Origin of the sequence: Gordonia tangerina, assembly GCF_021556435.1 — a bacterium.
GTDB lineage: Bacteria > Actinomycetota > Actinomycetes > Mycobacteriales > Mycobacteriaceae > Gordonia > Gordonia tangerina.
In genome coordinates this window covers 57,672-173,014 of record NZ_JAKGCU010000005.1, presented here as the reverse complement: position 1 = coordinate 173,014, position 115,343 = coordinate 57,672, and the positions used below count along the sequence as shown (strand labels likewise).

Genomic DNA, 115,343 nt, shown 5'->3' with positions numbered 1-115,343 from the left:
CTGCCCGGCCTGCGGATCTACTTCGACGGCCGTCTGCAGGGCGTGTTCGTACTGGACTTCGCGGACGGGGTGGTGCACGACATCTTCGCCGTCCGGAATCCGGAGAAGCTGACCGGGATCGAGACGGAGCGACCGATCGCCCGCTGAGCACCGGCGTTGCTCAGTCGCGGGGCGCCTCGGCGAGAGGAGCCAGTGCGCGCTCGATGGCGACGTCGAACAACGCGGCCGGATCGCTGAAGGTGTTCGCGCCGTACTGGCCGAACACCTCGAGGCTGACCGCACCGATGGCGGTCGACCACAGGGTGGTCGCCACCACGAGCGCGGCGTCGGAGAGTTCGACGCCGAATTCGTCCCGAATCGTGGCGAGGTCGCTGCGGAGGCCGGCGGTCAGGTCCTGCTGCCGGCACTGCAGTGCTCCGTCGGCCTCCGCGCGAGCGATCTCGTTGATGAGCATCGCGACCACCCGGGTGCCAGGCTCCACGGTCTGCTCGGCGGGGGCGGAGTATCCCGGGACGGGACTTCCGTAGAGCAGTGCCCACCGGGCCGGGTCGTCGACTGCCCAGGCGCGCAGTGCTCGGGTTGCGGCGCGTAGCCGGCTCCGATGACGGTCCGGCGGGACTGCTCCCATCGCCTGCTCGACGGAGTCCGCCACGTCGGAATACGCCTCGACCAGCAGCAACGTGAGCAGGTCGTCGCGGCTCGGGACATAGCGGTACACCGCCGAGGAGACCACGCCGAGATCGCGGGCGACCGCACGGAGTGAGAGGCCTGCGGCGCCGTAGGTGCGCAGGTGCTCGCGGCCGAGTCGTCGGATCTCCGATTCCATCGCCGCCCGATTCGCGGCGCGTGTGGTGGTGGCCATGAGGACATCGTCGCACAACTGAGAGCAGTGCTCTTGAATTTTCCCGCGGGGGCGCGCACACTAGAAAACGAGAGCGGTGCTCTCGATTCTGATCTCACGAAGGGGACTCATCATGCACGCAGCTCAGCCGCACTATCGCGGGCCCAAGGGAATGGATGCCGCCTTCAACCGGGTCGCTCGATGGCTGGTCGAACGCGGGGTGAACCTTGCGGGCGCACAGACGCTGACCGTCACCGGACGCAAGTCCGGCACGCCCCAGACCGTCCCGGTCAACCCGATGCCGTTCGAGGGCCGCGAGTACCTGGTCTCGCCGCGCGGCAACACCCAATGGGCGCGCAACGCCCGGGTGAACGACGCGGCGAAGCTGCGCCGCGGCCGTCGTCGCCGGTCGGTCCGGCTGGTCGAGGTGGCACCGGCCGACCGCGCGCCGATCATCCGCGCCTACCTCGACAAATGGGGATGGGAGGTCAAGCGGTTCCTGCCCGAGGGGATGGGTACCGAGCCCGACGATGCCACCCTCGCCCGGCACGTCGACGACCTGCCCGTCTTCGAGATCCGCTGAGGAATCGCCGATCTGCGGCCGCATACGATGCGGGGGTGGACTCCGCCGTCCCGCCCGAGGCCGAGCCCGGGCACGCCGATACCGAACGCAGTGCGCGGTGGGTGATGCATCTCGACATGGACGCGTTCTTCGCTTCCGTGGAGCAGCTGACTCGCCCGACCCTGCGTGGCCGGCCGGTGCTGGTGGGCGGCACCGGCGGTAGGGGAGTGGTTGCCGGTGCCAGCTACGCGGCGCGCGCATTCGGTGCCCGGTCAGCGATGCCGATGCACCAGGCGCGACGACTCGTGGGCTCGGGAGTCGTGGTGCTGCCGCCTCGAGGCGGGGTGTACCGGGTGGTCAGTGCCCGGGTGTTCCGGCTCGTGCGGGATGCGATACCGGTGATCGAGATGTTGTCGTTCGACGAGGCGTTCGGCGAGCCCGCGGAACTCTCCGGCGCCGGCGTCGAGGACGTGACCGCGTTCGCCGAACGGCTCCGTGCGCAGATCCGCGACACCGTGGGCATCTCGGCGTCGGTCGGGTTCGGCAGTGGCAAGCAGATCGCGAAGATCGCGTCTGGCCTCGCCAAACCCGATGGGGTTATGGCGATTCCACCGAGCCGTGAACTCGCGTTCCTGCACGCGCTGCCCGTGCGCAAGCTGTGGGGGATCGGTCCCGTCTCCGGTGACCGGCTGCATCGGCTCGGCATCGAGACGATCGGCGACTTCGCCGCGATGTCCGACCTGGAGGTCGTCTCGGTGCTGGGGGCCACGCTCGGCCCGGCGCTGCATCGTCTGGCCCAGGGCATCGATGAACGTCCGGTCACCGAACGGGCATCGGCGAAGCAGATCAGCGCTGAATCGACCTTTCCCCGCGACCTCGTCGACCTCGACGAACTCCGGCCCGCCATCGACGCCGCCGCCGAGGGCGCGCACCGGCGGCTGCTCGCCGACGGCCGGGGCGCGCGGACCGTGGTGCTCAAACTCCGGCGCTCGGATTTCTCGATCCTCACCCGGTCGACGACGCTGCCCGCGGCGACCAGCGAACTGTCGGTGCTCTCGACGGCGGCCCAGCGGTTGGCCCTCGATCCGCGCAGCATCGGACCGATCCGACTGGTCGGCGTCGGATACTCGGGACTGACTGCGGTGCAGCAGTTCTCGTTGTTCACCGACCTGGACGACCGGCCCGATGAGGCCGTCGTCGAGGTCGGCGACGTCGACGACGTGGAGGCGGCGTTCGTCACCGCGGGTCCCTCACCCGACGTGGCGGAGCCGACCGCCGGACCGCCGGACGAAACGTCGGCCCTGCGCTGGGAGACCGGGACCGACGTGGCACACCCTGAACACGGTCACGGCTGGGTGCAGGGCAGCGGGCACGGTGTGGTGACCGTGCGATTCGAGACACGGGCCACCGGACCCGGCCGGGCCGTGACGTTCCCGGTCGACGAACCGGCCCTCGCCCGCGCGGATCCCATCGCCAGCCTCGCGTGGCCCGACGTCCGTCCCACAGTGGACGACGACTGATCCGCCGAACCGTAGCGCGGCAGGGTCAGGCGGGGTCGATCCGGGCGAAGAAGCCGCGGACCTCCTCGGCCGTGGCACCGGTGGAGAGCAACGCCACCAACGCGATCCGGGCCTGCGGCGGACGCAGCCAACGCGACACGATGGCGCCCGCGCGCTCGAGATCGACCCCACCCCCGCCGCCCCCGTACGTCGGCACCACCCGACCGAACGGCACCCGGGTGGACACCACGACCACGATCCCCTCCCGGACCGCCGCGCTCACCTCGGCCGTGATGTCCGGGTGGGTGTTCCCGGAACCGGTGCCCGCCAGCACGATTCCCGCCGCGTGCTGGCTCATCGCGGCCGCGATGAGTCCCGGGGACACGCCGGGGTAGAGGCCGAAGGAGTCGACTCGGACGTGACCGGTGGCCGGTGGCGCTACGTCGAGGACGACCCTCGGTATGGCGTCGTGAACGGTGTCGAACGCCTCGAGCGCGGTGGTGGAGGATTTGAACAGCCCACGTGCCGAATGGATTCGGCCACCCATCGCGACGAGGACGCCGCGACCCCGGTGGTCGGCGGTCGCGACGGCCCGGATCGCATCGGCGATGTTGCGCGGACCGTCGGCGGTGGGCGAGTCCGCGGTGTGTTGCGCTCCGGTGAAGACCACCGGACGGTCATCGGTGTGGAACAGGTCGACGAGGTAGGCGCTCTCCTCCATCGTGTCGGTGCCGTGGGTCACCACGACGCCGGTGACGGCGGGATCGGCGAGGGCGTCATGGACCGCGGCGGCAATCGCGAACTGGTCGGCGACCGACATCGCCGAGCTGTCCACGGACATCAGATCCGTCGTGGTCACCTCGACCTCGTCGAACGCGAGGTGATCGCCGTCGGCCGTGCCGAGGAGGTCGTGCCCGGACAGGGCCGGAACCGCGCCGTCGGCGGTCGTCCGGGCCGATACCGTGCCGCCGGTCGAGATCAGGACGATGCGGGTGGCCGTCATGGGTTCCAAGCGTATGGTCTCGGGGCGGCGTACTGTCTCGGGGCCCGGGAACCCACGGCGCCTCCCGACCGTTGCGCTTCCGACGTGCGACGACCCGCATCGAATGTTGGGTGCGTTCTCGTCGGTTTGGCATAGTGGTGGGAGTTTTGGCGGCCCCGCAGGGGATGAGCGTCCAGAATCCACCGGGATCTGCGAGACGAACACGCAGACCGGACGAACGACTAGTGAGGGGAATGTTCGGTGAAGTTTCCGAAGATCGTGACCGCCGCGTTGATTGCGGGGGCAGTGGCATCGGTTGCCGCCTGTGGCAGTGACGACAGCGACGTCCCAGAGGTCCCGACGGTGTCGTCGGCGACCGCAGCCGCCTCGGGCGAGGGCGGGGGCGTCAACGACCCCGACACCCAGCCGTCGGTGGCGGTGCTGAACCAGATGCTGGAAGAGGCCCTGGACCCGAACGTGCCGAACTCGGAGAAGACCGAACTCGTCGAGGGCTCGGCGGCGGACCCGGCCATCTTCGATGAACTTGTGAAGGCCAAGCAGGACAATCCCGACGTCACCTACGAGATCTTCCCGCCGGTGATCCCGGCCGGGCCCAACAAGGCCACGGTCAAGGTGCAGGTCAAGCTCCCCGACAACCCGCCGACGAAGCTCGATGCCAGCATCGTCTACGTCGACGGTCGCTGGAAGCTGTCGCGCGACACCGTCTGCCCGCTGATCTCGGCGAACAATGTGCAGACGCCGATGTGTACGGATTCGGCAGCGGCTTCGGAATCGGGCAACTGATCATTCGTCGCTGACGACCCGTCACCACACGTCGCTCCCTCGGGGCGCCCCGCTGCTTCGCCAGAAGCAGCCCGAGCGCAACGGGGGAGCGACGTCGTTCACTGCCAGCCGACCGACAACCCGGTCTGCTGGATCAACGGTCGGGCAGGATCGGCACCCACGAGCTCGCGGGCGCCACTGAGCTCGATCGACCCCGAGATCGGTAGACCGCGGGTCAGATCGAGGGTCATCTCACCGTTGCCCGAGTTGCTGAACCGGGCGATGTTCAATGAGCCGCCGGCGCCGGGAACGGTGAAAACCGAATTCACCGGGGTCTGATCCACGGTCACGTCGATCGTCATCCGATCGCCGTCCCAGGCGGTGAGAGTGGCGTCGATCTGTTGGGTGACGGTGACCGCGGAATCGATGGTGCGTTCGATCCGCCAGCGCGCACCTGCACCGATCGCCTCGGTCGGCAGCGGTACCGACATCTGCAGTGCTTGGACCAGCGTCTGCTCCACCGCCAGGCGGGCCTCGGGTCCGGCGTCCTCGGCGGGCAACAGACGCAGCGAGATCGGCATGGAACCGGGGCCGATCGCCAATCCGGCCCGGGAGCCGGAGGTCGCGGCAAGCTGATCGGCCAACGTGGCATCGGGCGAGGTGACCTCGCCCAGTGTCATCTCCAGATCGGTGGAGTCGGTGCAGTGGAAGAGTGCGCGCAGCGGCATCTCCACGGTCTGGGCCTCGTCGGCACCCGGCGATCGCACGGTCGACGTCGTCGTCACGGTCACCGTCTGCGCGGCGCTGCGATCGGGTGCCGCGCCGGGGAGACGCTTCTCGCCGGTCCCGGCGTCGAGGACGGTCACCTTCGCAGGTGGGATCGGCAGCAGGTTCACCCCGTCGAGTCCCGAGGTCGACTCCTGTGCGCAACCCGCCGACGCCGTCGCGGGGCCGGCGGTGTCGGAGTTCGGGTCGTCGGAGCCGCAGGCGGTGAGGCCGATCAGCAGGGTTGCGGTGATGATGAGGCCGGCGCGACGGGGGTACACGGCAGTCAGCGTATTGGAGGGCTCGTGGATGATGATGGGGTGGATGATGGAGTCATGAGCGAACCGACACCCGGTCCGGTCGACGAAGGCGATCGGTCGCCTACCCACCAGAGCCGCCGGGTGGTCGGGACTCTGCTGGCCATCGCGGCCGCCGTCATCGGTCTGGACCTGCTGACCAAGACGCTGGCGGTCAACCTGCTCGACCCGGGGCAGCCGGTCCGGATCATCGGTGACGCGGTCACGCTACGGTTGGTCCGCAACAGCGGCGCGGCGTTCTCTATGGCCTCCGGCTACACCTGGGTGTTGACCATCGTCGCCCTGCTCGTGGTGCTCGGAATCATCCGCTACAGCAGTCGCCTGCGGTCGATGTGGTGGGTCCTCGGGCTCGGTCTGGTGCTGGGTGGGGCGATGGGCAACCTCGCCGACCGGCTGTTCCGATCGCCGGGGCCGTTGCGCGGGCACGTCGTCGACTTCGTGTCGGTGGGGTGGTGGCCGGTGTTCAACGTGGCCGACTCGGCGGTGGTCTGCGGCGCGGTGTTGCTGGTCGCCCTGTCGCTGCTGGGATTCGAGTACGACGGCTCGCGCACCGGATGGGCGGCGCGGCGGCGCGGCGACCGAGATCGGTCCGCGGCGGAGGACGCCGATGCGTGAGTCACGATCGATGCCCGTGCCAGACGGGCTCGACGGGATGCGGCTGGACGCCGGTGTCGCGCGCATTCTCGGGTTGTCCCGCTCCGTCGTCGCCGCGCTCGCCGAAGACGGCGACATCACCGTCGACGGTGTGACGGTCGGAAAATCGCACAAGCTCGCCGCCGGGAGCTGGCTCGACGTCACGCTGCCGGAACCGGACGAGCCGTTGCGGATCGAGCCGACCCCGGTCGAGGGGATGGACATCATCTACCACGACTCCGACATCATCGTGGTAGATAAACCCATCGGCGTCGCCGCCCATCCGTCGCAGGGATGGACGGGTCCAACCGTTGTCGGTGCGCTGGCTGCGGCCGGCTACCGTATCGCCACTTCGGGTGCCTCCGAACGGCAGGGCATCGTGTCGCGTCTCGATGTCGGGACATCGGGGGTCATGGTGGTGGCCGTCTCCGAGCGTGCGTACTCGCTGCTCAAGCGCGCGTTCAAGGAGCGGGAGGTCGACAAGGGCTACCACGCCCTGGTGCAGGGGCATCTCGACCCGCCGGAGGGCACCATCGACGCACCCATCGGTCGCCACCGGGGCAGCGACTGGAAGTTCGCGGTGACCGCAGCCGGCAAGCCGTCGGTCACCCACTACGACACGGTTGAGATGTTCGCCTCGGCGTCGCTTCTCGACGTCCACCTCGAGACCGGGCGGACCCATCAGATCCGCGTGCATTTCTCGGCGCTGCACCACCCGTGTTGCGGGGATCTGACCTACGGCGCCGATCCGGTGCTCGCCGGGCGGCTCGGGCTGGCGCGGCAGTGGTTGCACGCGCGCTCGCTGTCGTTCGCGCACCCCGTCGACGGGCGGCAGGTCACGTTCACCAGCCCGTACCCCGCCGACCTGCAGCACGCTCTCGACGTCCTCCGCGACGCCTGACCCGCCGACAGAACCCCGAATCGCGCCGACAGAACCCCGAATCGCGCCGAGGAGTCCGGGCGGTGTGTCGACACGCCGGGCCGACACACCGCACCGCGTCGCCCCATCTGTCACATAGGGCGTGCCATGCCCGGGTCTGTCGGGGCGTGGACATAGAGTTGGGGACGCTTCTTCAGACCGTGCGGTGCACACACCGGACGTGTTCGAAGCGCACCGACACGTCAGCGAACATCAGAGGTGAGAGACGTCCGTGGCCGATTCGTTCGTGCACCTGCACAACCACACCGAGTACTCGATGCTCGACGGTGCCGCGAAGGTGTCGCCGCTGTTCGCCGAGGCCAAACGCCTCGGCATGACGGCAATCGGGATGACCGACCACGGCAACATGTTCGGTGCGAGCGAGTTCTACAACACCGCGGTGAGCAACGACATCAAGCCGATCATCGGCATCGAGGCCTACGTCGCCCCCGAGTCGCGGTTCAACACCAAGCGCGTCACCTGGGGCACCCGCGACCAGAAGTCCGACGACGTCTCCGGTAGCGGTGCCTACACGCACATGACGATGGTCGCCGAGAATGCGACCGGTCTGCGCAATCTGTTCAAGCTGTCGTCGCTGGCGTCGATCGAGGGGCAGCTGGGCAAATGGTCGCGCATGGATGCCGACCTGATCGCGCAATACGCCGAGGGCATCATCGCCACCACCGGCTGCCCGTCGGGCGAGGTGCAGACCCGGCTGCGACTCGGGCACGAACGTGAGGCCCTCGAGGCCGCGGCGAAGTGGCAGGAGATCTTCGGCAAGGAGAACTTCTATCTCGAGCTGATGGAACACGGTCTGGAGATCGAGCGACGGGTTCGCGACGGTCTGCTCGACATCGGCCGCAAGCTCGGCATCAAGCCGCTGGTCACCAACGACTGCCACTACGTCACGCAGGAACACGCCAAGAGCCACGAGGCCTTGCTGTGCGTGCAGACCGGCAAGACGCTGTCCGATCCCACCCGATTCAAGTTCGACGGCGACGGCTACTACCTGAAGTCACCTGCCGAGATGCGTGAACTGTGGGACTCCATGGTCCCGGGTGGGTGCGACTCGTCGGTCGAGATCGGCGAGCGCGTGCAGAGCTACGCCGATGTGTTCACCCACCGCGACCGGATGCCCATCTTCCCGGTCCCAGAAGGTGAATCGCAGCAGACCTGGCTCCGCAAAGAGGTCGCCAAGGGCCTCGCCGAGACCCGTTTCGCGGGCACCGAGGTGCCCGAGGAATACCAGCGTCGGGCCAACTACGAGCTCGACGTCATCATCCAGATGGGTTTCCCGGCGTACTTCCTCGTCGTCGGCGACCTCATCCAGCACGCTCTCGAGGTCGGCATCCGGGTGGGCCCCGGGCGCGGTTCGGCGGCCGGTTCGCTGGTCGCGTGGGCGCTGGGCATCACCAACATCGACCCGATCCCGCACGGGCTGCTGTTCGAGCGATTCCTCAATCCCGAACGTGTGTCGATGCCCGATATCGACATCGACTTCGACGACCGTCGCCGCGGTGAGATGGTGCGGTATGCCACCGACCGGTGGGGCAGTGACAAGGTCGCCCAGGTCATCACCTTCGGCACCATCAAAACGAAAGCGGCGTTGAAGGACTCCGCTCGCGTCCAGTTCGGCCAGCCCGGCTTCGCGATCGCCGACCGCATCACCAAGGCGTTGCCGCCGCCCATCATGGCCAAGGACATCCCGGTCTGGGGCATCACCGACCCGGATCACGAGCGCTACGCCGAGGCCACCGAGGTCCGCACCCTCATCGAGACCGACCCGGATGTCAAGAAGATCTACGACACCGCGCTCGGTCTCGAGGGACTGATCCGCAACGCCGGCGTGCACGCCTGCGCGGTGATCATGTCCTCGGAGCCGCTCACCGACGCCATTCCGGTGTGGAAGCGTGCACAGGACGGCGCGATCATCACCGGCTGGGATTACCCGTCGTGTGAGGCGATAGGCCTGCTGAAGATGGACTTCCTCGGGCTGCGCAACCTCACCGTCATCGGTGACGCGATCGAGAACATCAAGACCAACCGCGGCATCGACCTCGACCTCGATGCGGCGCCCCTCGACGACCCCAAGACCTACGAACTGTTGGCCCGTGGTGACACCCTCGGTGTGTTCCAGCTCGACGGCGGCGCCATGCGTGAACTCCTGAAACGTATGCAGCCCACCGGATTCGAGGACATCGTCGCCGTGTTGGCGCTGTATCGCCCCGGCCCGATGGGCATGAACGCCCACAACGACTACGCCGACCGCAAGAACGGGCGCCAACAGGTCAAGCCGATCCACCCGGAACTCGAGGAACCGCTCAAGGAGATCCTGGCCGACACCTACGGCCTGATCGTCTACCAAGAGCAGATCATGCAGATCGCGCAGAAGGTGGCCGGGTACTCGCTCGGCCGAGCCGACATCCTGCGCCGCGCGATGGGCAAGAAGAAGGCCGAGGTCCTCGCCGCCGAATTCGAGGGCTTCGAGGAGGGGATGAAGTCCAACGGCTTCTCCTCGGCCGCGATCAAGGCGCTTTGGGACACGATCCTCCCGTTCGCCGGGTATGCGTTCAACAAGTCGCACGCCGCCGGCTACGGGCTGGTCTCCTTCTGGACCGCCTATCTCAAGGCGAACTACCCCGCCGAGTACATGGCCGGTCTGCTCACCTCTGTGGGCGACGACAAGGACAAGGCCGCGATCTACCTGTCGGATTGCCGCAAACTCGGCATCACCGTGCTCCCGCCGGACGTCAACGAGTCGCAGCGCAACTTCGGTGCCGTCGGCGGTGACATCCGCTTCGGTCTCGCCGCGGTGCGCAACGTCGGCACCGGCGTGGTGTCCTCGATCCTCGCAGCGCGCGACGAGAAGGGAAAGTTCACCAGCTTCTCCGATTACCTCGGCAAGATCGACGTGACCGCCTGCAGCAAGAAGGTCACCGAGTCGCTGATCAAGGCGGGTGCTTTCGACTCGCTCAACCATCCGCGCAAGGGGTTGTTCCTCGTCCACAGCGACGCGGTCGAATCGGTGATCGGCACCAAGAAGGCCGAGGCCATCGGCCAGTTCGACCTCTTCGGCGATGCCGGGGGCGCGGATGACTCGATGGCGGAGGTGTTCGCGGTCAAGATCCCCGACGAGGAGTGGGAGTCCAAGCACAAACTCGCTCTCGAACGCGAGATGCTCGGTCTGTACGTGTCCGACCACCCGCTCGCCGGTGTCGCGCACGCCATCGCCGCGCAGACCGACACGTCGATCACCCAGCTGTTGGAGGGGACGGTGCCCGACGGGGCGCAGATCACCATCGGCGGCATCATCTCGGCGGTCAACCGGCGGGTGAACAAGAAGGGCGAGCCGTATGCGGTGGTGACCCTCGAAGACATGGTCGGCGGTGTCGAGGTCTACTTCTTCCCGCGCTCGTTCTCCGTGTACGGGATGGACATCGTCCCCGACAACATCGTGCTGATCAAGGCGCGGGTCAACGTGCGTGACGATTCCACGATGATCAGCGCCAACGATCTCGCGGTACCCGATCTGGCTGCCGTCGGGACGGCGAAACCCGTGGCCTTGACGCTCAGCGCACGTATCTGCACCCCGGACCGTGTGCAGGCACTCAAACAGGTGCTGTCCCGCCACCCGGGTACCGCGGACGTGCACGTCACGTTGGTCAGCGAACAGCGGTCCACGGTCCTGCGGCTGACCGAGGCGCTGCGGGTCAGCCCGAGTTCGGCGTTGATGGGCGATCTCAAGGCGTTGCTCGGGCCCAGTTGCCTGGGGCAGTAGGCGGCCCCAACGGCAATGTTCGGGTGCCCGAACATTTGAGTTCACTTCGCGCTACACTCGGGACAGTGGAGATCATCCAGCCCATGATCACCGCCGACCGCGAGGAGTGACGATGACCGCAGCGAATCCGACCGCGTTTGTCGAAGTGCGTTCCGAGGCGCGGCACACGCCGACGCCGACCGTCGAGGTCGCCGGGGTGCGCTGGCCGGTCCACAAACTGCATGCGGTGCTGCTCGCCGTCGTCGTCGCGGTGCTCGTGTTCGCGCTCACCGGCTCCGGACTCGTCGTCGCCTGGACGTCGGCGGCCGTGCTGCTCGCCACCTGGTGGGGAGAGCGGATCTGGTTCTCGCACCGTCGCGGGGTATAGCCGACCGCGGCGCGGTCAGCGACCGGGGTACGCGGCGGTCGCACCACGATCGAATCCGCCGGGCACCTCATAGATTCGTCCGTCGAATCCGGCGCGGAACAGCCGTCCCGCGGAGAAGCCGCGGTCCCCGCGGCCGTAGGAGACCACACTCGACAGTGGCATCCCTGATCCGAGGACGCAGTACCGTCCCGGCGAGGTGATCCGTACGACCTGGCCGGCCGCATTGAAAGGCACCACCGGCCTGTTCCGGGAGTCCAGGGTCAAGCCATCCGGGGTGGCCGCGATGTCGCCGCCCAGGTTCAGCAGACTCTGCACAACCCGCGGATTCGACGTCGAGATCCGGCTCACGCCGGGATTGACGAAGGTTCGCGAGACATAGAGCCACCGATCGTCACGACTCAGCACGGCGCCGTTGGCGCTCGGTAGCGAACCCCAGTCCGCCTGCACCACGCCGTTCGGATACGCCCGTCCGATCAGATTGCCGAAGTCGTTGGTGGCATAGACGATCCCATTGCCCGCGACATCCATGCCGTTGGCGGCCGAGAACCCACGCACCCACGGTCGCAGGGTCCGGGTGCCGACGTCGATCCGCGCTATCCCGGCATGGCGCAGGGCGTCACCCACGATGACCCGGGCGTCGGCTCCGTAGCCGACCAGGAGTGCCCCGTCGCGAGCCCAGGCCAGTGCGCCGGCCCCACCGTCGGCAACGCGGGCGATCGGCACGGCCGGCGCGCCCGGCGACGACAGGCGAAATACCCTGCCCGAGATCAGATCTGTGGTGTAGAGCCGACCGGCCCGGTCGACCGTCAGACCTTCCAGTGCGGCGCCGGGTACGGTGCCCACCACGCGCGGTGCCTGCCCGGCGCCCGGACACACCGGAGCGGCCGACGCGCTCGCCGGGGTGAGTGCGGTGATCAGCCCGGCGGCCAGGGTGCCGACGGCAACCGCGCAGATCATCTGACGGCGTCGTCGCGAGTGGTGCGACGAGCGTGGCGCCGGGGCTGATCGGGCGGGGGGAGCAGGATTCGAGTGAGCGTGTCCGAACATGTCGACCTCCGCGTCGATGGTGGCCACCCCGGTCGGGCAGCGTCGACCTGAGCCGACGCCATCGAACGTATCCCGAAGAGGCGATCTGGTCGATCCCCTGTCGTGCAGTGTAGTGGCCCGACCTCCCCCGCGCCGCTGATCGCGGCAGGTGAGAGCATGGAGATCGTGAGTACTCAGCAGGCGCCGGTTCATCAGCACGACCACGCACTGACCGGTGATGCCGTCAGCGCCTCGGTCGCGCGGATCGCCGACGCGGTGGCCCGCACCCCGCTGGAGGACGCGCCGCGCATCTCCGCGGCCGCGGGCGCCCGGGTTCTGCTCAAACGTGAAGACCTGCAGACGGTTCGCTCCTACAAGATCCGCGGTGCGTACAACGTGATGGCGCAGCTGTCGGACACCGAGCTCGCCCGCGGGGTGGTCGCCGCCAGCGCCGGGAACCATGCGCAAGGTGTCGCCTTCGCCTGCCGGTCGATGCGCGTGCCCGGTCGGATCTACGTACCGACCACCACGCCCAAACAGAAGCGTGACCGAATTCGCTGGCACGGCGGCGACTATGTGGAGCTACTCGCCGTCGGAGAAACCTACGACGCCGCTGCGGCAGCCGCGCAGGCGGACGTGATCCGTACGGGCGCCTCGTGGATCCACGCGTTCGACGATCCGCGGACGGCGGCCGGGCAGGGCACGATCGCCCATGAGATCGTCGAACAGCTCGGTGCGGTCCCCGACGTGGTGGTCGCGCCGGTCGGCGGCGGCGGCTGTCTCGCCGGCATGGCGACGTATCTGCGGTCGCTGTCCGACGATGTGGCCATCGTCGGAGTGGAGCCCACCGGAGCGGTCTCCTTGAGTGCCGCGCTCGCCGCTGGGGAGCCGGTCACCCTGGAGACGATCGATCCGTTCGTCGACGGCGCCGCGGTCAAACGTATCGGGTCCATCGGTCACCGCGTGATGGCGCAACTCGGGGCGACGATCACCGACCATCCGGTGCTGTCACGGGTCGCGTCGCCGGCGGCGGTACCGGTCGTCGACGCGTCGGCACGCCACGTGACCTCGCCGGGCACCGCGCACATCACCCATGTCGACGAAGGGGCGATCTGCACGACGATGCTGGCGCTGTACCAGAATGAGGGCATCATCGCCGAGCCCGCGGGCGCCCTGGCGGTGACCGCGTTGTCGTCGCTTCAGCTGCCGCCGGATGCCACCGTGGTGTGCCTGATCTCGGGTGGGAACAACGATGTCTCGCGCTATGGCGAGATCATCGAGCGATCCCTGGTACACCGCGGCCTCAAGCACTACTTCCTGGTGGACTTCCCGCAGGAACCGGGCGCGCTGCGGCGTTTCCTGGACGAGGTGCTCGGCCCCGACGACGACATCACCCTGTTCGAATACGTCAAACGCAACAACCGGGAAACGGGCGCAGCGCTGGTGGGTATCGAACTCGGTGAGCCGGCCGGACTCGCCGACCTGATGGACCGGATGGCCCATTCCCGCCTGCACTGCGAGCGGTTGGAACCGGGCACACCGGCGTATGACTACCTGACCTGATCCACGTCGGTCAGCCGTCCGATCACGACGTTGGGGCCACCGCTGAGTATCCCGCCGGCCATCGGCGTCACCTCGTCCCACCACAGCACCGGGTCGAGCCCGATCGGCACGGGCACCTCGTCTGCGCGGAGTAGGCAGATCACTGCCCATGAGCCGCGGAGCATCGCGAACCAACCCGCGTCGGCATCGAAAGTGCATCGCACGGAACCGAAGTCGCCCCGGATCAGGTCGTCGGTGGACTTTCGCAGCGCGATCACATCCCGATAGAACTGCAACATTCGGGCATGGCCGGCATCGGTGGGTTCGGACCAGTCGAGCTTGGAGCGCTCGTATGTCGCCGGATCCTGCGGATCGGGGACATCGACGGCATCCCAACCGTGCTCGGCGAACTCGCTGCGCCGACCGGTGCGCACGGCCTCGCCCAGTTCGGGCTCCGGATGTGAGGTGAAGAACGCGAACGGGGTGTCGGCCGCCCATTCCTCGCCCATGAACAGCATCGGGGTGAACGGCGACAACAGCACCAGTGCGGCCTTGATGGCCAGTTGCCCGCCGTCGAGGTATGCCGATGGCCGGTCGCCGACCGCCCGGTTGCCCACCTGGTCGTGATTGCACGTGTAGGCGACCAGCGCGTCGGCGTCGACGATCTCGGTGGGGATCGGGCGACCGTGTCGTCGGCGCCGGAACGACGAGTAGGTGCCGTCGTGGAAGAAGCCCCCGGTCAGTACCTTCGCCAGGCCGTCGAGGCCGCCGAAGTCGGCGTAATAGCCTTGTCGCTCGCCGGAGACCGTGGCGTGGATCGCGTGGTGGATATCGTCGTCCCACTGGGCACCGAGCCCGTACCCCCCGACCTCCCGCGGCATGATCAACCGCGGGTCGTTGAGGTCGCTCTCGGCGATCAGGGTGAGCGGTCGACCCAGCTCGGCGGCGAGTGCGTCGGTGGCGATCGCGAGCTCCTCGAGCAGGTGAAGCGCGCGGTGGTCGATCAGCGCGTGCACGGCGTCGAGCCGCAGGCCGTCAACATGGAAGTCACGCAGCCATCTCAGAGCGTTGCCGACGATGTAGGCGCGTACGGCGTCGGAATCCGGTTCGGACAGATTCAGCGATGATCCCCAGCTGTTGGTGCCGCTGGTGAGATAGGGGCCGAACTCGGGCAGGTAGTTCCCCGACGGGCCGAGATGGTTGTAGACCACGTCGAGGACCACAGCGAGGCCGAGCGCGTGACAGGCGTCGACGAAGCGCGCGAATCCATCCGGCCCGCCATAGGGTTCGTGGACCGCGTACCAGGCGACGCCGTCGTAGCCCCAGCCATGTGTGCCGTTGAACGCGTTGACGGGCATGACCTCGACCGCATCGACGCCGAGCGCCACCAGGTGCGGCAGCTGTTCGATCGCGGAGTCGAAGGTCCCGGCAGGGGTGAACGTCCCGATGTGCAGTTCGTAGAGCACCGCACCCCGTAGGTCGAGACCAGCCCAATCGTGATCGGTCCACCCGAACTCGTCGAGCCGGTGTAGTTCGGCCGCGCCGTGTACACCGTCGGGTAGTCGAACCGCGCGCGGATCGGGCACCGGGTCGCGGCCGTCGATGCGAAACCGATACCGCGCAGGTGCGGAGTTCGTGGCCGAGGCGGCGGCCGACCCCGGTGCCGCGCCCCACCAGCCCGGCGACGTCGACAGCGGCACGAGCCCCACCTCGATCTCGTCCTGACCGACGTCTCCGCCGATCAGCAGTGTCACCGAGGCCGCAGTGGGCGCCCAGACCGTGATGTCGGCAGCGGTGCGTGGTGGGGTGAACGGCGCAGTCGACACCTCGATGGGAGTGTTTTGGCCACCTTGGTCGCTCGTCCCAGTTATGGTGTCGGGAGTCCCTGACTGATCTGTCACCCAACACAAGGTATGTCGCCGGTGATGGCGGCGCAGACATCGGTAATGTGAGCCGTGGCACAGCGGAGATGGCGAAGCGGGGTATATTACCGGCCGGGGGTTCGTCCTCGAGGGGGAGAACGAGTGAAAGCATCTGCACGCAGCAGTGCCTTCACCGAACATATATGTGATACGACGAGCCTTCTACGGAAGCAGCCGACAGCAGGGGCAGGGGAGTGACTACTGACGCGGTGACCTCGAATGGCGAGGGGACACGTGCACGCGCCGGGGGGATACGGAAGTGGTTCGGTGACCACGTGCTGGCGTCGTTCGACACGTTCGGACGTCAGATGGGGATGTTCGTCGAGGTGTTCCGCGTACTGATCGTGGACATCTTCAAGCGCCGTTTCCCGTTCGGTGAGTTCATCCGGCAGTGTGCGTTCATGTCGAGCACCTCGGTGTTCCCGACGTTTCTGGTCGCCATCCCGATCGGTGTGATCGTGTCGATCCAGGTTTCCAACATCGCCGGGCAGATCGGTGCCACCTCGTTCTCGGGCGCGGCCACCGGTCTCGGCGTCATCAGGCAGGGCGCACCCCTGGTGACCTCGCTGTTGCTCGCCGGCGCGGTGGGGTCGGCGATCGCTGCCGACCTGGGATCGCGCACCATTCGCGACGAGATCGATGCCATGCGGGTGATGGGGGTCAACCCGGTCCAGCGGCTCATCTCGCCACGTCTGCTGGCGACGATGGTGGTGAGTTTTCTGCTGTGCGGCTTCGTTTGCTTCGTCGGGTTCATCACCGGCTACGTGTTCAACGTTTATTTCCAGGGTGGTACCCCGGGTAGCTACACCGGTACGTTCGCGGCCTTCGCCTCGGTCTCCGACCTGGTGTTCGCAACAGCCAAAGCCGTCATCTTCGGCGCGATCGTGGCGATTGTCGCTTGTGACCGTGGTCTGAGCACCAAGGGCGGGCCGGCCGGCGTCGCGAACTCCGTGAACGCCGCGGTCGTGAACTCGGTGCTGCTGCTGTTCACCGTCAACGTCGTGCTCACGCAGTTGTTCGCGATGCTCTTCCCGGCGAAGGTGGTGTGAGTTGACGGCATCACGGTACGTCCCGCCGGCCCTGCGGCCACTGGAGGCCGCCAAATCGATCTACCGCGGACCGCGCTCCGGGCTGGCCGCGATGGGCCACCTCATCACGTTCCTGGTCAAGTCGATCGGTGCCGTGCCCATCGCGTTCACCCACTACCGCAAGGAAGTGTGGCGCCTGCTCTCCGATGTCGCATGGGGCAATGGAGCCATCGTCGTGGGCGGCGGCACGGTCGGGGTGATGGTGATCCTCGGGGTCATGGGCGGAGCCACGGTCGGCATCGAGGGCTACACCGCCCTCAACTTGCTGGGCATGGGGCCGGTGACCGGCGGGCTCTCGGCGTTCGCGACCACACGCGAGATCGCGCCGCTGCTGGCGGCGACCGCGTTCACCGCGCAATCGGGCTGCCGCTTCACCGCCCAGCTCGGTTCGATGCGGATCAGCGAAGAGATCGACGCGCTGGAGTCCATCGCGATCCGGCCGTTGCCGTATCTGGTCACCACGCGGATGTCGGCGGCCGTGCTGGCGATCGTCCCGCTGTACGCAGTGTCGCTGGCCGCCAACTACATCGCCTGTCAGCTGATGTTCCAGGTACAGAGTGGACAGGGCGCGGGCACCTACACCTACTACTTCAACCAGTTCGTGGTGTCCGGGGACATGGCCTTCTCATTCGTCAAGGTGATTGTGTTCGTGCTGCTGACCACGTTCATCCAGTGCTACTACGGATACTTCGCGTCGGGCGGTCCCGAGGGGGTGGGCGTGGCGGCCGGTCACGCGATCCGGATGGCGATCATCGTCATCGTCTTCGCCAATCTGGTCATGACACTGGTGTTCTGGGGCACGTCACCCGGAATCAAGATCTCGGGTTAGGGGGAGACCGATGCAAATCGACACCGACGGCAGGAATCCCTCGCTGGTGCAGTACATCCTGCGTGGGGTCGCCTTTCTGGTGGCGTTGCTCATCCTGTTCGTGCTGCTGTTCATGCGCTATCAGGGTGTGTTCACCTCCACGGTTCCCGTCACCGCGAAACTGACCGATGTCGGCGACGGACTGATCACGCAGGCCGACGTCCGCTACAACGGTCTGATCGTCGGATCGGTGAAGTCGATCGAACTCAGCGACGAGGTCGGCCCGGGCAATCTGCAGTACAAGAACGTCGAGATCGACGTCGATCCCGCGCAGGCCGAGGGAATTCCGGCCAACGTCACGGCGCGTACGGTGCCCGCCAACCTCTTCGGTGTGAACTCGGTGCAGCTGGTCCGGCCCGCCGACGTGAGCACCGAGCACCTGTCCTCCGGCGACGTCATCCCCGCCGACGAATCGATGGCGACGCTGAAACTCCAGGACGCGCAGAATGAGCTGCGCACGCTGCTGCGTGCTGTGCCGCCGGAAGACCTTGCGTCGGTACTGGGGGTGATCGCCGACGCGCTCGAAGGCGGTGGCGCGGTGTTCGGCGCATTCGTGCCGCTGCTGGACAACTACTGGCAGAAGATCAACGCCCAGTTCCCACCCGGTGCACCTGGCGGTTTCGACAACTTCGACAATGCGGTACGTGGATTGTCGGAGAGCACTCCCGAGCTCCTGGACACTCTGGGCCGCAGCGTCATCCCGGCGATGACCATCGCCGAGAAGCAGCAGGATCTCACTGCGATGCTGTCGGCCGGCCAGGGTCTGCTCGACGAGACCCAGGCGTTGTTCGCCGCCAACGGCGACCGCGGCAAGAGCGTCGTGCGCGACCTCAATCGCACCGTCGGGGCCGCGGTGTTGGAGCCGGAATCGCTACCGCAGGCGCTCGACGCGCTGAACAACCTCGCTGCGCGGGTGCTGACGGTGTTCACCGGCGTCAACGGGCACCTCCAGCTGAACATCGGCGTGAACTTCGGTGCGTTCCAGCGATACACACGCCAAAACTGCCCGGTCTACAACGCCGGCGAGTACGGCACCATGCGTGGACCGAACTGTCAGGGTCCGGGCACCGGCACCGGACCGACGAGCTCTGGGCCGCTGCTGATCTACCCGTCCGACGGGATGCGGCGTGCCGCACAGACCTTCGGCGCGGTGAGCACCTCGTCGGACAATCTGACGTTGGCAGAGGCGCTCAAGCGTCAACCGAACGCCGCGGACACGCTGATGCTGGGGCCACTCGTGCAGTCCTCGACCATCAAGCCGGGTGAGTCCGAACCGGGCGAGTCCGCACAGGCCGAGGGAGGGGGCCGATGAGTCACGGCCAGGCCAGTATCCGCAAACCGCTCATCGGGTTCTCGCTGTTCGCGGTCGTCGCACTGCTGTTGACCTACATCATCTACTCCACGCTGGAACGGTCCCTGCCCGGCGACACGGCGTCGTACAGCACCTACTTCAACGACGCCTCGGGACTCGCCTCCGGTGACGACGTCCGGATGGCGGGGGTGCGGGTCGGTCGGGTGTCCGACATCGCCCTCGATGACGGGCGGGCCCGTGTCACGTTCGAGGTGCAGACCGACCAGCCGGTGTTCACCAACACGATGGCGGCGATCAGGTATCAGAACCTGATCGGGCAACGGTATCTGTCGCTGACGTTGGTGCCGGACGAGCCGAGTACCCCGTTGGCCGCCGGTGCGAGTTTGCAACAACCCTCCGAGGACTCCTTCGACGTGACCAAGTTGCTCGCCGGTTTTCAGCCGGTCTTCGAGACGCTCGACCCCGAACAGGTCAACGCGCTGTCCGAAGGACTGGTGCAGGCATTCCAGGGCAACGCGGTCTCGCTGAGCTACACCGTCGCCGAGGTGGGTCAGGTCGCCAGTGACATGGCCGACCGCGACGCGGTGATCGGCGCGATCATCGACAACCTGAGCGGCGTGATGCGCGATCTCGCGATGCAGGGCAGTCAGGTGAGCACCGTGATCGACAGCATCGGCACACTCATCGAGAACCTGAACAGCAACTCGGCTGCGTTCGGCCAGGCGGTGTCGCAGATCGGTGAGACCGCAACCGGTTTCGGTGATGTCCTGGCGCAGAGCCGGTCGTCGCTCGCCGACGCGGCCGACAAAGCGCGCGCCGCCACCGACACCCTCATCGCCAACGGCGCGAAACTCGACAACATGGCACAGCAGCTGCCGATCTTCCTCGGCCACTTCCCGCTGGTGCAGGGGCAGGGCGCGTACCTGAACATCTACGCCTGCGATCTCGACATCGCCATCGGCGACGTCCTGTTCCCTCCGGGAATCATCAACAAGATCGGCGGGACGAAACACTCGGAGGTGTGCCGATGAGACGATGGCGCAACCACTACAACGAGAACCGGCGCATGTGGTACGGGGCGATAGGCGCGGTGGTGATCGTGCTGTTGACGCTCGGTGTGGTCGGGATCGCCCAGGCCCATCTCGGCAAGAAGACCTATATCGGTGAGTTCGCCCAGGCAGGCGGAATCCGCCCGGGCGACAAGGTGCGGGTGGCCGGCATCGACGTCGGTGAGGTCAGCGCGACCGAACTGGCCGGCAATCAGGTCGACGTCACCATGAAGGTGGACCAGGGTGTCGACGTCACCGCGAACGGATCGGCGGAGATCAAGATGTCGACGCTGCTCGGGCAGCGCTATGTCGATGTGTCGCTGGGTGATTCACCCGATCCACTCGACGGCGAGCGGATCACCGACACCCGGGTACCCTACGACCTGCAGAAGACGATCGAGGAGGGGACACCGATCATCGCCGGAATCGACGATGTGGAACTGTCGGAGAGTATTCGGACGCTCAACCGGCAACTGGCCGGAGCGCCCGCGGTGACCAAACCGACCCTCGACTCGCTGACCGAGATGTCGAAGGTGATCACCAATCGCCGCGATCAGATCAACCAATTGGTCAGTGACACCAAAGCGGTCACCGGGATCGTCGACGACAGTCAGGCGCAGTTGTCGATCATCGTCGGTCAGGGGCAGCAACTGGCCGAGAAGATCGCCGCGCGTGAGGCGTTGGTGACCCGAATGCTCGACGGTATCGCCCAGCTCACCGAGCAGGCGCGTGCGGTGGCCGCGGAGAACGGCAATCAGTTCGCACCGATCATGGCCAACCTCAACACGATGTCGCAGGGCTTGGAGAAGAACCGCGAGAATCTGCGCAAGATGCTCGAGATTCTGCCGGTCACCGCCCGGGTCACCAACAACACCATGGGCGACGGTCCATACGCGAACGGCTATCTGCCGTGGGGCATCTTCCCGGACAACTGGCTGTGCACCGCACGGGTGGTGGACGGATGTTGATCACCACCAGGCGGGGGCGTGCCAACCGGATGCGTCGCTCGCTGGCGTTGACCGCAGTCTCGTTGTTGGCGGTGCTCGGGCTGTCCGGCTGCTCGCTGATCCCTGCGTCGTGGACCGCCGCGTTCGGCTCGGCGATCGAGGCCACTGCGTACTTCGACGATGTCTCCGGGCTGTACGAAGGCAACGACGTCGCCGTGCTGGGGATGCCGGTGGGTCAGGTGACGTCGGTGCAGCAGCAGGGCAACCGGGTGAAGGTTACCTTCACCGTCGACAAGGACGTGGTGGTGCCAGCGGACGCGACCGCAGCCATTGTGAACACGTCCATCGTGACGACGCGGCACATCGAACTCTCGCCGGCCTACACCGAGGGACCGGAACTCGCCGACGGAGGTGTCATTCCCGAGACCAAGAGCCCGGTGTCGGTGGGTGAGCTGTTCGACTCGATCGACCGGTTGATGGAGTCGCTGTCGGGGGATGCGCCCGGTGAGGGGCCGATCGCCGACATGATCGACATCACCTCGGGCATCACAAGTGGCAACGGTGAGCGGATGCGGGTGGCCCTCGACGAACTGGGCAAGGCCGCCGAAGTGGCCTCGGGCAACGGGGACGCGCTCGTCGACATCATCCGGACCGTTCAGGCGCTCACCACGACGCTGGTGGACAACTATCCCAAGATGACCGCCTTCTCCAACTCCATCAACGACGTGGCGGAGATGCTGGGTAGGCAGGCACCGGGGCTACAGGCCACTCTGGCCGACGTCAATGCCACGCTGCGGAACACGTCGGAGTTCCTGCAGAACAACTCCGGCACCATCAGCTCGTCGACGGGACGGCTCGCGGCGTTGACCGCCAACCTGAGCGACTTCTCCCGTCAGGTGGTCGAGACCATCGACATCGCACCGCTGCTGTTACAGAACCTCAGCAATTCGGTCTCGGCGGAACAGGGTGCCTGGCGCGCACAGGTCCTGCTCGACAAGTCGCTGATCGACACCGAACTCGTGTCGACGTTCTGTCAGGCGATCAACCTGCAGAAGAACGGTTGTCGCACCGGTCAACTCAAGGACTTCGGCCCGGACCTCGGTGTCTTCTCGGCGATGCTGGAGCTCACGAAATGACCGGCCGTGATCAGATGCATCCGTTCCGGACCGTGCATGGGCGGCGCCGTGATCGCCGAATCGGGCGCCGCTGGGTGGTGGCGTTCACCGCTGCGGCCACGCTGGCCATGTCGGGATGCGGCGTCGTTCCCGGACTGACCGTCGAGCAGATCCCGCTGCCGGCGCCCGGCGGCATCGGTGACTCCATCACGTTGACCGCGGACTTCGACAACGCGCTCAACCTGCCCACTCGCGCCAAGGTGAAGCTCAACGGCATGAACGTGGGGCAGGTGTCGGAGATCGAGGCGGAGAACTACAGCGCCATCGTCACGATGCAGGTCGGGACCGCGACCAGATTGCCCGTCGGTACCGGCGCCGAACTACGGCAGGCCACCCCGCTCGGCGACGTGTTCGTCGCGTTGTTGCCACCGCCGGGTAGCCCGGAGGGCTACCTCGGCGACGGGGACCAACTGACCGGCCCGACGTCGGCGGCCGCGACAGTCGAGGACCTACTGGTCAGCACGGCCGGTGTGGTCGACAGCGGATCGCTCAATTCGCTGACGGTGATCCTCACCGAGTTGAGCAATGCGGTCGCCCCGAATCCCGATGCGCTGTCCGGCTCGATCGAAGGATTGACCACCGCGATCACCAAGTTCAACGAGAACGCCGCCCGGGTCGACGAATCGATGCGCTACACCCAGGTGCTGACCGGTCAGCTCGCCGCCGGCCGCGCTCAGATCATGGCCTCGATCGACAAACTCGGTCCCGCCGTGGACGCGGTCAACGGCCAGATCGGCCAGATCCTGACGACGCTGGACAAAACCAATCAGGTGACGGCGGCCACCAACGACTTCCTGCAGTCCGACGGCGGCAACCTCGTCGAACTGCTGGCGAATCTGAACACCGCCCTCGGCGGTTTGCGTGAAGGCGCCAAGACCTTGGGTCCGCTGGCCGACAACCTGGCCGAGCTGACCCCGAAATGGGTGAAGGCGACCCCGGGCAGTGCGGCGGCGCTGTCGTCGAAGGTGTACTACCTCAATCCGGGCGTCGGTTTCGACGCGGCGACGCGGCTGCCGGAGTTGGAGGACGTCGACTCGGCGTCGGAGTCGTTGCAGCAGACGCTGACCCGCTTGTTGGCACGACTGTCCGGAACGAAGGGGTGCTGCGGATGAGCGCGGTGACCGGTCCGATCACCTGGGTGCGCAAGCATTCGATCCTGGTCGGCAACATCGGACTGATCCTGGTGATGGTGGTGGGTTTGGCGTATCTGTCCTTCGGGGCGTTGCGCTGGGACCCGTTCCGCGGCACCTATCAGCTGACCGTGCACTTCCCGAACTCCGGCGGTCTGCAGGAGACATCGGGAGTTACCTTGCGCGGCGCCCGGATCGGTGATGTCCAGCAGATCCGGGTGCAACCGGAATCGGTGGACGTCACCGTCGAGATCGCCGAGGACGTCCAGATCAATCGCAACGCGGTGGTGGCCGCGCTCGGGCTGTCCGCGGCGGGCGAGCAGTACGTGGACTTCCAGCCCGCGACGGCGGACGGCCCGTACTTCGTGAACGGCGACGAGATCGCCATCAACCAGACCCGCGTGACCGCGCCGTTCCCGCAGACACTGGAGGCAACGCTCAATGTTGTCGACCAGATCGATCCCGTCGAATTGCGTTCGGCCATCGACAACTTGGAGGTGGCTCTCGGGGCGGATGGTTCGGGCGACAACGTTCTGCGATCGCTGTTCGTCTCCGGTGGAACGATCTTCGCCGATCTGGCCCGGGTGTTGCCGCAGACCACGAAACTGATCTCCGACACCGGCACCATCCTGAAGACGACGGCCGACATCCAACCCGATCTGGGCACCACGGTCGACTCGATGAGTACCCTCGTCAACGCTGCTGTGGCCGCCGACAAAGAGCTACGGGTGTTGCTCGATCAGGGACCCACGCAGCTGACGAGTCTGACCGGTTCGATGAACCAGATCCGTGATCCGATCACCGACGTCCTTGCCCAGTTCGTCGACATCGCGCGCCAAGGTGCGTTGCGAGCGCCCGCGATCGCCAATCTGCTGCCGTCGATCCGGGACGCGAGCATCAAGAGTCTGAGCATGTTCCACGACGGGGCATGGTGGGCGTTCGGATCGGTCTACCCACGGCCGAGCTGCAACTACGCGGTCACCCCGGTGCGCCCGACCAAGATCCTGGAACTGAGCGTTCCGACCAATCTGTACTGTGTCACTGAAGATCCGAATCAGCAGATCCGCGGATCGGCCAATGCGCCGCGCCCGCCTGGCGACGACACCGCCGGCCCGCCGCCGAATTTCGACCCGAACGCGCGGACCGTGCCGCTCGACAAATGACGTGAAGAGTAGGAATGACCGAGCAGGACAAGCCGACTGACCCAGACCGCACCCCCGAGGTGCCCGAGCCGGACTCCGACAGCGGGGGTGCCGAGACCGCGCCGACCCCGCCTCGACCGCGAACGAAGTCCGCACGCAATCGCGCGGCGGGGACCGGGTTGTCGGCAGCCGACTCCGGCGCCGCAGACCGTGGCACCGCAGACAGTGGCACCCCAGACACCGGCGGCCCCAGCGCCGACAGTCGCGATTCGTCTGACGCGGTACCGGGGCCGACCTCACAACCCCGTCAGATCTCGCTGACCTTCACCACTGCCGGACTGGCCAAGGTGCTCTGCGTCGTGGTGGTGATCGCGGCCGTGGTGGGGGTGGCGCTGCTCGGGTGGGGCTACTACCAGGAGCGACAGCGACTCGACGCCTTCGATGGCAGCAAGGCCGCGTCCGAGGAGTTCGTCACGAAGTTGGTCAGCACGATGACCAAGGACGGTGTCGGCAGTATGAAGGAGTTGCTCGGCCCGTTGTCGACCGGCGAGTTCAGACAGCATCTCGAGCAGCAGCAGTCCGATACCGCGCAGGCCGTCGAGCAACTCAACCTGCAGGACGCCCAGTCGGCGGTCAAGTCGGTGTCGGTGGAGACCTTCGACACCGACTCCGCCCGTACGGCGGTGCTGATGGAGGTCAGTGGCAAGAGCGCCATCGCCCCAGAAGGTGGCAAGAGTCTGATGCTGCTGTGGCTCGATCTGCGCCACGAGGACGGGCGATGGCTGGTGTCGGAACTCAGTGGGGCCCAGGCCGGCATCGGCGAGGAACAGGGTGGTGCGAATGGCGCCCAACCGGCGCCTGCCGCGCCCGCCCCCGCCGGCTGAGGTTGGCCAAGGCAGCACCGTGGCCACCGGCCGGCCGGTGACGATCCGTTTGTCAGTCGGTTCGGGTCAGCAACGCCACACCGTGAAAAGTGGCGAGCTCAGTGAGTGCGGTCGGCACACCGCCGTCGATCGTCCGTCCGGGGGCGGGCCCGAGCACGTCTTCCCACCGGCCGGTGGGAAGGGTGAGGGTCGTTGCCGCGCGGCCGGTGTCGGACAAGCTGTGAGTGAGTCGGGTTGCGATCACGATGACCTCGGCGCGGCCGCTCGCTCCGCGTGCGAACGCGATCACGTGGTCCGCACCCCGACCGTCGGCGTGGATCGGCGTGTAGTCGCCGCCCGCGCCGAATGCGGTGGGATGGGCGGTGCGCGCCCGTAGCGCAGCCTGAATCAGGTGGGTTTTCGGGTGTTCCGTCGAGCGGTTGTGGTCAACCGGGCGGCGATTGTCCGGATCCACCAGCGAGTCATCCCACCACTGGGTGCCCTGATAGATGTCGCCGACGCCCGGCCCGAGTAGGGCGATCAACTTGCGGCCCAACGCTTCGGACTGCCAGCTCGGCGTGATCTCGGTGACCAGCGCCGAGATCGTCTGCGCCGCAGCACCGGTGGTGATCGCGATGATCCACTCGGCGAGGTCGGACTCGAATTCCTCGTTCACCTCGGTCCACGTGGTGTGCAGTCCCGCCTCTCGGGCCGCCTTGGTCGCGTAATCGGTGATGCGGGTGCGCAGGATGTCGTCGACCGGCCCCTGGATTGGCCACACTCCGATGATGTTCTGCAACAGGAAGTATCCCGTGAGATCGTCGGGTGGCGGAGCCATCTTCCACAGGTCGGACACCACCATCGACCATCGCTCGGGCACCTGGGTCAGTATCGCGATGCGAGCGCGGACATCCTCGCCGCGCTTCGTGTCATGCGTGGCGGTGGTCGTCATCGCCCACGGCCACTGCGTGCCACGACGGATGTTGTGGGCGTGAAAGTCTCGTATGCTCACCGTGGGGTCGGCCGGATCGCCACCCACCTCCTGCGCCGACACCAGCCGCGCCGTGCGATAGAAAAGGCTGTCCTCGACGCTCTTGGCGGTCACCGCGCCACACGTCTGGGCCAGTCGCGAGGTTGCCGCACCGGGGCTCGCGGTGGTGCGGACCACCAACTCCAGCGCCTCGGCGAGCCGCGGAATCCGCACGGCGATGGCCGACGCCACCCGCTCGAGCCGGGAGCGCAGCGCGGGATAGTCGGCGCGGTACACACCGAGTTCGGCGATGAGTTCGGCCGTGGCATCGGCCACGGCTGCCGCGTCGGCAGACGGATCGGAGTGGGTGATCGCCCGAACCAGCCGACGATGCTCGGTGGGAAACATCTCGCGCAACGTGGCCAGTTTGCGTGCGCGTTCGGTGCCGTGCAGCCAGTCGGAATCACCGGGTTGCCCGGTGATCCGCTCATGGATCTCCCCGAGTTCGACGATTCCGCTCGGCGCGGTGAACACCCCGTCGATGATGCGCAGTTGATCGTAGCCGGTGGTGCCGTCGACCGGCAGTGACGGTTCCAGTGGTTCGTCGGGGGCGAGGATCTTCTCGATGTAGAGCAACCGCCGTTCGCCTACGTCGCTGCGCAGCCTACGCAGATAAGATTGCGGATCCCAGAGTCCGTCGGGATGGTCCACGCGCACACCGTCAATGAGGTCCTCGTCGATCAGATCGAGCAGCCAGTCGTGAGTTGCTGCATAGACTGCCGGCTCCTCCTGCCGCAGTCCGGCGAGTTCGTTGACGGTGAAGAATCGGCGGTACCCGATCAGTCCGCTGTTCCAGGGGACCAGTCGGTAGTGCTGTCGCTCGTGGACGTCGATCGGGTTGCCGGCCGCGGCCGAGCCGGGAGTGATGGGAAATGCGTGATCGTAATAGTGCAGGTGACCATCGGAGACGGTGAGCGAGGACAGGTCGCCGTCGGCCGCGAGGACGGGCAGGGCGATCTTGCCGTCGGCCCCGTTGGCGGTGGAGAAGTCCACATCGAACCACGAGGCATAGCGGGACGCCGAACCGTAGCGCAGCAGGTCGCTGAACCACGGGTTCTGCGTGACGTCGGCGACCCCGGTGTGGTTCGGGACGATGTCGACGATCAGGCCGAGATCGGCGGTACGTGCCGCGGCGCGGAGCTCCCGGAGCCCGTCGAGTCCACCGAGCGTCGGCGACACCGCCGGGGGCGGCACCCAGTCGTAGCCGTGTGTCGAACCGGCCGTGGCCCGTCCGATCGGGGACAGGTAGACGTGACTGATCCCGAGGGACACCAGGTGATCCAGGATGCCGATGACGTCAGCGAAACCGAAGTCGGGGGTGAGTTGGATCCGGTAGGTGGCGACGGGCTCCCGCTGCCCGCCGACGCCGGGTGGTGAGGGAGTGGCCATCACCGTCGACTCACGACGTCCTGCGCAGGACCAACACCGAGCGCGCGCCCACGGTGACCACCGAACCGGCGGTGGCGGTCATGTCGGTGGTGCCGGTCGGATCGGTGGTGTCGAGTTCGCCCACCCATTCTGTGCCCCAGGAGGACGGTGGGAGCGTGAAGTCGATGTCGCCGTCGTGGGCGTTGAAACAGACGATGAAACTGTCGTCGACGATCTTCTCTCCGCGCTCGTCCGGCTCTCCGATCCCGTCACCGTTGAAGTACACCGCGAGGCTGCGGCCGAACCCGCTGTCCCAGTCCTCGGAGGTCATCTCCTGGCCGGCCGGGGTCAGCCAGGAGATGTCCAGCGTCTGCTCGCCCCATCGGATCGGTTTGCCGGCGAAGAACCGCCGTCGACGGAACACCGGGTGTCGGGTGCGCAGGTTGATCGCCTTGCGGGTGAACTCGAGCAGGTCGGCGTTCTTCTCGGCCAGCGCCCAGTCCATCCAGGAGAGCTCGGAGTCCTGGCAGTACACGTTGTTGTTGCCCTGTTGGGTGCGGCCGAGTTCATCTCCGTGGGCCAACATCGGTGTGCCCTGGGAGAGGAACAGGGTGGCCAGGATGTTGCGTTGCTGGCGGCCACGCAGCGCCAACACATCCGGGTCGTCGGTCGGTCCCTCGACCCCACAGTTCCACGAGCGGTTGTGGCTCTCCCCGTCCCGGTTGTCCTCACCGTTGGCGCTGTTGTGTTTCTCGTTGTAGGACACCAGATCCTGCAGGGTGAAACCGTCGTGGGCGATCACGAAGTTGATGCTCGCCAGTGGCCGTCGACCGGTGGCCTCGTAGAGATCGGAGGAGCCCGTGAGGCGGGACGCGAACTCGCCGAGCGTGGACGGTTCCCCGCGCCAGTAGTCGCGAACCGTGTCGCGGTACTTGCCATTCCATTCGGTCCACAATGGTGGGAAGTTGCCCACCTGGTAGCCGCCTTCGCCGACGTCCCATGGTTCGGCAATCAGTTTCACCTGGCTGACAACCGGATCTTGTTGCACCAGATCGAAGAACGCCGAGAGCCGGTCCACGTCGTGCAGTTCGCGGGCGAGCGTGGACGCCAGATCGAAGCGGAACCCGTCGACATGCATCTCAAGCACCCAATAGCGCAGCGAGTCCATGATCAATTGCAGGGTGTGTGGGTGACGTCCGTTGAGGCTGTTGCCCGTCCCGGTGTAGTCCATGTACATCTCGGGATTGCCGTCCACGAGACGGTAATACGCGGCATTGTCGATACCGCGGAACGAGATCGTGGGGCCGAGGTGATTGCCCTCGGCGGTGTGGTTGTAGACCACATCGAGGATGACCTCGATGTCGGCGCGGTGGAACTCGCGCACCATGGCCTTGAACTCGGTTACCGCCGCAGCCGGCTGTTCGGGTTGCGAGGCGTACTCAAGATGCGGCGCGAGGAAGCCGAAAGTGTTGTAGCCCCAGTAGTTTCGGAGGCCCTTGTCGATCAGGACGAAATCCTGCATGAACTGGTGCACCGGCATCAGTTCGATGGCGGTGATTCCGAGTGATTTCAGATGATCGATGATGACCGGGTGGCACAATCCGGCGTAGGTGCCGCGGAGATGTTCGGGTACGTCGGGATGAGTCGCCGTCATCCCTTTGACATGCGCCTCGTAGATGACGGTCTGGTGGTAGGGGTGACGTGGTGGTCGGTCGTTCTGCCAGTCGAAGTATGGGTTGATGACCACCGAGACCATGGTGTGGCCGAGCGAGTCGAGTTGCGGCATGTCGGTGGGATGTGCCGACGCCATCGGCACGCTGGGGGTGGCGGTACTCGTCGTTGCCGGGCTCGGTTCACCGCTGGTGGCTCGCACGGGGTCGGTCTGCACGGGCGTGTCGGCGTCGACTGCTGCATCGACCTGATTTTCCGCGTTCTCGACAGTGGCGGTCGGTGCTGCGGACGACGTTGCCGTGCCCGAGGGCCCGTCACCGGATTCGGCGGCGGGTTCGGATTCCGGGGCGTGCTCGTCAGGGTCGGACATGGCGTAGGAGAACAACGCCGGGTCGCCGTCGAAATCGCCGTGAAATGCCTTGCCGTACGGGTCGAGCAGCAGCTTGCTCGGGTCGCACCGTAAACCTTGCGCCGGGTCGTAGGGGCCGTGTACCCGGAACCCGTAGAACTGACCCGGCCCGATGTTGGGCAGGTAGCAATGCCAGCAGTATCCGTCGACCTCTTCGAGCCGGATTCGTTGCTCCACGCCGGTCGCGTCGATCAGACAGAGATCGACCGCGGTCGCGACCTCGGAGAAGAGCGAAAAATTGGTTCCCACACCGTCATAGGTGGCGCCCAGCGGGTAAGCGTTGCCCGGCCAGACGACAAACGGTGTCGATTCCGTACTGCTGGGAGACCAGGTGCCGGGTGTGGGGATGTCGACCATCTCGGCGGGTTCGGCTGAGTCCCGCCCATCCGCGTCGGGGGCCGGCGACGGGGTCATCTCGGCCTTCGGCGATTCCATGACATGACACTAGCCGTCAATGGTCGGGGGTTCATCTCGGAGCGATCGCGCGCTGGTGTGGCGTGGGCGACTATCTCGGCGCCGCTGGGCCGGTCCATGGAGCGGCCGCGGCCATCTGCCGTCCCAGCTCATCGGTGAGGCTACGAACATAGGTGGCGCTCAGGTGGTGCCAATCCTTGTAAACCACGATGTTGCCGACGATCGCCGGACACAGTTCGGCGTCACAGACCCCGTCGGAAAGGTCCAGGGCATGGAAGCCCGGGCGGGTGGCAGCCAGGGCCAGCGCGGGGTCCTCCGGGGCGAGCGCGACGTCGCGGCGCGTGGCGCAGCTCGTCGCGGTGCCGCCGTCGGCCAGGCACGTCGGAGTGTCGATCAAGCCTTTCGCGTTGTGCGGCCACGGTGTGTCGCGGATGCCGAACACCTCGATGCCGGCGTCGAGGAACTCGTCGAAGATGGGGGTGTAGGTGGGTGGCACCCAGTCGCCGGGCTGATAATCGCGCGGCCGGGTCGAATTGGTGAACACCGCGGTCGGCTTGTCGGCGATCACCTTCTTCATCACCCGCATCACCCAGTCGTGACATTGCGGATACGGTACGCCGTCTTGCTTCGGGACCAGCTCGGTCGACATCGGGCACCCCATCTTGAGGTAGGTGGTGACCTTGAAGTGGTTACGCCGGCCCAGCTCGTCGAGCGCCGAGATCCACATCTCGGCGTGTGATCCGCCGATCAGTGCGACGGTCTCGGTGGCGTTCGGGTCACCGTAGACGCCGACATGGATCTCAGGGTCCTCGAAGTTGCTCATGTAGCCATCGGTAGAAGTCTCCGGGAAATCCTGCGTGACCATCAGCGGCGACGGCTGCGGGTCGACCGCGGGAACGGGCCACCCGTTCAGCAGCGCGCGGGCCCCCGGGTAGGTCCGTGGGTCCAGGTTTCTGGTGTCCACCACCATCGTGGACACCCGGTGGTCCCACACCTTGATGCCGATGCCGGTCACCAACGTGCCGATGACCAGAATCGATGTAACAACCGATGTGTAGGTCAGCCACCGATACCGACCGTCGCGACGCGCATGCGACGGCTCGGAGCGCCCGCCACGGAGCGGGTCCTCGATGTAGCGCTTGGTGAGCCATGCCAACCCGACCGACACCGTGAGCAGGCCGACACCTTCGAGGACGCTCGCGTGGTTCTTCTCTCGCCAGGTCAGATAGAAGATCAACAGCGGCCAGTGCCAGAGGTAGAGGGCGTAGGCGATGCTGCCCAGCCACACCGGCCACCGACTGGCGAGCATGCGATTGACCGGCGGCAGCCCCTGCGGACCATCGGAGCCGGGTCGCGGACGCTCCAACGCGGTGGCACCCGCCCAGATGATCAGCAGCGTGGAACCGACGGGGACCAGCGCCCACGGCCCCGGATACGCGTTCACGCCGTCGATCCACCAGCCGCAGGTCACGATGAGGGCCAGCGCGACGATCGCGGCAACCGTCCGGAGCCATCGCGGGACCCGCCAACTGGGCAACCAGATGGCGAGCAGGCCACCGGCCAGCGGCTCCCAGACGCGGGAGAAGGTGTCGTAGTAGTTGAACTGCTGGTTGACGCCCATCCGCATGTGCGCCCAATAGAAGGAGACCAGCGCCACCGCCAGCACGGCGACACCCACCACAACCCGGATCACCCGGGGTTCGGCCACCGGCGCGAGAAACCGCGCGCAGAGCTTGATCAATGCCGCGAAGGCGAGCGCGACCAGCATGGTGAGCACGAAGAACTGGCCCTGCACCGACATCGACCAGATGTGTTGCAACGGGCTGTTCGCCGAGCTGGCCGCCAGATAGTCCTGGGAATTGAAGGCCAGATGCCAGTTCTGGTAGTAGAGGGCGCTGGCGATGAGTTCGCGCCCGATACTCACCCAGCGGGTTTGCGGGATGATGATCACGGTCAGGACGGCAACGGCGATCAGTACCGTGAACAGTGCCGGGATCAGGCGCCGCAGCAGGCGTTTGAGACGTGGCCACGGATTGATGGTGTCGCGCAGCGTCACATGGGTGGCCTGGCTGTGGATGGCATGACGCAGCAGCGAGCCCAGGAAAAAGTAGCCGGACAGGGCCAGGAACACGTCCACCCCGCCCGACACCCGGCCGAACCACACATGGAAGCAGGCGACCAACGCGATCGCGATGCCGCGCAGACCGTCGAGGTCGGTGCGGTACGCGGGCACGTTGTCCGCCGGAGCCGGACCGGCCGGGGTGGCGGTGTGGATAGGGGCTGCCACTGCCTGGATGCGTCCTTCTGTTATCGGTGGCCGCTGGGGCCGGGTTGTCGCAATCGGACCCGACCGGTGGTCATCACGTGATAGAGGCCGTAGGTCCGCCCAGCAATCTACATGCCGCCGCACCGAGATCTCGATTCGACGCGGCGTGCCGAGGCGAGTGTCGTACCCGCGCTGACCTTTACTTTTCTTTACCTTGCGGTACGCCGGCGGCGGTCGTCAGACGTTGTGCCCGCATCCGGGCACCGTCGAGGATCACGCTCAGACCGCCGGAGAACTCCGCGGTGAAGTCGCGTCCGGACGGTCCGGTCACCTGGAGTCGTTCCATCTGCGACCGGGTCTGCTCCTCGATCGTCAGCCCGATGGTCAGCTGGCACACGGCGGTCGCCACGGCCTGCGCGTCACGCTCGTCGAGTCCGCCGTCCCGCGCCACCGCCGCCAGTTGCCCCGCAATGGTCCGCGCTGACAGTCCGCTGGCCCAACTCGAGGACACGATCTCCGCGCTGTCGGGGACGTCGAGCAGGGCAGCGCGCAGGCCCGTGGCGAGGTAGGCCAGGCGCTGATCCCAACCCAGATCCTGCGGTGTCGCTGGGATCTGCTCGAGGATGTCGTCCGACAGCGCCGCCAGCAGGGTCTGCTTGTTGGGGAAATGCCAATACAGGGCGTTCGGGCGGACGCCGAGATCGGCGGCCAGACGCCGCATCGACAGATCGGCCAGGCTGTGCTCGGCGAGGATCTCCCGCGCCGCCTGCAGGACATCTGCTCGACTGTTGCTCACCCGGCCAGGATAAGGGTCCTGTACACCGTTCAGGAAATACCTGTACAGTGTCCAGGACATCGATCCTGTACAGCGTTCAGGATCAGGTAATCCCGGCGCATACGCGCCCCGACAAACTCGTGAGGGTGATCCGGCGTGGACGATGCCACCATCAGCCGCATCGATGCCGAGCACATCTGGCATCCGTACGGCGCTCTGCCGGCGGCAGTGGCGCCGATCGTCGTTCGGGGTGCCCGGGGCGTCCGGATCGAATTGGCCGACGGGCGACACGTGGTGGACGGGATGAGTTCGTGGTGGGCGGCGATCCACGGTTACCGGCATCCGGTGCTCGATGCGGCGCTCGCCGAGCAGGTCGAATCGATGTCACATGTCATGTTCGGCGGTCTCACCCATGAACCCGCGGCGCGACTGGCTCAACTGCTGGTCGAGATCACCCCGCCCGATCTGCGCAAGATCTTCTTCTGCGACTCCGGCTCGGTGTCGGTAGAGGTCGCGGTCAAGATGGCCGTTCAGTATTGGCGCAGCCGCGGCGAACCCCGGCGACATCGACTGCTGACCTGGCGGGGTGGCTACCACGGTGACACCTTCGCCCCGATGAGCGTGTGCGATCCCGACGGCGGGATGCATGCGATGTGGACCGACGTCCTCACCGATCAGGTGTTCGTGCCCCCGCCCCCGCGTGACTTCGACGAGCGCTACGTCGCCGTCCTGGAAACAGCCGTCGCCGAGCACCGGGAACGGCTCGCCGCGGTAATCGTCGAGCCCGTCGTGCAGGGGGCGGGCGGTATGCGGTTCCACGACCCGCGCTATCTCTCCGAACTCCGGCGCATCTGCGACGAGTCGGGTGTGCTGTTGATCTTCGACGAGATCGCCACCGGATTCGGTCGTACCGGCGAACTGTTCGCCGCCCACCATGCCGGCGTGACCCCCGACATCATGTGCCTGGGCAAGGCGCTGACCGGCGGCTACCTGACGCTGGCGGCCACCATGTGCACCAGTGAGATCGCCGAGGTGATCAGCGCGGGGGAGGCCGGTGGGCTCGCGCACGGCCCGACCTTCATGGCCAATCCACTCGCCTGTGCGGTGGCCGTCGCCTCCGTGGAGGAACTGCTCGCCTCGGACTGGCGGGCCCGCGTGCAGGCCATCGAATCGGGCCTGCGCACCGGGCTCGGCGATCTCGCGGCGCGGCCGGGGGTTGCCGATGTCCGCGTCCGCGGAGCCATCGGGGTCGTCGAACTCGACCGGCCGGTCGACATGGTCGCTGCCACGGCCGCGGCCGTCGACGCGGGGGTCTGGTTGCGGCCGTTCCGTAACAACGTCTACGTGATGCCGCCGTTCATCTGCACCGCCGACGACATCGCCACCATCTGCCGTGGAGTTCACGCCGCCGTCGCCGCCAGTCTGTCCGCCGACCACACCGTGGGAGTGATGTCCTGATGACCACGACCGAGCTCACCGATACCGACATCGCCACTCGTGGAGCCGATCCGGCCGTCGGCGCGCGCGCCACCGAACAGGGGGCGCTCGGGTGGCTCGCCGACGAGGCCGACCGGGTGCGGACCGCCGGTCTGCATCGCGATCCCATCGTTCGACGCGCCGACACCCCGGTCGTCGACCTCGCCTCCAACGACTACCTCGGGTTCTGCACGCACCCCGAGGTCGTCGCCGGTGGGCAGGCGGCGTTGGCGCAGTGGGGCGCCGGTGCCACGGCGTCGCGACTGGTGGTCGGAACCACTGAGGCCCACATCGAGCTGGAGAACGACCTCGCCGATTTCCTCGGGTTCCACAGCGCGCTGGCCTTCTCGTCGGGATATCTCGCCAACGTCGGCGCCATCACGGCCCTCGTCGGACGCGGCGACCTGATCGTCAGCGACACCGGGACCCACGCGTCGTTGATCGACGGATGTCGGCTCTCGCGCGCACGCGTCGTCGTGGTCGACCGCGGTGATCACCAGGCCGTTCACGACGCCCTGCGCGCTCGCACCGAGCAGCGCGCGCTGGTGGTGACCGACTCGGTGTACAGCATCGACGGCGAACCGGCCCCGGTGGCCGACCTGTATGCCGTCGCACGCGACTGCGGGGCGGCGCTGCTCGTCGACGAGGCGCATGCGCTCGGCGTGCGCGGTCCGGGCGGGCGTGGGCTCATCGCCGAACACGGCCTGTCCGGTGCCCCTGACCTGATCATGACCACCGTGCTGTCCAAGTCGTTGGGTGCCCAGGGCGGAGTCGTGCTCGGACCCGAGTTGTTGCGATCGCATCTCGTCGATCGCGCGCGGACGTTCATCTTCGACACCGGCCTCAATCCGGCCGCGGTGGGCTCGGCCCACACCGCGCTGCGGCTGCTACGTGCCGATCCCGCCATGCCGGACCGACTGCGTGAGAACGCGGCTCGACTGGCTGAGGCCATCGGTGCCCCGGCGCCCGCTGCTGCCGTCGTCTCGCTGATCGTCGGGGATCCGCACGCCGCGGTGGCCGCGGCTGCTGCGTGCCGCGACCGAGATGTGCTCGTCGGGTGTTTCCGTCCGCCGTCGGTGCCCGCCGGGACCTCGCGGTTGCGGCTGACAGTGCGTGCCGATCTCGACGACGTGACGATCGAACGGGTCGCGCGCATCGTGCTCGATGCCTTGCGCACGGTGGGTGCCCGATGACCGCGGCGTCGGAGAACGTGCTGGCGGTTGCGGGCACCTCGACGGACGTCGGCAAGACGATCGTGACCGCTGCGCTGGTGGCCGCCGCCCGCGCGGCGGGTGTGAACCCTGCGGTGTGCAAACCCGCGCAGACCGGCGTCATGCCCGGACAACCCGGCGATCTGGCTGTGATCGAGGACCTCGTCGGGCCGCTGGGCACCGCCGAGTGTGCCCGCTATCCGGATCCCCTCGCGCCGGAGACCGCCGCGCGGCTGGCCGGTGTGCCGCCGCTCGAGCGCGCCGTCGCCCGCGCAGCCATCGATCGCCTGGCCGCGAACCACGACGTGACCCTCGTCGAGGGCGCCGGTGGGGTCATGGTGCGCTTGGCGCCGGAGCTGACCCTGCTCGACCTGTGCGCCGATGTCGGCGCATCGGTTCTGGTGGTGGTCCCGGCCGGACTCGGGGCCCTCAATCATGCGGAGCTGACCGTCGGCGCCGTCCGCGCACGCGGATTGCGCGTCGCGGGTCTGGTGATCGGTTCCTGGCCGACGGAACCCGATCTCGCCATGCGCTGCAACCGCGACGACCTGCCCCGACTGAGCGGAGCCCCTGTCGTCGGGGTCATCCCGGACGGTGCCGGTGCCCTCGACCCGGCGGAGTTCCGTCGGCGGGCGCCGGCCTGGTTCGACCGGGAATGGACGGCCCGCGAACTCGCACCCACCCGGCCGGCGGCAACCCACGTCGCCCCGACGGCACTGTAGATCTCTGCCCGCCGAAGCCTCCCAGATTCTCGCCGACGGCACCCGATTCTCGCCGACAGCAACCCAGCCCATCGTTCAACAGTCCAGACAAGGAGTTCTCCCGTGACCCAGGCCCCCGTCGCCCCCGGCACATCGCATTCGCAGACCCCCGACGACATTCTTGCCGTCGCCCGTGAACAGGTTCTCGAGAAGGGCCAGGCCCTCGATCAGGCCCAGGTGCTCGAGGTGCTGCGTTTGCCCGAGGATCGACTCACCGAACTGCTGCAGCTCGCGCACGATGTGCGGATGCGCTGGTGCGGACCGGAAGTCGAGGTGGAGGGGATCATCTCGCTCAAGACCGGCGGTTGCCCGGAGGACTGCCACTTCTGTTCGCAGTCCGGTCTGTTCACCTCCCCGGTGCGTAGTGCCTGGATCGACATCCCATCGCTCGTCGAGGCCGCCAAACAGACCGCCAAGACCGGCGCCACCGAGTTCTGCATCGTCGCCGCCGTGCGGGGCCCGGACAAGCGGCTCCTCAGCCAGGTCGCCGCGGGAATCGAGGCCATCCGCAACGAGGTGGACATCCAGATCGCCTGCAGCCTGGGCATGCTCACCCAGGAGCAGGTCGATCAGCTCAAGGACATGGGCGTGCACCGCTACAACCACAACCTCGAGACCGCGCGCAGCCACTTCCCGAATGTGGTGACCACCCACTCATGGGAGGAGCGCTGGGACACGCTGCGCATGGTGCGTGAAGCCGGCATGGAGGTGTGTTGTGGCGGCATTCTGGGGATGGGTGAGAGTCTCGAGCAGCGAGCCGAGTTCGCCGCCGACCTGGCGGCGTTGGAGCCCGACGAGGTGCCGTTGAACTTCCTCAACCCGCGTCCCGGCACCCCGTTCGGCGACCTCGACGTGCTTCCGGCGGCCGAGGCGCTGAAGTCGGTGGCCGCGTTCCGTCTGGCGCTGCCGCGCACCATCCTGCGTTTCGCGGGCGGACGCGAGATCACCCTCGGTGACCTCGGCGCCAAGCAGGGCATCCTGGGCGGCATCAACGCCGTCATCGTCGGCAATTACCTGACCACCCTGGGACGGCCCGCCGAGGAAGACCTCGACCTGCTGACCGATCTGTCGATGCCCATCAAGGCACTCAACGACAGCATCTAGGCTCGAACAGGTGACCATGTCGATGACGAATCCGGGTTCGGCGGCAACGCCCCGACCGTTGCACTCCACGCTCGAGGTCCCCGGCCCGCTTGCGCAGCCCTGCCGCTTCGGTGTGTACACGGGACTGGAACTGGAGCTGCAGTCGGCCGACGCGATACCGGCGGCCGCCCGCCTCGGTCTGGAGCCACCGCGCTTCTGCGGGCAATGCGGCCGGCGCATGGTGGTGCAGGTACGCCCGGACGGCTGGGGAGCACGATGTTCGCGGCACGGGACGGTCGACTCGACCGAGCTGGGGCAACGATGACCGATCCGGCACCGGTCGTCTCCGACGACGATCTGTCTGGCGGTGCGGATGCACGCCGCGGTGTCCACCGGTCGGTGTCCGGGCTCGTGGCGGTGGCCGTGACGGTGATGTTGCTCGGAGTCGTGCTCGGCGCGCTCTGGGCGGCGGTGACCCCGGCGCTCAGTGGGCGCGTGGTGTCGGAGGGCTCTGCCGTGGTACCGGCCAGCGCATTCGGGTCCGAGTTCGCGGCTGTCGGTACTTTTGCCCTCCTGCTTTTCGGTTACGGCGTGGTGTCGGTGATCATCGGGTGGACAACTGCTCGATCATGGCGCGGGCCGGTGGGGTTCGGGGTGCTCGCGGTGGCCACCACCATCGGGTCGCTCATCGCGGCCGCCGTCGGCACCTGGGTGGCGGACTGGCGTTTCGACGACCCGCGTGCCCTGCCGGTCGGCTCGACCTTCGACGTGGTGCCCGACCTCTGGCTCGACGGTGCGGTCCGCGGCGGCACGGGCGGCCCCTGGGCTCTGTTCGTGTGCGCGCCGCTGGCCGCCGCGCTGGTGTATCTGGGCGTCACGCTCGCGGCTCGCCGGGCCGATCTCGGCGTCGGAGATCTGCCCTCGATACCCGAAAACACGCTGTCGGCACCCGCTCCCTGAGTAGCGAGGCGCTGGCCGAGCGTGATTACTGTTCCCTGAGGAGCCTGGAGCTTGCGGAGGGCGTCACGAAGGGCAAGTAGTAGCCGTTAGACGGTCGACCGGGCACTCGGCATCGGGGCGGCCCCGGCAACCGCGTCGGCGAGCAGTTCCACCGGTACATCGAGCGAATGGCTCAGCGCGACAACCGTGGCGAACGACGGGGTCAGCAGCCGCCCGCTCTCGATCTTGCGCAGCGTCTCGGGTGAGATCCCGGCCCCTTCGGCGACCTCGGCCACGGTGCGAGGGCCGCGCCATTCCCGCAGCACCGCGCCGAGCCGGCGTCCGGCGGCGATTTGCTCTGGGGTCAGCGGTGCGCGAACCATGCAATCACCTTAGTGGTCCAACCGCTGAGCTGCACCGGTATGAAAATACCACCACCTCTTCTACTGTGGTATTTAAATACCGACCGCCATCGGGTGACCATGGGCGGGTGACCTGGAGAGGGCGTTGTGATCGAACTGAAGTCGCGTGACGAAATCGACGCGATGCGAACCACCGGTGGGTTCATCGCGGACCTGCTCGACGACCTGTCTGGTCTGGCGGCTCCCGGAGTCAATCTGCTCGACCTCGAGATGCGGGCCCGCGAGCTCATCCGTCGGCGTGGTGCGGTGTCCTGCTATTGGGATTATGCGCCGTCCTTCGGGCGTGGGCCGTTTCGCAATGTGATCTGCCTATCCCTCAACGATGCTGTGCTGCATGGCCTTCCGTATGATTGCGCGCTCGCCGACGGCGACGTGCTGAGTATGGACATCGCCGTCTCGATTGATGGCTGGGTGGCCGATTCGGCTCGTACCGTGATCGTGGGCGCCGCCCGCGACGAGGATGAGTTTCTCGTGCAGACCACCGAGCTGGCATTGGCCGCCGGAATCGACGCGGCACGCCCGGGTAATCGGCTCGGCGACATCTCGGCGGCGATCGGCAAGGTCTGCACCTCGCGTGGCTTTCGGGTCAACACCGAGTTCGGCGGCCACGGCCTCGGTCGCACCATGCACGAGGACCCGCATGTGCCCAACCTCGGACGTCGAGGCAAAGGGCTGGCGCTGCGGCCCGGACTCACCCTGGCGCTCGAACCGTGGCTGGCCCAATCCACCTCGCGGATCATCTATGACCCGGACGGCTGGACGATCCGGTCGGCCGATGGGTCCCGTACCTCGCACAGCGAGCACACGATCGCCGTCACCGACGGAGCCGCCGAGATACTGACGCGGTCCAGCGGTCGGTGACGAGATAAGGGCTTGTGCGCGGGTGATCAGCGGGACGTGTGGTCGCACGTCCGGTCACATCGGCGGCCGCAGCGTCGCGAACTCGTCGGTGACGCGCAACTGTGCGTCGGCGAACGCATACAGCGCCGGCGGTCGCCCGCCGGTGCGTCCGGTCTTGCCGACGGTGCCGGTGGCCACCACCACGGCGCGGCGGCTCAGGATGCGGAGCAGGTTGGTGGTGTCCACTGGATAACCCAAAGCGGCGCAGTAGATCTCCGAAAGCTGTGACATCGGGAAGCGAGCGGGGGCCAGGGCGAAGGCGATGTTGGTGTAGGAGAGCTTTGCGGCCAGCCGGTGGCGCGCGGCGTCCACGATCCGATCGTGGTCATAGGCCAGGGCAGGGAGGTGATCGACGGCATGCCACGCCGAGTCGACGGCGAGCTCGGTCGGGGCATCGCTGGGCACCAGGCCCAGGTAGGTCGAGGCGATCGTGCGGATGCCGGGGACCCGGGCGGGATCGGAGAACACGGCGAGCTGTTCGAGGTGGGCGATAGTGGTGATCTCCACCGTGTCGGCCACGGCCCGGCGTGCGCTGACGTCCAGTGGTTCCTCGGCCGCCACGGCGCCGCCGGGCAGGCGCCAAGCCGAGTTCCCGTCATCGGCGAGTAGGACACACAGCGCCGGCTCGGCGCCCGCAGCGATGTCGCGGACCTGGAACACAGCGGTCAGCGTCTCGACTTCGACGGGCGGCCCGCCGGTAGATGGCGCACTCGGCGGGGGCGTCGGCATGGCGTCGATTGTATGGCGGCGACGTCGCGCCGACCCGCACCGACCATCCGGGTCTCAGAGATCGTCGAGAGCGATGATGCCGTCCTGGATGGCGCGTGCCGCGAGCGAGGCCTTGGTTCGTGCTGTCCGTCCCACCGCGGTGTATTTGGCGCGGATACGCGTCAGGTGGGTGTTGACGGTGCCGATCGAGATCGACAGTTCCTCGGCGACCACGATCTTGGAGTCGGTGAGCAACCAGGTCCGCAACACCTGGATCTCGCGCTCGGTCAGCCCCGGTCGGCGTCGGGGTGCCGCCTCGGGCACGGCTGTGGCCGGGCGGGGTGTGGCGGCCGGGATGGCAGCCGACTGCTCGACGATGTCGCGCGGCTCGACGACCAGCCGTACATGTCCTCGAACACGTGCGTCGTCGAGGGGGCGCCGTACCGTCGGGCGATGCTGGGCGTGCGGTGGTGCGGGCTGTCCGGGCAACGGCATCCGGCGAGCGGCCAGCCGCGCCAGCGCCGCCTCACGGCGCGCGACGGCGGCGTCGGCGCGGCGATCCGCGGGACTCGATGTCCGTGGCGGCAGGATGGTGCGCGGCGGAGTGGACAGTGCGTCGTCGTACGGGGAAACGGTCATCACGCTGCTCGCAATCTTCTTTACGGCCCGCCTGGCCAGGGTTATCGCGGCCGGACCTGGGCGGATGAGTGGTACATCCCCGACGCTAGGTTTCGCTCGTGCGAAGCAAACGCGTAGTCGACTACTCGAATCGTGCACGGGAATGCCGCAGCTGTGACCGGTGTTACCATGGGCAGCGTTTTCGATTGCCAGTCGAAAACTCTGGTGCCGGGAACAGCCACCCGGGACCCGCACGTGTGAGGAGTGTCAGATGAGCATCACCAGCGACCGCCCCGTCATGGTCGAGACGCAGACCGTGGGGCTGCCCGATGCGCACTGGACCGACGGTCCGGGCGGATACACCGGAGTGGAGCCCACACCGGAATGGGCCGACGAGGTGCGCCGTCTCGCCCGAGCGCGCAATGCGACGCTGCTGGCGCACAACTATCAACTGCCGGCGATCCAGGACGTCGCCGACCACGTGGGCGACTCGTTGGCGCTGTCTCGCATCGCCGCCGAGGTCGACGCCGACGAGATCATCTTCTGCGGTGTGCACTTCATGGCCGAGACCGCCAAGATCCTCAGCCCCCGCAAGCGGGTGCTGATCCCCGACGAGCGCGCCGGATGTTCGCTGGCCGACTCGATCACCGCCGACGAGTTGCGCGAGTGGAAGGCCGAGCACCCCGACGCCGTCGTCGTCTCCTACGTCAACACGACCGCCGAGGTGAAGGGGCTCACCGACATCTGCTGCACCTCGTCCAATGCCGTCGACGTGGTCGCGTCGATCGATCCCGACCGCGAGGTGCTGTTCCTGCCAGATCAGTTCCTCGGCGCGCACGTCAAGCGCGTGACCGGGCGCGACAACATCCACATCTGGGCCGGTGAATGCCACGTGCACGCGGGCATCAACGGTGACGAACTGGCCGACCAGGCCGGCAGTCATCCGGACGCCGACCTGTTCATCCATCCCGAATGCGGTTGCGCCACTTCGGCCCTGTACCTCGCCGGCGAAGGTGCGGTGCCCGCCGACAAGGTCAAGATCCTGTCCACCGGCGGCATGCTGGACGCTGCTCGCGAAACCGGCGCAAAGCAGGTGCTGGTGGCGACCGAGATCGGCATGCTGCACCAGCTGCGCAAGGCGGCGCCGGGGGTGGACTTCCAGGCCGTCAACGACCGCGCATCCTGCCCGTACATGAAGATGATCACGCCCGCCGCGCTACTGCGGTCACTGCGCGAGGGGCGCGACGAGGTGTTCGTCGCCGACGATGTGGCCGAGCGAGCGCGTAAGAGCGTGGAACGGATGATCGCCATCGGAAATCCGGGTTCCGGTGAGTGAGGGATTCGTCGGACAACTCGGTGCCGTCGATGAACTCGGTCTGGAGATCACCGACGAGGTCCGCACGCTGATCCGGACGGCCCTCGACGAGGACCTGCGTCACGGGCCGGATGTGACGACTGCGGCGACCGTGCCCGCCGACGCGATGACCGATGCCGCCATCGCGAGCCGTGGCGCCGGTGTCATCGCGGGGCTTCCGGTGGTGCTGGCCGTCTTCGATGAGGTCATCGGTGCCGGTGCCTATGAGGTCACCTCGGCAGTCGTGGACGGTACGCACGTCGGGCCCGGTGAGGTGGTGCTCGGCGTACATGCACCCACTGGTTCGTTGCTCACCGCGGAACGGACTGCGCTCAACATCATCTGCCACCTGTCGGGAATCGCGACCGCCACTGCCCGGTGGGTGGCGGCTGTTGACGGCACCGCAGCGCAGGTCCGCGACTCGCGCAAGACCCTGCCGGGGCTTCGGCACCTGCAGAAGTACGCGGTCCGCTCGGGCGGGGGAGTCAACCACCGCATGGGGCTCGGCGATGCGGCACTCATCAAGGACAACCACGTCGCCGCGGCCGGATCGGTCAGCGCGGCCCTGTCCGCGGTCCGGGCGGCCGCGCCGGGCCTCCCCGTCGAGGTCGAGGTCGACTCGTTGGCCCAGCTCGACGAGGTGTTGGCACTCGAACCGCAGTTGGTTCTGCTCGACAACTTCGCTCTCTGGGAGACGCAGATGGCCGTGCAGCGACGCAACACGCGTTCGCCGCAGACCAAACTGGAGAGCTCCGGTGGCCTGACGCTGGACATGGCCGCCGACTACGCCCGCACCGGTGTGGACTACCTGGCGGTCGGTGCACTCACGCATTCGGTGACCGCACTCGATCTCGGGCTCGACATCGCCGCGCCGACGCCGGTGAACTGACCGGATCATCCGCGCCGCCATCGCGTTCGGGCGCACCTCGCGACATGCGCGAGAACGCGGCGGTTGCGCGTTTGCGTTCGGCGCCACCGACCGGATTCGAAACCGGGTGGTGTCACCCCATATCCTGGACGGGAAATCCCAGCACAACAGGAGATGATCATGCTCGCCCGAACCGACCTGCGCGGCACCGCGCCCACGCTCGCCGAGCTGCGACGTGCGCTGCCGCGCGGGGGCACCGATGTCAACGCCGTCCTCGACACGGTGGCGCCGGTGGTGCACGCGGTCTCCGAGCAGGGCACCGACGCGGCGCTGGGCTTCGGTGAGAAGTTCGACGGTGTGCGTCCGACGTCGGTGCGGGTGCCCGCATCGGTGATCGCCGATGCGCTCGACCGGCTCGACCCGGCGGTCGCCGACGCGCTGCGCGAGTCGATCGGCCGCGCCCGGATGGTGCACGCCGATCAACGCCGTGAGACCACGCGCACACAGGTCGTCGCCGGGGGTGTGGTCAGCGAGAAGTGGATTCCGGTCCGTCGGGTCGGGCTCTATGTGCCCGGCGGAAACGCCGTGTACCCGTCGTCGGTGATCATGAACGTCGTTCCCGCACAAGAAGCGGGGGTGGGTTCGCTCGTCATCGCCTCGCCGCCGCAGAAGGAGTTCGGTGGCTGGCCGCATCCGACGATCCTCGCCGCGTGCGCGTTGCTCGGCGTCGACGAGGTGTGGGCGGTCGGTGGTGCGCAGGGTGTCGCACTGCTCACCTACGGCGGCATCGACACCGATGCGGCCGACGACCCGCGCTCGGTTCTCGACCCGGTCGACCTCATCACCGGTCCGGGCAACATCTATGTCACCGCCGCCAAGCGGCTCTGCCGAGGTGTGGTCGGCATCGACTCGGAGGCAGGACCCACCGAGATCGCGATCCTCGCCGACGACAGCGCCGATCCGGGCATCCTCGCCTCCGATCTGATCAGTCAGGCCGAGCACGATGTGCTCGCGGCCTCGGTGCTCGTCACCGACAGTGCCGAACTCGCCGACGCCGTTGACGAGGCGCTCGATGCGCAGGTGGCCGCGACCAAGCACCGGGAACGGGTCACCACCGCGCTGTCGGGCAAGCAGTCCGGCATCGTGCTCGTCGACGACCTCGAGGCGGGCCTCGCCGTGGTCGACGCCTATGCTGCCGAACACCTCGAGATCCAGACCCGTGAGGCCGCCGCAGTCGCCGACCGGGTGCACAACGCGGGCGCGATCTTCGTCGGGCCCTACGCTCCGGTGAGCCTCGGCGACTACTGTGCCGGGTCCAATCACGTTCTGCCGACGTCGGGCTCGGCTCGATTCGCCTCCGGGCTGTCGGTGCAGACCTTCCTCAAAGGCGTGCACGTCATCGACTACGACGAAGCTGCGCTGCGCGATGTCGCCGACCACGTCGTGACCCTGGCCGATGCGGAAGATCTTCCCGGGCACGGTGATGCGATCAAGCAGCGATTCGTCGGAGGGCAGGCGTGAGCACTCCGCAGACGGTGGTTCCCGGGCTCGGCGTGACCATCGACGACCTGCCGTTGCGCGACAATCTGCGCGGCAAGAGCCCCTACGGCGCACCGCAACTCAAGGTGTCCGTGGTGCTCAACACCAATGAGAACCCGCACCCGCCGTCGGACGCCCTGATCGCCGACGTCGCCGAATCGGTACGCACGGCGGCCGCGGAACTGCACCGCTACCCCGACCGTGACGCCGTCGCGTTGCGCGCCGACCTGGCTCAGTACCTCACGGAGGCGACCGGGGTTGCGCTCACCACCGAGAATCTCTGGGCGGCAAACGGTTCCAACGAAATCCTGCAGCAGCTGTTGCAGGCCTTCGCCGGGCCGGGCCGCAGCGCACTCGGGTTCGTCCCTTCCTACTCGATGCACCCGATCATCTCCGACGGCACCGACACCACCTGGCTGCACGCGGTGCGCGCGTCCGATTTCTCGCTCGACGTCGACTACGCGGTCGCCGAGGTGACCAATCGGCGCCCCGACGTCGTCTTCGTGACCTCGCCGAACAACCCCACCGGGGGATCGCTCGACAACGACCAACTGCGCGCCATCGTCGGGGTGGCGCCCGGCATCGTCGTCGTCGACGAGGCCTACGGCGAATTCTCCGAACAACCCAGTGCCGTGGCGTTGATCGACGAGTACCCGACCAAGGTGGTCGTCAGCCGCACGATGAGCAAGGCGTTCGCCTTCGCCGGCGGACGTCTGGGCTACCTCGCGGCGTCGCCGGCCATCGTCGACGCGTTGCAGTTGGTGCGGCTCCCATATCACTTGTCGGTGCTCACCCAGGTAGCCGCGCGCGCCGCGCTCCGCCACCGCGACGACACCCTCGCCGGTGTCGCGGCGATCATCGCCGAACGCAAGCGGGTCGCGGCCGAACTCGAGGCGGCCGGGTACCGGGTGATCGACTCCGACGCGAACTTCTTGCTGTTCGGCCCGTTCCGGGATGCCCCGGCGAGCTGGCAGCGTTACCTGGACGACGGCGTGTTGATCCGCGACGTCGGCATCGCCGGACACCTGCGTGTCACCATCGGACTGGCAGCCGAGAACGACGCGTTTCTCGCCGTCAGCCGCACCCTGGCAGCCACCGACCTGGAGAGAACCGAGTGACCACCACGCCCGCACCGCGGATCGCGCGCGTCGAACGCGCCACCAAGGAGTCGTCGATCGTCGTCGAGCTCAACCTCGATGGCACCGGCATCACCAACGTGTCGACCGGGATCGCGTTCTTCGACCACATGCTGACCGCCTTCGGTCAGCACGGCAGCTTCGACCTGACTGTCGAGGCCACCGGCGACGTCGAGGTGGAGGGTCACCACACCATCGAGGACACCGCCATCGTGCTGGGGCAGGCTCTGGGGGAGGCGCTGGGTGACAAGAAGGGCATCCGCCGCTTCGGTGACTGCTTCATCCCGATGGACGAGACGCTTGCGCACGCCGTCGTCGACGTCTCCGGCCGGCCGTACTGCGTGCACACCGGCGAACCCGATCACCTGCTGACCGCGGTGATCGGCGGCTACCCGGGCGTGCCGTATTCGACGGTCATCAACCGCCACGTCTTCGAGTCGATCGCGCTCAACGCACGGATTGCACTGCACGTCCGCGTGCTCTACGGACGCGATCAGCATCACATCACCGAGGCCGAGTTCAAGGCGGTCGCCCGCGCGTTACGCGCGGCCACCGAGTACGACTCCCGCGTTACCGGTGTGCCGTCGACGAAGGGAGCGCTGTGATGGCCGGCGCCCCCGCGGTGACGATCCTCGACTACGGCTCGGGCAATCTGCGGTCGGCCCAGCGGGCGCTCGAACGCGCCGGCGCCGACGTCACGGTCACCGACGACCGCGACACCGCCATCGGTTGCGATGGCCTGGTGGTACCCGGTGTGGGTGCGTTCGCCGCCTGCATGGAGGGCCTGGTGGAGGTCAAGGGCGACTGGATCATCGACCAGCGCCTCGCAGGCGGACGGCCCGTTCTGGGTATCTGCGTGGGTATGCAGATCCTGTTCGAACGCGGCGTCGAGTTCGGGGTGGAGGCCGACGGCTGCGGCGAGTGGCCCGGCACAGTCAGCCGACTGCCCGCCCCGGTGCTGCCCCATATGGGCTGGAACACCGTCGACGCCCCGGCCGACTCGCTGCTGTTCGACGGCCTCGACGACGACGCCCGCTTCTACTTCGTGCATTCCTACGCCGCACAGAGCTGGGAGATGGACAACGAGGGCACCCCGTTGGCTGCGCCGAAACTGACCTGGGCCCACCACGGCGGCCGTTTCCTCGCCGCAGTCGAGAACGGTGCGCTCGCAGCCACACAGTTCCATCCCGAGAAATCTGGAGACGCCGGGGCCCATCTGCTCCGCAATTGGGTGCAATCGCTCCGATGAGCCTTCACGACACGCACTTCTCCTTCGGCAAGATGGTGCTGTACTCCCTGGGTGCCGGGGTGCTGGTGCTGCTGGTGTCGATCCCGATCATCCTGCTCATCGCGCAGTGGTCACCCGTCGCCGGCCTGGTCGTCGCGCTGATCGCCGTGTTGGCGATGATCGCGGCGATCGGTACGGTGTCTCGCCGGATCATCGCCACGGCCGAACGCGAGATCCTTGCGGCGCGCGCGGCCACCGAACAGCCCACCGCCCGACCGCCTCAGGCGCCGCCCACCTCGCCCCAGATACCGCCCAACCCGAACCCGGGCCGCACCGAACCGACAGACAGGAACTCCGCCACCGATGGGTAAGACCCTTGAACTCCTCCCGGCCGTCGACGTCGCCGACGGTCAGGCCGTCCGCCTCGTCCAGGGTGCCGCAGGCACCGAGACGTCGTACGGGTCGCCACGAGACGCGGCACTGGCCTGGCAGACCGACGGAGCCGAGTGGATCCACCTGGTCGACCTCGACGCGGCCTTCGGCCGGGGTAACAATCGTGAGCTCCTCGCCGGGGTCGTCGGCGAGCTCGACGTCAAGGTGGAGCTCTCCGGCGGTATACGCGACGACGATTCGCTGGACGCCGCGTTGGCCACCGGGTGTGCGCGGGTGAATCTCGGGACCGCCGCGCTGGAGAACCCGGACTGGTGCGCGCGAGCGATCGACCGCCACGGCGACCGCATCGCCGTCGGTCTCGATGTCATCCGGGACGGCGAGTCGTATCGGTTGCGTGGCCGCGGCTGGGTCACCGACGGGGGTGACCTTTGGGAGGTGTTGACCCGACTCGACCGCGACGGTTGCGCCCGCTACGTGGTCACCGACGTCTCCAAGGACGGCACTCTCGGCGGACCGAACCTCGACCTGCTCGCGGAGGTTGCCGCCGCCACGTCCGCACCCATCGTCGCCTCGGGCGGTGTGTCCGCACTCGACGACCTCGTCGCGATCTCGGGTCTCGTCGAGCAGGGGGTGGAGGGCGCGATCGTCGGCAAGGCCCTCTATGCCGGCCGCTTCACCCTGCCCGACGCACTGACCGCCGTCGCCGGGGCGTGATGGATGACAGCGCGATGGATGGCAGCGTGACCGACCACACGGCCCTGCTCCACACCGCGGGCGAGATCCTGGACTCGGTGGCCGAGTACTTCGTCGACGGCCTCGGGGCGCCCAGCGCGGTCGAGAAGGGGGCGACGGACTTCGCCACCCAGGTCGACCTCGATCTCGAACGCCGGATCGCCGCCGACCTCACCGAACGCACCGCAATCCCGGTGCACGGCGAAGAGTTCGGTGGACCGCCGGTCACCGAGGGCGCCGTCTGGGTGCTGGACCCGGTGGACGGCACCTACAACTATTCGTCCGGGATGCCGTTGACCGGCATACTGCTCGGGTTGCTCGTCGACGGCGAACCCGTGCTCGGGCTGACCTGGCTACCGTTGTTGGGCCGTCGTTACGCCGGACACGTCGACGGCCCGCTGTACGTCGACGGCCACCCCGTCGCACCGCTGGAGCCCACCGAACTGGCGTCTTCGGTGGTCTCCTACGGCCCGTTCAACGTGGCGGGCCACGGCCGCTACCCGGGTGCGCGTCGCGCCGATGTGTTGAGCGCGCTCAGCTCACGGGTGTCCCGACTGCGGATGACCGGCAGCACCGGCGTGGACATGGCCTACACCGCGGCGGGCGTCTTCGGCGGTGCGATCGCATTCGGCCGGCACGCGTGGGACAACGCCGCCGGAGCGGCACTCGTACGCGCCGCAGGTGGGGTCGCCACAGATCTCAGCGGAGCGCCTTGGACCGCTTCGTCGCCGTCGCTGGTGTGCGCGGCGCCGCGCCTGCACACCGAACTGATGGCGGTGATCGCCGAGGTCGTCGGAGACGAATGGGGCGCGCAGCCGCACAGTGCCCGACCCGACACAACCGGAGGAGCCTCATGACTGTCGCGATCCGTGTGATCCCGTGCCTGGACGTGGACGACGGCCGTGTGGTCAAAGGGGTCAACTTCCAGAACCTGCGCGATGCGGGTGATCCGGTGGAGCTCGCCGCCCGGTACGACACCGAGGGGGCAGACGAACTGACCTTCCTCGACGTCACCGCATCGAGTTCCGGTCGCGCGACGATGATCGACGTGGTCAAGCGCACCGCCGACCAGATCTTCATCCCGCTCACCGTCGGCGGCGGCATCCGCACCGTCGACGACGTGGATGCGATGCTGCGCGCCGGTGCCGACAAGGTCAGCGTCAACACCGCGGCCATCGCCCGGCCGGAGGTGCTCGGCGAGATGAGCCGACGCTACGGCTCCCAGTGCATAGTCTTGTCGGTGGATGCCCGCACGGTCCCGGCCGGGGAACAGCCCACACCGTCGGGCTGGGAGGTCACCACTCACGGTGGCCGGCGCGGGACCGGGATCGACGCGGTGCAGTGGGCGCGACGCGGTCAGGAACTGGGCGTGGGGGAGATCCTGCTCAACTCCATGGACGCCGACGGGACCAAACGGGGATTCGACCTCCGGATGCTGGCCGCGGTGCGGGCAGCCGTCGAGGTCCCGGTGATCGCCAGCGGCGGTGCCGGCGCTGTCGCCGACTTCGCCCCCGCAGTCCAGGCCGGAGCCGACGCCGTTCTGGCGGCGTCGGTCTTCCACTTCGGTGAACTCGGCATCGGTGAGGTCAAGGCCGCGATGAACGCCGAGGGAATCACGGTGCGGTGATGGCCCTCGACCCCGACCTCGCCGCACAGCTCAAGCGCAACGACGATGGGCTGTTCGCCGCCATCGCCCAGGAACGTGGCACCGGCACCGTGCTGATGATGGCGTGGATGGACGACGCCGCCCTCGAACAGACCCTGACCACCCGGCGCGCGACCTACTACTCGCGCTCGCGCCGGCAGTACTGGGTCAAGGGGGAGACGAGCGGACACACCCAGTACGTGCACGATGTCCGCCTCGACTGTGACGGCGACACCGTGTTGCTGGTCGTCGACCAGGTGGGCGCGGCGTGCCACACCGGCAATCACAGCTGTTTCGACACCCCTTCGCTGTTGACGTCGACCGACTGAACCACCCCTGCCGGTCGGCAGTCCGGCACCGCGGGAGAATGAACGAGCCCTGTCCTCCACCAGAAAGGCGGTGACGGCGTCCATGCCACTGATCCAGATCTCGCAGACCCCGGGCCTGTCCGACCGGGTCAAGCGCGAGACCATCGCGGCGGTGACCGAGGCGTATGCCAAGGCGACCGGGAAGAACCCCGACTCGGTGTGGGTGACCATCACCGAGGTACCCCGCCAGCAGTGGGGCGTCGGCGGCGAGCCGCTGGGATGAGCGCCGCGACCACCACCCTCGACGAGTTCCTGGATCTGGCCGCCGATCATCGAGTGGTGCCGGTGACCCGAAAGGTCCTCGCCGACTCCGAGACCCCGTTGTCGGCATATGCCAAACTCGCCGGTGACCGGGAGGGCACCTTCCTGCTCGAGTCGGCGGAGAACGGCCGCTCGTGGTCGCGGTGGTCGTTCATCGGGGTGCGGTCGCCGTCCGCGCTCACCGTCGTCGATGGCGAAGCGCGCTGGTGGGGCGAAGTGCCCAACGGCGCGCCTGACGGTGGCGATCCGCTGGCGGTGCTCGCCGAGTCGCTGCGACTGCTGGCCACCGACCGGTTCCCGGACATGCCACCGCTCACCGGCGGCTTCGTCGGATTCTTCGCCTACGACATGGTGCGACGACTCGAGCGCCTCCCCGAGACCACCGTCGACGATCTCGGCCTACCGGACATGATGATGCTGCTGGCCACCGACCTCGCCGCAGTCGATCACCACGAGGGCACCATCACCCTGATCGCCAACGCGGTGAACTGGGACGGGTCCGACGACCGGGTCCACGAGGCCTACGTCGACGCGGTCGCCCGGCTCGACCGGATGACCGAGGCACTCGCCGCGCCGGCTCCGTCGACCGTGTCGCACTACGATCGGCCCACCCCGGAGTACTCGGCGCAGCGCACCCTCGCGGAGTACAGCGAGATCGTCACCGACCTGGTCGGCGAGATCGAGGCAGGCGAAGCCTTCCAGATCGTGCCGTCCCAGCGCTTCGAGATGGCCACCGACGCCGACCCGATCGACGTCTACCGGGTGTTGCGGGCATCGAATCCGAGTCCCTACATGTATTTGCTGCGCATGCCCGGTGCGCTCGGCAGCGGACCCGTGGGCGGAGGGCCGTTCACCATCGTCGGCAGCAGCCCGGAAGCGTTGGTGACGGTGCAGGACCGCGTCGCCACCACCCACCCGATCGCCGGCACCCGGTGGCGGGGTGCCACCGAGGAAGAGGACCACCTGCTCGCCAAGGGACTCGTGGAGGACGAGAAGGAGAACGCCGAACACCTCATGCTCGTCGACCTCGGGCGCAACGACCTCGGCCGGGTCTGCCGCCCGGGCACCGTCAAGGTCGGCGACTACCGTCACGTCGAGCGCTACAGCCACGTCATGCACCTGGTGTCCACGGTCTCGGGCGAACTGCGCGACGATCAGCATGCGCTCGACGCGGTCACCGCATGCTTTCCGGCGGGCACACTCACCGGGGCGCCCAAGGTGCGCGCGATGGAACTGATCGATGAGCACGAACTGACGCGCCGCGGACTGTATGGCGGCATCGTCGGCTATCTCGACTTTGCCGGCGACGCGGACACGGCCATCGCGATCCGTACCGCCCTGATGGCCGACGGTCGGGCCTTCGTGCAGGCCGGCGGCGGTGTGGTCGCTGACAGCGAACCCGAATACGAATACAACGAGGCGCGCAACAAGGCCACCGCGGTCCTCAATGCGGTGGCGGCGGCCGCGACGATGGAGCGGGTCGGGTCCGGCACCGGGAAGGCGTCAGAATGAGCACCCCGGAGCCGGCCGAATCCGCCGGGCGGACGCCGTCGGGCTCGGCGCCCTCGCGTCTCGATCCGGCCGAGTCGACCAAGGCGTATCTGCGTCGGCGCCAGGTGCTGGCCGCCGTTCTGCTGGCGGTGTCGGCGCTCGCGCTGTGGTCGGCGTCGCGGCTGGTGTGGTGTCGGGTGCTCGCCTCCGACGGGTTGGCGCCGCCGCGGACATTCGAGGTCAAAGGCTCGGACTGGAGTCCCTGGCTGACCCCGCTCGCGCTGGTCTTGTTGGCGGCTATCCTGGCCGCCTTCTCGCTGCGTGGTTGGGGATTGCGCGTGATCGCGATCCTTGTGGCGGCGGCCGGAGTGCTCTCGGCGGTACCGGCGCTCTCCCTGATCACCGGCGGCGCCGATTCCGACTACGCCGCGAGCGCCGCCGACATCCCCGGGCGCTTTCAGGTGCTGCTCATCACCACTGTCGACTGGGCTGCGGCTGTCGTTCTGGTGGGGTCGTTGTGCTCGGTGCTGGCCGGGGTCCTGCTGCTGCGGGTTGCCGGCGGGGCGTCGGGCATGTCATCGAAGTACCAGACGCCGGGCGCGCGTCGGGAAGAGTTGGAACGCCAGATCTTCGCCGAGCACGAGCAGCGCCGACACCAGCCGGACGGCCAGGACGGTGGTGTGGCGCCCGCGAGCCGCCCCGCGCGTGCCGACGACCCTGCGGGAGGTAACGACGCACCGCCCGCGAACGAACGCATGATGTGGGACGCGTTGGACACCGGGATCGACCCCACCGACGTCGACGGCGACACCTCGGCCACCGGTCCCGAGGCCGGGCCCCGCGCGGACCCGCCACAGGCGCCATCGGACGGTCGATCCGACGAGCCCGACAACCGATGATCCGACCGCGGCTGATCGGCCAACCCGGGCACAACGCAGATCCGGCACCGGTTTACGCTGAGAGCACACGAACACCGAAAGGGGGCCACCCGCGTGAGTACGCCAACTGTCCTCGACTCCATCATCGAAGGAGTGCGAGCCGACGTGGCCGCACGCGAGGCCGTCATCGACTATGCCGCGATCAAGGCGGCCTCGGCCAAGGCTCCAGAAGCCAAGGACGCGATGGCCGCATTGCGTCAGCCCGGCATCGGCGTGATCGCCGAGGTCAAGCGGGCCAGCCCATCGAAGGGTGATCTGGCCGCCATCGGTGATCCGGCGGATCTCGCGAGCGCCTATGAAGCCGGTGGTGCGCGCATCATCAGCGTGCTCACCGAGGAACGGCGCTTCCGCGGGTCGCTGGCCGACCTCGACAGTGTGCGCGCCGCGGTGAACATCCCGGTGTTGCGCAAGGACTTCATCGTCGGGCCCTACCAGATTCACGAGGCCCGCGCGCACGGCGCCGATGTGATCCTGCTGATCGTGGCGGCCTTGGAACAGAATGTTCTCGCCGCACTGCTGGACCGCACCGAGAGTCTGGGCATGACCGCTCTGGTGGAGGTGCACACCGAAGAAGAGGCCGACCGCGCGCTGGAGGCCGGAGCATCGGTGGTCGGCGTCAACGCCCGCAATCTCAAGACCCTCGAGGTCGATCGCGACAGTTTCGCCAGGATCGCCCCCGGCTTGCCCACCCAGGTGATCCGGATAGCGGAGTCGGGTGTACGCGGCACGGCAGACCTGCTCGCCTACGCCGGTGCCGGCGCGGACGCCGTGCTGGTCGGCGAGGGACTCGTCACCAGTGGTGATCCGCGGGCCGCCGTCTCGGAGTTGGTTACCGCCGGTACGCATCCGTCCTGCCCGAAACCGGTTCGCTGACCGGCGGTTCGGTCCCGGCGAAACCCTTGCTTCCCACCCCTGCCAGTACGACGAGAGAACAGTGACCGCCAACACCCACAGCTCAGACGTCAGGTATCCGACAGCGAGCGCCGGCTTGGCATCGCGCACCTCCATCGAACCCGATCAGGGCGGGCATTTCGGTGTGTACGGCGGCCGTCATGTACCCGAAGCCCTGATGGCGGTGATCGACGAGGTCACCACCACCTACGAGAAGGTCCGGTCCGACGACGACTTCCTCGCCGAACTCGACCGGTTACAGCGTGACTACACCGGACGGCCGTCTCCGATGTACGAGGCGAAGCGGCTGCGTGAGGCGGCCGGTGGGGCGCGGATCTTCCTCAAGCGCGAAGACCTCAACCACACCGGATCCCACAAGATCAACAACGTGCTGGGTCAGGCGCTGCTCGCGCAGCGGATGGGCAAGACCCGGGTCATCGCCGAAACCGGTGCCGGACAGCACGGGGTGGCGACGGCGACCGCGTGTGCACTGCTCGGCCTGGAGTGCGTGGTCTACATGGGCCGCGTGGACACCGACCGGCAGGCCCTGAACGTGGCGCGGATGCGGCTGCTCGGCGCGGACGTGATCGCGGTGGACAACGGCTCGGCGACCCTCAAGGACGCCATCAACGAGGCCATGCGTGACTGGGTCACCAACGCGCACAACACCTATTACTGCTTCGGCACCGCCGCCGGCCCGCACCCGTTCCCGATGATGGTGCGCGATCTGCAGCGGGTGGTCGGGTTGGAGGCACGCGCACAGATCCTGGAGCAGGCCGGGCGGCTCCCCGACGCGGTGACCGCTTGTGTCGGTGGCGGGTCCAACGCCATCGGCATCTTCCACCCGTTCATCGACGACACCGACGTCCGCCTGGTGGGGTTCGAAGCGGCCGGCGACGGCGTCGAGACCGGTCGGCATGCGGCCACGTTCACCGGCGGCACCCCGGGCGCGTTTCAGGGCGCGTACTCCTATCTGTTGCAGGACGAAGACGGGCAGACCACCGAGTCGCACTCGATCTCGGCCGGACTCGACTATCCCGGGGTCGGACCCGAGCACGCCTACCTCAAAGACATCGGGCGGGCCACGTACCGGCCGATCACCGATGCCGAAGCGATGGATGCGTTGGCCCTGTTGAGTCGTCGGGAGGGGATCATCCCCGCGATCGAGTCCGCGCACGCGGTGGCCGGTGCGCTGAAGCTGGGCCGTGAGCTCGGTGACGGCGCGATCATCGTGGTGAGTCTGTCCGGTCGCGGAGACAAGGACGTCGACACGGCTGCCCGCTGGTTCGAGCTGTTCGACAAACCGCCGTCACAGGACGAGGCGTCCGCGGGCGGCGAACAGACGGGGGAGACGGTATGACCGCCACGATCCGACACACCGCTCCGTCCCGGCTCGGCGCCACTTTCGCGAGGTGCCGTGACGAAGGCCGCGGCGCCCTGATCGGCTATCTTCCGGTTGGTTATCCCACCGTGGAGACGTCGCTGGAGTCCTTCCGCACGATGGTGGCCGCCGGCTGCGACATCATCGAGGTCGGCGTCCCGTACTCCGACCCGGTGATGGACGGACCGACCATCCAAGAGGCTGCCGACACCGCCCTGAGCAGCGGGGTCCGCGTCCGAGACGTGTTCACCGCCGTGCAGGCCATTGCCGATGCCGGTGGGCAGGCCGTGGTGATGAGCTACTGGAATCCAGTTCTGCAGTACGGGGTGGATCGGTTCGCGCGCGACCTGGCTGCGGCCGGTGGGGCCGGAATGATCACCCCGAACCTCATTCCCGAAGAGGGCGCCGAATGGCATGCCGCCTCCGATGAGCACGACCTCGACCGGATCTATCTGGTCGCCCCGTCCTCGACGGCCGAGCGCCTGGCCATGACGGTCGACGCCTCGCGCGGATTCATCTACGCCGCGTCCACGATGGGTGTCACGGGGGCGCGCGACGCCGTGTCCGACGCGGCACCGGAACTGTGCGCGCGGGTTCGCACCCACTCCGACATCCCGATCGGCGTGGGTCTCGGTGTGCGCAGCGGGGTGCAGGCGGCGCAGATTGCGGGCTACGCGGACGGCGTGATCGTCGGGTCGGCGTTGGTCAGCGCGGCGAAGACAGGTGTCGACGCCCTCGCATCTCTTGTCTCCGAATTGGCCGACGGGGTGCGTTCCCCGGTCTCGACGGCACCCTGATCTGGGCCGACCACGGGTCGGCTAGGGTGGCAGCGTGACGGTGCCGACACTCCTCGCTGGGCCGACGACGATCACCGGATCGACGCATCCGACATCGACGATCCTGGCCTACATCCCGAGCCCTCCTGAGGGTGTCTGGCATCTCGGTCCGGTGCCGATCCGGGCGTACGCGTTGTGCATCATCGTCGGGATCATCGTCGCCGTGTGGTGGGGCAACCGGCGTTGGATCGCCCGCGGCGGCCAGGATGGTGAGGTCCTCGACGTCGCGATCTGGGCGGTGCCGTTCGGCCTGATCGGCGGACGGCTCTATCACGTCGCCACCGACTGGCAGACCTACTTCGGGGACGGGCCCAAGGACCCGATCGACGCCCTCAAGATCTGGGACGGCGGACTCGGCATTTGGGGTGCGGTCCTGCTCGGTGCGCTGGGGGCCTGGATCGGCGCGCGCCACCACGGCATCAAATTGCCGCCGTTCGGCGACGCACTGGCCCCGGCGATCCTGCTGGCCCAAGCCATCGGTCGACTCGGCAACTACTTCAACCAGGAACTGTACGGCCGCGAGACCACCGTGCCGTGGGGACTGGAGATCTACGAGCGGGTCGACGCCAACGGCTTCGCCGACCCCGGCCTGATCTCGGGCACGTCGAACGGGACCGTCGTCGCAGTGGTGCACCCGACGTTCCTCTACGAATTGCTGTGGAACGTCGCGGTGGTGATCGTGCTCGTCGCCGTGGACCGGAGGTTCCGGATCGGCCACGGGCGCCTGTTCGCGTTGTACGTAGCGGGCTACTGCGTTGGCCGATTCGGCATCGAACTGATGCGCTCGGACCCCGCGACCCATATCTTCGGCACCCGCATCAACGTGTTCACCGCCGTGCTGGTGTTCGCCTGTGCGGCCGCCTACTTCCTGGTCGCGCCGAAGGGTCGCGAGCAGGGGCTCGAGATCTACCACGCCGACCGCGCCGAGGAACTCGAGGCGATGGGTGCGGTCGGCTACATCGATGACCGCGCCGACGGCCCCGATCATGAGGTCGACGAACAAGCGCGCGCCGCCGACCGACAACCGAGCTCTGCGCAGGACGCGCTGGCTGCCGCGATCGCCCGGCACACCCCACGGGACGCGGAAGGTGAACCGATCACGTCGTCGAGCAGCAGCGACGCGTGGGTCCTCGAGTCCGACCGCGACACCGCCGAGCAGGCCGAGGGAACCCCCCAGGACGCCGAGGGAACCCCCGAGGATGCCGAGGGAACCCCCGAGGATGCCGAGGGAACCCCCGAGGACGCCGACGGAACCCCCGAGGACGCCGAGGGAACCCCCGACGACGCCGACGGAACCCCCGACGACGCCGACGGAACCCCGGATGTCGTCGAGGGAACCTCGGACGACGCCGACAACACCGCCGACGACACCGACGCCAAGTAGCAGCCCGCCCGGCACACGTCCGGACGACGATCCGGCATCGATCACAGCGCGGAAATCGGCACCGCTGGTTTCGGTCGGATAGAGTGGTTTTTCACGGCGTCCCGGATCAGCCCATCCGACTCGGTCGCCGATGTTGCTCCACGGGCCAGCGTTGTCCCTGAGGACAATCGAGCATTGCGATTCGTCACGAGTCGAGTGGAGGTTCGAGATGTTGTTTTCTGCGCTGCCGGCCAAACAGGGGTTGTATGACCCCGCAGCAGAAGTCGATTCCTGTGGCGTTGCCATGGTGACCGACGTGTACGGCCGTCGGTCCCATTCGATCGTCGCCGACGGGTTGCTCGCCCTTGAGAATCTCGAGCATCGCGGCGCTGCCGGCGCGGAGGTCAACTCGGGCGACGGTGCGGGCATCCTCATCCAGCTGCCAGACGAGTTGCTGCGGGCAGTGGTCGACTTCGACCTGCCCGCACCCACCGCCGCCGGCGACAACACCTACGCCGCGGGGAATTGCTTCCTGCCGGTCGACCCGGCGTTGCGGGAACGCGCGATCGAGCGGGTGACCGGACTCGCCGCCGACGAGGGCATCACGATCCTCGGTTGGCGCGACCTGCCCGTCGACCCGGACGGCGCCGACATCGGTGAAACCGCACTGGGCTGCATGCCCTACATGATGCAGCTGTTCGTCACCGTCGAGCCCGCCGCCGGCGCCGGCCGCATTGGCGGCCTCGAACTCGACCGCTTCATCTACCCCTTCCGCAAACAGGCCGAACGTGTCACCGCCGAGATCGACGAAGCCGGGACCGGGCTGTACTTCCCGTCGCTGTCGAGTCGGACCATGGTCTACAAGGGCATGCTCACCACGATGCAGCTGCCGCTGTACTACGACGACCTACGCGACGATCGCTGCCACAGCGCCATCGCGATCGTGCACTCGCGCTTCTCCACCAACACCTTTCCCTCGTGGCCGCTGGCCCACCCGTTCCGGTTCGTTGCCCACAACGGTGAGATCAACACCGTGCGCGGTAATCGCAACCGAATGCGGGCGCGCGAGGCGCTGCTCGAGACCGACCTCATCCCCGGAGACCTGAAGCGGGCATTCCCGATCTGCACACCGGAGGCGTCGGACTCGGCGTCCCTCGACGAGGTACTCGAACTGCTACACCTCGGCGGTCGCAGCGTGCATCACGCGGTGATGTTGATGGTGCCCGAGGCATGGGAAAACGTGCCCCACATGGAGTCCAAGCGCCGCGCGTTCCTGCAGTTCAACGCCTCGATGATGGAGGCATGGGACGGTCCCGCGTGTGTCACCTTCACCGACGGCGCGGTGGTGGGCGCCGTCCTCGACCGAAACGGACTGCGCCCCGGACGCTGGTGGCAGACCCGCGACGGCCGCGTCATCTTGGCATCGGAGGCCGGCGTCCTCGACGTCCCGGTCGACGACGTGATCGCCAAGGGGCGACTCGAACCCGGCCGGATGTTTCTGGTCGACACCCGGCAGGGCCGGATCGTCCCCGACGAGGAGATCAAGGCCGACCTCATCGACGCCGAACCCTACGACGAGTGGCTGCACGCCGGACTTCTCGACATCGCAACGCTGCCGGCGCGACCGGTGTACAAACCCAACCACGACACCGTGGTCCGCCGGCAACTGTCGTTCGGGTACACCGAAGAAGATCTCCGTGTCCTGCTCACACCGATGGCCGCGTCGGGCTACGAGCCGCTCGGTTCGATGGGTACCGACACCCCCGTCGCCGTGTTGTCCCAACGTTCCCGGCTGCTCTACGACTATTTCGTCGAACTGTTCGCGCAGGTCACCAACCCACCATTGGACGCCATCCGCGAGGAGATCGTCACCTCGATGGCACGGGTGATGGGACCCGAACAGAATCTGCTGAACCCGACCGCGGCCTCATGCCGCCAGATCCTGCTGCGTTGGCCGGTGATCGGCAACGACGACCTCGCCAAACTGGTGCACATCAATGACGACGGCGACAACCCCGGTTTGTCGGCGAAGGTGCTGCACAGCCTGTACGACGTCGACGACGGCGGTGCCGGGTTGGCCGCCGGCCTCGAAGATCTGCGTACCCGGGCGAGTCAGGCGATCGCCGAGGGGCACTCCACATTGGTGATCTCCGATCGCCACACCGACCGCGACCATGCCCCCATCCCGTCGCTGCTGGCGACATCGGCGGTGCATCACCATCTGGTGCGCACCAAGGAGCGCACGAAGGTCGCGCTGGTGATCGAATCCGGCGATGCCCGCGAGGTCCACCACATCGCCACCCTCATCGGCTTCGGTGCCGCCGCAGTCAATCCGTACCTCGCGTTGGAGACGATCGACGACCTCATCGCCGAGGGTGAACTCATCGGTGTGTCGCCGTCGAAGGCTTCCCGCAACTATCTCGAAGCGCTCGGCAAGGGCGTGCTGAAGGTGATGAGCAAGATGGGTATCTCCACCATCAGCTCATATACCGGGGCACAGGCTTTCGAGGCCGTCGGCCTGTCGTCGGCGGTGGTCAAGGAGTACTTCACGCGGACCGTGTCGCGCATCGAGGGTGTGGGCCTCGACGAACTCGCCGAAGAAGTACGTATGCGGCATCACCGCGCGTTCCCGGAGAACCCGACCGAACAGGTGTACCGGCGCCTCGACGTCGGTGGTGAATACCAGTACCGCCGCGAGGGTGAACTGCATCTGTTCACCCCCGAGACGATCTTCCTCCTGCAGCATGCGACGAAGACCGGCCAGGCGGAGGTCTTCCAGAAGTACTCCGACGAGGTCGACAAACTGTCCCGCGAAGGTGGCACACTGCGCGGGCTGTTCGACTTCGACCTCGGTGCCCGCGACCCTATCCCGCTCGAAGAGGTCGAGCCGGCCGAAGCCATCATGACGCGGTTCAACACCGGCGCGATGAGCTATGGATCGATCTCGGCCGAGGCGCATGAGACGATCGCCATCGCGATGAACCGGATCGGCGGCCGATCCAACTCCGGTGAGGGCGGCGAAGACGTCGACCGGCTCTACGACCCGGAGCGGCGCAGTGCGGTCAAGCAGGTCGCTTCTGGGCGTTTCGGCGTTACCAGCGACTATCTGACCAACGCCACCGACATCCAGATCAAGATGGCCCAAGGTGCGAAACCCGGTGAGGGCGGCCAGCTTCCCGCCTACAAGGTGTATCCGTGGATTGCCAAGACCCGTCATTCCACGCCCGGCGTTGCACTCATCTCACCGCCGCCGCATCATGACATCTACTCGATCGAGGATCTCGCCCAGCTCATCCACGACCTCAAGAACGCCAACGCCGACGCGAGGATCCACGTGAAACTGGTGAGCGCGGTCGGAGTCGGCACGGTGGCCACCGGTGTATCGAAGGCACACGCGGACGTGGTGCTGATCTCCGGTCACGACGGAGGCACCGGCGCGTCGCCGCTGACGTCGCTCAAACACGCCGGCACCCCCTGGGAGATCGGTCTCGCCGATGCTCAACAGACATTGATGCTCAACGGGTTACGCGACCGCATCACCGTGCAGTGTGATGGTGCGCTGCGGACCGGCCGCGACGTCATCATGGCGGCGCTGCTCGGTGCCGAAGAGTACGGATTCTCCACCGCACCGTTGATCGTGGCCGGCTGCATCATGATGCGGGTCTGTCATCTCGACACCTGCCCGGTAGGTGTCGCAACGCAGAACCCGGTGTTGCGTTCACGTTTCACCGGTCAGGCCGAACATCTGGTCAACTTCTTCCGCTTCGTCGCCGAGGACGTCCGGAAGTATCTGGCGCAGTTGGGTTATCGCACGCTTGATGAAGCGATCGGGCAGTCGCAGCGGCTGCACACCGATGAGGCCGTCGCGCATTGGAAGAGTAAGGGCCTCGACCTCGCTCCCATCTTCCGCAAGTTCGAGGACAAAGGTCCCACCCGCCGGTTGCGCGGCCAGGATCACGGCCTGGACCGCGCGCTCGATCAGACCTTCATCCAGCTCGCCGAAGGAGCGCTCGAGGACGCCCACCCGGTCACCCTGGAACTGCCGGTGCGCAACGTCAACCGCACAGTCGGCACCCTGCTCGGATCGGCGGTGACCCGCCGCTACGGTGCCGAGGGGCTGGCCGCGGACACCATCACGGTGAACCTGACCGGTTCGGCCGGACAGTCGCTGGGCGCATTCCTGCCGCCGGGCGTCACCATCAGCCTTGCCGGCGACACCAACGACTACGTCGGCAAGGGGCTGTGTGGCGGCAAGATCATCGTCCGGCCCAATCCCGACGCGTGGTTCATCGCCGAAGACCAGGTGATCGCGGGAAACACCATCCTGTACGGCGCGACGTCGGGCCAGGTGTACCTGCGCGGACGGGTCGGCGAACGGTTCTCCGTCCGCAATTCGGGTGCCACAGCGGTGGTCGAGGGTGTGGGTGACCATGCCTGCGAATACATGACGGGCGGTCGGGTGGTGATCCTCGGACCCACCGGGCGCAATCTGGCGGCGGGTATGTCCGGCGGCATTGCATACGTCTACGACCTCGACGAGTCCAAGGTGAACATGGCCATGGTCGAATTGCTTCGCCCGGATCCCGACGACCTACAGTTCCTGCACGACACGATCACCAGACACACCGAACTGACCGGCTCGGCGATCGGTGCGTCGATGCTGGCCGACTGGCCGCGGCGATGCCTGGGCTTCACCAAGGTGATGCCGACCGACTACAAACGGGTTCTCGATGCGGCGCGGATGGCCGAAGCCGAAGGCCGCGACGTCGATTCAGCGATCATGGAGGCGGCACGTGGCTGATCCGCGCGGATTTCTGGAGGTTCCGAAGAAGGAATCGAAGTACCGTCCCGTCGCCGAGCGGGTACAGGACTGGGGCGACGTGTACGCCCATCCCGACAACCCGATGCTCGAGCTCACTGATGTGTCCGAACAGGCCCGCCGGTGCATGGACTGCGGGATCCCGTTCTGTCACTCCGGCACTGCCGGTTGTCCGCTGGGGAATCTGATCCCAGAGTGGAACGATCTGGTGCGTCGCGGACGATGGGATGCGGCCAGCGCAAGGTTGCACGCCACCAACAATTTTCCGGAGTTCACCGGGTTGGTGTGTCCGGCACCGTGTGAGGCCGCATGCGTGTTGTCGATCTCGGAGGCCACCACCGGCGGCAGCGTCACCATCAAACGCATCGAGAAGACCATCGCCTACGAATCGTGGGCGGAGGCGATCATCGGGCCCGAGCCGCCGGCATCGCGATCGGGCAAGTCGGTCGGTGTGGTGGGGTCGGGGCCGGCGGGTCTGGCGGCCGCTCAGCAGCTCACCCGGGCCGGTCACGACGTGACCGTCTACGAGCGGGACGATCGGATCGGCGGATTGCTGCGCTACGGCATCCCGGAGTACAAACTGCCGAAGTCCGACATCGATCGCCGGGTCGCGCAGATGCGAGCCGAAGGTACCGAATTCGTCGTCAATTGTGATGTGGGTGTTGATCTGTCTGTCGCCGATCTGCAGGCGAAGCACGACGCGGTGGTCTTGGCCATCGGTGCGATGGAGGCACGCGACAACCCTGTCCCCGGACGCGACCTGGCCGGCGTACATCTGGCCATGGAGCATCTGGTGCCGGCCAACAAGGAATGCGAAGGTGACGGGCTCTCGCCGGTCACCGCGGCCGGTAAACACGTGGTCATCATCGGCGGCGGTGACACCGGTGCGGACTGTCTGGGTACGGCACATCGCCAAGGTGCCGCATCGGTGGTGCAGCTCGACTACAACCCGGCGCTGCCCGAGGACCGCGACGACGACCGATCACCGTGGCCCACCTGGCCACTGGTGATGCGCACATCCTCGGCCCACGCCGAGGGCGGTGTGCGCAAGTACGAGGTGGCAGTGCAGCGTTTCGTCGGCGATGCCAACGGCAACGTTGCGGCGATGGTCCTCGCGGAAGTCGAGGTCACCCGGGAAACCGATGGTCGCCGAGTGGTGACACCGGTCAGTGAGGAGTTCGAGATCCCTTGTGAATTGGCCCTTTTCGCTATCGGCTTTGCCGGTGTGCGTAGGGGTCAGTTGCTCGACGACCTCGGTATCGAGCCGAATCGGCGCGGGGCGCTCTCGTGTGGAAGCGACTGGCAAACCGACGCGCCCGGGGTGTTCGTGTGTGGGGATGCGCATCGTGGGGCATCGCTGGTGGTGTGGGCGATCGCGGAGGGACGGTCCACCGCCCGGGCCGTCGATGAGTTCCTGATGGGTGAATCGGACCTGCCGTCACCGGTCCGGCCGGCGGCCTTGCCGCTGTCGGTGCGATGAGTGTTCACTCGTCCGATGGTGATTTCGACAACCCGACATGGCGAGCGGATGACCAATCGTCGCCGGGATAGAGATGGCGTGGCAACGGGACTAAGGTGATCACAGTGACACGTCGTACAAAGATCGTTTGCACCCTCGGACCGGCCACAAGCTCGGACGAGAAACTGAAAGAGCTCGTCGAGGCGGGCATGGATGTGGCTCGGATGAACATGAGCCACGGCACCCACGATGTCCATCGAGAGGTCTATGCGCGTGTGCGCAAGGCCAGCGACGCCGCAGGCAAAGCGGTGGGTGTGCTGGCTGACCTGCAGGGACCCAAGATCCGGCTGGGGAAGTTCCGCGACGAAGGGACGCTCAACGGCGAGGTCATGTGGGACACCGGCGACGAAGTGCGGATCACCGTCGACGACATCGAAGGTACCCAGGATCGGGTGTCGACCACCTACAAACAGCTTGCCGAGGATGCATCGGTGGGCGATCGCCTGCTGGTCGATGACGGCAAGGTCGGGCTGACCGCGACCGCGATCGACGGCAACGACGTCGTCTGCCGGGTCACCGAAGGCGGTCCGGTCAGTAACAACAAGGGTTTATCACTGCCCGGGATGAACGTCTCGGTGCCCGCGATGGCGGAAAAGGACATTGCCGACCTGGAATTCGCCCTGAAACTCGGCGTCGACATGATCGCTCTGTCGTTCGTGCGCAGCCCGGCCGACATCGAGATCGTGCACGAGGTGATGGACCGTGTCGGTCGGCGCGTGCCGGTGATCGCGAAGCTCGAGAAGCCGGAAGCGATCGACAACCTCGAGGCGATTGTCCTGGCTTTCGACGCCATCATGGTCGCCCGCGGCGATCTCGGTGTCGAGTTGCCCCTCGAAGAAGTGCCGCTGGTGCAGAAGCGGGCCATTCAGATGGCGCGCGAGAACGCCAAGCCGGTCATCGTGGCGACCCAGATGCTCGACTCGATGATCGAGAACTCGCGCCCGACCCGCGCTGAGGCTTCTGATGTCGCCAACGCCGTGCTCGACGGTGCAGACGCGGTAATGCTCTCCGGTGAGACCTCGGTGGGCAAGTGGCCGATCGATGCGGTGCTGACCATGGACAAGATCGCCCGCGCCGTCGAGGGCGGCTCGCGTGATGTGCCGCCGCTGTCGCATGTGCCGCGAACCAAGCGGGGCATCATCTCCTATGCTGCCCGCGACATCGGCGAGCGGCTGGAGGTCAAGGCGCTCGTGGCGTTCACCCAGTCCGGTGACACCGTGCGGCGCCTGGCCCGGCTGCATTCACGGCTGCCGTTGCTCGCGTTCACCCCGACCCAGGCGGTGCGCAGTCAGCTCGCATTGAGTTGGGGCACGGAGACGTTCATCGTCGATCACGTCGACACCACCGACCACATGATCGACCAGGTGGATCATCAGCTCCTGAAGATCGGTCGCCTCAAGGAGGGTGACGTGGTGGTGATCGTCGCGGGCGCACCGCCCGGCACCGTCGGCTCCACCAACATGATCCACGTCCACCGCATCGGCGAACAGGATCACTGACCCACCTCCCGCAGGTCGAGTAGCCGAGGAGCGCGCGCCCTTTTCGCTGGTCGGGTAGCTGAGGAGTGCGCGCCCTTTCCGCTGGTCGGGTAGCCGACGAGTGCGCGCCCTTTCCGCTGGTCGAGTAGCCGACGAGCGGCAGCGAGGAGGCGTATCGAGACCCCGCACCCTCAACACATAGGGTGTGCTCTCATGACCGCACAATCCGAGGACCTCGGTAAACTGCTCGCCCTGCTCGACGTCGAACAGCGCGACGACGACCTCTTCATCGGGCAGCACCCCGAGCAGAAGACGGCCCGCACATTCGGAGGACAGCTCCTTGGGCAGGGTGTGGTCGCGGCATCGCGCACCCTCACCCGGGGCAACCCGCCGATCCACGCGTTGCACGCGCATTTCATCCGCGGTGGTGACGTGAACAAGCCGCTCGAATACCACGTCGCGCGGTTCCGCGATGGAAAAGCCTTCGCAAACCGTCAGGTCACCGCCATGCAGGACGGTGCCGAGGTGTTCACGATGCTGGTGGCCTTTCAGGACAATGCGGCCGGGCTCGAGCACGCGGTGGAGATCCCGCAGGTGCCCTACCCGGAGGAATTGCCACCGTTGGGCGAGCATTTCAAGGGTTTCGAGGATCGGATCGCGACCTTCGTGAACGCTATGCACCCGATCGATATTCGCTTCGCGAACGACCCGACCTGGAAGGTGCGCGACGCAGGGGAGAAGCTCAAGGACAATCGGGTCTGGATGAAGACCGACGGTGAGATGCCCGACGATCCGATCATGCATGTGGCCGCCATGTGTTATGCCTCGGATACCACCGTCCTCGACTCGATCATCACCACACACGGGTTGTCGTGGGGGATCGACCGTCTTTTCGCCGCGACGGTGAACCATTCGATGTGGTTTCACCGCGAGTTCCGTTTCGATGACTGGCTGCTCTACGCCACCCGCTCTCCGGTGGCATCGGGCTCGCGCGGCATGGGATCGGGACGCTTCTGGATGCGCGACGGCACGCTGGCGACCTCGGTGGTGCAAGAAGCGCTGATCAAATACTTCCCACCGAAGAGCTGACCGCACAGATGGCACACTGGTCGCCATGACCTCAGCCCAGCCGCCCCGGTCGGATGGGTGGCCGCATACACAGCCGGAATACTGGCTGCAGCCCGGACCGATGCTGCCGCAACGTACCTGGCAACGACGTACCCGCTCGCCGATCATCCTCGTCAGTGCGGTCGCAGGCTTGGTGCTGGCCGCGGTCGCTGTGCTCGCGGTGATGGTGGGTTCGGTCGCCGCGGCCTCCTTCGGAGCGCGCGGGGTCGTGCTCTGCGCGACCGGTGCCGCCGACGTGGCCCCCGGATCGCCGGTGCGGATCTATGACGAGACCGGCGAAGAACTGGCGTCCACCCGGCTCGGTGCCCCGCGAACCGAGGACGGGCGCTGCGAGATGCCGTTCACCGCCGACGATGTGCCCGCCGCACGGGGTGGCTACGTCGTACGCATCGGAGATTCGTTCCAGGAGACCGTTTCTGAGTCCGCACTCAGCGAAGGGGCAGTGCTGCGCCCCGTGTCGTGACGCGTGTGCTCTTATCCCATGTGCCCTTGTCCCATGTGCCGTTGTCCGGTGCGTGGCGTTCACCCGGGATAGACTTCGGCGATCTGTCGGTCGTCGGCTTGCGCTGACGTGTGCATGGAGGGGATGCGTGGACGAGAGCATCGACTGGAGCCACGAGTGGCTTGCCTCGACGATCTGGCTGGCCATCGCGTTCGCGATCTCGGCTGCCGCCGGAATCGCCATCTGCGCCGCGCTTGCGCGATACACGAAGTGGGGCCGTCAATTCTGGCGTCTGTCTCGGGGCTTTTTCACCGGCCCAGGCAAGTGGCTCACGTGGACCATCCTTGCCGGGCTGCTGTTGTTGACCCTGCTCAGCGTGCGCCTCAACGTTCTGATTTCCTACCAGTACAACGACATGTACACCGCAATGCAGGGTATCGCCGAGGGACTCGTCCAGGGCGATCTCGCTGCGCGCGACTCCGCCGCGTCCGCGTTCTGGCGTGCGATCGGGATCTTTGGCTTGTTGGCCACCCTCCACGTCATTCGTTCTCTCGTCGACTTTTATGCCGGTCAGGCCTTTGATATTCGATGGCGAACGTGGATGACCGACCGGATGACGGCCGATTGGCTCGACGGACAGGCCTACTACCGCAACCGTTTCGTCGGCGAGGCCAACATCGACAACCCGGATCAGCGTATCGAAGCAGACATCACCAACTTCGTCACGTATTCGCGAGGCCTCGCGTTTGGTGCCGTCTCCGCCGTCGTTTCGATCGTGTCGTTCACCAAGATCTTATGGGACCTTTCGGGACCGTTGACGATCCTCGGTGTCACGTTCCCGCGCGCGATGATGTGGATCGTCCTCAGCTACGTCTTGGTGACCACAGTGATCGCGTTCTATATCGGCCGACCGTTGATTCGACTGAACTTCTTGAACGAACGTCTCACCGCCAATTTCCGCTACGCGTTGGTCCGCATTCGCGATGGCGCCGAGAACGTGGCGTTCTATCGCGGGGAGGGGGTGGAGCGTGCGGGCCTGCTCTCTCGCTTTGCTGAGGTCATTCGGAACTTCTGGCGAATTGTCTTCCGGACGTTGAAGTTCAACGGGTGGAACCTCACGGTCAATCAGACCGCTGTCGTCTTCCCGCTGATAGTTCAGGCTCCTCGGTTCATCGCCGGCGAGATCACCCTCGGAGCGGTGATGCAGTCGTCGACAGCCTTCGGCAACATGCATGACTCGCTTTCGTTCTTCCGCGAGTCCTATGACGAGTTCACCGAACTGCGAGCGTCGCTGATCCGTCTCGACGGTCTGCACGACGCGAACAACAAGTCACGCGAGCTGAGGCGGATACCGACGGAGGAGAGCCAAGAGCGGCGTCTTGCGCTGCAGAACGTGGACATCACCACACCTGATGACCGTCCGTTGGTGAGGTCGTTGTCGCTGTCGATGACACCTGGAGACGCACTGGTGGTCAAGGGCAGTTCCGGTTCGGGAAAGACGACGCTGCTGCGCGGCATTGCCGAGATGTGGCCGTTCGTCGACGGCGAGGTCGATCGTCCGCTCGGACGACGCACCCTGTTCCTGTCCCAGATCCCGTACATCCCGCTCGGCGACCTACGCACCGCGGTCGCCTACCCGGCCGCGCCCGACGACGTCGGCGACGACGCGATCCGCTCCGCCTTGCAGCGGGTCTTCCTTCCGCATCTCGTCGACCGCCTCGACGAGGAAGAGGACTGGTCGAAGGTGCTGTCACCGGGGGAGCAGCAGCGGGTGGCATTCGCGCGCATCTTGCTGACCCGTCCGGAGGTGGTGTTCATGGACGAGGCGACCTCGGCGGTCGACGAGGGGCTCGAGTACTCGCTGTACTCGCTGATCCGCGCGGAACTGCCGGAGACGATCCTGGTGTCGGTGAGTCATCGCAGTACCACCGATCAGCACCACACAGAGGTCCTCGAACTCACCGGCGGTGGCGAGTGGGAGCTGCGCCCGGTGACCACCTGAGTCTGCTCGGCCGATCGCGAATGTTCGTCTGACGACGTCGTTTTACTTTCGGATTACCAATCGCACGGAAGTCTGTCGGCGCCGCACAGTGCTCGGTACTGTGATGTCGACCACTCTGACCAGACGAGCGAGGACATCGGTCATGACGCAGACAGAACAGATCACCTTTCCCCACGAGACGGGGGCCCAGGTGACCACATTGCCCGAGGCGTTCCAACAGTCGATCACCGTCCGCCCCGACGCAGTAGCCCTGCGCACAGTCGGCGGAATCCAGGAGATCACGTGGGCGGAGTACGGGCGGCGGGTGGAGGCGATCGCCCGTGGGCTCGCGACACTCGGTGTCGGCCACGGCGACACCGTCGGCATCATGCTGACCAACCGCCCCGAGTTCCATCTCGTCGACACGGCCGCCCTGCACCTGGGCGCAATTCCGTTCTCCATTTACAACACCAGCGCGTCGGACCAGATCGAGTACCTGTTCGGCAACGCGGAGAACTCAGTCGTGGTCACCGAACAGGTGTTCCTGCCGGCGCTTCGCGCGGCGAACACGAATGTCACCACGACGATCGTCGTCGACGGCACGGCCAGTGATGCGATGTCGCTTGCCGACCTCGAACAGGCCGCCGCACCTGAGGGTTTCGACTTCGAGGCGTCGTGGCGCGCGGTGCAACCCGACGACCTCGCCACCCTGATCTACACGTCGGGAACCACCGGGCCGCCCAAGGGTGTCGAGATCACCCACCGCAACATCATCGCCGAACTCGCGGCACTCGCCGAGCATGTCCAGGCAGGCTTCGACGACCGGGTGATCTCGTATCTCCCCGCCGCGCACATCGCCGATCGCGTATCGTCGCACGCCGCCAACATGGTGCGCGGTATCCAGATCACCACGGTGCCCGATCCGCGGGAGATCGCCGCTGCGCTGCCAGAAGTGCGTCCCACGTTCTTCTTCGGCGTGCCGCGTGTGTGGCAGAAGATCCGCGCCGGTATCGAGGCGAAGATGTCCGAGGAATCCAGCCCCGTGAAAAAGAACCTGGCGGCATGGGCTCTGGGTGCCGGCGCCTCGGCCGCACGTGCCCACCTCGAAGGCCGCGACCCGGGGCGGGTCGGCGGGCTGCAACACGGCCTGGCCGACAAGCTGGTCCTGCACAAGGTGCGTGAGGCGATCGGCATGGACCAGGTCCACTTCGCCGGCTCCGGTGCCGCGGCCATCCCCGCAGAGGTGCTGGAGTTCTTCCTCGGCCTCGGCGTCCCCGTCCTGGAGGTGTGGGGGATGTCGGAGACCACCGGTGTCTCGACCATGACGACCTCGGAGAACCTCAGGATCGGTACCGTCGGCAAGACGGTCACCGGGGTGGAGGCAAAGATCGCCGACGACGGCGAGCTGCTCATCCGAGGGCCCGTGGTGATGCGGGGTTACCGCAAGCAACCCGAGAAGACCGCGGAGACCATCGACGCGGACGGGTGGCTTGCGACCGGCGACATCGCAAAGATCGACGACGAGGGCAACGTGACCATCGTCGATCGCAAGAAAGAATTGATCATCAACGAGTCGGGCAAGAACATGTCGCCGACCAACATCGAGAACGCCATGAAGGCCGCCTCGTCACTCATCGGCCAGGTGGTGGCGATCGGCGATGGGCGGCCCTACATCTCGGCTTTGGTGGTGCTCGACCCCGACGCGGCGGCTGCCCGGGCGAAGATGCTCAACATCCCCGACGCCGACATGGCGACCCTGTCGAGCAGGACCGAGGTGATCGACGAGGTCACCGCGGCAGTACGGCAGGGCAATGGCAAACTCTCTCGGGTCGAGCAGGTCAAGCGGTTCACGATCGTCCCGGCGGCATGGGACCCGGGTGGGGACGAACTCACCCCGACGATGAAGCTGCGTCGTAAGCCGATTGCGACCAAGTACGCCGAGCGGATCGGCAAGCTGTACGACGATGCCGGCGACGCCGACGTGATCGACCTGCGCTGAGAAGTACCCACGCGCGTCGCGCGGGACACTAGGATCGTGGAGGACGGTCGGGGTAGGGGCGTCATGCCGCGACCGGACACTGCCCTGTCAATCGCGACGCAGCGAGGAAGTCGTCATGACCGAAGAAGTCGTTCCCGACATCGGACCCATCGATTACATAGTTCTGGAGTGGAGTGGGCAGCAGCCGACCGGAGAAGCCATCCCGTACCTCGTCGAACTGGTCGACCGCGGCATCATCCGCGTCATCGATCTCGCGTTCGTGCAGAAGGGTGAGGACGGGACCCTGACGCACCTCGAGATCGACCAACTCGGCGTCGATTTCGAGGTTCTCGACGGTGCGGCGAGCGATCTGATCGGCGAGGACGACATCGCCGAGGCCGCATCGGTCCTGCAACCTGGAACCGCCGCGGCGATCATGGTCTACGAGAATGCCTGGGCCGCACCGTTTGCCGGTGCCCTACGCCGAAACGGTGCCCAGATGGTGGCGTCCGGTCGCATCCCGATGGATGCCTTCGTCGAAGCCGTCGAGGCTGCCGACGCCGCGGACGCCTGACGCTTCGGCCGTCCCCCCTGACCACATCACAGCAAGGAGAACCTCATGCCCGGACTCATCCGCGCGGCCGCACGCACCGCGGTCATCGCCGGTACCGCAACCTCGGTCAGCAATCGTGTCTCACGTCGCCAGGCAAACCGCTGGGCGCAACAGGAGTACGAGAACCAGCAGCGTTACACGCAGCCCGCGCCGGCTCCCGCTCCCGCACCCGCCCCGGCTCCTGCACCCGCCCCGGCAGCGGCACCGCAACAGGACACCATCGAACAACTCAAAGAACTCGGTGCGCTTTATCAGCAGGGCATTTTGACCGAGCAGGAATTCGCTGCCCAGAAGGCCAAGATCCTCGGGAGTTGACGGGTCCTCAGCCGTTCGAGACGCGACGACTGTCGTCGGTATCCGGGGTGCCGAGTTCGGCCCCTGGAATCCGCGGCAGTCGTCGCGCTATCACCAGGCCGAGCGCAGCGAGGAAGATCACCAACAGGATCGCTCCCTTGATCGCGGTGAGTTGCGCGTCGACATAACTGTCGATGAGCGTTGCGACCTCCTGCTCCGGGATCGCGTTCGCCGCCGCGACATCATCGAGCTGATCTCTGCTGATGATCTCGATACCGTCGGCAGATGCGTCGGCGATCTGGCTCTTGGTCGTTTCGGACAAGTCGGGGTCGGCGTGTGCCATTTGGTTGAAGCCGCTACTGAGGGAGGCGATCAGCAGCGCACCCAGCATCGCGACCCCCACCGAGGTTCCGATGTTCTGCGCGGTCCCTTGCAATCCCCCTGCCTCACCGCGGTCACGTTCACTCGCCGACGACATGATCACATTGCCCAACTGCGATGCGATGAAGCCGAAACCGGCGCCGAATACCGCCATCCCGATGGCGAAGGGCACACCCTGGAGTTGCGGTTCGATGGTGCTCACCAAGGTGAACGATCCGGTTATCACCAGTACCAAACCGATCCGGACCATTCGCCGCGGCGACTGTGTCGCAGCGAGTTTCGGGCTGGCGAAGGCGGCGATGAGCATCGCCACCGACATGGGAGCCAACTTCAGGCCGGTGTCGAACGCGTCCTTCAGCAGCACATACTGCAAATAGATCGGGATGACGAAGAACATGCCGCCGATGATGGTCTGCTGGGCGATGAGCATCACCAATCCGTTGCGCAGATGCAGTGTTCGCAGCAGCCGAGGATGCATCAGCGGTGTGCCGTCGCGCGAGATGACATGGTTCTCCCAACCGACGAACCCAATCAAGACGAAGACGCCTGCCGCGATCATGAACGGCACCACCGAGAAACCGAACGGCGTGATCTCGGTCCCCGCGACGGTCAATGCGCCGGAGGGACGGATGAAGCCCCACGAACCGGCCTGCAACAGGGCGATCACGATCAGACCCAGCCCGAAGGCCGACAGCGCCGTGCCGCCCCAGTCGAGGCGACGCGAGCCCGACACTTTGGTGTCGGCGATGACCCTCACGCATGCGATGACGACGATGCAGACCACCGTCTCGGCGGCGAAAACGACCCGCCAGGTCAACGTCTCGGTCACCCATCCACCGATGAGCGGGCCGGCGGCGGCGCCTGCGGCCGCGATCCCGCCGAGGGCACTGTAGGCGGTGGCACGCTCGCGCCCCTCGTAGTTGGCGGCGGTCAACGAGATGATCGCCGGCATCACCAGCACCGCACCGGCGCCCTCGACAAACGACCAACCGAACAGCAGCACACCGATGTTGGGGCTGAAGGCGGTGATGAGTGAACCGGTCCCGTAGACCAGCAACCCGATCGCGAACACCCTCCGCCGGCCGAACAGATCGCCGAGCCGTCCGCCGAACAACATGAACGAGCCCATCACCAGCGTGTACAGGGTGATGGCCAACTGAACCTGCGTCAGCGTGGTGTCGAGGTCCTCCACCACGCTGGACACCGACACGTTCATCACGGTCGTGTCGAGCACCATGATGAACTGTGCGGCGCACAAGATGATGAGAACGCTCCACTTTCGCACCGCGTTCACGCTACGCCCGGTTTCGCGCGCGCCGGATGTTTGTCGCGGCTGGCCGCGGGGAATCATCCAAAACGGGTGAGCCCGGTACGCCGGTAGGTCGACGCGTCGGCCCGGAGGCGATCTCGTGAACCGGACCCGCGCGCCCGAGGCAGTGCCCATAGTGGAAGAGGAGTCGTGACAGCCACGGCTCCGCCGACGAAAGGACGATCGATGGCCCTCGACGACGATGACATCACGACATCCGACTCCGGCGGCGAAGGCGTCGCCGATGGTGGCTCCAATCCGGGTGGACATGACGGTGGGGCCGATGGCACCGCGAATGCCGGTGAGGGTCCTGCCGATGGTGGCTCCAATCCGGGTGGACACGACGGTGGGGCCGATGGCACCGCGAATGCCGGTGAGGGTCCTGCCGACGGCGGCTCCAACCCGGACGGTCATGACGGCGGCGCCGACGGCACCGCCTGAACGACGGAATGCTGAGCCGCTGTATCTCGATCGGTGCCGCGGATTTCGCACGCGATCATTGGGGCCGGCGCCCGTTGCTCAGCCGGGCCGACACGCTCCCGCGTGACTTCGGTGATCTGCTCTCGCCGGCGACCGTCGACGAACTGCTCACCGCACGCGGGGTGCGTGCCCCTTTCATCCGGATGGCCAAGGACGGCGGGTTGCTGGCTCGGGACTGCTATGTCGGTCCGGCAGGCTTCGGAGCGGAGATCGGCGATCAGGTGGACTCGGCGAAGGTGCTGTCGCGTTTTGCCGAGGGTGCCACGATCGTGTTGCAGGGACTGCACCGGTTGTGGCCGCCGGTGATCGACTTCGCGCGGGGTATGGTCGACGATCTCGGCCACCCGGTGCAGACCAACGCCTACATCACCCCACCCGCCAATCGTGGATTCGACCCGCACTACGACGTCCACGACGTGTTCGTCCTTCAGGTGTCCGGCCGCAAACGGTGGTTGGTGCACGATCCGGTGCACCGCGATCCGCTCGACACCCAGCCGTGGACCGATCACCGGCCCGCCATCGAAGCGCGGGCGCGCGAACAGCCGGTGATCGACACGGTCCTCGAGCCCGGCGATGCGGTGTACCTGCCGCGCGGTTGGGTGCATTCGGCGCAGGCGATGGGGGAGACCTCGATTCACCTCACCGTGGGCGTCTCCGCAGTGACCCGACACGACGTCGTCCGAGCCATCGTCGACGCGCTCGGCGACAACGACATGCTTCGCGAATCACTGGCCATTCCACTGGATTTGGCCGATCATGATCAGACCGCGGTCACCGCCCGCTCGGTACTCACCTCGGTGATCGACGTGCTGCGCGAGGAAACCGACGAACTCGCCGATGCGGCAGCGACCCGTCTGTCACGACGCCACGCCGAACGAACCCGTGCGGTGGCGGTGGCACCGTTGGCGACGCTCGACGCGATCGGCCGAGTGGACACAACGACGGCGTTCCGCTGGCGACCCGGTTTGATCGGTTCCCTCCGGCATTCCAACAGCTCTGTCACACTTCGGCTTCCGGACCGTAGCATCACCTTTCCGGCCTCATGCGCCGACGCGCTCGTGGCGATCCGGTCCGGGCAACCCGTGATGGCAGGAAACCTGCCCGGGCTTGACGGTTCCGACGGATGTGTGCTGGTGCGCAGACTATTGCGTGAGGCCGTGCTGGTGCCCGTCGAGCCGTGCCCGATCGAGCCGACGCCCCACGACAGCACCGAGTCCGATGGGTGATCGTCTCCCGTGCAGCGACTCCGCCCGCGACCGCGGTGATCCGATGTTCGGCACCGCGTCGGCCGGGAACAAGTGGGTGCTCCTCGAGATGAGCGGTGCGTGGGGTCCGTCAGCGTTCCTGGAATCCCCGCGGATCCTCGACCCCCGGCTCGGCCGCGCGATCGTGCGGCGCGTGGAGACCGAGCGAATGCGGATCGTCGCGATTCGTCGTCCCGGTCGGCGCCCATCGGTGCCCCGGTGGCGGTGGTTCATCGTCGACGCGCGTCCTGGATCAGAAACGGTGCACCACGGTGAGGTCGCCTCACCGGCGGAGTATCTCGACTTGGCGCTCGATGGGACGGACGGCGAACGGTCCGATGATCCGCTCGTGGCCGTGTGCGCGCACGGCAAACATGACCAGTGCTGCGCGGTGCGGGGGCGCGCCGCCACCGCGGCAATAGCGGCGGAGTACCCGGAGTGGACGTGGGAATGCTCCCACCTCGGTGGGGATCGATTTGCCGCGACGATGATCCTGTTTCCGCATGGGCTCTGCTATGGCGCAGTCGATTCCGCTGACGAACCGTCGGCCATCGTGCGTCGCTACACGCATGGTCGGCTCGACAACGAGTTCCTTCGCGGCCGTACGTCGTTGCCACACGCGGTGCAGGCCGCCCAGTATTTCGTGCGTCGCGCAACCGGCGACGACCGCATCGATGCGCTCAGTCCGGTCGACGTCCGCCGAGGCGACCACCAGATCGAGGTCGTGCTGTCGGGGCCGGATGGACCCATCGGAGTGACCCTGGCAGAGCACATGTCTGATCCGCTGCACTCGACGTGTGCGGCATCGGTGGCCGGGCGCGTCCGGCAGTTCGTGATGGTAGGGATGAACCGGGTGACAAGCTGATCCGTCCGGTCGGGCGGCGGCTCAGGCCGGCGGCCGGGGCTTGGCCTCGACTGCGATCACCGGGGTGCCCACGGTGGCGGTGCCCTCGGCGATCTGATCGACGGACGCGAACTTCTTGGTGTTCATCACCACCACGGGTGTGATCAGCGGGTAGCCCGCCCTCTCGATCACCGCTCGGTCGAAGGTCACCAGCGGGGTGCCCGCATCGACCTTCTGTCCCGCCTTCACCTTGACGTCGAACCCTTCGCCTTTGAGTTGCACGGTGTCGATGCCGACATGGATGAGCAGCTCGATGCCACCGTCGAGTACCAGGCCGAAGGCGTGACCGGTGGGCTGCGCGGCGACGACCATCGCCGCTGCGGGAGCGTAGACGGTATCGCCGGACGGTTCGATCGCCACGCCGCCACCCATGGTGCCCTTGGCGAACACCGGATCGGGTACATCAGACAGCGCCACCACGGTTCCCTCGAGCGGAGCGCCGATCTCGGTGACGACGCCACGCTCGGTGGGGGCGGCCGACTCGGCTGTGGACGGCGCGGTGGCGGTCGCGGCGGGCGCGGTGCTCACGGCGGTGGCGGCGCCGCTCGGCACCGCGGCGGCTGCGGCGGCCGCGGCCACCCCCTCAGCGGAATCGTCGATCGGGATCGCGCCGGCACGTTCGAGTCCGGCGTCGCGGGCGGCCTCGAACTGCGCCTGCTGTTCGGCAGTGCGGTACCCGGACAACACCACCAGGATCATCGCCACGGCGAAAGCGGCGGCGACCGCGATGCCGTAGAGCACGATGCTGTCGAATGCGGGGATCGTCAGCAGCGACGTGAAGACGAACGCGTTCGTGGTCACGCCGCCGCCGATACCGATGATCAGTCCGCCGACGAAGCAGCCGACCAACATTCTCGGATAAATCCGTTTGAAGCGTAGATGGATACCGTAGAGCGAGGGTTCGGAGATGCCGCCCAGGAGTCCGGCGGCCAGCGCGCCGGTGGCGGTCTGCCGCATCTGCATGTCGCGTTCGCGCCACGCGATGAGCAGCACACCGGCAGTGGCCCCGAAGCAAGCGAAGTTCCAGGCGCCCATGGGTCCCTGGATGAAGTCGTAGCCGATGGTCTGGATGTTGAGCAGCATGATCGCGTTGATCGGCCAGTGCAGGCCCAGCGGGACCATGAACGGGTAGGCGAGCGGGATCACGATCGCGAAGATGAACGGGGAGAAGTCGTTGATCGACTTGAGGACGTCGGCCAGACCCGCACCGACGTAGACGCCGATCGGCCCGATGATGAACGCCGTCAACGGGATCATGATGAGCATGGCTAGGAACGGCACGAAGATGAGCTGCACGTTCTCCGGGATGATCTTCTTGAGGTACTTGTACAGCGGGCCCAGAACGGCTGCCATCAGCAGCGGCGGGAACACCTGGGAGCTGTAGTCGAAGACCGTCAGCGGTATGCCGAAGATATCGATGGTCTGGACTTCGAAGCCGAAGACGGTGTTGGTGGTCGCCTGATCCATGAACGCGGTGAAGCCGGGCAGCATGAGTACGGCCATGATGGCGAATCCCACCCACGGATCCGCGTCCAGCTTCTTCGACGCGTTGTAGGCGATCATCAGTGGCAGGAACACGAACACGCACTGCCAACAGAGGTTCACGAACTGCCACGACGGGGACAGGTCGGTGCGGGGGTCGGCCCAGTTGCCGATGATGTCCAGGGTGCTCATCAGCGACATGAACGTGATGAACAAAGAGGCGCCGAGCAAAGCGCCCAGGATCGGTCGGAAGGAATCCGACAGGTATTCGAACAGGGAATCCAACCACGCGTTCTTGCCGCGCGGTCCCTTCGCCCGTGCGGCCGCCTTGATGGCCGCCGCGTCACCGCCGGCGTTGGCCATCTGTGGCAGCGCCATGATCTCGTTGTAGACCGTTTGTACGGCACCGCCGATGACGATCTGGTAGCGGTTGCCTGCCTGGGGTACCGCGCCCATGACGCCGTCGATCGCTTCCAGGGTGCCCTGCTCGACCTCGGAGGCATCGCGCAATTGGAAACGCAGACGGGTCGCGCAGTGCGTCAGACTCTCGATGTTGCCGGCGCCGCCGACGCCCGTGACGATCTCGGATGCCGTGTTGGTCGAGGTAGACATGACTCTCCCTTGAGCTGTCCAGTCTGCAGGTGTGGGCGACCGCGAAGCCCGCCGGCAGTCATGTCCGGAGCGGCATCGACGGCGTTCTGGATGCTATCCCGTGGCACCGGACCTGCGAGGGCGGATCGGAAAGGAGATGGCCAACAGTGACCATCCGTGGCGCAGTTCAGTGCTGTTGCGACGCGAATCGACTCACTCGCGTGGTGTGGCGATCGCTGCCACGGCGCCACCGTCGACCAACAGATCTGTCCCGGTGATGAAGGAGGCCGCCGGACTCAACAGGAAAGCGGTGGCGTCGGCGATGTCGGCGGCGGTTCCGAGTCGGCCGGTTCCCGACATCGCGATCATGGCACGCATGGCATCACCGCTGTCGCCGCCGAGCTCGGCTTGCCCCATGGCGGTCGCGATGACCCCGGGGCTGATGCTGTTGACGCGGGCGCCACGCGCACCCCATACGCCGGCCGCGGCACGCACCCGGACATGGTTGGCTTGTTTGGCAATCGCGTAGGCGCTTCCCGGGTCCCCGGCCAGTTCGGTCAGGAAGTCAAGCGACAGCAGCTCGGAACTCGGGGTGATGGCGAGCGCGGCGGCGTGGTCGGCCGCGAGTGGGGGATAGATGTGGCCCGCCATGCTGGCTACGACGACCCCGGCACCGCGTTGGGCGACCACGGCGCCGAACGCGTCGAGCGACAACGCCACGCCCAGCAGGTCGACCCGCAGGATCGCCTCCACCGGTGCCTGCACCGGGGAGAGCCCAGCCGTGTGGATCACCTGGTCGACGTTGCCCAGTGACGCCGAGAACTCCGCCAGCGCTGTCACCGAGTCCGCCGATCCGACATCAACCGTGCGTCCGACCGCATCGAAGCCCTCGTCGCCGAGGGCGGCGACGTCCCGTTCGAGGCGGGCGTCGTCGACGTCGGCGAGGACGACCTTACGCCCGCAGGCCTGACGTCGGGCGATGGCCAGACCCATGCCGCCCGAACCGATGACCACCACGATGCTGTCCGGCATGTCGCTTCCTCACTGTCGACGAATCACCTTCGACAGTCTGTCATCTCGCATGTGTGGCACCAGAGTCGATGGTCCCGCTATGTCCTCGTACGGGGCCGGTGAGCCGGTCAGATGACTCGCGGTCAGACGACTCGCGGTCAGGCCACGCGACGATCGGCGGCCGCCACGTCTGTGAGCAGACCACCCGGATCGACGATCATCACCACCGGACCGATCCGGTCCTCGGCGCGCTCGATGATCGACTCGATCTGGACCGGATCGGACGGGTCGGACACCACCGCCCACACCCGGCCGCTGACCGACGCGTCAATGAACGGAACGAGGTCGTGGGAGATGGCGGAGGTCAACACGACTCGACGGCCAGACCGCAGGATCTCGTGCACCACCGACTGCGCCCGGGTACTGCCGTCCATCACGACCAGCATGCTGTCTGTGGTGGCGGTGGGAGTGGTCGTATGGAGCTGTCGTGTGTTGTTCATGGCACCCATGTCATCGTCGCGCCCTGCGATGGACGTGTGGCGTGGCTGTCAGTTCGCTGCGCACTGCCCGGCCGGGGACGTCTGTGCGAGCACCTGGGGCGGGCGACCCCGGCGGTCGGCGCTATCCTCGCCGACATGAGTGACGTGACCGGTGCTGCGGATGGAGATCGACGCTGCCCCTGTACCTCGGGTCTCACGTTCGGCGAATGCTGTGGTCCGATCCTGAGTGGCGCACGCCGCGCGCCGACCGCCGAGGCATTGATGCGGTCGCGGTTCAGCGCTTTCGCCATCGGCGATCGTGACCACATCCTCGACAGTTGGCACCCGCGGACCCGTCCGCGTCGGCTCGTCGTCGACGACGGCATCCAGTGGTATCGACTCGATGTCGAGTCCGCCTCGGGGGGAACGCCTTTCGACAACACCGGCGAGGTGACGTTCACCGCGCACTATCGGGCGGACGGCGAGCGCAAAGCGCTGCACCAGCGCAGCCGGTTCGAACGGCGCGACGGTCGGTGGGTCTACCTGGACGGAACCGTCGAAGGCTGAGCGTCACCCGTGCCGGCACACCCAGTCGATGAGCGGCGTTGCGGCACGCCAGTCCTTGCGTATCTGCTTGACCAGGGCCGCCGAGTGGATGATCTCGTCGAAGCCGTAGTCGCGGGCGATCGTCAACGATTTGTGTCGCAACAGTTCGATACGCGGATGATCGGTTGACCAACCCCGCGGCGCGGTCTTGAGCACGTCACCGCCGAGTTCCCATCCGGTTCGGGTGTACTTGTTGACCAGTTGCTCGAGTTCGGCGCCGTGAATCGCATTGTCGATAGCCGATCGCAGAGCGGCGAGACGTTCGCCGGAAGCCTCGTAGAACCCGGCGCCCACCCGCACGCCGGGCGCTCCGATCTGGACGTAGTAGCCGGTCGCCGGACCGACCGCGACGAACGCTCCCTGATGGGTCTTATAAGGGGCTTTGTCCTTGGCAAATAGGACGCAACCTACAAGACCGAGGAGGGAACATACGATGCAATACCAGGAACACGAGAGTACCGACGTCGAGTTCGACCGGCTGGTCGCTGAGGCTCGCCGGATTCTCGAAGGCGACCAACCACCAACGACTTTCGATGAGCTGGTAGCTCGCACAGGAGGGAACTGAAGTATGAACACATGGAACACAACCGCGATCGAACTGGTCGCGGAGCCGGGTTTGATCTACGCGCACGCGACCGCCGAGGGCGTTGTCGTCCACCGGTCGCGGCTGGTCCGCGACACCGACCCGGCGTTCGCACCCGTAGCCGCTGAGCTGGCATCAGGAGGCTACGAACTCGCCGAGCGTGTCGAGCTGACGCCCGACCACCCCGACGCGCTCGTCGGGGGCTCGGTCACCGAGTTCTACGCGAAGGTCGGTCCGGAGGACCTCGGACGATGAACAAGTTGTTGCTCGACGCGGTCCACGACAACCGGACGCTACGAGCCGGAGACACGGTCGCGCTTGTGGACGACTACCTCCTACGACTGGTCGGCGGGGCTGACGAGTTCGATCGGTTGTGCCGGACCTACGAGGATCTGATGTGGTGCTACCTCGATACGGGAATACCCACGGAAGGGAGCCAAGCCAACTTGGAGGGCTTCGCCGAGTGGTCCCTACGGTTTGACGCACTACATGCCGTAGAGATGCTGTCGCTTGAGGGCGTCACCGCGCATGATGTTTGGTTCCGCGCTTCAGAACACACCACGCGGATGATCCTACGTATCGCGCAACAGAAGGTGATCGCGTGACAGAGGGATACGAGCTGACGCCGGAGGAGAACCGGCAACACCTGAAGTTCCTTGCCGGTGCGATGACGCCGTCGGAGATCGCCGAAGACGAGCAGCACTCTCGGTGGCTGATCGACGGCTACCTCGCGTCGTCGGCAACGATGGTCACCGGAGAGCCGGAGTCTGGTAAGACAGCGCTCGTCGCGGCGATGGCCGCTGCCGTCGCGCGTGGAGACTCCGAGTTCCTCGGTGAGCCGGTCGAGTCGTCGGGTCCGGTGTTAGTCATCACCACCGACCCCGGCGAGCGCCACGAGTGGCGGACCCGAGCCGACGACCTCGACGTACCCGATGACCGTTGGCTGATCGCGGACTTCGACCCGGCCCGATGGGACGCGTACCTCGACATCGCAACCGAGTTCGGCGTCGCGCTGGTCGTGTTCGACAACGTCACCGGAGCGCTGTCCGGAGGGATCAACGACGCCGACCCGTCGGAGATCCTGCGGCCGCTGACGCGGATCGTCAGCGCCGGTGTGCCGGTGGTGGCGCTGCACCACTCCGCGAAGTCGTACCGCGCCGACAACGGTCGTCGGATCTCTCCCGACGGTCCGATGGGACCTACGGCGTACCGCGCGTGGCGCAGGCACGGCATCCACGTCGCCGACGTCGACGGGTTCGGGATCGAGCGACGACGGCTGACCCGGAAGGGCAACCTCGGTAAGCGTCCCGACGTCGTGGTCGACGGGGAGCTACTCGACTCCGCTGTCCGGTTCTCGGTCGTCGAGCCGGAGCGCAAGCCGGAGCGGTCTTCGGAGACGCTCGACCGCAACGCCGAGATCGCCCGATGGGTCGTCGACCACTGCCAGGGCGTCACCCAGAACCGGGCCGGGGAGATGATCGCCGACGAGTTCGACGGGATCTCGAAAGCATCGGCTGTCTCTCACCTGAGCCGCCGGACGAGCTTCGGCGCGCTACTCGCGAGGTCCGGTGCAGGTGTTGCAACCCGTTGGAGCCTAGAGACATAACCGCAGGTAGAGCTGTTGCAGCCCGTTGCAACACCCATCAACACCCCTTCGGATCGTCGCAGGTCAGAGGGGGTGTTGACTGTTGCAGTTGACCCCCTATAAGAGGAACCTCTTCGAGAACCCTCTACCCCCACTGACCGTTTTCGTCTCGCTCGCGTTCGCTCGCTCTCATCGGAAGACGAATACCAACGGAAGACGAGACGACCAACCGACACCGAGCCTCCCCTCGGGGGTCGGCTCGACCGACTGACCCGAAGGTCCCCAGACCGAAGGGTCGGACCTACCGACGGCTGAGAACAGCCGGAGGTCGTCGGTCTCCCTCGGTTCCGACCGACGACGGAGTCCGGAACAAAAGGAGGACGACGGAGACGGGGTTAGGTTGACCCTCGGTTCCTCGGGTCAATCCTGTTCGGCGTCCGGCGGTGGGAACCACCCGCGCTCGATGCTGTTGATCTGCCGGTGCAGCTCGGCAGCGAACCCGGCATCACAGACGATGCCGGATAGGTCGTCGGTGATCCCGAGGCTCTTCGGCAGCCGAGGGCGCAGGCTCTCGAACCACGCCGCTCCCTCGACCGTCGGGTAGGGAGCTTCAGCGCCACGAACCGAGGTCTCGAAGTCCCACGCGCTGTGTTGTTGCCGAGCCTCTTCGACCCCGTCGCGCCACGCCGCGATCATCCGCTCGTAGTACGCGCGGTTTTCCTTCGAGATCAGGTGCTTGTCGGTCTTGTCGAGTTCCTTGGACTTCTGCCGCCAGTTGAAAAACGGTATGGCCGCGTTGCCGGCCACGCTGATGAGCGCGACTACAAGCGCCAAGGTCGTATCCGCCATACCCCGATGATCCCGCGAACACAGCCGGGGTAGGGCGCAACTCTTCGGGGTGTCGCCGGATCAACGGCAGCGGGGAGGGGGTGTCTCGCTTTCCGACGTGCACAACGGTGGCCCTGTCCCCACCACCGGATCTACGGGACATAGGGCACGGCTCCGCAACCTACGGGGACGGGGTGTCGACGTGCTCTCGTCTCCGGTGCTGGGGACGCTGGCCATCAGGGCACCAAGGCCGGCGGTGGGGGGTAGCCGGTGGGGTAGCCGACCCGGTGTCGCGGTGTCGTCTGTTCGATCGACCTCGCTCGCCGCGTTTCGTTCCGCGTCGTCGCGCTGGTCTTCGGCGTCCGCAGAGGTCGGACCCCCAGGGGGGTGTCCCCGCCCCCGCCCCAGGAGTCCCGCCGCGTGGTACGTCCGGACGGTCGTGTACAGGTAAAACACTTCGGTCCTCGAACTAAACCACGATGATCTCAGCGACGACCAGCGGTTCAGCCGGCCTTAGAAGCACCGAACCGCGGTGGTAGCCCGAAGGGCGTACGCGCGTCCGAGCGAAGCTCGGGCCGTGGAAGCGCGCCGCGTTGGTGTGGGCGTTCACCTACGAGACGAAGGGACGTCCGACAAGTGGCGAAAAGTCGTCACTTTCACTCTCTGAGCTAGCGGGGCAAGGCATTACCGGGCTCAAATCGAGAGACTCTGTTCGCAAGTACCGCAAGGCGTGGAAACGCGCGGAGCTAGGACTTCGTCCGTCGCTCGAAGAGGTCCCCGACTTCTGGTCGGGAACCCGGATCGACGCGGGGTCGGTCTCAGCTCCGCTGCGACCTCTTGAGGCCAACTCTGCCGAGGTTGGCCGTCGCTACCGACGTCGGCCCCGGCGTATGAGGACTCATACATCGAACTACCCGACGCTCTGAGAGCGTCTGTAACCCCTTCGGGGTGTATCGGTACCCGATAACGGGTAAAAGTCTGTCAGCGTCGCTCTCAGCGCCGGGAACGGGCATCCTGACGGGGACCACCGGAGTGCGAAAGATGGATCTTCTGTAGAAGATACCCCTCGGCGGTAACAGGACTATAACGATTAACTTGACTTCGGCCTCAGAACAACGAATCGGCGAAAAGTTGAAGATTCACTCTAAGTAGAGGGAGAGAGGGAGTCGAGGGAGTCCGAAGGACGACCGAGACGACCGAACGACCGACCCTACGAACACAACTGAACAACCACCGTCGACCTTCGGGTCTCGGTGGACGTCGACGTCGACCCATAGGGAGACGGAGACGATCGGTCGGTCGATCGACCCTCCGCTTAGGCTTCGGGTCGTCCGGTCCCTAAGACCGGTCGAGATCGTTTCGGGTCGACCGTATTAGGTTGATCCGTCTTCCGCCGGATCAATCCTGCCGACTCCGTCGAGCGGTGTCGGTTGCGTCACAATCTTCTGTTCGGTTCCGTCGGAACTGAAAACTGGAAGGTATGTAAGTTATGAGGGAGAGAACCTCACTGGAGTGACTTCGGTCACCCGATGGCTCCGAACCTCGAATAATTGCAGATTTACTCAAAGTAGAGGGGTAAGAGCCCGCAGGCTCGACCACCTCGAAGATCCCCCGCCCGCGCTCCTCCTCTCGCGCGGATAGGGCGCACCGAAGTCACGCCGGCTCGTCATCCGGCTTTCCTGGTCCTCGGTGCTGCACCGGTTGAGACGGTCTACCCCCTCCGGACTCGGCTCCCGGTGCCTCAACTTTCCGAGTCGTCGGCTCCGGCCGACTGCTCAAGTCCTACGCGGCAGCGCACTACAAGCGTTCGCCGCATTTTCTTGTGTCCCACAACGGGTTAAGACCCGACTTAATCGCAACAATAGGAGTGACCTTGGTATGTCTCCAGCAGATCTGATCCGCCCCGACGGCGACGGCTGGTTGATCCCCGACGATTGGCGATACGTCCCCGGCACACAGCAGCGGTACGCGGCCACCCCAGACGGCGATGTCGTGCGGATGCCGAGAACGGTGTGGTTGACCAGACAAGGTAGGTCCGTCCGCCGCGAGTACCGAGCCAAGGTACTCAAACAGTCGTCGACCCGCTTCGGCCATAAACAGGTCGGTGTCGAGATCGACGGGACACGGACGGTACAACGCGTCCACCGGCTGATCTGTGCGGCGTTCCACGGCCCGTCGCCGAGCTTGGACAAGCGGTACGTACTCCACGGTGATGGAGATCCGGCGAACAACCGACCGGAGAACCTCCGCTGGGGTACGGCTCAAGAGAACTCCGACGACGCGCAGCGTCACGGTGGACCTCACCGCAAGTTCTACGAAACCACCGACGAACTGTCGGTAAACGGCCCTATGCGACACAGATGGTTGTGGTCGCACATGCTGACGTTCGACCTGAACGCGTTCAGACGTGCGCTGTCCGACTACACACAGGCTGATGTGAGTGCGGCCGTAGGCCGAAGCGGTGCCACCGTGTCGAACTGGATGCGCGGCAAGACCACACCGCAGATCGGTTCCGTACACGCGATCTCGCAGTGGCTCGGCATCCCGATGTCGACATTCTACGAAGACTGGGACTTCTGGGTAGTGGAACTACCAGCGAAGTACGAAGGGATCTCTTGATCGACTCCTACGAAGCGCTCGACCGCTTCTGCGACCTCCGGATGCTCAACGGCTCGTTCCTCGACGAGTTCTTCGTCGATATCGACTGGGACCAGCTCGCCGACGAGGTCCCCTACATCCTCGGCGGGACCAACGTCTACCCCTACGGGCTCGGTGAGCCGTCGCTCGCGCAGCTCACCTGGAACCGCGGCATCGAAGCCGGCCGCGACCACCGGCCGATCACCGAGCAGGCCGAGACGCTGCGCTACCGGTTCGGAATCCCGAAGCGTCGCCACGACGAGTGGCTCGACCGGCTCACCCGAGGCGAGCGTCCCGAGGACGTCGCCGCCGATCTATCCGCGTGGCAGAGGTTCAACCCCGCCGCCGCCGAACAGAGGAACACCACACCATGAGCCTGCTCGACCGCGGTCTCCGCGAGACCGTCACCGTCTACCCCGAAGAGACCGTCACCGACCCCGACGGAAACGTCCTGACCCGCCCGTCGGCGGTCGGCGTCGTCACCCGAGCCTCGGTACAACCGGTCGGGCCGCCCGACGAGGACGACGCCGTCGGTTTCGCAACCGAAGAGACCTACCGGCTCCGGCTGCCTCGGACGTTCGCCGCGCTCGGCGCTCAATCCGAGATCGGGTGGAACGGAGATAGATACGCAATCGACGGAGACCCGTTGAAATACAACGGATCTCGACAAACCCAGCGCGTCGAATACATCATCCGACGCTCGTAACAGGAGGGCACACCATGACCAGGCTCTACTCGGTCCGCGACCTCGTCGCGACCGGCGCTGCCGATATGAGGACGATCATCCGGCTCGTCGCCGGCGGCGCTCTAGAACCCGCCGGAGCTATCCGGCTCAACCCCAACAACGCGATCGCCGGGTTCCGGCTCGGCGACCTCGAAACACTTCTGGAGGGACTCCGATGAAATACAACTGCAACCTCGTACCGCTGGTCCGCGAGACGGTCCCGGTCGATATGGGGATCTCGCTCCGCGGCGAGCAGATCGCGACCGCGACGATCCCGCTGCCGACCGACGCGTCCGATAGCGACTTCAACGCCGCGATCGCCGAGGGTCTACGCGCGGTCGCCGACGAGCTGGAGCGCGCATGAAGACATGCACCGGATGCGGAGAAGCGAAGCCGACGACCGAGTACCACCGAGACGCGACTGGTCGCGACGGTCTCCGAGCGAGGTGTAAGTCGTGTACGTCGGCTCGATTCGCTGAGAAGCGCGACTACCACCGCGAGCACGCGCGAGCGTGGCGCAAAGCCAACCCCGACCGGGCACGAGAACAACGCCAGCGTCGGAATGAGGAGGCACCACACCTGCGCTGGGAGAAGCACTATCGCGAGTCCGCCCGCAACCACGGTCTGACGCCGGTTATCGAGACTTTCACCAAACAGGAGCTTGTCGAGCATCTCGGCGGCGAGTTCTGCGCGGTCTGCGGTAGCACCGAGAACCTCACGCTCGACCACAAACATCCGATCGCAGCCGGAGGCGCTCACAGGCTGGAGAACTGCCAATTCCTCTGTAGCGCAGACAACACCCGCAAACTCACCCGCAGCGACCGCGGGTGGATTACCGGTGTCCGCTCCGGCGTACTCGTCGACCCCGACGTCCGGAAAGGACTCACCACCGCATGACAGACATCACCCGCAAGCCGTCCGCCGCCGACGGGCTCCGAGGTGCTCTCGGGATCGCCACCGACAGCGACGAAGCCGCCTCGTCCGACCCGATCGTCCGAGCCGCACAGCTCCAGCGCAAATACGGCTCTCAGAAGCCCGCAGCGGATCCCGCCACCGACCCGCTACCTCTCAATACCGACCGCGTGACCGACGTCGTCAGAGCCGCTCTCAGCGGCGACACCTCGGTCCCGCAGACCGCGCAGACAGCGCAGCTCATCCGCGACCTGGTCGGCCCGACGCCGGCCGAAGGTCGCAACGAATAAGTCTCGGCTCCACCGGAACCGGGACAACCACCCGTAGGAGGGAACACACATCATGGCATCAGGAATCCCCGTAGAACTCACCGTCCGCAACACCTTCGACGCCTGGAAAGCCGCAGGCGTCACGCTCTCGAAGGAACTCGTCCGGCTCGACGCCGAACTCGACGCGCTGCGCTTCGTCGACACCCGACCGCCGGGTCTGCCCGACGTCGAGATCACCGAAGCCAACGCCGAGCAGGTCGTCCGCGACCGCGCGCAGCAGCTTCTGCCGACGTTGTCGGTCGACGCGCGGTCGGCGATGGAACGTGCGCGTAAGGAGATCGAGACCGACCGGGTACGCCGCGCGCTGCACGCGCTGGCCGCAGCAGCTCCCGACGCGGTCGACCAGCTCGCACCCGAGTTCGACGCCGCCGCCGCGCGGTACGCGGATGCGGTCAACCGGCTCCCGGTGGGCGTCACCACCGAGCAGATCGTCAACGGAGGCGACGCCGACGTCCTCGGCGCGCTCAACGATGCGAAGCGAGCCGCCGCAGATCTCGCGGTGTTCGACTCGTTCGTGACCGGGCTATCGGATCTCCCCGGCGTCGGGCGTATGGCTCAACCGCCGGTCCGGCTGATCCGCCCGACGACACCGAAGGTGTTCTACGACATGGCAGACGCCCACCAGAAGGGCGGACGGTCGATGTCGGGCGTCGAACGCCAGCTCAACCCGCTGTGGCTGACCGCTGCACGCGACGGCGTCGAGTTCCGGCTTCAGACGCCGCGGGAGTCGCGCGAGCTGGTCGACGCGCTCGAAGACGAGCGGGTCCGGTCCTACGCAGGCACCGGCACCACCCCGCGCGGCGCTGCGATCACCTACGCGTGACCTCGGTCGGTGAGCGGTACCGCGAACACGTCCTCGCGCGCTACCCCGACGCCGACACCGACGTCCTCGACGAGGCGTGCCGGTTGCTCGACGAGATCGACGAGGCCGCACGCCGCGGCGCTCACGAGCTCGTCATCGACGGGCTGATGACCCGGTTCAACGTCTGCGAGTTCCGGCTCGGGATGCGGGTCATCCACTAGTCAGACGCGAAGCCGGACCCCTCCGTGGGGTCCGGCGTTTCGTCGTATCGGTAGGGAGATCCTGCCGACCCCACAGAAAGGAATTGCCATATGGCAGAAGGAAAGGTAGTCGGGCGCGTATCCGTACGCGTGATGCCCGACACCAGCAAGTTCCGGCGTGATGCCGAGCGGTCGCTGAAGCGTGCCGCGAAGGGACTGAAGGTCAAAGTCCCGGTCAAGCTCACGAAGAAATCGGTTGCCAAGGTCGAGCAGCAGCTACGCTCGCTCGGCGACGACGCCGGCCCGGTCCGGATCAAGACCCAGATCGACCCCGCGCGTACCCGCGCGCAGCTACGAGCGGTCACCGCCGAGCTACAAACTCTCGCCCGCGCGCAGAAGGTCGAGATCCCCGTCGAGGTCGACAGCCGCCAGGCGCAGCAGGCGTTGAGCGGGCTGTCGAGGATGTCTCAGCAGATGTCGCGGATGCGGGGGTTCGGAGGCCGCGTCGGTGGTGCCGTAGCCATCGGCGCGCTGATCGCCGTACTCGCTCCGCTGGTCGGGTTGGTGACCACCGCGTTGTTGACGCTGCCGGGTCTGGTTGCTGCGGTCGCGACGCCGGTTGCGGCGCTCGCGCTCGGTATGGACGGGCTGAAGCGTGCCGCGTCGACGCTGGAGGCTCCGCTTGCGGATCTGAAACGGGTTATGTCCGACAAGGTCGAGTCTCAGTTCACCCCGGTGTTCAAACAGCTCGGTCGGATCTTTCCGACGCTGGAGAAGAGCTTGCCGAAGGTGTCCCAGGGCCTCGCCGACGTGGCGAAGTCGTTCGCGGACACGGTCACGTCGCAGAAGGGTATGCGCCAGATCCGCAACACGATCTCGAATATCGGAGAGGCTATATCCGACTCGGCACCCGGCGTCCGAGACTTCACCTCGGGGTTCATCACGCTCGCCGAGAAGCTGTCCGAGAAGCTCCCGTCGATCTCTAAGTGGTTCAACGGAGCCGGTAAGTCGTTCACCGACTGGATCGACAAGATGAGCGAGAACGGCACCTTAGATACCGCTTTCGACAAGCTCGGCGAGACGCTCAAAACGATCCTGGAGACCCTCGGGAAGCTCGGCGAGAAGGGTCTCGACTTTATGTCCGACCCGGAGAAGGTCGACAAGTTCATCAAGAGCCTGGAGACCATCGGGGATCTCCTCGCGAAGATCGTCGACTTGTCCGACAAGCTCAACAGCGGACCCGGTCTGCTCGGTCCGGCGCTGACTCCGAAAGAGGGTAGAGAAGGCTCGTTCTTCTCGTGGGAGTCGATCAAGAAGGATCTGACCGACCCGTTCGTGAACATGGACTTCGCCAACTCTCCGGTCGGTAAGTCGATCGAGTGGCTGAAACAGCAATTCGTCGGCGTCGGCGAGACCATCAAGAACACCTTCACCGGCGTATGGAACTGGGTTGCGACGACCGCGCAGACCGCGTTCGCCAGCGTCGTGGAGACGGTCACCAACACGTTCAACAACATCGCAGCGATCGTCTCGACCGTCGGCGGGGTGCTCGGTCAGGCGTGGACTACCGCGGTCGCCGGCGCGCGGGCCGCGTGGAACACCGTCGCGTCGGTGGTCTCCGGAGCGGTCGGCAAGATCATCTCTGCGGTGACCCAACTCCCGGCGCGGGTCGGCGCGTTGCTGGCCTCGGCGTGGTCGGCTGTCGTCGCCGCAACCGGAGGCGCGTTCCGCTCCGTGGTCAGCGCGGTGCAAACCGGTATCGAGTCCGCGGTGTCGGCGGTCTCGGCAGGCGTGTCGAACATCCTCGCGTTCTTCGCGGCGCTGCCGGGACAGATCCAAAGCGCGCTGTCGGGTCTCGCGTCGACGCTGTTCACCATCGGTGTGCAGATGATGCAAGGCTTGCTCAACGGCATCGTGTCCGGCGCAGGCGCGGTGATCGCGAAGGCCGGAGAGATCGCAGGCAACATCGCCGGCGCGTTCTCGAACGTCCTGGAGATCTTCTCGCCGTCGCGGGTGTTCTTCGGGTTCGGCAGGAACATCGTCCAGGGTCTCGCCAACGGTATGAAGCACACCACCCCAGCCGAAGCCGCGTCGAAGACGCTCGCCGAGCGGGTGAAAAAGGCGTGGGACGAAGAGATCCGTGACGACCTCATCGGGTCGGGCAAACAGATCGCGCAGGCTCCGTTCCGGACGCTGGCATCCGATCTCGGGTTCTCGTCGTCCGGCGCTGTCGGTTCGGCGATCAACTCGCTCATCAACGGCTCGGTCACACCCAACGCCAAGGAGCAGGGTCCGACGTACATCGTCAAGGACCTCGACGAGGCACAACGCAAGGAGAACCTCCGTCAGAAGAAGGAGTCTCTCCAATACCGCAAGCGATGACTTGCGGTCCGAGTCGGCAGCTCCGCTGCCTAGTTATCGGCGACGGTAAGCGACAGCTCGGTCGCCGGAGGCTACTCGGTCTCCGGCGGCTGGAGCGGCTCGGCGGGCAGGTCTCCGGACCAGTCCGACGGGACCCGAAGATCCCACCGCAGCGCGCTAGACCGTTCGTATCGGAACACCGACAACCGGATACCCGATGACACCAGCAGTCGCCGACGCTGTTCGGTGTCGCGGTCTCGCCACTCGTCGGCGTAGGTACGCCCGGTCGGGATCGTCTCGTACCGGGCCGATCGGACGGGCATCGTCTCCAGCTCCGCGACGCGCTCGTCGAGGGCCGCTAGTTGGCTCTCTAAGCGTTGTTTCATCGCGTCGGACCTCGCGGTCGCATACATCCTCGTGAGGTCGTCCAGCGACGTCTGAGCGTCTGCAAGCTCGGTCTCGTGCGACTGCGCCGGGACGAACCGGCGCTCGGTGACCTCGCGGTCGCCGTGGTGTTCGAGGAACTCGTCTTCGAGGAGTTGTTCTAACTCTTCGGCTCTGACCTGCCCGCCGTGTTTGTCGGGGCATACGTAGTAGCGGGTGACCGCGCGAGACCCGTCGGCGCGCGTCCAGCCTTGGGCCTTGTGGTGCATGTTCATACCGCAGCCGGGAGCATCACAGCACACGACGCCCAACAACGGGGACTGAGTCCGCCGGGTCGGGTCGGACGGCTTCGACCGCTCGGCGAGATGAGCTTGCAGCCGGTCGAACTCGTCGGCGTCGAGAAGCTCCGGACCCTTGCGTACCGGCTGTCCGAGCCCGTCGCGGACGATCTCGTCGCGGTGCATCGCATACCCGCGCAGCGACGGGGACGTCAGGATCTCGTGCAGCGTCCCGCGCCGCCACGCCGCGCCGGTGGTCGGCTTACCGTTGCGGAGCCTGACTACATCGGCGGGCGATGGGACACCACGCCGGGTGAAGTCCTCGGCGATCGACCCGACCGAGTCGCCGGTGACGACGCGGTCGAACGCTTCGCGGACGCGGGCCGAGGTCTCGTCGTCGAGGTCGAGCCGCTTTCCGCCGCCGTCGAGCGGGACGGCTTTGTAGCCGTAGGGTGGTCGTCCGCCGGTCCATCGCCCGGTGTCGCGCAACTTCCGGCGCGAGCTGAGTATCCGCTCGCGGATCGCTTCTAGCTCACCTTCGGCGAGTCCGGCGATGACGTTCGCCACCAACCGACCGACCCAGGTACTCAGGTCGATGTTGTCGGCGACGCACACCAGCGTCTTGTCGTGGTCCCGGCAGAAGCCGAACAGTTTGTTGAGCTGTATCGAGCTACGGCCGAGCCGGTCGAGCTTCCACGACGCGATGACGTCGTAGCTCTCGATGCGCTCGGGGTCGGTGAGCCACGGACCCAGCTCCGGAGCTGCGAACGCGTCGACGGTTCCGGAGACCTCTTCGTCGACCGCCCAGCCGATGACGTTGTGGTCGTGGGTATCTGCCCATTGCTGGACGATCTCGCGCTGGCGCTCTATCGAGGTCGACTCGTCGCGGGCTCGGGAGATCCGGAGCCGACCGAGGACGCGGAGGCCGGCGGGTTGCGCGCTATCTGTAACTGACATACCGTCTTGTATATTGCGTTCGTCTCGCTTTGGAGAACCGAACATCGCGGTAGGGGCGAAAGATCTTGGCTGAGCCGAACTCGGCGGCCAACTCGTCGGTGAGTTCAGCCATCGGCACGGCGACCGCAGTGCGATAGGTGCCTTTGTGGAGCTCCCAATACACCTTGGAGTTGTCGATTTCCAGGTCGTCGTAGAAGTCGAGTGCAGCCTCGGGGAAACCGGTGAAGGCCATGACCGGCAGCCTACGCGCAGTCATGTTTCGGACCGTTCGTCGCGGGTAGTCTCATTTGCGTTGGTGCGGCTTCAGACAACCGGTCGCGTGGCATTTGAGCTGAAACGAGGTTGTCATGACGAGCCACATCTTCGCCGGGCGGGCGTACCGCAATCGGGTGCATGCCGGGCGAATCCTCGCCGAGCACGTCGAGCGGCACCTCTCCGCTCTGCCCGCACCGGCCGCCGAGACGTCCGTGATTGCGCTGCCGTGCGGGGGAGTGCCGGTGGCTCGACAAGTTGCCGAACACCTCGACGCCCCCCTCGACGTCTTGCCCGTGCGCACCATCGGTGTACCGGATCAACCGGAGCTCGCGGCTGGTGCGATCGCGTACCCGGGGGTGATGGTGACCAATGACGAGATCATCGGCGGCCTCGGCATCACTCCGGATGAATGGAACACGCTGGTACGTCGTACGCGGGCCGAACTCGAACGCTGCACCCGTGTCCATCGTCATGGACGTGCCGGGATTGCGGTCCGTGACGCTCACGTCGTCGTGGTCGATGACGGGGTGTCGACGGGAGCGACGATGCGCGCGGCGGTCGGCGCGCTACGCCGTCTCGGTGCGGCACAGGTGACTGTTGCGGTCCCGGTGGGGCCGCCGGGAATGTCGGAGAGGTTCGGCGATGTCGACCACGTCATCTGCCCGACTCTGTTGGAGTCCTTCCGCGGTGCGTGCGCGGCCTACGACGAATTCGAGCCGATCACCGATGCGGACATCCGAGAATTGCTGAGCTACGCCGGCACCCGTTGAGCGCAGTCGTGCCCGACGCGTCGATCGCACCTCGTACCGGCTGGTAGGAGCGATCTCGCCACGTGGTTGGCAACGATGTTATGGCCATTCCCGCGTGCTGCGGACAGGAAACGTGCCATGGTGACCGCAGACGAGGAGGTCGCATGGCACAGGCTGGCGGTGGCGATCACAACGATCAGCGATCGGCCGATCAGTTCGACGAGGTCGACCGCCGATCCGCCGGCGAGCGGGCCGAGGAGGTGAAGCCGGGCCGGCGCAGACGTCAGTGGCTCGGACTCGGCGCGGGCATACTCCTCGCGGTCATCGTCTACCTCGTGTTGCCCTCAGATGTCGACCATCCCGCGCGATTGACCGCTGCGACCGCCGTGCTGATGGGCGTGCTGTGGATGACCGAGGCGATCCCGATCCCGGCGACGGCGCTGCTTCCGCTGGTCATCTTCCCGGTGTTCGACTCCGACGTCTCGGTCAACGACGTCGGTGCCTCCTACGGCAACAACATCATCTTCCTGTTCATGGGCGGTTTCATCCTCGCGCTGGCGATGCAACGGTGGAACCTGCACCGCCGCATCGCCCTGCTCACGGTGAGCGCCATGGGGACGAAGCCGACGATGGTGATCGCGGGCTTCATGATCGCCACCGCATTCCTGTCGATGTGGGTGTCGAACACGGCCACCGCGGTGATGATGATCCCGATCGGGGTGTCGGTACTCATCCTGGTCCTCGATCTGCGGTCGAACACCGAGACGTCGGACTCGACCGAGGACACCGATGCGGCGACAGCAAGCGATCAGCACGCGATCACCCAGGCCGTGATCACCAGCAACTTCGGCACCGCGCTCATGTTGGGCATCGCGTATGCCGCATCGATCGGATCGCTGGGCACCATCATCGGCACGCCGCCGAACACTCTGCTGGTGGGGTACCTGGAGGGCGAAGGCATCGACATCGGTTTCCTGGAGTGGATGATCGCAGGGGTGCCGCTGGCCGTGGTGTTCCTCGTCATCGCCTGGTTTCTGTTGTCGCACGTCTTGTTCCGACCGGAGATCGATGACATTCCTGGCGGTCGGCAGCTGATCCGAGGTGAACTCGACGACCTCGGGCCGATGTCACAGGGCGAGATCAGGGTGGCGGTGATCTTCGCCCTCGCCGCGGCCTCGTGGATTGCCGTGCCGCTGATCTGGGATGAGGACCCACCCATTTCCGACACCGGGATCGCCATGACGGCCGCGGTCCTGTTGTTTCTGCTCCCCAGTGGCGTCACACCAGGAGTCCGGCTACTCGACTGGGAGACGGCGGTGCGGCTGCCGTGGGGTGTCCTGTTGCTGTTCGGCGGTGGGTTGGCCTTGTCGGAACAGTTCGATTCCAGCGGCCTGACCACATGGATCGGTGACGTCGCCGCACGCCTCGACGCCATCCCGGTGATCGTCCTGATCATCGTGGTGACCGCGGCGATCATCTTTCTCACCGAGATCACCAGCAACACCGCGACAGCGGCGACCTTCCTGCCGGTGGCGGGCGGGGTGGCGATGGGGATGGGCATCGACCCACTGGCGTTGACGGTGCCGGTCGCCCTCGCGGCGACGTGTGCGTTCATGCTGCCGGTGGCCACCCCACCCAATGCGGTCGCCTACGGCAGCGGATACGTCACGATCGGTCAGATGATCCGCGGTGGGGTCTGGCTCAACCTCATCGGGATCGTGTTGATCACGCTTGCCGGGTACACGCTGTTCGCCTGGTCGCTAGGAATCTCCTTCTGATCTCTATGGTGTGCAACATTGTTGTGCACCACATAAATCTCGGCTACCGTCGATGACGTGCCGGGACGGTGTCGCGACGTCCGAGAACGAGCGTCTGGGGGATCAATGTTGTTGTCACCGAACACCACTCGTCAGTCTCTCGGACGAGCGATCGCACGCGTGGCGCTCGGCGTCGTGCTGGTGGTCGCCGGCGTGGGGCATCTCACGGCCCAACGGGCCGAGTTCCAGGCGCAGGTGCCCGACTGGGTGCCGTTGGACAAGGACTTCGTCGTGCTCGCGTCGGGTGGTGTCGAGATCGTGCTGGGTCTGGCGCTGATCGCGTTGCCCAGGTATCGCAAGCTCGTGTCCTGGATCGCGGCCGCGTTCTTCGTCGCCGTGTTCCCGGGCAATGTATATCAATACCTCGAGCACATCGACGCATTCGGACTCGACACCGACACCAAGCGACTGGTGCGTCTCTTCTTCCAGCCGGTACTGGTCCTGTGGGCGCTGATCGCCGGGTCCGACGGCAGGCGAGGTGATCGACGAGTCGAGCAGATCAGCCCGACACGATAAGTGTGGTGACCTCGCCGACACCCATGATCTCCATCGGCGTCTTCGTCAGCGAGTTCTCGCCGAGGAACATCTCCGAACTGGTCTTGCCAGTGTCACTGAGCATGAGGTCATGAATCGCGATCGTGCGTTTCGGGGCGAGCGTTCGTACATAGTCGATCGCCTGCTCCGTCGAGATCCACGGACCGCTGATGGGCAGAAGCAACACCTCGACCGCGCAGTGGGGGTTGAGGTACGCATCGCCGGGATGGAAGACGTGCCCGTCGATGAGGAAGCCCGCGTTGTCGACCATCGGGATCTCCGGGTGGATCACGGCATGATCGGCGACGAAGGCGACGACGTCGAATCCGGCTGCGGTGAACGTATCCCCGCTCGAGACCGCATGCGCGCGGTCGGCGACGTCGGTGAGCTTGCGGGTGACGGCGGCGGGCCCGTACAGCTGCAACTCAGGTCGGCGCTGCATCTCCGCCACGATCGCGTCACCGTCGAAATGATCGAAGTGCTCGTGGGTGATCAGTACGGTGTCGGCCTGACTCAGCAGTTCTGCCGCATTCGGTGTGAACGCCCCCGGATCGATCAGCAGCACGCCCGCACCCTTGTCGAGGGTGACGGTCGCGTGAGTGTGCTTGGTGAGGCGCATGATTCCTCCGGCGTGAGGGTTGAATCGGCGGTTGACTGTCATCACCGACTCTACAAAGTCTGCCGGAGACAATTCGGGTCTGCCGTTGGCAATTCGGGCGGCAACGATGATCGGTCAGGGCACAATGATTGTTCGTGCCCAGACGAGAGGATCCGCCGACGACAGCTGGTGCGCGCCCTTTCCTGCTGTTGTCCATCCGCGCCGAGCCGGCGGCCGCCGTGGACGAGCATCGGTCTGTGTTGCGGTTGGGCGCCTTGGCCGAGAACGAACTACGCGCGATCAATCTGACCCAGCGGTCGTTGGGACACGTCGATCTCGACGACTGGTCGGGCATCATCCTCGGCGGCGGACCGTACAACGTGAGCGACCCCATCGCGGCGAAGAACGCGACCCAGCGTCGCGTGGAGGCGGAGCTGTCTGAGCTGACCGAACGGATCGTCGCCGCGGATTTCCCTTTCTTGGGCTGCTGCTACGGCGTGGGCACACTGGGCTCGGCGATCGGTGCCGCAATCGACCGCACCCACGGCGAGCCGGTCGGGCCGCTGATGGTCACCCTGACCGACGCTGCGCACCACGATCCGCTGTTCGCCGATCTACCGGCCGGCTTCGCGGCCTACGGCGGGCACAAAGAAGCAGCGACGCGGCTACCTGAGCACGCGGTACACCTCGCTTCCTCACCTGACTGTCCGGTGCAAGCCTTTCGGGTAGGGACCAATGTCTATGCCACCCAGTTCCACCCTGAACTCGACGCGGAGAGTCTGTGCACGCGCATCGACGTCTACCGCGACTTCGGCTACTTCGACCCGAGCGAGGCGAGCGCGCTACAGGCCACCGCGCGGGCGACCGACGCACAGCACCCGCCCACCATTCTGAAGCGCTTCACCGAGCGCTACCGGCGTTGAGTGGCACGCCGCAAGTGAATCGGACACATACACCTCGGTGGTCAGCTACGTGGATCGTCGCCTCGGCTGTAGGCGATGCGGATCAGTCGGCGTAGCACATCAAGGTCGATCTGCTCCAGGCGTTTGACGTACACACACCCGGCGCCTTCGGTGTAGGTGCCGAGGTCGGGAAGCAGCGCAGCTCCTTCGGGGAGATCCTTCAGGCCGTAGAAGGATAGTGCCGACTTGCGGGGGGAGAAACCAACCTTGGGACAGTCTCCTTCCGTACGAGAGGTTTTCGACGGTGAGACGTAGTGATACGAGCCGTACCCGACGATCGAAGGCCCCCACATCACCGGTTCCACGCCGGTCTCCGTACGCATGATCTCGTCGACGCGGTGCCCTTCGGTGACCCGGTGGGCGGGTGTGGCGCGATCGAGGAACTCCTGCACCGACGCATCGGTCGGCTGGGTCTTGATCGTCATGGCAACAACGTATTGTGCGCCGGTCGAGAAGTCACGGGACACGTTCGGTCAAAGCCGTTGACTCGGCCGACCCACCCAGTAGTGTGGTGTTTGTCACATCATTCTGGAGGGAAAACCATGGTAGCGGCCGACATGAAGGATCTCCATCGCAGCATCGGGGCGCTGCGGCATCACCTCGTCACGCTGAAGGCGCATTACGGGGATGTCGATGCCGTGCGACGGATGGCCAACGACCTCGACCGACTCGAGATCGACCTGCATGAGTTCGAGCACGCACTACCACCGCGGATTCGCGCGAAAGGCAAGGACGACGTCATCTACGTCCCGGACAGCAAGTCGGACGAAGCCGCGTGGCTCGGCGCGCAGGATGAAGGGCTGGGCTTCCACTCGCGTGAGCGGACGAAGTGAGCGCGCCCGCAGCTGAGCGGGACACTGCCGGGGTTTTCTCCCCGGGTCGGGCGCGCATCGCAGCGCGCACTCTTCGATCGGACAGATGGTGGCTGTCGCCGCTGCTCACTGTCCTGGGCCTGTCGGCATTCGTCGTCTACGCGACGGTCCGGTCGTTTGTTCGCAGCGCCTATTGGGTGGCCGACTATCACTACCTGACACCCTTCTATTCGCCGTGCCTGAGCGACTCGTGCGTGCCGGGATCAAGTCATTTCGGCACACCGTTTCCGGAACTGCCGATGTGGATTCCCCTCGGCTTCGTGGTGCTGCCGTTTCTGCTCGGCTTTCGCCTGACCTGCTACTACTACCGCAAGGCCTACTACCGGTCGTTCTGGCAGTCCCCGCCGGCGTGCGCGGTCGCCGAACCTCACCGCGGGTACACCGGTGAGACGCGGCTGCCGCTAAAGCTGCAGAACGCGCACCGCTACTTCTTCTATGTCGCGTTGATCGTCACGGTGATCAACACCTACGACGCCATCACCGCGTTCCACGGCAAGGACGGGGGGTTCGGCTTCGGCCTGGGCAACGTGATCTTGGTGGTCAACGTGATCCTGCTGTGGGCCTACACGGTGTCGTGTCATTCGTGTCGTCACGCCACCGGTGGTCGGCTCAAACACTTTTCCGCACATCCGGTTCGGTACTGGATGTGGACTCAGGTGACTCGGCTCAACACCCGGCACATGATGTTCGCCTGGATCACCCTCGGCACCCTGGTGCTCACCGATTTCTACATCATGTTGGTCGCCAGCAACACCATCTCGGACCTGAGGTTCGTGGGGTGATTCGCTTGACGCGCAGCGTTTGCTGCGCAATCGATCTGACGTTGGGAGTTTCTGCCAGATGACCGAACCGGAACGCCACAAGTATGACGTCGTCGTGATCGGTGCCGGCGGTGCCGGTCTGCGTGCGGTTATCGAAGCCCGTCAGAAGGGCTATTCGGTCGCAGTGGTGTGCAAGTCGCTGTTCGGCAAGGCCCATACGGTGATGGCCGAGGGCGGGTGTGCCGCGTCGATGGGCAACGCCAACTCCAAGGACAATTGGCAGACGCATTTCAAGGACACGATGCGGGGCGGCAAGTTCCTCAACAACTGGCGCATGGCCGAACTGCACGCCAAAGAAGCGCCCGATCGGGTCTGGGAGCTGGAAACCTATGGTGCGCTGTTCGATAGAACCGAGGACGGGCGGATAGCCCAGCGCAACTTCGGCGGCCACACCTATCCGAGGCTGGCCCACGTCGGCGACCGGACCGGCTTGGAACTGATCCGGACCATGCAGCAGAAGATCGTCTCATTGCAGCAGGAAGACCATGCGGCAACCGGAGATTACGAGTCACGCATCAAGGTGTTCGCCGAGTGCACCATCACCGAACTGCTCAAGGACGGTGACGCCATCTCCGGGGCTTTCGGGTACTGGCGCGAGTCGGGTCGGTTTGTGCTGTTCGAGGCGCCCGCGGTGGTGCTCGCGACCGGCGGTATCGGCAAATCCTTCAAGGTGACGTCGAACTCCTGGGAATACACCGGCGATGGTCATGCACTCGCCCTGCGAGCCGGTGCCAGCCTGATCAACATGGAGTTCGTCCAATTCCATCCGACCGGGATGGTGTGGCCACCGAGCGTCAAAGGGATCCTGGTCACCGAGGGGGTGCGCGGCGATGGTGGCGTCCTGAAGAACACCGACGGCAAACGTTTCATGTTCGACTACATCCCGCCCGTCTTCAAAGGCCAATACGCCGAAACCGAAGACGAGGCCGACAAATGGCTGGCCGACAACGACAGCGCCCGGCGCACACCGGATCTCCTACCGCGCGACGAGGTCGCCCGCGCGATCAACGAAGAGGTCAAGGCCGGGCGCGGCACCGAACACGGCGGTGTGTACCTCGACATCGCATCTCGTATGCCCGCCGAGGAGATCATTCGCCGGCTGCCGTCGATGCATCACCAGTTCAAGGAGCTCGCCGACGTCGACATCACCGCCGAACCGATGGAAGTGGGGCCCACCTGTCACTACGTGATGGGCGGTATCGAGGTCGATCCGGACACCGGGGCGTCCCGCGTCCCCGGGTTGTTTGCCGCCGGAGAGTGCTCCGGCGGCATGCACGGGTCGAACCGATTGGGCGGCAACTCGCTGTCGGATCTCCTGGTCTTCGGTCGCCGGGCGGGGCTGGGTGCGGCGTCGTATGTGGAGTCGCTGCACAACCGCCCGACGGTCGCTGCCGATGACATCGAGCGAGCGGCGGCGTACGCATTGGCGCCCTTCGATCCGCCCGTCGACGGGACGCCGGAGAACCCGTACACGTTGCATACCGAGCTCCAGCAGTTCATGAACGATCTGGTCGGCATCATCCGAAAGGAGGCGGAGGTACAGCAGGCGATCACCGCGCTCGAGGAGATGCGCGCCCGCCTGGGCGGCATGCAGGTGGAGGGGCATCGTCAGTTCAATCCGGGCTGGCACCTGGCCGTCGACCTCCGCAACATGCTGCTGGTGTGCGAGTGCGTTGCCAAGGCGGCGCTCATGCGCACCGAGAGCCGCGGCGGGCACACCCGCGACGACTATCCGGACATGGACCCGGCGTGGCGCAACACGTTGTTGGTCTGTAAGACCGTGACCGGCGACGATTCGCCGGTCCCAGAGGTCACCGTGGTCACCGAGCAACAGGTCCCGATGCGTCCGGATCTGTTGGAGGTGTTCGAGTTCGACGAGATCGTGAAGTACTACACGGCCGACGAGATCGCCGGTCATCCAGACGCCGGAGGCGCCAGGGAGAACTGACCGCAACGAGGAGAACCGATATGGGCTATGACGCGAAGTTCCGGGTATGGCGTGGGGACGCCGACGACGGTGACCTCCAGGATTTCACCGTGCCCGTCAACGAAGGCGAGGTGGTTCTCGACATCATCCACCGGTTGCAGGCCACCCAGGCGCCCGATCTGGCGGTGCGCTGGAACTGCAAGGCCGGTAAGTGTGGATCGTGTTCTGCAGAGGTGAACGGCCGCCCCAAACTGCTGTGCATGACCCGGATGTCGACCTTCACCGAGGACGAGGTCATCACCGTGACACCGATGCGAACTTTCCCGGTCATCCGTGACCTGGTCACCGACGTGTCGTTCAACTATGCGAAAGCTCGTGAGGTCCAGGCGTTCACACCCCCGGAAGGTCTGGCGCCGGGGGAGTACCGCATGAAACAGGTCGATGTGCAACGCTCGCAGGAGTTCCGTAAATGCATCGAGTGCTTCCTGTGTCAGGACACCTGTCATGTCGTCCGTGACCACGAGGAGAACAAGCAGGCCTTTGCTGGGCCACGCTTCCTGATGCGGGTGGCCGAACTCGACATGCATCCCCTCGATATGGCCGAACGGCGGGATTCGGCCCAGTACGAGCACGGATTGGGGCTGTGCAATATCACCAAATGCTGTACAGAGGTCTGTCCCGAGCACATCAAGATCACCGACAACGCCCTGATTCCGATGAAAGAACGAGTCGCCGATCGTCATTACGATCCACTCGTGTGGTTGGGCAACAAACTCTTCCGGCGCAAGTAGGCGTAGCCGCTGCGAAACCCGGCACTTTGTTCTGGTGAACACGGGGTTGCACATAGCCACGGGCGATCCGCAGGTCTGGTTGTGCAACAGCAACTTCTGCCGCGCCGCGCCGGTTACGTCGGTTTTACCATCGAGGACTGCACAGGAACGTTCGCTAATTTATGGTCAATCGTGCGTACACCGGTAGTGCGCACCGAACACTGATGCGAAACGCTCCTTTTCCCACTCCTTGCCTGCGGAGGTCCTGCCTTGCCACCAGATGTAGAGGGCGCCATCACCACGATGGGGTCGGTCAACAACGAATTCTTCTACTGGATGTCCATCGCGCTGATGATGCTCATCCACGCGGGGTTCCTCGCTTATGAGGTGGGTGCATCACGCTCGAAGAATGTGCTCGCCACGGCGATGAAGAACCTGCTTGCCTTCGCGACGATCATCGCCTCGTTCTTCTTCGTCGGCTGGTTCCTGTACAACGCGATGCCCAGCGGGTTTATCGAGATGACAGACGCCGCACAGGCGGCCCTGCCCTGGAGTGACAACATGGGGCCCAACACCGCGGACTCCGCCAGCGGCATCTTCTGGGGCGCTTTTGCGCTGTTCGCGGCCACCACCGGCTCCATCATGTCCGGTGCCGTACTGGAGCGGATTCGCACCAGCGCCTTCCTCGTGCTGACCGTGCTCGTCGGCTCGGTCGTGTGGATCATCGGCGCGGCGTGGGGCTGGCACGGCGCCGGCTGGATGTTGACCGAACTCGGCTTCCACGACGTGGGCGCCGCCGGTTGCGTCCACATGATCGCCGGATTCGCCGCCCTCGGCATCCTGATCAACCTCGGCCCACGGCTGGGTCGGTTCAAGGCTGACGGCACCCCGGTCACGATCCGGCCGCATAACCTGCCGCTGACCATGGTCGGACTGATGCTGATCTTCACCGGCTTCTTCGGCTTCCTGATGGGCTGCGTCATCTACAGCAACGAGGGCTACGCCACCATCTACGGGAGTCCGACGACCCTGTCCGCCTTCGCATTCAACACGCTGATGGGTCTGGCGGGAGGCATCATCGGTGCTTACCTGATGTCGCGTGGTGAGCCGTTCTGGACCATCTCGGGTGGCCTGGCCGGTGTCATCGGCGTCGCTGCCGGGTTGGACCTCTACCATCCCGCCCTGGCGTTCATCATCGCGCTCGGTGCCGGCGGCCTCATCCCGTACATCGGAAAGTTGTTGGAGAAGTTCAAGATCGACGATGTGGTGGGCGCGGTGGCGGTCCACGGCGGTGTCGGTCTGTACTCGGTCGTCATGGTGGGAGTCTTCCTGTCCGGGTATCCCAACACCGATGGCAACCCGTCGATCTCGCTGTGGGGCCAGCTCGTCGGCGCCGTGGTCTTCATGGCGCTCGGTTTCATCCCGGCCTACCTGGTGTCCCTGGGTATGAAGAAGATCGGCATGCTGCGTATCCCGCCGGAGGTCGAAGCGCAGGGCCTCGACCTCGCCGAGGTCCCGGCCACGCCCTACCCCGAAGGCATTCCGGTGACCGTCATGCGCGGCGACACCGGTGACATCGTCGCCGTGCCGGCCGACGATGCGGGCGAAGTCGTCACGATTCCCAAAGAAGAGGTGAAGTAGATGTTCAGTCCGATCGATTCCTACGACGACCCCGGAGTGGTGTTCACCTTCGGCGGCTTCTCGGTGGGTGTGTGGATCGTCTTCATCCTCGCGGTGGCGCTGTTCATCGGTTTCTTCGTCGCAATGGTCCGCCACGAGAACCACGCGTACCAGGCGATCATCGAACACGAACCGATCGAGAAGGGACCTGCGGCGGAGGGGGAGCCGCCCGTCTACTGACCGAAGCCGGCGAGGTCGGTCCCTGGTGACATTGTGCCGTAGATCGGAGTCAGCATGTGACTTCGATCTACGGCACAAAACCCTGTTACCAGGGGTTTCGTGGTGCCCTCGGTGAGACTCGAACTCACACTGGACGGGTTTTGAATCCGTTGCCTCTGCCAATTGGGCTACGAGGGCGTGTGCTGCGCTGCCACTGTGTGGCAGCCGCGACAGTCCACTCTAGATGATCAGCCCATGCGCGGGCCAACCGGTACTCTGCACGCATCAGCTCTGACGAATAATGCTGGTCAGGGGTAGGCGTTCCGAGGAGGGGATGTGACGGTGGCAGACAGGGCTGCGGCTCGGACCGGCGAACAGACGACGCACCGGGTGCTCGTGGCCGAGGATGACTCGCTGATCCGCATGGATCTGATCGAGATGCTCCGCGAAGAGGGGTACGACGTTGTGGGGGAGGCCCCCAACGGCCAGGTCGCCGTCGAACTGACCGAGAGCCTCACCCCGGACCTGGTGATCATGGACGTGAAGATGCCCGTACGTGATGGCATTGATGCGGCATCGGAGATCGCGAGCCGCAAGCTCGCCGCGGTGGTGATGCTGACCGCCTTTAGTCAGCGCGAGTTCATCGAGAAGGCGCGTGACGCCGGTGCGATGGCCTACCTGGTCAAGCCGTTCACCAAAGCCGACCTGGTGCCTGCCATCGAGCTCGCCGTGAGCCGGTATCAGGAGGTGGTCGCGCTCGAGAAGGAAGTCGCCACCATCACCGATCGTCTCGAAACGCGCAAACTGGTCGAACGCGCCAAAGGTTTGCTGATGGAGAAGCATTCGATGACCGAACCCGAAGCGTTCAAATGGATTCAGCGTGCCGCGATGGACCGTCGCACCACCATGAAGGCCGTCGCGCAGGTGGTCGTGGAGACGTTGGGAGCCACCAACTGACGGTTGGGGCGGGGTCGTCGTTAAATCTGTGAAAATCCGCCGTCGGTGTCATGCGGCTTCCTTCTCAATCCAGCGCGCGTTGCCGGGTTTGGGTCTATGTTTTCTCAAGGTCTCCTCAGCAGATCGGCCGGCACGGGCGAAACGTCCTGTGCCGGAAGGGTGGGAAAAGTGAAGAAGGTACGAAATGCATCGTCGTGTGACGACAGGTGCCCTCGCGGTGGCGCTGGCGGGCGTGCTCGCCGTATCCGCGTGTAGCGACAAATCGAGCGACTCCGGATCGGGCGGGGCCAGCGGATCAGCTGCTGCGAGTTCCGGTTTGACGATCGCTCCGCTCGCTCAGATCGATACTCAGGGCAACGAGGTGCCGGTGGCCTCGGAAGCCGACGCGCTCACACCGGCGGGTGACGGCAACGCCGACTGCCCCGAGACCACCATCGCGATGGCCGGCGCACTGACCGGTGCGGACGCCGCGCTCGGCATCAACATCAAAAACGGCGCGCAACTCGCCGTGGACCAACACAACGAAGCGAACCCGAACTGCCAGATCGTCCTACGGACCTTCGACACCGAGGGCGATCCGCAGAAGGCCACCCAGGTGGCCCCGCAGATCGTCAATGATGAGTCGATCGTCGGCCTGATCGGCCCGGCGTTCTCGGGCGAGACCAAAGCCACCGGCGGCATCTTCAACCAGGCGGGCCTGGTCTCGGTCACCGCCTCGGCCACCAACCCCACGTTGACCGACAACGGCTGGAAGACCTTCTTCCGCGGTCTCGCCAACGACGATGTGCAGGGCCCCGCCGTCGCCAAGTACCTCACCGGCACGATGGGCAAGAAGAAGGTCTGTGTGATCAAGGATGACACCGATTACGGTGTGGGACTTGCCCAGGCGATGACCGAGTCGCTCGGTCCGGCCGCTGACGCGAACTGCTCCGGTGACGTCAAGAAGGGCGACCGCGAGTTCTCGGCGATCATCTCGAAGGTCACCGCCGCCGACCCGGATGCGGTGTTCTACTCCGGGTATTACGCCGAGGCCGCGCCGCTCGCTCAGCAGCTGAAGACGGCCGGATTCCAGGAGACGTTCGTCTCCGGCGACGGCGCCAACGATCCGCAGTTCACCGCCCAGGCCGGCGACAGCGCCAAGGGCGCGATTCTGTCGTGCCCGTGTGGTCCGGCGCCGGATCAGTTCAAGTCCGAATACGAGGCGGCGTTCAACCAGGCGCCTGGCGTGTACTCGGTGGAGGCCTACGACCTCGCCTCGATCCTGATGAAGGGCATCGCCGAGGGCAATCGCACCCGTCCCGAGCTCCTCTCCTACGTCAGCGACTACCAGGGCCCCGGCCTGGCGCGTCAGTACGAGTGGAGTCCCACCGGCGAGCTGACGTCCTCGCTGATCTGGGTGTACGAGGTCAAATAAGGCACAGCACAACACGGTGCGTCCGGGCGGTGGTCGGGCCCGGGCGCACCGTGGTCTCTGTGGTGTTTCGTGGCTGAAAGGCACGTATGATCGTGTACTCGATGGCCGAGACGACCGCGGTGGCCTCGACCATCGGGTTCGATCTCGGCGCACTCCGGGAAGGGTTCTGGGGACTCACCATCGAGGGACTCACCTACGGCGCGATCTATGCGCTCGTCGCCGTGGGGTACACCCTCGTCTACGGAGTTCTGCGGCTGATCAACTTCGCCCACTCCGAGGTGTTCATGCTTGGCATGTTCGGGCAGTACATCGGCCTGCTGTTGCTCGGCTTCACACCGTCGGGCAACACCTATTCCGAAGGCACGGTCATGACCGTGCTCTACCTGCTGCTGGCGGGTTTGTGCGGCATGGCGGTGTCAGGCAGTGCCGCAGTCGGTTTGGAGTTCGTCGCCTACCGCCCGCTGCGCAAACGCAAGGCGAAGCCGTTGGCCTTCCTGATCACGGCGATCGGCATGTCGTTCGTCTTGCAGGAATTCGTGCACTACCTGCTGCCCAAGGTGCCGGTGGATCCGACGTTGGGCGGATCGAGCGCCCAACCGACCATCCGGCTGGTCCAGCCCGTGCAGGAGTTCAACATCTTCGGCGCGCCGGTCTACAACCTGACGCTGATCATCATCATCTCCGCGCTTGTCCTCGCGTTGGGGACCGACTTCCTGATCAACCGGACGCGCCTGGGCCGCGGTATCCAGTCGGTGGCCCAAGACCCGGACGCGGCGCTGCTCATGGGGGTCTCGCGAGAGCGGATCATCATGGTCACGTTCTTGATCGGTGGTCTGCTCGCCGGCGCCGCAGCCTTGCTCTACTCCTTGCGTGTCCCCACCAACATCGTCTACTACGGCGGATTCATCCTCGGTATCAAGGCGTTCTGCGCGGCGGTCCTCGGTGGCATCGGCAATGTCCGGGGTGCGCTGTTGGGCGGCCTGCTGCTCGGCGTGATGGAGAACTATGGGTCGGTGGTGCTCGGCAACCAGTGGCGCGACGTCGTGGCCTTCGTCCTGCTGATCCTGGTGCTCATGTTCCGCCCCACCGGCATCCTCGGCGAGAAACTCGGGAAGGCACGGGTATGACCTCAGCGCAACCACCGTCCGCTCCGGAGCCCTCACATGCCACGCCGCCGCGCGGCATCGGCGACGTCATCCGCCAATGGTGGAACGGCCTGCCTCGCGTGATGCAGTGGTTGGTCGGTGTTCCCGCTATCATCCTGATCGCCTTGCTTCCGGTCCTCAATCCACCGTTGATCACCACCACGGCAACAGATTTCGGCGTCGTCATGGCGACTTTCGCGATGACGGCACTCATCGCGATCGGGCTCAACGTGGTGGTCGGGCAAACCGGCCTCCTCGATCTGGGCTATGTCGGCTTCTACGCTGTCGGTGCGTACGTCGTCGCCTTGCTGACGAGCCCGGCCAGCCCGTTGTGGGACACGGCCGACCACGGTATCTTCTCGGGTCCTTGGGGTTGGCTTGCGTGCGTACCGCTGGCCATCGTTCTCACCGGCGTCACCGGTGTCATCCTCGGCACTCCCACGCTGCGTGTTCGCGGCGACTACCTCGCGATCGTGACCCTGGGCTTCGGTGAGATCGTCCGATTGCTGGCCGACAACCTCAGCGATATCACCAATGGAGCATCCGGACTGCAAGGTGTGCTGTACCCCGAGATCGGGCGCACCGCCGAGTACCCGAACGGCGTGTTCTCAACCGCCAACAACGCCGGCACCCTCAACTACGGGGTGTGGTGGTATTGGCTGGGCATCGTCTTGGTGATCGGCGTCCTCATCGTGGTCGGCAACCTCGAGCGCAGCCGCGTCGGTCGGTCCTGGGTGGCCATCCGCGAGGATGAGGACGCCGCCGAGATCATGGGTGTGCCGACGTTCAAATACAAACTGTGGGCCTTCGTCATCGGGGCCGGCATCGGCGGTCTGTCCGGAGCGGTGTACGCCGGGCAGGTGCAGTATGTGGACCCGAAAGCGTTCACCGTCATCAACTCGATGCTGTTCCTGTGCGCCGTGGTGCTCGGCGGACAAGGCAACAAGCTTGGCGTGATCGCCGGCGCGTTCATCATCGTCTACCTCCCTGCTCGTGTGCAGGGCGTCGAGATCGGGGGACAATCGTTGAGTGAGTTCAAGTACTTGTTCTTCGGGCTCGCTCTGGTGGTCCTGATGATCTTCCGACCTCAGGGGCTCTTCCCGGCGCGAGCGCGACTGGTCACCTTCGGCCGTCGGCTCTATGGTGCGGTCACCCGCGCCCCGATCGCCGCGCAGTCCCAACGGCAGGAGACCGAGGCATGAGCCGACATCGGCGCGACGACTATTCGACACCGAAAGCCCCGGCCCGACGCCCGGATACCGTCGCGAGGTCGGAAAACGAGGAACAGTTGGCCGACGCCGTGGCCGACCCGCAGGCCCGGGCGATCGTCGACCCGGCCGCGATCGATCCCGAACTCACCGATCCCGAGGCGGTCGCCGACGCGGTCGCTCCCCAGCGCGACATCCACACTGCCGCCGGAGATGTCCTGCTCGAGGTGTCGGGACTGACGGTGGACTTCGGTGGTCTCGCCGCACTCGACGACGTCACTTTCGACATCAGGCGCGGGGAGATCCTCGGGCTGATCGGGCCCAACGGGGCCGGCAAGACGACCTGTTTCAACGCGATCACGGGCGTCTATCGGCCCACCCGGGGACGCGTCTTGTTCGACGGCTCTCCGCTGGGGAAAATCAAGCGCCACAAGATCACCCGGCTCGGAATCGCTCGGACTTTCCAGAACGTACGCCTCTGGGGTGAGATGACGGCGCTCGAGAACGTGTGCGTCGGCACCGACGCGCGACACAAGACGTCGGTGTTCGGCGGGATCGTGCGCACCCCTCGCCACTACCGCGAAGAACGCGACGCGGTGGACCGGGGCATGGCCCTGCTCGAGTTCGTCGGAATCGGACCGCACGCCGCAGAGAAGGCGGCCAACCTGCCCTACGGAGACCAGCGTCGGCTGGAGATCGCGCGCGCGTTGGCCACCGAACCGAAACTGCTGTGCCTCGACGAACCAGCCGCCGGATTCAACCCGATCGAGAAGACCGCACTCATGGAGTTGATCCAGAAGATCCGCGACGACGGCTACACGGTGCTGCTCATCGAACACGACATGCGGTTGGTGATGGGGGTCACGGACCGGATCGTGGTGCTCGAGTTCGGTCGCAAGATCGCCGAGGGCAGCCCGGAACGGGTGCGTAACGACCCTGCCGTGATCGCCGCCTACCTGGGAGTGCCCGATGACGAACTCGCCTGAGACCACCTCGGCCACAGCGGTCCTGGAACTGCGGGATGTGCAGATCCACTACGGTCGGATCCGTGCGCTGCACGGTATCTCCCTGCACGTGGCGCCCGGCGAGTTGGTGACGCTGTTGGGGGCCAACGGCGCCGGCAAGTCGACCACGATGCGGGGGATATCGGGACTCAACCGCCTGTCGTCGGGCGACATTCTGTTCGACGGCGAGTCCATCGCCGGTCTCCCGCCGCACGAGCGGGTGAAACGCGGCATCATCCAGGTTCCGGAGGGGCGGCGCATCTTCCCCGGGATGACGGTTCTGGAGAACCTCGACATGGGCTGCTACGGAAGGAGATTCTCGTCCAAATCCGCCTACCGCGAATCGATCGACCATGTTTTCGAGCTGTTCCCGCGGCTCGGTGAGCGGCGCAAGCAGTTCGGCGGAACGATGTCGGGTGGCGAGCAACAGATGCTGGCCATCGGGCGGGCGTTGATGGCCCGGCCTCGGCTACTGCTCCTCGACGAACCGTCGATGGGTCTGGCCCCCATGGTGATCCAACAGATCTTCCGGATCATCACCACGATCAATTCCGAGGGCACCACCATCTTGCTGGTGGAGCAGAACGCCCAACAGGCCCTGAGTCGGTCGACTCGCGGCTACATCCTGGAGACCGGATCGATCACCAAAGAAGGAGCGGGCGCAGACCTTCTCGTCGACGACGCCGTGCGCGAGGCGTACCTCGGGGTCGCCTGATGTCTGCTCGGGTTGAGACGCGAGGTGCTGCTCGTTACAGTCCGCACACAATGACCTTGTTACGCAGATCCACCGTCGTCCTCGGGCTCGTGTTGCTCACGGTCACCGGGGTTCTCGTGCCCGCCCACGCCGCCGACGGCACCACCACGTGCCGCCCGCAGCTACCCGGCGTCGAAGCGCAGCACATCGCCGCGTTGTCGGCTCCATCCGCCAACCGGACGTTGGTCGATGCCCAGTCCAACGTGCATCAGATCGCGGACATCTGGGGTGACCAGGGTGATCCGCGCGGCGCTTTCGCCGACGTGTACGCGCCGATCCTGGACACCACCGTGCCGTCTATCCGCCAAGGGGTCTATACGGATTCGGAGTGGGCTCGCCGGCTCGCGCTGAACTTCGTCAATCGCTACCTCGCCTCGGTTCACGCGCACGCGACGGGCGCCGATGTCCCTCGTGAATGGCAGCGGTATTACCAGTACGCGACCGACTGCCGCCACAGCGGCGGACGCGTTGCAAACTCCGGCATGAACTCGCATCTGATACTGGACCTGCCGACCGCGCTCGACGCCGTCGACACCAGCCGGCAACGGTGGGCCGATTTCAACCTCTATGGCGAGATCCTCGGGAAAGCGACCCCGCAGATCGTCGCGTCGATCAAGGCCGACTACGGCACGGATCTCAGCGAGTTGTTCACCGCGTCCATCGTCGGCGACACGATCGGCGAGGAACGTGCGACCGGCCTGTTCTTCCAGAGTGTCCGGGCGGCCGCCTGGGTCAGCGGCCGTGGCCTCGCCGAACCCGCCACCACCGCAGCCACCCATGCCGCGATGTGGGCGGAATGGCTGACCGCTGAAGGCGTCCTGGACACCTCTGATGCGATCGGGCTCTTCTGACCGGACCGGGCTCTACCGTGGGGGCATGACGTCGATTGCCGTGACGAGCTCCCGGGACCTCGGCCTCGTGAGTGCGTTGCTCGCGCAGGCCTTCGCCGACGACCCGGTGGTGCGCTGGATGAATCCCGACCCGGCGCGGGACAAACAGATTTTCCACACGTTACTGCGGTGGGCACATGGCGAGGCCGCGTCGATCGACCTGGCCGTTCGCGACGGCGTTCCCGTGGGCACCGCGGTCTGGGATCGACCGGGGCACAAGCTGTCGACGGTTCAACAGGTGGGCTCGATGGTGGGATTCGTTCGTGTCCTGCGTGGTCGGGTGGCTCGCGGCGCAGCCCTGGAACGTGAATTCGCGAAGGTGAGGCCCCGCGAGCCGCATTGGTACCTGGGGCAGGTGGGTGCCACCATCAAGGGAGCGGGCGTGGGTAGCGCATTGTTGAGCACCGGCATCGACCGCGTCGACGGACCGGCCTACCTGGAGAGTTCCAATGAGGCCAACGTGCCGCTATACGAGCGGTACGGCTTCGCGGTGACCGGCGAGATCACGCTGCCGATGGATGGGCCGACGGTCTGGCCGATGTTTCGCCGGGGCTGAGCTGTACGGGAGTGTTCAGGTGGCCCCGCACGCCTGCGGGCCCCGCCGACCTGTCAGGCCGGGTCACTAGACTCAGCACCGTGAGTCCTGCCAAGAGTTCCACCGTGCCCGCGAAGAAGTCCGCCAGCGCCGCCGGCAAGTCGGGTTCGGACGGACGCCCGCTGCTGATGCTGCTCGACGGGCATTCGCTGGCCTACCGGGCGTTCTTCGCGCTGCCGGCCGAGAACTTCAAGACCGCGACCGGCCAGACCACGAATGCGGTGTACGGCTTCACCTCCATGCTTATCAATCTGTTGCGTGATGAGGAGCCCACCCACATCGCGGCGGCCTTCGACGTCTCCCGCAAGACCTTCCGGTCGGAGATGTTCCCGGAGTACAAGGCGCAGCGCTCGAAGTCACCGGACGAGTTCAACGGTCAGGTCGATCTGACCAAAGAGGTGCTCGACGCGCTGGGCATCCCGGTGATGGCCATCGAGGGCTATGAGGCCGACGACATCATTGCCACCCTGGCGACACAGGCAGACGCCGCGGGTTACCGGGTGGTGGTCGTCACCGGCGACCGCGATTCATTGCAGCTGGTCAACGACTCGATCACCGTCCTCTATCCCCGCAAAGGTGTCTCCGACCTCACCCGTTTCACCCCGGCCGAGGTCGAGAAGAAGTACGGATTGACGCCCGCGCAGTATCCCGACTACGCCGCTCTGCGCGGCGACCCGAGCGACAACCTGCCCGGGATTCCCGGAGTGGGGGAGAAGACCGCATCCAAGTGGATTCGGGAGTACGGGTCGCTCGCCGGCCTGGTCGATCATGTCGACGAGGTCCGGGGCAAGGTGGGCGATGCCTTACGCACGCATCTGGCGTCGGTCCAGACCAACCGGCAGCTCACCGAGCTCGTCCGGGACATGCAGCTTCCGTCCGGGCCGGACGACCTCGCGATGGTGGGCTGGGACCGCGACCGCATCCACGTGCTCTTCGACGATCTCGAGTTCCGTGTCCTGCGTGATCGGTTGTTCTCGACGTTGACGTCGGTGGAACCGGAAGCCGAAGCCGGCTTCGACCTCGATGGCGCGGTACTGCAACCGGGCGAGGTCCGCGCCTGGCTGGCCGACCACACGACGACGGGCCGCAGCGGCATCGCGGTCACCTCACCCCATCAGGTCGTCGGCGCCGATGCGACCGGGATCGCGATCGCCGCTGCCGACGGCGTCTCGGCCTACATCGACGTCACGTCCGTCGACGCCGACGACGAGCAGGCCTTGGCGGGGTGGCTGGCCGACACCGAGCGACCGAAGGCCATGCATGAATCGAAATGGGGCGTGCACGCGGTCCGAGCGCGCGGCTGGACCCTCGGAGGGGTCACCAGTGACACCTCGCTGGCGGCCTACCTGGTGCGACCCGGGCAACGGACGTTCAACCTCGACGACCTCACGCTGCGATATCTGCGGCGTGAACTACGCGACGACGCCGCGCCCGACGACGGTCAGATGTCGTTGCTGGACGACGACGGCGGTGACGCCAAGCACGCCGAGCAGCAGATGCTGGAGGCCCGGGCGGTGGCTGAGCTGGCCGACACCCTCGACACCGAGCTCGAGCGCATCGACTCGCTGGCCCTGTTGACCGAGATGGAGCTGCCGCTGGCCTTCGTCCTGGCCGAACTCGAGGCCGCCGGCATCGCTGTCGACGTCGAGCACTTCCGCGAACTGGAAGCCGACTTCGCCCAACGCATCCGCACCGCGGCAGACTCCGCCTACGAGGTGATCGGCGAACAGATCAACCTGGGTTCACCCAAGCAGTTGCAGACCGTGCTCTTCGACAAACTGGACATGCCGAAGACCAAGAAGACCAAAACCGGCTACACCACCGATGCCGATGCGCTGCAGAGCCTTTACGAGAAAACCGAGCATCCGTTCCTGGCGCATCTGCTCGAGCACCGTGACGCCACCCGGCTCAAGGTCACCGTTGATGGATTGCTCAAATCGGTGGCCGACGACGGGCGGGTGCACACCACGTTCAATCAGACGATCGCGGCCACCGGTCGGCTCTCGTCGACCGAACCCAACCTGCAGAACATCCCGGTGCGCACGCAGGCCGGCCGACAGATCCGCGAGGGTTTCGTGGTGGCATCGGACCACGAATGTCTGATGACCGCCGACTACAGCCAGATCGAGATGCGCATCATGGCGCACCTGTCCGAGGACGGCGGGTTGATCGAGGCGTTCAACACCGGCGAGGATCTGCACAATTTCGTCGGCTCGCGGGCGTTCGGCGTGCCCATCGACGCGGTCACCACCGAGATGCGTCATCGCGTGAAGGCCATGTCATACGGGCTCGCCTACGGGTTGAGCGCCTTCGGGCTGGCCGCCCAACTCAAGATCAGTCGCGACGAGGCCAAGGAACAGATGGAGGCCTACTTCGCGCGGTTCGGCGGAGTGCGTGACTACCTGCACAACGTCGTGGATGAGGCACGCCGAAACGAATACACCGCGACCCTGTTCGGTCGGCGCCGCTACCTACCCGACCTCAACAGCGACAACTGGCAGCGTCGCCAGTCCGCGGAACGAATGGCTCTCAACGCGCCGATCCAGGGCACCGCGGCCGACATCATCAAGGTTGCGATGATCAATGTGTACGGCAGGCTCCGGCGGGAGGGGCTGCAGTCGCGCATGCTGCTACAGGTACATGACGAACTCGTCATCGAGGTCGCGGCCGGGGAACGCGAAGCGGTGGAGGCCGTCGTCCGCGACGAGATGGGTAGCGCGATCACCCTGTCGGTGCCGCTGGAGGTGTCGGTGGGCTTCGGCCGGTCATGGGACGACGCAGCGCACTGACCGATGCGTCTGGTCGCCGCGGCGTAAATCTCTCGTAACCGTCAGGTGGAACGGCTTGCCAGCCACTAGTGTTCGAACAGTGCGTCGATGGCTGCCGCCGGCGTCTCGAGTGCGCGCCCGATCATGCGCTTGCATGGTG

General features: G+C 66.2%; 107 protein-coding genes, 1 tRNA gene and 3 pseudogenes (1 of these 111 only partly in view). 88 read left to right on the top strand and 23 right to left on the bottom strand.

Annotation, left to right across the window (positions count from 1 at the left end):
• Positions 1-147, top strand: partial view of an RNA polymerase sigma factor SigJ gene (gene sigJ, locus L1892_RS08745; RefSeq protein WP_235723201.1) — the 3' end only. 756 nt of this gene lie to the left of the window's left edge; only the last 147 of its 903 coding nucleotides appear in the window; the start codon falls outside the window, past its left edge; it ends in the stop codon at positions 145-147.
• Positions 148-160: 13 nt separating this feature from the next.
• Here the strand turns inward: sigJ and L1892_RS08740 are convergent, their stop codons facing one another.
• Positions 161-862 (bottom strand): TetR/AcrR family transcriptional regulator, encoded by a 702-nt coding sequence (locus tag L1892_RS08740; RefSeq protein ID WP_235723200.1) that lies wholly within the window; start codon positions 860-862, stop codon positions 161-163.
• Positions 863-974: 112 nt separating this feature from the next.
• Between L1892_RS08740 and L1892_RS08735 the strand changes: the two genes are divergently transcribed.
• Entirely contained in the window at positions 975-1,424 is a 450-nt protein-coding gene (locus tag L1892_RS08735) for a nitroreductase/quinone reductase family protein (protein ID WP_235723199.1), read from the top strand.
• A gap of 104 nt (positions 1,425-1,528) precedes the next feature.
• Positions 1,529-2,923, top strand: coding sequence for a DNA polymerase IV (locus L1892_RS08730; protein ID WP_235723261.1), 1,395 nt, complete (start codon positions 1,529-1,531; stop codon positions 2,921-2,923).
• Between the two features lie 25 nt (positions 2,924-2,948).
• Here L1892_RS08730 and L1892_RS08725 read toward each other — a convergent pair whose 3' ends face one another.
• Positions 2,949-3,905 (bottom strand): asparaginase, encoded by a 957-nt coding sequence (locus tag L1892_RS08725; protein WP_235723198.1) that lies wholly within the window; start codon positions 3,903-3,905, stop codon positions 2,949-2,951.
• A gap of 240 nt (positions 3,906-4,145) precedes the next feature.
• Between L1892_RS08725 and L1892_RS08720 the strand changes: the two genes are divergently transcribed.
• Positions 4,146-4,688, top strand: a complete 543-nt coding sequence (locus L1892_RS08720; protein WP_235723197.1) for a WKL family lipoprotein — start codon at positions 4,146-4,148, stop codon at positions 4,686-4,688.
• Positions 4,689-4,786: 98 nt separating this feature from the next.
• Here L1892_RS08720 and L1892_RS08715 read toward each other — a convergent pair whose 3' ends face one another.
• On the bottom strand, positions 4,787-5,713 hold the full coding sequence (locus L1892_RS08715; protein WP_235723196.1) for a hypothetical protein: 927 nt from the start codon (positions 5,711-5,713) through the stop codon (positions 4,787-4,789).
• A 54-nt stretch (positions 5,714-5,767) separates the two neighbouring features.
• On the opposite strand from L1892_RS08715, the gene lspA reads away from it, so the two are divergent.
• The 4 genes from lspA to L1892_RS08695 all read left to right on the top strand — a co-directional run bounded on the left by lspA (position 5,768) and on the right by L1892_RS08695 (position 11,446).
• Positions 5,768-6,364 carry a signal peptidase II gene (gene lspA, locus L1892_RS08710; protein ID WP_235723195.1) on the top strand — a complete coding sequence of 199 codons (597 nt, stop codon included), beginning with the start codon at positions 5,768-5,770 and terminating at the stop codon, positions 6,362-6,364.
• Positions 6,357-7,283, top strand: coding sequence for an RluA family pseudouridine synthase (locus L1892_RS08705; protein WP_235723194.1), 927 nt, complete (start codon positions 6,357-6,359; stop codon positions 7,281-7,283). The genes lspA and L1892_RS08705 overlap by 8 nt, the downstream gene beginning before the upstream one ends.
• Positions 7,284-7,533: 250 nt before the next feature.
• On the top strand, positions 7,534-11,079 hold the full coding sequence (gene dnaE, locus L1892_RS08700; RefSeq protein WP_235723193.1) for a DNA polymerase III subunit alpha: 3,546 nt from the start codon (positions 7,534-7,536) through the stop codon (positions 11,077-11,079).
• Positions 11,080-11,191: 112 nt separating this feature from the next.
• Positions 11,192-11,446, top strand: coding sequence for a hypothetical protein (locus L1892_RS08695; RefSeq protein WP_235723192.1), 255 nt, complete (start codon positions 11,192-11,194; stop codon positions 11,444-11,446).
• A 15-nt stretch (positions 11,447-11,461) separates the two neighbouring features.
• Here the strand turns inward: L1892_RS08695 and L1892_RS08690 are convergent, their stop codons facing one another.
• Positions 11,462-12,403 carry an SMP-30/gluconolactonase/LRE family protein gene (locus L1892_RS08690; RefSeq protein WP_235723191.1) on the bottom strand — a complete coding sequence of 314 codons (942 nt, stop codon included), beginning with the start codon at positions 12,401-12,403 and terminating at the stop codon, positions 11,462-11,464.
• A 246-nt stretch (positions 12,404-12,649) separates the two neighbouring features.
• Here L1892_RS08690 and ilvA point away from each other — a divergent pair, with 246 nt between their 5' ends.
• A complete protein-coding gene (gene ilvA / locus L1892_RS08685) occupies positions 12,650-14,035 on the top strand; it encodes a threonine ammonia-lyase IlvA (protein ID WP_235723190.1) in 1,386 nt (461 codons plus the stop codon).
• On the opposite strand, the gene treZ is transcribed toward ilvA, so the two are convergent.
• Positions 14,023-15,840, bottom strand: a complete 1,818-nt coding sequence (treZ, locus tag L1892_RS08680) for a malto-oligosyltrehalose trehalohydrolase (protein WP_235723189.1) — start codon at positions 15,838-15,840, stop codon at positions 14,023-14,025. The two genes, ilvA and treZ, sit on opposite strands and share 13 nt — an antisense overlap.
• A gap of 290 nt (positions 15,841-16,130) precedes the next feature.
• On the opposite strand from treZ, the gene L1892_RS08675 reads away from it, so the two are divergent.
• Genes L1892_RS08675 through L1892_RS08635 form a run of 9 tightly spaced genes read left to right on the top strand, consistent with a single transcriptional unit; the run spans position 16,131 to position 25,531 of the window.
• Positions 16,131-16,985, top strand: coding sequence for an MlaE family ABC transporter permease (locus tag L1892_RS08675; RefSeq protein ID WP_235723188.1), 855 nt, complete (start codon positions 16,131-16,133; stop codon positions 16,983-16,985).
• A gap of 1 nt (position 16,986) precedes the next feature.
• Positions 16,987-17,853 carry an MlaE family ABC transporter permease gene (locus tag L1892_RS08670; protein ID WP_235723187.1) on the top strand — a complete coding sequence of 289 codons (867 nt, stop codon included), beginning with the start codon at positions 16,987-16,989 and terminating at the stop codon, positions 17,851-17,853.
• Positions 17,854-17,863: 10 nt separating this feature from the next.
• Positions 17,864-19,204, top strand: a complete 1,341-nt coding sequence (locus L1892_RS08665) for an MlaD family protein (protein WP_235723186.1) — start codon at positions 17,864-17,866, stop codon at positions 19,202-19,204.
• A complete protein-coding gene (locus tag L1892_RS08660; RefSeq protein ID WP_235723185.1) occupies positions 19,201-20,235 on the top strand; it encodes an MCE family protein in 1,035 nt (344 codons plus the stop codon). The genes L1892_RS08665 and L1892_RS08660 overlap by 4 nt, the downstream gene beginning before the upstream one ends.
• Positions 20,232-21,221: an MCE family protein gene (locus L1892_RS08655; protein WP_235723184.1), complete on the top strand. Its 990-nt coding sequence runs from the start codon at positions 20,232-20,234 to the stop codon at positions 21,219-21,221. The genes L1892_RS08660 and L1892_RS08655 overlap by 4 nt, the downstream gene beginning before the upstream one ends.
• On the top strand, positions 21,215-22,336 hold the full coding sequence (locus L1892_RS08650) for an MCE family protein (RefSeq protein ID WP_235723183.1): 1,122 nt from the start codon (positions 21,215-21,217) through the stop codon (positions 22,334-22,336). Before L1892_RS08655 ends, L1892_RS08650 begins: the two co-directional genes overlap by 7 nt.
• 14 nt (positions 22,337-22,350) lie before the next feature.
• Complete coding sequence (locus L1892_RS08645) at positions 22,351-23,487, top strand: MlaD family protein (protein WP_372474989.1); 1,137 nt, start codon at positions 22,351-22,353, stop codon at positions 23,485-23,487.
• The gene (locus L1892_RS08640; protein ID WP_235723182.1) at positions 23,484-24,668 is read left to right on the top strand and encodes an MlaD family protein; all 1,185 of its coding nucleotides are present in this window, start codon (positions 23,484-23,486) and stop codon (positions 24,666-24,668) included. Before L1892_RS08645 ends, L1892_RS08640 begins: the two co-directional genes overlap by 4 nt.
• A 14-nt stretch (positions 24,669-24,682) precedes the next feature.
• A complete protein-coding gene (locus tag L1892_RS08635) occupies positions 24,683-25,531 on the top strand; it encodes a hypothetical protein (RefSeq protein ID WP_235723181.1) in 849 nt (282 codons plus the stop codon).
• A 52-nt stretch (positions 25,532-25,583) separates the two neighbouring features.
• Here the strand turns inward: L1892_RS08635 and treY are convergent, their stop codons facing one another.
• The 4 genes from treY to L1892_RS08615 form a co-directional block, all read right to left on the bottom strand.
• Positions 25,584-27,929 (bottom strand): malto-oligosyltrehalose synthase, encoded by a 2,346-nt coding sequence (gene treY, locus L1892_RS08630; RefSeq protein ID WP_235723180.1) that lies wholly within the window; start codon positions 27,927-27,929, stop codon positions 25,584-25,586.
• Between the two features lie 10 nt (positions 27,930-27,939).
• The gene (gene glgX, locus L1892_RS08625) at positions 27,940-30,345 is read right to left on the bottom strand and encodes a glycogen debranching protein GlgX (protein WP_372474988.1); all 2,406 of its coding nucleotides are present in this window, start codon (positions 30,343-30,345) and stop codon (positions 27,940-27,942) included.
• Between the two features lie 148 nt (positions 30,346-30,493).
• The gene (locus tag L1892_RS08620; RefSeq protein WP_235723178.1) at positions 30,494-32,689 is read right to left on the bottom strand and encodes an acyltransferase family protein; all 2,196 of its coding nucleotides are present in this window, start codon (positions 32,687-32,689) and stop codon (positions 30,494-30,496) included.
• Between the two features lie 178 nt (positions 32,690-32,867).
• Positions 32,868-33,464, bottom strand: a complete 597-nt coding sequence (locus L1892_RS08615) for a TetR family transcriptional regulator (RefSeq protein WP_235723177.1) — start codon at positions 33,462-33,464, stop codon at positions 32,868-32,870.
• 135 nt (positions 33,465-33,599) lie between these two features.
• Here L1892_RS08615 and L1892_RS08610 point away from each other — a divergent pair, with 135 nt between their 5' ends.
• The 6 genes from L1892_RS08610 (at position 33,600) to L1892_RS08585 (ending at position 38,934) form a co-directional block, all read left to right on the top strand.
• On the top strand, positions 33,600-34,901 hold the full coding sequence (locus L1892_RS08610; protein ID WP_235723176.1) for an adenosylmethionine--8-amino-7-oxononanoate transaminase: 1,302 nt from the start codon (positions 33,600-33,602) through the stop codon (positions 34,899-34,901).
• Positions 34,901-36,112 carry an 8-amino-7-oxononanoate synthase gene (locus L1892_RS08605; RefSeq protein WP_235723175.1) on the top strand — a complete coding sequence of 404 codons (1,212 nt, stop codon included), beginning with the start codon at positions 34,901-34,903 and terminating at the stop codon, positions 36,110-36,112. The genes L1892_RS08610 and L1892_RS08605 overlap by 1 nt, the downstream gene beginning before the upstream one ends.
• A complete protein-coding gene (gene bioD / locus L1892_RS08600; RefSeq protein ID WP_235723174.1) occupies positions 36,109-36,852 on the top strand; it encodes a dethiobiotin synthase in 744 nt (247 codons plus the stop codon). Before L1892_RS08605 ends, bioD begins: the two co-directional genes overlap by 4 nt.
• 102 nt (positions 36,853-36,954) lie before the next feature.
• The gene (gene bioB / locus L1892_RS08595) at positions 36,955-37,995 is read left to right on the top strand and encodes a biotin synthase BioB (RefSeq protein ID WP_235723173.1); all 1,041 of its coding nucleotides are present in this window, start codon (positions 36,955-36,957) and stop codon (positions 37,993-37,995) included.
• Between the two features lie 16 nt (positions 37,996-38,011).
• On the top strand, positions 38,012-38,299 hold the full coding sequence (bsaP, locus tag L1892_RS08590; RefSeq protein ID WP_235723259.1) for a biotin synthase auxiliary protein BsaP: 288 nt from the start codon (positions 38,012-38,014) through the stop codon (positions 38,297-38,299).
• Positions 38,296-38,934, top strand: coding sequence for a DUF2567 domain-containing protein (locus tag L1892_RS08585; protein WP_235723172.1), 639 nt, complete (start codon positions 38,296-38,298; stop codon positions 38,932-38,934). The genes bsaP and L1892_RS08585 overlap by 4 nt, the downstream gene beginning before the upstream one ends.
• An 86-nt stretch (positions 38,935-39,020) precedes the next feature.
• Here L1892_RS08585 and L1892_RS08580 read toward each other — a convergent pair whose 3' ends face one another.
• A complete protein-coding gene (locus L1892_RS08580; protein WP_235723171.1) occupies positions 39,021-39,296 on the bottom strand; it encodes a helix-turn-helix domain-containing protein in 276 nt (91 codons plus the stop codon).
• A gap of 126 nt (positions 39,297-39,422) precedes the next feature.
• On the opposite strand from L1892_RS08580, the gene map reads away from it, so the two are divergent.
• The gene (gene map / locus L1892_RS08575; protein WP_235723170.1) at positions 39,423-40,196 is read left to right on the top strand and encodes a type I methionyl aminopeptidase; all 774 of its coding nucleotides are present in this window, start codon (positions 39,423-39,425) and stop codon (positions 40,194-40,196) included.
• A gap of 54 nt (positions 40,197-40,250) precedes the next feature.
• Here the strand turns inward: map and L1892_RS08570 are convergent, their stop codons facing one another.
• A complete protein-coding gene (locus tag L1892_RS08570) occupies positions 40,251-40,964 on the bottom strand; it encodes an NUDIX hydrolase (RefSeq protein ID WP_235723169.1) in 714 nt (237 codons plus the stop codon).
• A 54-nt stretch (positions 40,965-41,018) separates the two neighbouring features.
• Entirely contained in the window at positions 41,019-41,582 is a 564-nt protein-coding gene (locus L1892_RS08565; protein WP_235723168.1) for a helix-turn-helix domain-containing protein, read from the bottom strand.
• Positions 41,583-41,832: 250 nt separating this feature from the next.
• Between L1892_RS08565 and nadA the strand changes: the two genes are divergently transcribed.
• From nadA to L1892_RS08430, 27 genes and pseudogenes are all read left to right on the top strand, one after another.
• Entirely contained in the window at positions 41,833-42,897 is a 1,065-nt protein-coding gene (gene nadA / locus L1892_RS08560) for a quinolinate synthase NadA (protein ID WP_235723167.1), read from the top strand.
• Entirely contained in the window at positions 42,890-43,804 is a 915-nt protein-coding gene (gene nadC / locus L1892_RS08555; protein WP_235723166.1) for a carboxylating nicotinate-nucleotide diphosphorylase, read from the top strand. Before nadA ends, nadC begins: the two co-directional genes overlap by 8 nt.
• A 159-nt stretch (positions 43,805-43,963) precedes the next feature.
• Complete coding sequence (gene hisD / locus L1892_RS08550) at positions 43,964-45,304, top strand: histidinol dehydrogenase (protein WP_235723165.1); 1,341 nt, start codon at positions 43,964-43,966, stop codon at positions 45,302-45,304.
• Positions 45,301-46,440 carry a histidinol-phosphate transaminase gene (locus L1892_RS08545; RefSeq protein WP_235723164.1) on the top strand — a complete coding sequence of 380 codons (1,140 nt, stop codon included), beginning with the start codon at positions 45,301-45,303 and terminating at the stop codon, positions 46,438-46,440. The genes hisD and L1892_RS08545 overlap by 4 nt, the downstream gene beginning before the upstream one ends.
• Entirely contained in the window at positions 46,437-47,063 is a 627-nt protein-coding gene (gene hisB / locus L1892_RS08540; RefSeq protein ID WP_235723163.1) for an imidazoleglycerol-phosphate dehydratase HisB, read from the top strand. The genes L1892_RS08545 and hisB overlap by 4 nt, the downstream gene beginning before the upstream one ends.
• Positions 47,063-47,707 carry an imidazole glycerol phosphate synthase subunit HisH gene (gene hisH / locus L1892_RS08535; protein ID WP_235723162.1) on the top strand — a complete coding sequence of 215 codons (645 nt, stop codon included), beginning with the start codon at positions 47,063-47,065 and terminating at the stop codon, positions 47,705-47,707. The genes hisB and hisH overlap by 1 nt, the downstream gene beginning before the upstream one ends.
• A complete protein-coding gene (locus tag L1892_RS08530; protein WP_235723161.1) occupies positions 47,704-48,057 on the top strand; it encodes a hypothetical protein in 354 nt (117 codons plus the stop codon). The genes hisH and L1892_RS08530 overlap by 4 nt, the downstream gene beginning before the upstream one ends.
• Positions 48,050-48,793, top strand: a complete 744-nt coding sequence (gene priA, locus L1892_RS08525) for a bifunctional 1-(5-phosphoribosyl)-5-((5-phosphoribosylamino)methylideneamino)imidazole-4-carboxamide isomerase/phosphoribosylanthranilate isomerase PriA (RefSeq protein WP_235723160.1) — start codon at positions 48,050-48,052, stop codon at positions 48,791-48,793. Before L1892_RS08530 ends, priA begins: the two co-directional genes overlap by 8 nt.
• 14 nt (positions 48,794-48,807) lie before the next feature.
• Positions 48,808-49,668, top strand: coding sequence for an inositol monophosphatase family protein (locus tag L1892_RS08520; RefSeq protein ID WP_235723159.1), 861 nt, complete (start codon positions 48,808-48,810; stop codon positions 49,666-49,668).
• Positions 49,665-50,438, top strand: a complete 774-nt coding sequence (gene hisF / locus L1892_RS08515) for an imidazole glycerol phosphate synthase subunit HisF (RefSeq protein WP_235723158.1) — start codon at positions 49,665-49,667, stop codon at positions 50,436-50,438. The genes L1892_RS08520 and hisF overlap by 4 nt, the downstream gene beginning before the upstream one ends.
• Complete coding sequence (gene hisI / locus L1892_RS08510) at positions 50,438-50,785, top strand: phosphoribosyl-AMP cyclohydrolase (protein WP_235723157.1); 348 nt, start codon at positions 50,438-50,440, stop codon at positions 50,783-50,785. The genes hisF and hisI overlap by 1 nt, the downstream gene beginning before the upstream one ends.
• Positions 50,786-50,867: 82 nt before the next feature.
• Positions 50,868-51,047 (top strand): tautomerase family protein, encoded by a 180-nt coding sequence (locus L1892_RS08505; RefSeq protein WP_066162994.1) that lies wholly within the window; start codon positions 50,868-50,870, stop codon positions 51,045-51,047.
• Positions 51,044-52,597, top strand: a complete 1,554-nt coding sequence (locus L1892_RS08500) for an anthranilate synthase component I (RefSeq protein WP_235723156.1) — start codon at positions 51,044-51,046, stop codon at positions 52,595-52,597. Before L1892_RS08505 ends, L1892_RS08500 begins: the two co-directional genes overlap by 4 nt.
• Positions 52,594-53,475: a TIGR02234 family membrane protein gene (locus L1892_RS08495; protein WP_235723155.1), complete on the top strand. Its 882-nt coding sequence runs from the start codon at positions 52,594-52,596 to the stop codon at positions 53,473-53,475. The genes L1892_RS08500 and L1892_RS08495 overlap by 4 nt, the downstream gene beginning before the upstream one ends.
• Before the next feature lie 93 nt (positions 53,476-53,568).
• Positions 53,569-54,387 (top strand): indole-3-glycerol phosphate synthase TrpC, encoded by an 819-nt coding sequence (trpC, locus tag L1892_RS08490; RefSeq protein WP_235723154.1) that lies wholly within the window; start codon positions 53,569-53,571, stop codon positions 54,385-54,387.
• A 61-nt stretch (positions 54,388-54,448) separates the two neighbouring features.
• A complete protein-coding gene (gene trpB, locus L1892_RS08485) occupies positions 54,449-55,765 on the top strand; it encodes a tryptophan synthase subunit beta (RefSeq protein WP_235723153.1) in 1,317 nt (438 codons plus the stop codon).
• A complete protein-coding gene (gene trpA, locus L1892_RS08480; protein WP_235723152.1) occupies positions 55,762-56,583 on the top strand; it encodes a tryptophan synthase subunit alpha in 822 nt (273 codons plus the stop codon). The genes trpB and trpA overlap by 4 nt, the downstream gene beginning before the upstream one ends.
• A 100-nt stretch (positions 56,584-56,683) precedes the next feature.
• Positions 56,684-57,997, top strand: a pseudogene (lgt, locus tag L1892_RS08475) (prolipoprotein diacylglyceryl transferase); the annotation flags it as partial.
• A gap of 217 nt (positions 57,998-58,214) precedes the next feature.
• Positions 58,215-62,786: a glutamate synthase large subunit gene (gene gltB, locus L1892_RS08470; protein ID WP_235723151.1), complete on the top strand. Its 4,572-nt coding sequence runs from the start codon at positions 58,215-58,217 to the stop codon at positions 62,784-62,786.
• The gene (locus tag L1892_RS08465; RefSeq protein ID WP_235723150.1) at positions 62,779-64,284 is read left to right on the top strand and encodes a glutamate synthase subunit beta; all 1,506 of its coding nucleotides are present in this window, start codon (positions 62,779-62,781) and stop codon (positions 64,282-64,284) included. Before gltB ends, L1892_RS08465 begins: the two co-directional genes overlap by 8 nt.
• Positions 64,285-64,388: 104 nt before the next feature.
• Complete coding sequence (gene pyk / locus L1892_RS08460) at positions 64,389-65,822, top strand: pyruvate kinase (protein WP_235723149.1); 1,434 nt, start codon at positions 64,389-64,391, stop codon at positions 65,820-65,822.
• Between the two features lie 192 nt (positions 65,823-66,014).
• Positions 66,015-66,890 carry an acyl-CoA thioesterase gene (locus tag L1892_RS08455; protein ID WP_235723148.1) on the top strand — a complete coding sequence of 292 codons (876 nt, stop codon included), beginning with the start codon at positions 66,015-66,017 and terminating at the stop codon, positions 66,888-66,890.
• 25 nt (positions 66,891-66,915) lie between these two features.
• A complete protein-coding gene (locus L1892_RS08450) occupies positions 66,916-67,392 on the top strand; it encodes a hypothetical protein (RefSeq protein WP_235723147.1) in 477 nt (158 codons plus the stop codon).
• A 127-nt stretch (positions 67,393-67,519) separates the two neighbouring features.
• Positions 67,520-69,373, top strand: coding sequence for an ABC transporter ATP-binding protein/permease (locus L1892_RS08445; RefSeq protein WP_235723146.1), 1,854 nt, complete (start codon positions 67,520-67,522; stop codon positions 69,371-69,373).
• Positions 69,374-69,515: 142 nt separating this feature from the next.
• Entirely contained in the window at positions 69,516-71,351 is a 1,836-nt protein-coding gene (locus L1892_RS08440; RefSeq protein ID WP_235723145.1) for an AMP-dependent synthetase/ligase, read from the top strand.
• Between the two features lie 115 nt (positions 71,352-71,466).
• Complete coding sequence (locus tag L1892_RS08435; protein WP_235723144.1) at positions 71,467-71,904, top strand: DUF6325 family protein; 438 nt, start codon at positions 71,467-71,469, stop codon at positions 71,902-71,904.
• Between the two features lie 45 nt (positions 71,905-71,949).
• Positions 71,950-72,258 (top strand): SHOCT domain-containing protein, encoded by a 309-nt coding sequence (locus tag L1892_RS08430; RefSeq protein WP_235723143.1) that lies wholly within the window; start codon positions 71,950-71,952, stop codon positions 72,256-72,258.
• A gap of 7 nt (positions 72,259-72,265) precedes the next feature.
• On the opposite strand, the gene L1892_RS08425 is transcribed toward L1892_RS08430, so the two are convergent.
• Entirely contained in the window at positions 72,266-73,903 is a 1,638-nt protein-coding gene (locus tag L1892_RS08425) for an MFS transporter (RefSeq protein ID WP_235723142.1), read from the bottom strand.
• Positions 73,904-74,113: 210 nt separating this feature from the next.
• Between L1892_RS08425 and L1892_RS08420 the strand changes: the two genes are divergently transcribed.
• The 3 genes from L1892_RS08420 to L1892_RS08410 are packed head-to-tail and all read left to right on the top strand — an operon-like array spanning position 74,114 to position 76,516.
• Complete coding sequence (locus tag L1892_RS08420) at positions 74,114-74,368, top strand: BatC protein (RefSeq protein ID WP_235723141.1); 255 nt, start codon at positions 74,114-74,116, stop codon at positions 74,366-74,368.
• A gap of 8 nt (positions 74,369-74,376) precedes the next feature.
• Positions 74,377-75,633, top strand: coding sequence for a cupin domain-containing protein (locus L1892_RS08415; protein ID WP_235723140.1), 1,257 nt, complete (start codon positions 74,377-74,379; stop codon positions 75,631-75,633).
• Positions 75,626-76,516: a ferredoxin family protein gene (locus L1892_RS08410; protein ID WP_235723139.1), complete on the top strand. Its 891-nt coding sequence runs from the start codon at positions 75,626-75,628 to the stop codon at positions 76,514-76,516. The genes L1892_RS08415 and L1892_RS08410 overlap by 8 nt, the downstream gene beginning before the upstream one ends.
• 21 nt (positions 76,517-76,537) lie before the next feature.
• Here L1892_RS08410 and L1892_RS08405 read toward each other — a convergent pair whose 3' ends face one another.
• From L1892_RS08405 to L1892_RS08395, 3 genes are all read right to left on the bottom strand, one after another.
• Positions 76,538-78,649, bottom strand: a complete 2,112-nt coding sequence (locus L1892_RS08405) for a glucose PTS transporter subunit IIA (RefSeq protein WP_235723138.1) — start codon at positions 78,647-78,649, stop codon at positions 76,538-76,540.
• Positions 78,650-78,841: 192 nt separating this feature from the next.
• A complete protein-coding gene (locus tag L1892_RS08400; RefSeq protein WP_235723137.1) occupies positions 78,842-79,660 on the bottom strand; it encodes an SDR family oxidoreductase in 819 nt (272 codons plus the stop codon).
• 137 nt (positions 79,661-79,797) lie between these two features.
• Entirely contained in the window at positions 79,798-80,139 is a 342-nt protein-coding gene (locus tag L1892_RS08395) for a Rossmann-fold NAD(P)-binding domain-containing protein (protein WP_235723136.1), read from the bottom strand.
• A 135-nt stretch (positions 80,140-80,274) separates the two neighbouring features.
• Here L1892_RS08395 and L1892_RS08390 point away from each other — a divergent pair, with 135 nt between their 5' ends.
• Positions 80,275-80,685, top strand: a complete 411-nt coding sequence (locus tag L1892_RS08390; RefSeq protein ID WP_235723135.1) for a YchJ family protein — start codon at positions 80,275-80,277, stop codon at positions 80,683-80,685.
• A 3-nt stretch (positions 80,686-80,688) separates the two neighbouring features.
• Here the strand turns inward: L1892_RS08390 and L1892_RS08385 are convergent.
• Positions 80,689-81,126: pseudogene (locus tag L1892_RS08385) on the bottom strand (DUF2461 domain-containing protein); the annotation flags it as partial.
• Between the two features lie 166 nt (positions 81,127-81,292).
• Here L1892_RS08385 and L1892_RS08380 point away from each other — a divergent pair.
• Genes L1892_RS08380 through L1892_RS08370 form a run of 3 tightly spaced genes read left to right on the top strand, consistent with a single transcriptional unit; the run spans position 81,293 to position 82,913 of the window.
• A complete protein-coding gene (locus tag L1892_RS08380) occupies positions 81,293-81,562 on the top strand; it encodes a peptide ligase PGM1-related protein (RefSeq protein WP_235723134.1) in 270 nt (89 codons plus the stop codon).
• Positions 81,559-81,912 carry a hypothetical protein gene (locus tag L1892_RS08375; RefSeq protein ID WP_235723133.1) on the top strand — a complete coding sequence of 118 codons (354 nt, stop codon included), beginning with the start codon at positions 81,559-81,561 and terminating at the stop codon, positions 81,910-81,912. The genes L1892_RS08380 and L1892_RS08375 overlap by 4 nt, the downstream gene beginning before the upstream one ends.
• On the top strand, positions 81,909-82,913 hold the full coding sequence (locus L1892_RS08370) for an AAA family ATPase (protein WP_235723132.1): 1,005 nt from the start codon (positions 81,909-81,911) through the stop codon (positions 82,911-82,913). Before L1892_RS08375 ends, L1892_RS08370 begins: the two co-directional genes overlap by 4 nt.
• Before the next feature lie 399 nt (positions 82,914-83,312).
• On the opposite strand, the gene L1892_RS08365 is transcribed toward L1892_RS08370, so the two are convergent.
• On the bottom strand, positions 83,313-83,699 hold the full coding sequence (locus L1892_RS08365) for a hypothetical protein (RefSeq protein ID WP_235723131.1): 387 nt from the start codon (positions 83,697-83,699) through the stop codon (positions 83,313-83,315).
• 1,899 nt (positions 83,700-85,598) lie between these two features.
• Here L1892_RS08365 and L1892_RS08360 point away from each other — a divergent pair.
• From L1892_RS08360 to L1892_RS08315, 10 genes are all read left to right on the top strand, one after another.
• The gene (locus L1892_RS08360; protein ID WP_235723130.1) at positions 85,599-86,339 is read left to right on the top strand and encodes an HNH endonuclease; all 741 of its coding nucleotides are present in this window, start codon (positions 85,599-85,601) and stop codon (positions 86,337-86,339) included.
• Entirely contained in the window at positions 86,336-86,731 is a 396-nt protein-coding gene (locus tag L1892_RS08355) for a hypothetical protein (RefSeq protein WP_235723129.1), read from the top strand. The genes L1892_RS08360 and L1892_RS08355 overlap by 4 nt, the downstream gene beginning before the upstream one ends.
• Positions 86,728-87,063, top strand: coding sequence for a hypothetical protein (locus tag L1892_RS08350; protein WP_235723128.1), 336 nt, complete (start codon positions 86,728-86,730; stop codon positions 87,061-87,063). Before L1892_RS08355 ends, L1892_RS08350 begins: the two co-directional genes overlap by 4 nt.
• A gap of 14 nt (positions 87,064-87,077) precedes the next feature.
• Positions 87,078-87,260, top strand: a complete 183-nt coding sequence (locus tag L1892_RS08345; RefSeq protein WP_235723127.1) for a hypothetical protein — start codon at positions 87,078-87,080, stop codon at positions 87,258-87,260.
• A complete protein-coding gene (locus L1892_RS08340; protein WP_235723126.1) occupies positions 87,257-87,445 on the top strand; it encodes a hypothetical protein in 189 nt (62 codons plus the stop codon). Before L1892_RS08345 ends, L1892_RS08340 begins: the two co-directional genes overlap by 4 nt.
• Complete coding sequence (locus tag L1892_RS08335) at positions 87,442-87,978, top strand: HNH endonuclease signature motif containing protein (protein WP_235723125.1); 537 nt, start codon at positions 87,442-87,444, stop codon at positions 87,976-87,978. The genes L1892_RS08340 and L1892_RS08335 overlap by 4 nt, the downstream gene beginning before the upstream one ends.
• The gene (locus tag L1892_RS08330) at positions 87,975-88,283 is read left to right on the top strand and encodes a hypothetical protein (protein WP_235723124.1); all 309 of its coding nucleotides are present in this window, start codon (positions 87,975-87,977) and stop codon (positions 88,281-88,283) included. The genes L1892_RS08335 and L1892_RS08330 overlap by 4 nt, the downstream gene beginning before the upstream one ends.
• A 52-nt stretch (positions 88,284-88,335) precedes the next feature.
• On the top strand, positions 88,336-89,145 hold the full coding sequence (locus L1892_RS08325) for a hypothetical protein (RefSeq protein WP_235723123.1): 810 nt from the start codon (positions 88,336-88,338) through the stop codon (positions 89,143-89,145).
• Positions 89,142-89,345: a hypothetical protein gene (locus L1892_RS08320; protein WP_235723122.1), complete on the top strand. Its 204-nt coding sequence runs from the start codon at positions 89,142-89,144 to the stop codon at positions 89,343-89,345. Before L1892_RS08325 ends, L1892_RS08320 begins: the two co-directional genes overlap by 4 nt.
• 90 nt (positions 89,346-89,435) lie before the next feature.
• Positions 89,436-91,706, top strand: a complete 2,271-nt coding sequence (locus tag L1892_RS08315) for a phage tail protein (RefSeq protein WP_235723121.1) — start codon at positions 89,436-89,438, stop codon at positions 91,704-91,706.
• Positions 91,707-91,777: 71 nt separating this feature from the next.
• On the opposite strand, the gene L1892_RS08310 is transcribed toward L1892_RS08315, so the two are convergent.
• Both L1892_RS08310 and L1892_RS08305 read right to left on the bottom strand, forming a co-directional pair.
• Positions 91,778-93,304, bottom strand: coding sequence for a recombinase family protein (locus tag L1892_RS08310; RefSeq protein WP_235723120.1), 1,527 nt, complete (start codon positions 93,302-93,304; stop codon positions 91,778-91,780).
• Between the two features lies 1 nt (position 93,305).
• Positions 93,306-93,536: pseudogene (locus L1892_RS08305) on the bottom strand (DUF2461 family protein); the annotation flags it as partial.
• A gap of 115 nt (positions 93,537-93,651) precedes the next feature.
• Here L1892_RS08305 and L1892_RS08300 point away from each other — a divergent pair.
• From L1892_RS08300 to L1892_RS08290, 3 genes are all read left to right on the top strand, one after another.
• A complete protein-coding gene (locus tag L1892_RS08300; protein ID WP_235723119.1) occupies positions 93,652-94,329 on the top strand; it encodes a phosphoribosyltransferase in 678 nt (225 codons plus the stop codon).
• Between the two features lie 143 nt (positions 94,330-94,472).
• Positions 94,473-96,086, top strand: a complete 1,614-nt coding sequence (locus L1892_RS08295; RefSeq protein ID WP_235723118.1) for an SLC13 family permease — start codon at positions 94,473-94,475, stop codon at positions 96,084-96,086.
• A 105-nt stretch (positions 96,087-96,191) separates the two neighbouring features.
• Entirely contained in the window at positions 96,192-96,641 is a 450-nt protein-coding gene (locus tag L1892_RS08290) for a DoxX family protein (RefSeq protein WP_235723117.1), read from the top strand.
• Here L1892_RS08290 and L1892_RS08285 read toward each other — a convergent pair.
• Positions 96,625-97,278 carry an MBL fold metallo-hydrolase gene (locus L1892_RS08285; protein ID WP_235723116.1) on the bottom strand — a complete coding sequence of 218 codons (654 nt, stop codon included), beginning with the start codon at positions 97,276-97,278 and terminating at the stop codon, positions 96,625-96,627. The two genes, L1892_RS08290 and L1892_RS08285, sit on opposite strands and share 17 nt — an antisense overlap.
• 134 nt (positions 97,279-97,412) lie before the next feature.
• Here L1892_RS08285 and L1892_RS08280 point away from each other — a divergent pair, with 134 nt between their 5' ends.
• Positions 97,413-98,180: a glutamine amidotransferase gene (locus L1892_RS08280; protein ID WP_235723115.1), complete on the top strand. Its 768-nt coding sequence runs from the start codon at positions 97,413-97,415 to the stop codon at positions 98,178-98,180.
• A 41-nt stretch (positions 98,181-98,221) separates the two neighbouring features.
• Here the strand turns inward: L1892_RS08280 and L1892_RS08275 are convergent, their stop codons facing one another.
• Positions 98,222-98,644, bottom strand: coding sequence for a DUF1801 domain-containing protein (locus L1892_RS08275; protein ID WP_235723114.1), 423 nt, complete (start codon positions 98,642-98,644; stop codon positions 98,222-98,224).
• 117 nt (positions 98,645-98,761) lie between these two features.
• Here L1892_RS08275 and L1892_RS08270 point away from each other — a divergent pair, with 117 nt between their 5' ends.
• The 6 genes from L1892_RS08270 to L1892_RS08245 all read left to right on the top strand — a co-directional run bounded on the left by L1892_RS08270 (position 98,762) and on the right by L1892_RS08245 (position 104,469).
• Positions 98,762-99,052 (top strand): Rv0250c family protein, encoded by a 291-nt coding sequence (locus L1892_RS08270; RefSeq protein ID WP_235723113.1) that lies wholly within the window; start codon positions 98,762-98,764, stop codon positions 99,050-99,052.
• A complete protein-coding gene (sdhC, locus tag L1892_RS08265; protein WP_235723112.1) occupies positions 99,049-99,873 on the top strand; it encodes a succinate dehydrogenase subunit SdhC in 825 nt (274 codons plus the stop codon). Before L1892_RS08270 ends, sdhC begins: the two co-directional genes overlap by 4 nt.
• A gap of 58 nt (positions 99,874-99,931) precedes the next feature.
• On the top strand, positions 99,932-101,860 hold the full coding sequence (locus L1892_RS08260; RefSeq protein ID WP_235723111.1) for a fumarate reductase/succinate dehydrogenase flavoprotein subunit: 1,929 nt from the start codon (positions 99,932-99,934) through the stop codon (positions 101,858-101,860).
• A 20-nt stretch (positions 101,861-101,880) separates the two neighbouring features.
• The gene (locus tag L1892_RS08255) at positions 101,881-102,630 is read left to right on the top strand and encodes a succinate dehydrogenase/fumarate reductase iron-sulfur subunit (RefSeq protein ID WP_235723110.1); all 750 of its coding nucleotides are present in this window, start codon (positions 101,881-101,883) and stop codon (positions 102,628-102,630) included.
• A gap of 249 nt (positions 102,631-102,879) precedes the next feature.
• Complete coding sequence (locus L1892_RS08250) at positions 102,880-104,250, top strand: ammonium transporter (RefSeq protein WP_235723109.1); 1,371 nt, start codon at positions 102,880-102,882, stop codon at positions 104,248-104,250.
• Entirely contained in the window at positions 104,251-104,469 is a 219-nt protein-coding gene (locus tag L1892_RS08245; RefSeq protein ID WP_235723108.1) for a hypothetical protein, read from the top strand.
• 100 nt (positions 104,470-104,569) lie between these two features.
• Here L1892_RS08245 and L1892_RS08240 read toward each other — a convergent pair.
• Positions 104,570-104,646, bottom strand: a tRNA-Leu gene (locus tag L1892_RS08240).
• 138 nt (positions 104,647-104,784) lie between these two features.
• Between L1892_RS08240 and L1892_RS08235 the strand changes: the two genes are divergently transcribed.
• The 9 genes from L1892_RS08235 (at position 104,785) to polA (ending at position 115,204) form a co-directional block, all read left to right on the top strand.
• On the top strand, positions 104,785-105,405 hold the full coding sequence (locus L1892_RS08235; RefSeq protein ID WP_235723107.1) for a two-component system response regulator PdtaR: 621 nt from the start codon (positions 104,785-104,787) through the stop codon (positions 105,403-105,405).
• Positions 105,406-105,589: 184 nt separating this feature from the next.
• Positions 105,590-106,819: a branched-chain amino acid ABC transporter substrate-binding protein gene (locus L1892_RS08230; protein ID WP_235723106.1), complete on the top strand. Its 1,230-nt coding sequence runs from the start codon at positions 105,590-105,592 to the stop codon at positions 106,817-106,819.
• An 86-nt stretch (positions 106,820-106,905) separates the two neighbouring features.
• A complete protein-coding gene (locus L1892_RS08225) occupies positions 106,906-107,946 on the top strand; it encodes a branched-chain amino acid ABC transporter permease (protein ID WP_235723105.1) in 1,041 nt (346 codons plus the stop codon).
• The gene (locus tag L1892_RS08220) at positions 107,943-109,166 is read left to right on the top strand and encodes a branched-chain amino acid ABC transporter permease (protein WP_235723104.1); all 1,224 of its coding nucleotides are present in this window, start codon (positions 107,943-107,945) and stop codon (positions 109,164-109,166) included. The genes L1892_RS08225 and L1892_RS08220 overlap by 4 nt, the downstream gene beginning before the upstream one ends.
• Positions 109,163-110,158, top strand: a complete 996-nt coding sequence (locus L1892_RS08215) for an ABC transporter ATP-binding protein (RefSeq protein WP_235723103.1) — start codon at positions 109,163-109,165, stop codon at positions 110,156-110,158. Before L1892_RS08220 ends, L1892_RS08215 begins: the two co-directional genes overlap by 4 nt.
• The gene (locus L1892_RS08210) at positions 110,142-110,891 is read left to right on the top strand and encodes an ABC transporter ATP-binding protein (protein ID WP_235723102.1); all 750 of its coding nucleotides are present in this window, start codon (positions 110,142-110,144) and stop codon (positions 110,889-110,891) included. Before L1892_RS08215 ends, L1892_RS08210 begins: the two co-directional genes overlap by 17 nt.
• Positions 110,892-110,941: 50 nt before the next feature.
• Positions 110,942-111,781 (top strand): DUF5995 family protein, encoded by an 840-nt coding sequence (locus L1892_RS08205; RefSeq protein ID WP_235723101.1) that lies wholly within the window; start codon positions 110,942-110,944, stop codon positions 111,779-111,781.
• 25 nt (positions 111,782-111,806) lie between these two features.
• Positions 111,807-112,376 (top strand): GNAT family N-acetyltransferase, encoded by a 570-nt coding sequence (locus tag L1892_RS08200; RefSeq protein WP_235723100.1) that lies wholly within the window; start codon positions 111,807-111,809, stop codon positions 112,374-112,376.
• 80 nt (positions 112,377-112,456) lie between these two features.
• Positions 112,457-115,204 (top strand): DNA polymerase I, encoded by a 2,748-nt coding sequence (gene polA / locus L1892_RS08195; RefSeq protein ID WP_235723099.1) that lies wholly within the window; start codon positions 112,457-112,459, stop codon positions 115,202-115,204.
• Positions 115,205-115,343 lie beyond the last annotated feature (139 nt).

Coding starts and splice junctions, on each gene's coding strand:
- L1892_RS08740 (WP_235723200.1), bottom strand. CDS start 862: ATGGCCACCACCACACGCGCCGCGAATCGGGCGGCGATGGAATCGGAG.
- L1892_RS08735 (WP_235723199.1), top strand. CDS start 975: ATGCACGCAGCTCAGCCGCACTATCGCGGGCCCAAGGGAATGGATGCC.
- L1892_RS08730 (WP_235723261.1), top strand. CDS start 1,529: ATGCATCTCGACATGGACGCGTTCTTCGCTTCCGTGGAGCAGCTGACT.
- L1892_RS08725 (WP_235723198.1), bottom strand. CDS start 3,905: ATGACGGCCACCCGCATCGTCCTGATCTCGACCGGCGGCACGGTATCG.
- lspA (WP_235723195.1), top strand. CDS start 5,768: ATGAGCGAACCGACACCCGGTCCGGTCGACGAAGGCGATCGGTCGCCT.
- L1892_RS08705 (WP_235723194.1), top strand. CDS start 6,357: ATGCGTGAGTCACGATCGATGCCCGTGCCAGACGGGCTCGACGGGATG.
- L1892_RS08695 (WP_235723192.1), top strand. CDS start 11,192: ATGACCGCAGCGAATCCGACCGCGTTTGTCGAAGTGCGTTCCGAGGCG.
- L1892_RS08690 (WP_235723191.1), bottom strand. CDS start 12,403: ATGATCTGCGCGGTTGCCGTCGGCACCCTGGCCGCCGGGCTGATCACC.
- ilvA (WP_235723190.1), top strand. CDS start 12,650: ATGGAGATCGTGAGTACTCAGCAGGCGCCGGTTCATCAGCACGACCAC.
- L1892_RS08665 (WP_235723186.1), top strand. CDS start 17,864: ATGCAAATCGACACCGACGGCAGGAATCCCTCGCTGGTGCAGTACATC.
- L1892_RS08660 (WP_235723185.1), top strand. CDS start 19,201: ATGAGTCACGGCCAGGCCAGTATCCGCAAACCGCTCATCGGGTTCTCG.
- L1892_RS08655 (WP_235723184.1), top strand. CDS start 20,232: ATGAGACGATGGCGCAACCACTACAACGAGAACCGGCGCATGTGGTAC.
- L1892_RS08650 (WP_235723183.1), top strand. CDS start 21,215: ATGTTGATCACCACCAGGCGGGGGCGTGCCAACCGGATGCGTCGCTCG.
- L1892_RS08645 (WP_372474989.1), top strand. CDS start 22,351: ATGCATCCGTTCCGGACCGTGCATGGGCGGCGCCGTGATCGCCGAATC.
- L1892_RS08640 (WP_235723182.1), top strand. CDS start 23,484: ATGAGCGCGGTGACCGGTCCGATCACCTGGGTGCGCAAGCATTCGATC.
- L1892_RS08635 (WP_235723181.1), top strand. CDS start 24,683: ATGACCGAGCAGGACAAGCCGACTGACCCAGACCGCACCCCCGAGGTG.
- treY (WP_235723180.1), bottom strand. CDS start 27,929: ATGGCCACTCCCTCACCACCCGGCGTCGGCGGGCAGCGGGAGCCCGTC.
- glgX (WP_372474988.1), bottom strand. CDS start 30,345: ATGGTCGACATCCCCACACCCGGCACCTGGTCTCCCAGCAGTACGGAA.
- L1892_RS08605 (WP_235723175.1), top strand. CDS start 34,901: ATGACCACGACCGAGCTCACCGATACCGACATCGCCACTCGTGGAGCC.
- bioD (WP_235723174.1), top strand. CDS start 36,109: ATGACCGCGGCGTCGGAGAACGTGCTGGCGGTTGCGGGCACCTCGACG.
- bsaP (WP_235723259.1), top strand. CDS start 38,012: ATGTCGATGACGAATCCGGGTTCGGCGGCAACGCCCCGACCGTTGCAC.
- L1892_RS08585 (WP_235723172.1), top strand. CDS start 38,296: ATGACCGATCCGGCACCGGTCGTCTCCGACGACGATCTGTCTGGCGGT.
- L1892_RS08580 (WP_235723171.1), bottom strand. CDS start 39,296: ATGGTTCGCGCACCGCTGACCCCAGAGCAAATCGCCGCCGGACGCCGG.
- L1892_RS08570 (WP_235723169.1), bottom strand. CDS start 40,964: ATGCCGACGCCCCCGCCGAGTGCGCCATCTACCGGCGGGCCGCCCGTC.
- L1892_RS08565 (WP_235723168.1), bottom strand. CDS start 41,582: ATGACCGTTTCCCCGTACGACGACGCACTGTCCACTCCGCCGCGCACC.
- nadA (WP_235723167.1), top strand. CDS start 41,833: ATGAGCATCACCAGCGACCGCCCCGTCATGGTCGAGACGCAGACCGTG.
- hisD (WP_235723165.1), top strand. CDS start 43,964: ATGCTCGCCCGAACCGACCTGCGCGGCACCGCGCCCACGCTCGCCGAG.
- hisH (WP_235723162.1), top strand. CDS start 47,063: ATGGCCGGCGCCCCCGCGGTGACGATCCTCGACTACGGCTCGGGCAAT.
- L1892_RS08530 (WP_235723161.1), top strand. CDS start 47,704: ATGAGCCTTCACGACACGCACTTCTCCTTCGGCAAGATGGTGCTGTAC.
- priA (WP_235723160.1), top strand. CDS start 48,050: ATGGGTAAGACCCTTGAACTCCTCCCGGCCGTCGACGTCGCCGACGGT.
- L1892_RS08520 (WP_235723159.1), top strand. CDS start 48,808: ATGGATGGCAGCGTGACCGACCACACGGCCCTGCTCCACACCGCGGGC.
- hisF (WP_235723158.1), top strand. CDS start 49,665: ATGACTGTCGCGATCCGTGTGATCCCGTGCCTGGACGTGGACGACGGC.
- hisI (WP_235723157.1), top strand. CDS start 50,438: ATGGCCCTCGACCCCGACCTCGCCGCACAGCTCAAGCGCAACGACGAT.
- L1892_RS08505 (WP_066162994.1), top strand. CDS start 50,868: ATGCCACTGATCCAGATCTCGCAGACCCCGGGCCTGTCCGACCGGGTC.
- L1892_RS08500 (WP_235723156.1), top strand. CDS start 51,044: ATGAGCGCCGCGACCACCACCCTCGACGAGTTCCTGGATCTGGCCGCC.
- L1892_RS08495 (WP_235723155.1), top strand. CDS start 52,594: ATGAGCACCCCGGAGCCGGCCGAATCCGCCGGGCGGACGCCGTCGGGC.
- trpA (WP_235723152.1), top strand. CDS start 55,762: ATGACCGCCACGATCCGACACACCGCTCCGTCCCGGCTCGGCGCCACT.
- gltB (WP_235723151.1), top strand. CDS start 58,215: ATGTTGTTTTCTGCGCTGCCGGCCAAACAGGGGTTGTATGACCCCGCA.
- L1892_RS08455 (WP_235723148.1), top strand. CDS start 66,015: ATGACCGCACAATCCGAGGACCTCGGTAAACTGCTCGCCCTGCTCGAC.
- L1892_RS08450 (WP_235723147.1), top strand. CDS start 66,916: ATGACCTCAGCCCAGCCGCCCCGGTCGGATGGGTGGCCGCATACACAG.
- L1892_RS08440 (WP_235723145.1), top strand. CDS start 69,516: ATGACGCAGACAGAACAGATCACCTTTCCCCACGAGACGGGGGCCCAG.
- L1892_RS08435 (WP_235723144.1), top strand. CDS start 71,467: ATGACCGAAGAAGTCGTTCCCGACATCGGACCCATCGATTACATAGTT.
- L1892_RS08430 (WP_235723143.1), top strand. CDS start 71,950: ATGCCCGGACTCATCCGCGCGGCCGCACGCACCGCGGTCATCGCCGGT.
- L1892_RS08420 (WP_235723141.1), top strand. CDS start 74,114: ATGGCCCTCGACGACGATGACATCACGACATCCGACTCCGGCGGCGAA.
- L1892_RS08415 (WP_235723140.1), top strand. CDS start 74,377: ATGCTGAGCCGCTGTATCTCGATCGGTGCCGCGGATTTCGCACGCGAT.
- L1892_RS08410 (WP_235723139.1), top strand. CDS start 75,626: ATGGGTGATCGTCTCCCGTGCAGCGACTCCGCCCGCGACCGCGGTGAT.
- L1892_RS08405 (WP_235723138.1), bottom strand. CDS start 78,649: ATGTCTACCTCGACCAACACGGCATCCGAGATCGTCACGGGCGTCGGC.
- L1892_RS08400 (WP_235723137.1), bottom strand. CDS start 79,660: ATGCCGGACAGCATCGTGGTGGTCATCGGTTCGGGCGGCATGGGTCTG.
- L1892_RS08395 (WP_235723136.1), bottom strand. CDS start 80,139: ATGAACAACACACGACAGCTCCATACGACCACTCCCACCGCCACCACA.
- L1892_RS08390 (WP_235723135.1), top strand. CDS start 80,275: ATGAGTGACGTGACCGGTGCTGCGGATGGAGATCGACGCTGCCCCTGT.
- L1892_RS08380 (WP_235723134.1), top strand. CDS start 81,293: ATGAACACATGGAACACAACCGCGATCGAACTGGTCGCGGAGCCGGGT.
- L1892_RS08375 (WP_235723133.1), top strand. CDS start 81,559: ATGAACAAGTTGTTGCTCGACGCGGTCCACGACAACCGGACGCTACGA.
- L1892_RS08360 (WP_235723130.1), top strand. CDS start 85,599: ATGTCTCCAGCAGATCTGATCCGCCCCGACGGCGACGGCTGGTTGATC.
- L1892_RS08350 (WP_235723128.1), top strand. CDS start 86,728: ATGAGCCTGCTCGACCGCGGTCTCCGCGAGACCGTCACCGTCTACCCC.
- L1892_RS08345 (WP_235723127.1), top strand. CDS start 87,078: ATGACCAGGCTCTACTCGGTCCGCGACCTCGTCGCGACCGGCGCTGCC.
- L1892_RS08340 (WP_235723126.1), top strand. CDS start 87,257: ATGAAATACAACTGCAACCTCGTACCGCTGGTCCGCGAGACGGTCCCG.
- L1892_RS08335 (WP_235723125.1), top strand. CDS start 87,442: ATGAAGACATGCACCGGATGCGGAGAAGCGAAGCCGACGACCGAGTAC.
- L1892_RS08330 (WP_235723124.1), top strand. CDS start 87,975: ATGACAGACATCACCCGCAAGCCGTCCGCCGCCGACGGGCTCCGAGGT.
- L1892_RS08325 (WP_235723123.1), top strand. CDS start 88,336: ATGGCATCAGGAATCCCCGTAGAACTCACCGTCCGCAACACCTTCGAC.
- L1892_RS08315 (WP_235723121.1), top strand. CDS start 89,436: ATGGCAGAAGGAAAGGTAGTCGGGCGCGTATCCGTACGCGTGATGCCC.
- L1892_RS08310 (WP_235723120.1), bottom strand. CDS start 93,304: ATGTCAGTTACAGATAGCGCGCAACCCGCCGGCCTCCGCGTCCTCGGT.
- L1892_RS08300 (WP_235723119.1), top strand. CDS start 93,652: ATGACGAGCCACATCTTCGCCGGGCGGGCGTACCGCAATCGGGTGCAT.
- L1892_RS08295 (WP_235723118.1), top strand. CDS start 94,473: ATGGCACAGGCTGGCGGTGGCGATCACAACGATCAGCGATCGGCCGAT.
- L1892_RS08290 (WP_235723117.1), top strand. CDS start 96,192: ATGTTGTTGTCACCGAACACCACTCGTCAGTCTCTCGGACGAGCGATC.
- L1892_RS08285 (WP_235723116.1), bottom strand. CDS start 97,278: ATGCGCCTCACCAAGCACACTCACGCGACCGTCACCCTCGACAAGGGT.
- L1892_RS08275 (WP_235723114.1), bottom strand. CDS start 98,644: ATGACGATCAAGACCCAGCCGACCGATGCGTCGGTGCAGGAGTTCCTC.
- L1892_RS08270 (WP_235723113.1), top strand. CDS start 98,762: ATGGTAGCGGCCGACATGAAGGATCTCCATCGCAGCATCGGGGCGCTG.
- L1892_RS08260 (WP_235723111.1), top strand. CDS start 99,932: ATGACCGAACCGGAACGCCACAAGTATGACGTCGTCGTGATCGGTGCC.
- L1892_RS08255 (WP_235723110.1), top strand. CDS start 101,881: ATGGGCTATGACGCGAAGTTCCGGGTATGGCGTGGGGACGCCGACGAC.
- L1892_RS08245 (WP_235723108.1), top strand. CDS start 104,251: ATGTTCAGTCCGATCGATTCCTACGACGACCCCGGAGTGGTGTTCACC.
- L1892_RS08230 (WP_235723106.1), top strand. CDS start 105,590: ATGCATCGTCGTGTGACGACAGGTGCCCTCGCGGTGGCGCTGGCGGGC.
- L1892_RS08225 (WP_235723105.1), top strand. CDS start 106,906: ATGATCGTGTACTCGATGGCCGAGACGACCGCGGTGGCCTCGACCATC.
- L1892_RS08220 (WP_235723104.1), top strand. CDS start 107,943: ATGACCTCAGCGCAACCACCGTCCGCTCCGGAGCCCTCACATGCCACG.
- L1892_RS08215 (WP_235723103.1), top strand. CDS start 109,163: ATGAGCCGACATCGGCGCGACGACTATTCGACACCGAAAGCCCCGGCC.
- L1892_RS08210 (WP_235723102.1), top strand. CDS start 110,142: ATGACGAACTCGCCTGAGACCACCTCGGCCACAGCGGTCCTGGAACTG.
- L1892_RS08205 (WP_235723101.1), top strand. CDS start 110,942: ATGACCTTGTTACGCAGATCCACCGTCGTCCTCGGGCTCGTGTTGCTC.
- L1892_RS08200 (WP_235723100.1), top strand. CDS start 111,807: ATGACGTCGATTGCCGTGACGAGCTCCCGGGACCTCGGCCTCGTGAGT.